Consider the following 111,662-nt stretch of genomic DNA (forward strand, 5'->3'; position numbering starts at 1 on the left):
CGCGGCCACGTTCCATCCCGACGTGATGGTGAGCGCGATCGAAGACGTCTTCACGCGCTACCTGCTGGACCACGATCCGCACCGCGTCGAGCGCCTGTTCCGCGAGACCTATTCGAGCGGCTTCACGCAGCGCGCGGACCTCACGATGATGGGCATCGTGAGCGGCCTCGAAATGGCATGCTGGGACATCATCGGGAAGGCGGCGGACAAGCCCGTGTACGAACTGCTCGGGGGCATGGTAAACGAGCGGCTTCGTTCGTACACCTACCTGTACCCGAAGAACGCGCAAGGCGAATACGATTACGACGATCCCGATCTCGCCGCCGAATGCGCGGCCGAGAACGTGAAGCGTGGCTTCACCGCGGTGAAGTTCGATCCGGCGGGTCCGTACACGGCTTATTCGGGGCATCAGCTTTCGCTCGACGTGCTCGACCGATGCGAAACGTTCTGCCGCAAGGTGCGAGAAGCGGTGGGAAGCAGGGCCGATCTGCTGTTCGGCACGCATGGACAGATGGTGCCTTCCTCGGCGATCCGGCTGGCGAAGCGGCTCGAGAAATACGACCCGCTGTGGTTCGAAGAGCCGGTGCCGCCGGGCCAGGAGGAGGCCATCGCCAATGTCGCGAAGCACACGTCGATTCCCATTGCCACGGGCGAGCGCCTCACCACCAAATACGAATTTCACAAACTGCTGCAGGCGGGCGGTGCGTCGATCCTGCAACTGAACGTCGCGCGCGTGGGCGGCCTGCTCGAAGCGAAGAAGATCGCGACGCTCGCCGAAGTGCACTACGCGCAGATCGCGCCGCATCTCTACAACGGGCCCATTGGCGCGGCGGCAAGCATTCAGCTCGCGGCCTGCACGCCGAACTTCCTGATTCAGGAAAGCATCGGCACGTGGGACGGTTTCCACGCACGAGTGCTCAAGCAGCCGATTCAGTGGGAAGACGGCTACATCATCCCGTCGAAGGCACCGGGCCTTGGCGTCGAGCTCGACATGGACGTCGTGCGCGCGCACTCGCCTTATACGGGCAAGCGTCTGCATCTGCAGATGGCGAGCCAGCCCGCCGACGTGCGCGATACCTCGCCCGCACGCGGCTGACCTACCGGAAGCACTCAGATGAACTACGACTACATCATCGCCGGCGCCGGTTCGGCGGGCTGCATTCTCGCGGAACGGCTCTCCGCTTCGGGGCGTCATTCGGTGCTGTTGCTCGAAGCGGGCGGACCCGACGATTCGTTCTGGTTCAAGATCCCGATCGGGTTCGCCAAGCTGTACTACAACAAGCAGTACAACTGGATGTACTACAGCGAGCCGGAGCCGGAGCTTGCCGGCCGGCCGATCTACGCGCCGCGCGGCAAGGTGCAGGGCGGCTCGGGCGCGATCAACGCCATGATCTACGTGCGCGGCGCCGCGCGCGACTACGACGACTGGGCCGCGGCGGGCAATGCGGGCTGGTCGTACCAGGAAGTGCTGCCGTACTTCCGCAAGCTCGAATCGCATCCGCTCGGCGACACGCCGTGGCACGGCGCGAACGGCCCCGTGCGCATCACGCCGATGAAGGAGGGCGCGCATCCGGTTTGCCGCACCTTTGTCGAAGGCTGCACGCAGCTCGGCTACGAGCGCAACGAGGACTTCAACGGCGCGCGGCTCGAAGGCGTGGGCATCTACGATGTGAACACGCGCGACGGCAAACGTGATTCGAGCAGCGTGGCCTACCTGCATCGCGCGGGGCAGCGCTCGAACCTGAAGATCGAGCATCATGCGCGCGCCACGCGTGTGCTGTTCGACGAGGCGCAAAAACGCGCCATCGGCGTGGAGATCGTGCAGCAGGGCGTGAAGCGCACGTTTCGTGCAAATCGCGAAGTCATCGTCGCGGCCGGCGCGGTCGATTCGCCCAAGCTGTTGCAGCTATCGGGCGTGGGCCCGCGCGAACTGCTCGCGAAGCACGGCATCGACGTGGTGCATGAACTGCCTGCGGTGGGCCAGAACCTGCAGGACCATCTGTGCGTGAGCTTTTACTATCGCTCGCGCGTGAAGACGCTCAACGATTCATTCAGCAGCTGGATGGGCAAGCTGAAGTTCGGACTGCAATACGTGCTTCAGCGCAAGGGCCCGTTCTCGATGAGCGTAAACCAGTCGGGCGGCTTCTTCCGCACGAGCCAGGACGAGGCGCACCCGAACATGCAGGTGTACTTCAATCCGCTTTCGTACCGGATTCCCAAATCCAATCGGGCGCAGCTCACGCCGGAGCCGTACTCGGGCTTTCTCGTCTGCTTCAATCCTTGCCGGCCCACGAGCCGCGGCTCGGTGGAGATCGCTTCGGCGAACGTGGAAGACGCGCCGAAAATTCGCGGCAACTACCTCTCGACGCAGAAGGACCGCGACGAAGCGATTGCGGGCAGCCGCCTCGTGCGCAAGCTGATGACAGCGCGCGCACTGCAGGGCATCACCGAAGCCGAGGTGACGCCCGCCGGCGAAGTGACCGACGACGCGAGCATGCTCAAGTTCTTCCGCGAGCAAAGCGGCTCGATCTATCACCTGTGCGGCACCTGCGCGATGGGCCCGGACCCGCGCACGGCGGTGGTGGACGCGCGCCTGCGCGTGCATGGCATCGAAGGCTTGCGGGTGGTGGACGCGTCAATCTTTCCGAACATCACATCGGGCAATACCAATGCGCCGACGATGATGGTCGCGGAAAAGGGCGCGGACCTGATTCTGGAAGACGCCGATCAGGCCATCGCCGCGAAGGCCATTGCGCAGGGCCGTCAGCGCATGGCCGCAACTTCGTCCTGAAGCCATTGCCGGAAAAGCCGGAGCGGCTTCGAAGCCTTCTGTTCGGGCCGCACCACGAACCAGTAGGACTGGCGGCCGTCCACGTGGATGTCACGCACGGGCGCGAGCAGCCCCTGGGCCAGCTCGTGCTCGATCATGTGGCGGTCGGCCATCGTCACGCCGAGCCCTTCGATGGCCGCACGGATCGCATGATCGAGCAGGTCGAATTCGTAGCCGCCCGAGGTGTCCACGTCCTCGATGCGCGCCGCGTCGAGCCAGTGCCGCCACGTGAGATAGCGCTGGTTGTCGCCCGCGAGCACGTGCAGCAAGGTGTGCCGCGTGAGATCGATGGGCCCTTGCGCGAGCAGCGCGGGCGCGCACACCGCGATGTGCGATTCGTGCATCAGCAGCGAACTGTCGAGACCTTCCCATTCTCCATCGCCAAAGCGGATCGCGCAGTCCAGCGCCGTCGAATCGGCGAGACTGTCTTGCAGATGCGTGGTGAGGCTCAGTTCGAGTTCGGGATGGCGCGTCTGCAGATGCGCGAGGCGCGGCACGAGCCAGCGGCTCGCGAAGGTGGGCGGCGCGTTCACGCGCAGGCGGTTGAGGTCGCTCTTCTGCTGGATCGTGCGCACCGTCAATTCGATGCGGTCGAACGACTGCTGGAGCGTGCGCAGCAGCGCACGCCCGGCTTCGGTCAGTTCGAGCCGGTGATGATGGCGCTCTAGCAGCGCCTCGCCAAGCTGCTCTTCGAGCTGGCGCACCTGGCGGCTCACGGCGCTCTGCGTCACGTTCAGCTGCTCGGCGGCGCGGGTGAAGCTGCCGCTCGTGCCTGCCGCCTCGAACGCCTTCAGGGCGTTCAGCGCCGGCATCTTTCGCTTCAAGGTCGTCTCCTCGCTCCAGGCGCCATGTCGAAACGACGCCTCCTGCAAACGACGCAGTATACCGGCCCGCGCCGCCATTCAGACGCCCCGCGCACGTGAGAGCGCAGCGAGCGAGAGCGTGACGACGAGCGCGAACACATAGAGCCCGCCCGCCCCCAGAAGACGCATGAACAGCGAAGCGACGGTGGGACCGGCCGCGCCGCCGAGCGAGAACACGAGCAGCAGCGTCGCGCTCGTCTGCACGCGTCGCGCCTGATCGACACGGTCGTTCACGTCGGAGACGATCACGCCGTAGAGCGTGAAGGTAAGCGCGACGTAGAGAAAGAGGATCGTATCGACGAGAACCGGTGCGCGCAGGATCGCAAGCGCCGCGGCCGCGCACGCGGAGACGAGCGAGATCAGGCCGAGCGTGGCGCTCCGCCCGAGGCGGTCCGAGAGCCGCCCCACGGGCCATTGCGAAAGCAGTGCGCCGATCAGCACGACACCCATGGCGCGCGAAATCCCGCTGGCCGGATAACCGATGCGCGCGAGATACACCGGCGTGAGCGCATAGAACGCGCTGGAAAGCAGCCCCGCGCCGATGCAGGCCGGCACGCTGCGCGGTGCAACGCGGTGCAGTTCGCGCAGGCCGTCGAGCAGCAGCGTGGGGCGCTTCGGCGTGGCGAGCGCGGAAGGCGGCGCCGTGGCCGCAGGCGCGGGCGGTCCGGCTCCCGCCGATTGCCACTCGCCGATCAACGCCACCGGGATGAGCGCGGTCACGAACAAGCCGTTCACGAGCGCATGCTCGAAGATGCCGCCGGGCGCCCCCACGCCCAGCAGGAACTGCCCGGCGCTGACGCCGAGATAGGTGAGCACGAGATAAAACGCGAACGCACGCCCGCGCCGCTCGTTCGGCACCGCGCCGTTCACGCCGCTTTCGATCGAGGTGAACACGCCGACCATGCTGAAGCCGGTGATGAGCCGCAGCACGGCCCAGATGTCAGGGGAGTCGAACGAGAGATAGCCGAGCGCCGCGAGCGCGGCGAGCGCGCCAAAGCCGATGAAGGCGCGCTGTGGCCCGATGCGCCCGACGATCGGGCCGAGCCCCAGCGCGCCGACGATAAAGCCGACGTAATAGCACGATTGCACGAGGCCGACGTCGAGTGCGGTGCGCTCACCTTGCAGCATGCGCAGCGAGATCAGCGTCGTGAGGAGGCTGTTCCCGCAAACGAGGATCGTATAGCCGCCCAGCAGGCCGATGAGCGCCCGCATGTACGGCGGCTTAGTGCGTCGTCCCGGCGCGGCGCTCGACGAAGCGCCGCACGTAGTCGTCGGCGGGGCGGTGCAGGATGTCGTCGGGCGTGCCGCACTGGATGAGCCGGCCGTCGCGCAGAATCGCGATCTGGTTGCCGATGCGCAGCGCCTCGTCGAGGTCGTGCGTGATGAACACGATGGTCTTCTTGAGCGTGGCCTGGAGTTCGAGCAGCTGGTCCTGCATTTCGGTGCGGATGAGCGGATCGAGCGCGGAGAACGCTTCGTCCATCAGCAGTACGTCGGTGTTCGCGGCCAGCGCACGGGCGAGGCCCACGCGCTGGCGCATGCCGCCCGAAAGCTCGTCGGGATAGTGGTCCGCATAACCCGCGAGGCCCACCTTGCCGAGCCATTCGCGCGCGCTCGCGTGCGCCGCCGCTTTCTTTTCGCCGCGCGTGGCCAGCGCATAGGCGGCATTGTTGAGCACCGTCTGGTGAGGCAGGAGTCCGAAGCTCTGGAACACCATGCTCACGCCGTAACGGCGCAGATCGCGCAGGCCATTGTCGGAGAGCTTGAGCACGTCCTTGCCGTCGATGAGGATCTCGCCCACGGTCGGCTCGATGAGCCGGTTGAAGTGACGCACCAGCGTGGATTTGCCCGAGCCCGACAGACCCATGATCACGAAGATCTGGCCCGAGCCGATCGACAGGCTCACGTCGTTCAGGCCTACGTTGCAGCGGGTCTTCTCGAGGACCTCGGCCTTGCCCGCGCCGCCGCGCAGCAGTTCGAGCGCGCGCTGGCTGCTTTCGCGCGTGCCGAAGATCTTGTAGACGTTCTTGACTTCGATGCCGCTCATGATCGTTACCTCATTGCATGCTCATTGCGTATGCTGGATGCGCCGGCCGGGTCTCCGCCATTGTGCCGGCGCTTTTGCCTTCGCGTTCGTTACTTGGCCGGCTGGCTCGTCAGCTCGCTGCCGTTGGCCGCGTCGGCGCTTGTGCTTTCCTGTTCGCGAACGCGGCGAAACGGAATGCGCGAGGGCTGCTTCGATTTGCGCGCGAGACCGCGTGTGCGCCGGCCCTGGCCGTAGCCCTGGCTGATGCGGTCGATCACGATCGCGAGAATCACGATGGCGACGCCCGCTTGCGTGCCCTTGCCCACGTCGAGCGTCTGGATGCCCGCGAGCACGTCTTCGCCAAGACCGCGCGAGCCGATCATCGAGGCGATCACGACCATCGAAAGCGCCATCATCGTGGTCTGGTTGATACCGGCCATGATGCTCGGCCGCGCGAGCGGCAACTGCACGCCAAACAGCAGTTGCATGCGCGTGGTGCCGAAGGCGCGCGCGGCTTCGACGATTTCCGCATCCACGTGGCGGATGCCGAGATCGGTCAGACGAATGAGCGGCGGCAGCGCATAGACGACCGTGGCGAGAATCGCGGGCACCTTGCCGAGGCCGAACAGCATGAGCACCGGAATCAGGTACACGAAGCTGGGCAGCGTCTGCATGACGTCGAGCACCGGCAGCAGCACGCGGCGCAGTCCGCTGCTCGAGGCCGCGAGAATGCCGAGCGGCACGCCGAGCACGACCGAAATGAGCGTGGCGACGACCATCAGCGCGAAGGTCTGCATGAGCTTGTCCCACAGCCCGAAGCAGCCGATCAGCCAGAGCAGCACGACGAACAGCAGCGCCACGCCGATGCGCCGCGAGGCATGCCAGCCGAGCAGGCCCACGGCGGCGAGCACGACGACGGGAGGCGTGGCGCGCAGCAGGCTTTCGAGCGGCACGAGCAGGTCGCGCAGCATGAGCACGCTGAAGTTGTGGAACGCGTCGCCGTAGCGCTGCACGAACGCGGCGACCTGATCGTTGACCCAGTCGGCGATCGAGAGGTGAAGAAAGGGAGATCCCATGGTGAGCCTCATTCTGCGTGTGTCATGTGATGCGTACCGTCGTGCGGACAGTGCCGTTGCTTACGTGCGCAGGCCGGCCTGTACGCGCGCCGCGACTTCCGGCGTGACCCATTGCTTCCAGATTTCCGGATGCTGCTCGAAGAACGTGCGCGCGACCGTGGAGGCGTCGAGCTTCTTGTCGTGCATCTGCTGGACCAGTTGTTCGTCGAGCGCGAGCGGCAGGCTCACCTTGCCGAAGAACGCGACGGCGTCCGGCTCGGCGTCGTAGAACGGCGTGGAGACCGCGACCTTCAGATGCGAGACCTTGAACGCGGAGGCGCACGGCGCGCCCTTCGGATCGGCAATGGTGTCCCAGCAGGCGTCGGAGTACGGCGCGCCCTCGAGTTGCACGAAGTGGTACTTCGCCATCAGGCCGGCGGGCTGCCAGTAGTAGAACAGAATGGGCTTGCCGCGCTCGTAGGCCGAAGCGATGGCCGCGTCGAGCGCGCCGCCGGTGCCGGGGCGGAAGTTCGTGTAGTCGTCGCCGAGCTTGTAGGCGGTGAGCAGGCGGTTGTTGAAGCGTTCGCAGTCCCAGCCTGCGGGGCAGTTGTAGAAGCGGCCCTTGCCGGGTTCTTCGTCGTCCATGAAGAGGGATTTGTACTGCGGCAGTTGCGCGACGGAGCGCAGTTGCGGCGCCATGGGCTTGATGCCGCGCCTGGCGTCGCCATTGATCACATAGTCGGGGACGTACCAGCCTTCCTTGTCGCCGCCGGGAATCAGTTCGCCCACGAGCTTCACGCTGCCGTCCTTCAAACCGCGCGCGACGATGGGGCTGCGGCCCGTCCAGTGCTCGGCCCACACCTGCAGGTCGTTCTTCGTGAGCGCCGTTTCGGTGGCGGCCGTGGCGCCGGGCACGACTTCGGTCTTGCAGCCGTAACCCTTCTCCAGCACCGTGCGCACCATTTCGGTCATCAGCGCGCCGCTTTCCCAGGTGATTTGCGCGAGCTTCACGGTTTTGCCCGCCTGGCACCAGCCGGGGGCTGCAAAGCTGCTCGTGGCCGCGCAGGTCAGCGCGAGGGCGGCGGCAATACGCACGCCTGCCAGCGTGATACGTCTCATGTCGTCTCCAGTGATTGGAATTGTATGCGCGGGCCAGCGTGGGGCCGCCGCTTTTCGAATCAATCCGACCAGAGTCTAGCCGTGGCATTTCGGGTTGCGAAGCAACGAATAGTCATCGATGCATTACCTGATCTCATGCCACTTTCATCACGCGAATGATGCATGCGAGAGCGATGACTGCGCGTCATGCCCCCATGAGATTTCATAGCTTTTGGGCGATTGCGGCGTGTGCTGGAATGCGTCTGGCCAAATTCGAACCCATGTACACAGGAGACGGAGTCAAACATGAAAGACCTGCAAGTCTATATCGGCGAAGGTTTCGCTGGACCAGGCGTAAACGCTGCCCACATCAACATCATGATCGGCCCGCGCAATGGCCCGGTGGGACAGGCGTTTACGAACAGCCTGTCGTCGCCTTCGCAAGGGCACGTGCCGTTCATGGTGGTGGCGCAGCCCAACGTGCCGGTCAAGCCCGCCACGCTCTACGTGAACAAGGCCGACATTCGCGGCGACCTGCACGGCAACGCCACGTGGGGCGCCTCGCAGGCGGCCATCGCGAAGGCGGTGACGGAAGCGATGCTCGACGGCACGCTGCCGCCGCAAGCGGAGAACGAGTGGTGCATCGTCACGGCGAACTGGGTGAACTGGTCGTGCGACGACCTCGACGCCGTGTACGAGAACAATTACGTGGCCTGCAAGACGGCCATTCGCGCTGCGATGAACGGGCTGCCGAAACTCGACGACATTGCGAAGATCAAGGATCAGATCAGCAATCCGTTCTACACGCCGAAGGCCAGGGCGGCTTGAGCCGCACCAATCGTTACAGGTGACTACGATGCAATACGTGCAACTTGGCCGCTCCGGCCTGAAGGTGTCGCGCCTGTGCCTCGGCACGATGAACATGGGCACGCCGGAATGGAAGCCCTGGATCTACAACGAAGAGCAGAGCGAGCCCATCGTGCGCCGCGCGCTCGAAGCGGGCGTGAACTTCATCGACCTCGCGGACTTCTATTCGACCGGCGTGGGCGAAGAAGTGGTGGGGCGCATCGTGCGGCGGCTTGCGAAGCGCGACGAACTCGTGCTCACGACCAAGGTCGGGTATCCGATCGGCAATGGCGCGAATAACCAGGGCCACTCGCGCAAGCACATCATGGAAGGCATCGACGGCTCGCTGCGCCGGCTGCAAACCGATTACGTCGATGTCTACATGCTGCACTACTTCGACGTGAATACGCCGGTCGAAGAAACCATGGACGCGTTGAACGACATCGTTCGCGCAGGCAAGGCGCGCTATATCGGCGTGTCGACGATGTTCACCTGGCAGTTCGCCAAGATTCTGCAGGCGTGCGAGCGCTATCACTTCGCACGACCCATCAATATGCAGCTGCAGCTGAACTGCGCGTATCGCGAGGAAGAGCGCGAGATGATTCCGTTCTGCCAGGATCAGGGCGTGGGCGTGTCGGTGTTCAGTCCGCTCGCACGAGGCCTCCTTTCCGGCGACGTGAAGTCGGTGCGCAACCAGACCGACTTCTTCACCGTGCAGATGTACGACGACGAAGCCTCGCGCGATATCGCGCGTTCGGTGGCCGAAGTCGCGGCGGCGCGCGGGGTGTCGTGCGCGCAGATCGCGCAGGCCTGGGTGCTGGGGCGCGCGGGCATCTCGTCGATGCTCGTGGGCGCGGACACCGTCGCGCAGTTCGAAAGCGCGCTCGCCGCGCTCGACACGCAACTGAGCGCCGACGAGCTTTACGAACTCGAGCGCAACTACACGCCGTGCGACGTGATCAACGATTACGTGAGCGCGCGCATTCCGCGCGTGCCGCGCGCGGCGCGACGCCTGGAGATCGCAGCATGACGAGCTTGACGATTGACGGACTGAAAGAAGCGCGCCTGTGGCGCACCTCGAGCTTCATCGACGGCGAATGGGTGGCGAGCGAAGCGACCTACCCGATCATCGACCCGGCCACCGGCGCGCCGCTCGCGCAAGTGGCCCGCGCCGGTGCGCGCGAAGCGCTGCAGGCCGTGGCGGCGGCCTCACACGCGTTCCCTGCGTGGCGCGACGCCACGGCGGCGGAGCGCGGCGCGAAGGTGCGCCGCTGGGGCGAGCTGATGCACCTGCATCGCGAAGACCTCGCGCGCATCATGACGGCCGAGCAGGGCAAGCCGTACGCAGAATCGCTGGGCGAAGTGGCGTACGCGGCGAGCTTTCTCACGTGGTTCGCGGAGGAAGCGCGACGCGCCTATGGCGACGTGATTCCCGCGCCGAAGAAGGGCGCGCGCATTGTCGTGACGAAGGAACCCGTGGGCGTGGTCGGTGCGATCACGCCGTGGAATTTCCCGCTCGCCATGGTGACGCGCAAGGCCGGCCCGGCGCTCGCGGCAGGTTGCACGATGGTGCTCAAGCCTTCGGAAGAGACGCCGCTTTCGGCGCTCGCGCTCGCCGAGCTGGCGGTCGAGGCGGGCATTCCGCGCGGCGTGTTCAACGTCGTTTCGGGCGATGCTCCGGCGATCGGCGACACGCTGATGGCCTCGAAGGCGGTGCGCAAGATCTCGTTCACGGGTTCGACGCGCGTGGGCAAGCTGCTCATGCGCGCTGCCGCCGATACGGTGAAGAAGGTGTCGCTCGAACTGGGCGGCAACGCTCCCTTCATCGTGTTCGACGACGCCGATCTCGATGCCGCCGTGGAAGGCGCGATGGCCTCGAAATTCCGCAACACGGGGCAGACCTGCGTGTGCGTGAACCGCTTCTACGTGCAGGCCGGCGTGCACGACGCGTTTGTCGAGAAGCTGGTTGCGGCGGTGCGCGCGTTGCGCGTGTCGGGCGGCATGGAGCCGGGCGCCACGCAGGGGCCGCTCATCAACGGCGCGGCGTTGCGCAAGGTCGAGGCGCACGTGAGCGATGCGCTCGAGAAGGGCGGCGCCATTGCGTGCGGCGGCCACCCGCATGCGCGGGGCGGCACGTTTTACGAGCCCACGGTCATCACGGGCGCGCACGGCGGCATGATGCTCGCGCACGAAGAGACGTTCGGCCCCGTTGCCGCGGTGTTCCGCTTCGAAACCGAGGAAGAAGCGATCCAGGCGGCGAACGATACCGACTTCGGCCTGTCCGCCTACTTCTACGCGCGCGACATTGGCCGCGTCTGGCGCGTGGCGGGCGCGCTGGAAAGCGGCATGGTCGGCATCAACGAGGGCATCATCTCGACGGAAGTCGCGCCTTTTGGTGGCGTGAAGGAGTCGGGGCTCGGGCGCGAAGGCTCGAAGTACGGGCTCGACGAGTACCTCGAAACGAAGTACCTGATGATGGGCGGGCTCGGCTGATTTTCCTTGCTGTTGCTACGCTTGCCAGCTTCTGGCGAAAGCCGCCGCGCGAAAGTGCGGCGGTTTTTTTGAGCCTTCACTTCGATATGCGAATGGCGCTGAGACCTCAGTTGGCTGCGATGAAACGCAGCATGCCCGCCAGACGCGCCTGCCCGCCGGTGTCGTTCGGATGATTCACGCCGTCCATGACAGGGACCTCGGCGAAATCGAACGGGCTGACGCCGTCGAGGCAAGCCACGTTCACGCCATACAGGTTCGGATTCGAGCGCCGTTGAAGATGGGTGGCGATGCCGCAGCGCGAACAGAAGAAGTGCCGCGCCGCTCCGGTGTTGAAGCGGTAGTCCGTTAGCATCTCCTCGCCCTGCAGGAATTCGATCCCACCCGTTTCGGCCGCGACGATGACCGCGCCTCGCATGCGGCAGTAAGAGCAGTTGCAGCGGCGGATCGAGTTGAAGCCGTCGCTTAGCGTCGCCACGAAACGCACTGCGCCGCAATGGCACTGGCCTGCCCGTTGGTTCGTATCGCCTACCATGTCTTTAGCTTCTCCTCTCGAATAAAGCGTGTTGTGCAAGGACGCGGCGTCAACCTGCCCACGCGTTGACGTCGAGCACCGCTTTGGCGAACACTTCTGGCGCCTCCTGCGGAAGGTTATGACCTGCATTCGGCACGATGCGGTTCTCATGGCGCCCGCTGAAGCGCTTCGAGCTTGTCTCTCGTGCGCCGGGCGGCTGGACGCCGTCTGCGTCGCCGTCGAGCGTGATCGTCGGCACGGTGATCGGCGGCGTGGCGGCGAGGCGTCGCTCGATGTCGTCGAAGCGGGGATCGCCTTCGACCAGTCCGAAACGGTGACGGTAAGAATGGACCACCACGTCGACGAAATCGGGATTGTCGAACGACGCTGCCGTGCGCGCGTAGAGGTCGTCGTCGAAGTGCCAGGTCGGCGACCAGAGTGACCACAGGAGACGGCAGAATTCGCGCCGTTTTTCAATCAACCCAGTGCGGCCGCGCTCGCCGTGCAGGTAGTACTGGTACCACATGCGGTGTTCCTTTTCGGGGTCGGCTGGCTGTGCGGCAGCGGCGATATCCTGGATGTTGTAGCCGTTGACGGAAACCAGACCCCGCGCCCTCGACGGGTAGAGCGCCGCCACGATGCATGCCGCGCGGCCGCCCCAGTCGTATCCACCGAGGATGGCCCGCTCGATCTGCAGGGCATCGAGCAGCGCCAGCAGGTCAGCGCCAAGCGCTGCCTGCTGGCCCGAGCGCAGTGTCGTGGGCGAAAGGAAGCGCGTTGGGCCGTATCCCCGCAGGTAGGGGACGATGACGCGGGCGCCCTCGGATACGAGGCGTGGCGTCACCGCGTCGTATGCGCGGATGTCATAGGGAAAGCCGTGCAGCAGCACGACCGGCCATCCATTCGCGTCGCCCTGTTCGTCATAGGCGATGTCGAGCAGGTCGGTTTCGATATGGTCAAGCATGGGGCGCTCCTTCGAACTCAAGTTGCGTGCTCAGTTGCGCGATGCAGCACGGGTAGCAAACAGTGTGCGTGAAATCATCTCAGAGCCCGAGACAAACCGCACCGGCCGCGACGACCACGCAGGCGAGCCAGCGCGATCCGCTCACCGCCTCCCGCAAAAAGGTCCGCCCGATCAGCACCGCGAACACCACGCTCGTCTCGCGCAACGCCGATATTGCGCCCATCGCGCCCGCCTGCAGCGCCCAGATCACGATGCCATACGCCCCGATCGACACGAGGCCGCCGGCCAGCGACGAGGCGATCGACAGCGGCTCGGCGCGTACCGGTGTCCATAGCGCCGGGGGCCCGCGGCGCGCAACGAACAGCGCCGGCATCGTCCAATAGGACAGGAACATCCATGCGGTGTAGCTGAGCGGCTGGCCGTCGGACAGGCGCACGCCGATGCCGTCGATCACGGTATAGAGCGCGATCGTTGCACCGGTCGTCAGCGCGGCGAGTGCGCCCGCGCGCGACACGTGACGCCCCTGCAGCGCGATCGCGATGATGCCTCCCGAAATCATCACGATCCCGAGACCGTGCAACGGGCCGATCGCTTCATGCGCGAACAGTGCCGCCCCGAGCGTGACGAGCAGCGGCGACGAGCCTCGTGCGATCGGGTACGCGAGCGCCAGGTCGTTGCGGCGATACGAGCGCACGAGACTCACGTTGTAGAAGACATGCACGAGCCCCGACGCGGCGATGTAGGGCCACGAAGCGCGGGCCGGCGAGGGTACGGACAGGATGACGAGCGTGGCAACCAGCCCGATGGCGATGCTCATCCACGCCATGGAGAAAAACCGGTCGCGGTTGCCGTGGAGCATCGCGTTCCAGCTCGCGTGGAGCAGCGCGGCGAACAGCACGATACCGCCGGTATAACTGAGCATGAGGGTGCGGGCAGGGATGCATGAATGGTCTAGCAAGAAGGATATCTATCTTGTGACGGGCTAACAAACCAGATAAATTGGGTGCTTACGTTAGATAAACTCTCGCGAATGAAACCGGTGTTGCCCCCACTCAACGCCCTGCGAGCCTTCGAGGCCGCAGGCCGGCTCGGCAGCTTCAAGGACGCCGCCGCGGAACTGCACGTGACGCCCGGTGCAGTGAGCCAGCACGTGCGCTTGCTGGAGGAGTGGCTTGGCGCGTCGCTGTTCGAGCGGCACAACCGCCGCGTGGCGCTGACGCCGGCGGCGAAGCACTATCTGGCGGAAATCGGCCCGTTGTTCGAACAGCTCTCGGCGGCAACCGCGCGATACGGCACGCCGCAAACGGTCTCCCGAACCCTGTCCGTGAATGCGCCCGCGACATTCACGCTGCGCTGGCTGGTGCCGAGGCTGGCGAAATTCCGCGCCGGCCATCCCGACATCGACGTCAAGGTGGAGACGTCGAACGAGCCGCTGGAGAGTCTGAAGGACGACTATGACCTCGTCATCCGGGGTGGCCCGGACACCTTCTACGGCTATTCGATGCAACCGTTCTTGTCCGAGGAGCGGCTTCCGGTCTGTAGTCCTACGCTTTTGAAGCGCGTACCGCTGCGCTCGCCTGGCGACTTGCGAGAGCACACGTTGCTGCACACGTCGAGTCTTCCGCGGCTCTGGCCCGACTGGCTGGCGAGCGTGCAGATGCCCGACCTGAGGCCGGCCGCCGCTTTGACCTTCGACCACTTCTTTCTGACCTTGCAGGCTGCCATCGACGCAATCGGCATCGCGATGGGGCCCACCGCGCTGGTCGCCGACGACCTTGCCGCTGGCCGGCTCGTCGCACCGTTCGCTGGCCCACGTCTGCCATCGCGCAGCTATTGCACTTACGTGGCGGACGAGAAGTCCGGCGATGAACGGGTCGCGTTGTTCCGTTCATGGCTCGAACGCGAGGCAATAGTGAAATCCGATGCGTCGCGCAGTGCAAGAGGAAGCCGGTCATCGCGCTGATCCAACGGCAAAACCGGCGTCGTAATAATGCGACGCCTGGCAGAATTTTGCCGCCCACGCGCGACCGTTTGCGCGCGCCATTTCGCTCCCAACGCGGAAATAGCGCATCGAAGCCGTTCGATCGTTGACGGATGCAATTAAGGGAGCGGGCGATGTGACCACAAGCCCGTGGTCACGAACGGTGTGCCTACTCCATGACGGGACCGATATCAAGCTAATGATTCGGCCGCATTTTCTCCGACCTGTGCCGTTCCTTTCATTCTTATAATTTGCCGCGCGCTCGCGCGAATGGATGCGATGTCGTCGAAAAATGTGGCATCGCGTCTGGCGCCGTTTCTGGCGCGCGAATGCTTAGTCGTAGCTGGTGTAGTGCACCGGCCCGTTCGTGGGCCGACAACAAGACTGTGACAACAGGAGAAATTCCATGAAGGCTATTCAGGTATTCAAGCTGGCCGCGGCGACGGCTCTCGTGGCCGCGTCTTTGCACGCCTATGCGCAGGGCGACGCAGCTAGCGGCGCGACTGCCGCAGCCGAGCAACAGGCAACCCCGTCGAAGGCGCAATCGAAGCAGGCCAAGGCCGCTAATCGCGCGCTCAGCCGTAAGGTCCGCACCGCTCTCGCCAAGGACAAGAAGATCGATGTTGCCAACATCACCGTGCGCGCGCGTGACGGCGCCATCGTCCTGCAGGGCTCGGTGCCGGAGCAGTCGCAGATCGAACACGCCACCGAAGTCGCCACGGGCGTGCAAGGCGTCACGTCGGTCAAGAACGCGCTGACGATCCGTCCGAACGAGTCCTGATCATCCCCTCACTATGGCCTTGCGCCCGGCCGGGCGCATACGCTAAAGCCCGGAGACAGGTCTCCGGGATCCTCCTGCGGGCTTTGTCTCGCGAAGCTGCAGCTGAGCCGCATGCGCGCATTAGCGAGCGTCGCCGTGTTCGCCGGACGACTCAACCAGGTTCGGGTGACCAACGCGTAGCTTGCGCGGTTCGAAGGCTGTATGCAGCGCGAGGCCAGTCGCCGCGCCAATCAGTTGGGCAATGACGAAGGCGGGTACGCTGGAAGGCGCAATGCCTGCAAAAGTGTCGCTGAACATGCGTCCGAACGCTGCGGCCGGATTCGCAAACGATGTCGATGCCGTGAACCAGTATGCGGCGCCAATGTACGCCGCCACCATGATCGCGGCGCGTTCGCCCGGCGCGCGCAGGATCACGAGGATCAAACCTGCAGTCGCCACGGCTTCGGCAATCCATTGTCCGGTGCCTGCGCGCACCTTGCTCGATAGCTCGACGATGGGCAGGTCGAACATGGCGTGCGCGAGCCATGCACCCAGCAGCGCGCCGACGAGTTGCGCAGCGATGTACGGCAGCAATTCCTGAGCATGCAGTTCACTGCGCAGCACCATGACAGCGCTGACGGCGGGATTGAAATGCGCCCCGCTCAAGGGCCCAAACACCTCGATCAGCACATACAGTCCGGCCACGGTTGCCAGCGTGTTGGCGAGCAGCGCGATCGCCGCGTTGCCGCCCGCAAGCCGTTGCGCCATGATGCCGGAGCCAATGACGACGGCGAGCAGCAAGGCCGTACCGATCAACTCGGCCAGGACCTTGCGCTTGAGACTCGTGACTGCGGTCATGATCCGGAGATTGCAGTGAGCGCCTGCTGAAGTTCCTCGTCGCTCATCGATTCGAGCGGCAGCGCAAGGAGTTGCAGCATGCGATAACCGATCGCCTGGCGAGTGAGTTCGAACGCCACGCGCTTGCCTTCATCGCCACCGGGCGCGAGAGAAGGATCCGGGTAGCCCCAGTGGACCTTGACGGGACTGCCAGGCCAATACGGACACGTCTCGGCGGCGGCACTGTCGCAGACGGTGATGACGATGCGCATGACCGGCGCATGGCTGGCGGCGAACTCGTCCCAGCTTTTGCTGCGGTAGCCGCTCACGTCGATGCCCGCGCGCTCGAGCGACTCGACGGCGAAAGGATTCAGGCGTCCGCCCGGCGCGCTGCCTGCGCTGAACGCGCGCACGTCCTTGCCGGCCTTCGAAGCGAGGTGATTCAACATGGCTTCGCCCAGCACGCTGCGAGCGGAGTTGTGCGTGCACAGGATCAATACGTTGGTCGTCATGGCGTTCCCGCTGGATCGTTCGCGGCTACTCAGCAGCACGCCGAAGACCTGGCCGGATTGCCAGCCGGCTTGTCCGACGACGGCGCGCAGCACGCAGCCACTTCGCGGGCCGGTGCACCGGTCGGCGTATTGCGCGACTCCCCGAACACGGGAATTTCATTGAGCGTGTGATACGACTCCCACGCGATGCCCTGGGGATCGACGCTCCAGTACTTGTTCGACTTCGCGTAGCAGCACGCGGTATCCAGCTGCGTATCCACCGGCAATGCCGCGCTTTCCAGCCGCGCGTGCATTTCGGCCAGTTCGGCTTCGTTCTCGACCTGCACACCGAGGTGATCCAGGCCCGGTGCGGCGCCGCGCTGCGAGATCGCGAAATTGACGCGCGGGTCCTCGAGCATCCACTTCGCGTAGTCGCTCTTCACGACGGTCGGTTCAGCGGCAAACAGCGCCGAGTAGAAACGGATGCTCGATGCGAGATCCGCAACGGCGACGTGAATGTGAAAGCGCTTCATGACTGCTTCTCCGTGGAGGGTGAGCACATTGATGTCGGCGAACAGGGATTGCCGCCGCAACAGTTCTCGGTGAGGTAGGTCAGCAGGCCGTTCATCGTCGCGAAGTTCGCGCAGTAGAAAACGAACCGGCCTTCCTGGCGGCTCGTGACGAGTTGCGCGTGAGACAGCTCCTTCAGATGGAAGGAGAGCGACGACGGGGGCACGTCGAGCAGGGTAGCGATCTGGCCTGCGGGCAAGCCTTCGGGGCCTGCCTGAACGAGGGCGCGAAAGATCGCGAGCCTGGACTCGTGCGCGAGAGCCGCCAGTGCGGCGATGGTCTGGTTCGTTTCCATTATTCGATAATAGTCGAAATATCGAAGAAATAGCAAGGAGATCGCTCGCACGACGTGAAAATTTTGGCCTCGGTGGCCTCGGTGGCCTCGCTCGCGCTTCGTACGGTTTTTGCCGGCACGCTGCGGGCCGCATGCCAATGCAGAGACGATTCATGACCTCGATGCGCATGCAACGAAAATCGCGCAGACCGATTATGTGTGCCGCAATGAAGGCGACCGATATTCCGCAATATGGATGCGAAATGTAGTCTCGCAAAATGCGCTGTAAATCGTTGAGGTGGATTTCAATCAGGGCGCCAAAAAAAGGCTTCTCGCAAATGCCACGTCAAATCGCCGAACCGCATATCGAACCGCGCCGCGCCCGGATTACAGGCCGATAAATCCATTACGCCATTACGGGTAATTGCCAAAAAACGAAATAAATCGTTGCGCACAATGCGCTTAATTATCCGCGATTGCTTTCCTAAACTTGACATGAACTGGTAGTGGTTTGCTTTACGTACACCACTGCGAACAGTTACGCGATTTGATCGTCGTGAGCCGCATATAACGACCGCCCAATGAGAAATATCGCGGGTCGTTTGTGCCGGAATTCCAGTCCAATCAAAGGAGGAGCAAGTCATGAGCAAGACAACCAGCACATTGATCGCGGCCGTTGCCGCGCTCACGCTGTCCGCCGGTGCGTATGCACAGAGCAACAACACACTGGCAACCCCAGGCGTTACGTCGCCGGCTGCCGCAGCCAATACCAATGCAACGAGCGGCTACGGCACGCCAGGCGCCACGGGCTCGGACAGCGGCATGAGCGCTGCGTCGCCGAATAGCATGGACAACAGCGCGGCGCCGGCCCCCGGCGGCCCTGACAACAACTCGCTGGCGAGGCCGAGCGTAAGGTCGCCGGCAGCGAAATAACAGCAGCCTGTGACCATAAGCAAGACCGCTGCCCTCACGGACAGCGGTCTTTTCTTTTGCCCTGACTCCGTTGGAACAGGCCGCCGCCGCGCGGGTGTCGTCGTTCGACGCTCAAGTCTGTCCCCAGGCTGCCGTAATAGCAGGCTTCGGAATATTCTCGATGCATCGTGACACATCCCGGGACTCAGCCTTCACTGGATCTTGCTGCGCTAATCGAAACCGTTCAGCGCAACGAGCGCGCATCGAAGTCGTTCCAGGACGTGGAACTGCGCCTGATCGGCGCGCACGACTGGTGCGCTTTTCTCGAAGGGATATTCGTTTATCTGCCCGAGGTGTTCCGGCTGGCTTGCGCCGGCCTCTGGCTCGACGTCCGTACGCCGCTGCTACGCGATCTGCTCGAATCCGACTGCGGGCGCGCCGACCTCGAAGCGAATCTGCGATCGGGGCTCCAGGGCGGCCTCGCGCTGTCGCGTCTGTGCGCCGGAAACCAGCCGTGGCTTGGCCGCGTGCGCGAACTGAGCGATCTCGAGCCCGCAGTGAGCGAGACCTTCTTCGACGCGCGGACCACGATCGGCAGTGCGATCGTGTTGCCGCTTCTGAACCGCACTCAACTGCTCGGCTATCTGTGCCTCGCAAGCGATGATTCCGCGCGTTTCGATGCCAGCATGGGCACCGATCTGCTCGCGCGCTTCAGCCGCGTTGCGGCGGCGAGTCTCGACAACGTCGCTCACCGCGAGCATCTGCGCAAGACCGGCGTGACCGACCCGCTCACGGGCCTGTCTAACCGCCGCTATTTCGACGAGCGCCTGCATCAAGAGATCCGGCGCGCGAGTTCGCACGCGGCGCCCATGTCGTGCCTCTTCATCGACATCGATCATTTCAAGCAGATCAACGACACGCACGGCCACGCAACCGGCGACCTCGCGCTGGGCGCCATCGGCACCTGCCTGAAGCAGCAGGTGCGCGTGGGGGATACGGTGTCGCGCTACGGCGGCGAGGAGTTCGTCGCGCTGCTGATGTGCGAGCTGCCCGACGCGCTGGCCGTTGCGGAGCGCATCCGGATTGCGGTCGAGGCGCTCGAAGTGCTCGACGACGAGGGTGAGCGCATTGCGCTCAGCGTGTCGATTGGCGTGGCGGCGTATCGGCTCAACAGCGAGACGAATGCCGGTGCCGCGAGTCCCGAAGCGCTGGCGCGCTCGCTGCTCGACCAGGCCGATCAAGCCATGTACCGCGCCAAGCACCAGGGGCGCAACCGCGTTTCGCTGCTGGAGTCGTGAAGGCCTGGACGTTCACAAACGTTGCATTGAAATGGCGGCGTCGCAGGCATGACGGCCCAAGGCCGCGCTGAAACGTAAGTTTTCAAAATCCGGCACTATTTGCGGTAGCAGTGGTTTCCCAGGCCCGTTGAGCAGGCAAAGCGAAATCGTGTCTACCGACCTTTTGATGACCGTTGCCTGTCTGGCCTGCGCGATCGCGATGTTCCTGATCGGCCGGCCCCGCGCGGACGCGGTGGCGCTCATCATGATCGTCGCGCTGTCGCTCTCGGGCATCGTGACGGTCAACGAGGCGCTGGCCGGTTTCTCGGACCCGAACATCGTCCTCATCGCGGCGCTCTTCGTGCTGGGCGACGCGCTCGCGCGCACGGGCGTCGCCCAGCGCGTGGGCGACTACCTGATCGAGCGCGGCGGGTCCAACGAGCGTCGCCTCGTCGTGCTGATCATGATCATCGTCGGCGTCATGGGCTCCGTCATGAGCTCGACGGCCGTCGTCGCGATCTTCATTCCCATCGTCATTCGCATCGCACGCCAGTCGGGCGTGTCGCGCGCGCGCATGCTCATGCCGGTCAGCATGGCGGCGCTCACGAGCGGCATGCTCACGCTCGTCGCGACGACGCCGAATCTCGTCATCAACAGCGCGCTCGTCTATCGCGGCTACCGGCCCTTCAGTTTCTTCGCCATCACGCCGCTGGGCGTGCCGATTCTCGCCGCGAGCATCGGCTGGATGCTGTTCGCAAGGCGCTTTCTGACCGGCACGGATGGCGCGGAGGCGACCACGCGCCCGTCGCTGAACGACTGGGTCGCGCGCTATTCGCTCGAAGGGCGCGCCTTTCGCCTCGAGGTCGGCGGGGACTCGCCGCTCGTCGGGCAGACGCTCGGCCACACCGGGCTCGACGACGACCCCGTGGCGCGCGTCGTCGCGATCGAGCGGCGCACGCGCATGGGCGCGACGGTCCTGCCCGCGACCGCGGACAGCAGCATTGCGCCCGGCGACGTGCTGCTACTCGACGTGGAATCCGCGAGTTTCGACGTGCAGGCGTTTTGCGCGCGCTATGCGCTCGCGACGCGCCGCATGTCGGGCGCGTACTTCACCGACCAGTCGCACGACGTGGGCATGGCCGAAGTCATCGTGCCGCCGGACTCGTCGCTCGTGGGCAACGTCGCGCGCAGTTCCTCGGCGCTGCGTCGGCACGGCGTGACGGTCGTCGGCCTGCGCCGCGCCGACGCCGCGCTCGAGCAGGACCTGCAGGCCACGCAGCTCAAGGTGGGCGACACGCTGCTGGTGGTCGGGCCGTGGATCGACATCTTCTCGATGCAGTCGGTGGAGCGCGACATCGTGTGTCTCGCCATGCCGGTCGAAAGCGATGCCTACGTGCCGGTGCCGCACAAGGCGCTGCACGCGCTCGCCATCATGGCGCTCGTCATCGCGATGATGCTCACGCCGCGCGTGCCGAACGTGCTCGCGGGCCTGATCGGGTGTCTGCTGATGGGCGCGTCCGGTTGCGTGAGCCTCGACAGCGCGTATCGCGCGATTCACTGGCGCAGCCTCGTGCTGATCGTGGGCATGCTGCCGTTTTCCATCGCGCTGCAGCGCACGGGCGGCATCGATATCGCCGCCGACGCCGTGCTGCGCGTGGCCGGCAACTGGGGGGCGCACGGCTTGCTGGGCGCCGTTTTCCTGCTGACGCTCGTGATCGGCACCGTGATTTCCGGCACGGCGACGGCGGTGCTGATGGCGCCCGTGGTGCTCGCGATGGCGGCGCACCTGCATGCGTCTCCGTATCCGTTCGCGATGACGACGGCGGTTGCCGCGTCGGCGGCCTATATGTCGCCGATCTCGACGCCCGTGAATGCGCTCGTCAGCACCGCTGGCGGCTATCGGTTCCGGGAATTTTTCATGGTGGGCTCGCCGGCTGCCCTCGGGGCGCTCGTGATCACCGTCACGCTGGTACCGCTCATCTGGCCGGTTTTCCCGCGCTAGCGCGAGGAAAGGCCGGCCACCCGTTCACGAGGCATTGACCGGACATGGCGAATTTCTTGACGAGAGCGTGGCTCCTTCGCTGGATCAAGCGGATTTCCCTTTTCGTGCTGATCGCATTCGTGTGCATTGCCGGCGTGCGGTTCTTCGACGCGCAGCGCAAGGCGCCGTTGAGCCTGTGGCACACGTACGTGCCGGAAGACATGCACGCGCACGAAATCGATCATGCGACGTGGGAGGAATACATCGCCAACGAGAACCGCCTGTTCGACTCGGTGAAGAAAAACGTGACCGACAAGCTGCCGGCGGACGAACGCATTCCCGCCAATCGTTACTTCTCGGGCAGCCCGATTTATCCCGGGCACTTTCGTACCAACTGGAACCGCTCATACACTCTTATGCCAGAGGGCGCGCCGCGCGGCGTGGCCGTGATGCTGCATGGGCTGACCGATTCTCCCTATAGCCTGCGGCACATCGCGCAGCGCTATCAGCAAGATGGCTTCGCGGTGGTGGCGGTGCGCCTGCCGGGGCACGGCACCGTGCCCTCGGGGCTGACCGAAGTGACGGCGGAAGACTGGGAGGCGGCCGCGCGCCTCGCCGTGCGCGAAGCGCGGCACCTCGTGCCGGCGCCTGCGCCGCTGCATATCGTGGGTTTTTCGAACGGCGGCGCGCTCGCGCTGCAATACTCGCTCGAGGCGCTGGACGACCCGAGCCTGCCGAAAGCGGACCGCCTGATCCTGCTTTCGCCGATGATCGGCATTACGCGTTTCGCGCGCTTTGCGGGGCTCGCGGCATTGCCCGCGATCCTGCCTGCGTTTGCGAAAGCCGCGTGGCTCGACATCGTGCCGGAATTCAATCCGTTCAAGTACAACTCGTTTCCGGTGAACGGGGCACGCCAGTCGTGGCGGGTCACGCGCAAGATCCAGCAGGAAGTGGCGGACGCGGCGCGCAACGGCAAGCTGGCGGCGCTGCCGCCCACGCTCACGTTCCAGTCCGTGCTCGACTTCACGGTGAGCACGAGCGCGATCGTCAGCTCGCTGTATGCGCAACTGCCTGCCAACGGCAGCGAGCTCGTGCTGTTCGACATTAATCGCACGGCGCAATGGAGCCCGCTGCTGCGCGCGTCGATGCGTGACGCGCTGCGCCGTCTCTCGCCCGTGCCGCCACTGCGTTACCGCCTGACCGTGCTCACCAACGCCTCCGCCACCTCGCCGCACGTCGTCGAAGAGAGTACGGCGCCGAACGAGACAACGGCGAAAGTCGAACCCACGGGGCTCGACTATCCGCTCGATGTCTATTCGCTTTCACACGTGGCCTTGCCGTTTCCGGTGACCGATTCGCTGTACGGCCGCAACCCCGATCCCAACGACGACCTGGGCATCCATCTGGGCGCCCAGTCCGTACGCGGCGAAACCGGGGCGCTGATCGTGGGGGCGGGGCTTCTCACGCGGCTTTCGTGGAACCCCTTCTACGACTATATCGTCGAGCGTATCGACTACCTGGCGAGCCACGGGCCGTGAGCGCGCGTCTGGCGCGCGCCAGGCCCGGACCCGGCCAGGGTTTATGCGTGCGGCGCGAGCTCGACCTGTGCGGTCATTTGCTCGCCGTCGCGGGCCACGACGATCGATACGTTGCTGCGTGCCCGCGCGATCATGCTTTGCAGCTGCTCGACGTTGTCCACCTCGATGCCGTTGACCGCGATGATCACGTCGCCGGCGCTGATGCCAGCCGCCTTTGCCGCACCGCCAGCCTTCACGACGAGCACGCCGCCTTCCACGCCGATCTGCTGCGCTTCGTCGCCGCTGAGCGCGCGCACGGCCACGCCCAGACGCGGGTGCGCATTGCGAGCCAGCGTGGTGCCATTGCCGTGGCCGCCGCCCTGCACGATCTGATCCTTCATGTGCATGGCTTCGTCGATCGGAATCGCGAACGAGAGGCCCTGGAAGCCGCCCGTGCGCGAATAGATCATCGAATTGATGCCGATGACTTCGCCGTTCAGGTTGAAGAGCGGGCCGCCCGAATTGCCCGGGTTGACGGGCACGTCGGTCTGGATCAGGTGCGTCGGGCTATCTTCCGAAAGCTGGCGCGACTTCGCGCTGATGATGCCCGAGGTCACGGTGTTGTCGAGACCATAGGGCGAGCCGATCGCGACGACCCAGTCGCCGACCTTGCTGTTCGCCGGATTGCCGATCTTCACCGTGGGGAAACCCGTGCCGGCGATTTTCAGCACGGCCACGTCGCCTGCCTTGTCGGTGCCGATCACGCGTGCGGGGAACTTGCGGCCGTCGGTGAGCTTGACCGTCACGTCGTCCGCGCCTTCGACGACGTGATTGTTCGTCAGGATGTAGCCATCCTGGCTCACGATGAAGCCCGAACCCAGGGCGCCCGAATGGCCGTCTTCGGAGTCCGGGTTTTCCTTGACGACCTCGACATGGACCACAGCCGGGCCGTACTGCGCGACGATCGCCGAGAAGTTGGGCGCCGAGCCCCGGACGTCGTCTGCCTTCGGCACGGGTGCCGATAACGTCGTTTTCGTGATGGGGCTTTCGTCCGCGCTGGCGTGCTCATGGCTCACGACCCAGGCGCCGGCAAGCGCCACCGCTACACCGGCGATCAGGCCCCGGCGCCGATATTTGATGGTACTCATTGCTATGGTCTTCGAAGAGAGGGTGAAGGTGCGCGTAAGGTACGTTTAGCTGCTTAAACGTGACTTAAATGCAGGAGAGATCTTTTGACCGCGCGAAGAGTCGATGTGCGCGCAACGAAAAGCCGCGGCGCGGTTGTTCGGATTCCTCGCCAGCTAGCGCGCACGTCTTCTTCAAAGCGGCTAGTCTTGCGAAGTGGCGGCCGATCGCGCCCCGAAGACGCTTTATTGAGGGCCGGATGTGCGCGGCGAGGCGTGGATGGGTTGCAAACGTCTCGTGCCTGGTCCCCGCTTCGCCGCGCGACACGCTGTACGCAACCGCTGTCTACAACATCAACGCAACGTGGTTCGTCATCCCAAGCATCTCCATGAAACAGGATCTCGTCACGTTCACCTGCGTGGTCGTCATCGCCGTCATCACGGGGTGGGTGCTGTATATCGGGCGCCCGGTGCTGGTGCCGATCGCATTCGCGATCATCACGTCGTATGTGATCTACGGGCTCGCTGAAATCCTGCGGCGCGTGCCTCACGTGGGCACGCGCATTCGCGCGGGGGCGCGCTACTGGAGCGCGGCCGCGCTCATCCTCGTGGCCGCGTGGGTCGCGACCGAACTGCTGCTGTCCGACACTGACCGCATGCTGGCCGTGGCGCCGAAATACGAAGCCACGCTGCTCGCCTTGCTCGCAAAAATCACCGCGCTGTTTCATCTGGAGACCGAGGCTTCGTGGACGGCCTTCCGCCGCGAGCTGCTCGCGACCGTCAACGTCCAGTCGCTGCTCACCTCGCTGCTCGGCTCGCTCTCTTCGCTCATGGCAACGACGCTCGTCGTTCTGCTGTACACGGCGTTCTTCATGGTCGAGATGGGGCGGTTCCGCCGCAAGCTCTCCGCGGTCATGCGCGGCAAGGCGGACATGGAGCCCGTGATCGACGCCATCAATTCGAAGATCGGCACATATCTCGCGTTGAAAGCGCTGCTCGGCGTGGTGCTCGGCATACTCAGCTGGATCTGCATGCATCTGGTCGGGCTGGAGTTCGCGCCGCTGCTCGCCGTGCTCATCGTGCTGCTCAACTTCGTGCCGTATGCGGGGTCGCTCATATCCGTTGCGCTTCCCGCCTTGCTCGCCGCGCTTCAATTCGGCCAGTGGAACGAGTCGATCACGTTGCTCATTGCGCTCTCCGCGATCAACTTCGTGATGGGCAACGTGCTCGATCCATGGTTGATGGCGGGGTCGCTGAACCTGAGCCCCGCGGTCATCCTGATGAGCCTCGCCACATGGACGGCGCTGTGGGGCATACCCGGCGCCTTTCTCGCCGTGCCGGGCACCGTGGCACTCACGATCATTTTCTCTGCGTTCAGCTCGACACGGCCGCTGGCGCTGCTGTTGACGAAGGACGATGTAGTCAGGCGTGCAGAATAAATGCGTAGCTTACTTTCACAGGTGAACTATGGCTTCCAGAATCGACCGCCGCGGCAATGCAATCCGCCCTGTCTCCGCCTGCCTGGGCGACAAGGCGCTCGCGGAGTTCGCCAGTCGCCGCATCAGCGCCGATCTTGCCCGTCGCGGCTTCCTGATCGGCATGGGCGCATCCCTGTTGAGCGCGGTGCTGCCCGAGTTCAGCAGCGCGCAGCAGCCTGGCGCCGCCGCTCCCGCCCAGCCCACGACCTTCACGAACTTTCGCCTGTTCGACGGCAAGTCCGCGGCGCTGCAGGACGGCATGTCCCTCGTCGTCGATGGCAACCGCATTTCGCAGTTGCGTCGGGGCGCGCCTGACGCGCAGAACGCGTCGGGCGGGCGCGTGATCGACTGCGGCGGCAAGGTGATGATGCCGGGCCTCATCGACATGCACTGGCATTCGCTTCTCGCTGCGGTCCCGATCGCGACCATCCTCCAGTCCGATCTGAGCTTCGTCTACCTGGCCGCGGGCGCGGAGGCCCAGCGCACACTCTTGCGCGGATTCACGACCATTCGCGACGTAGGGGGTCCCGCTTTCGCCTTGAAACAGGCCATCGACGCCGGCATGCTGAGCGGCCCGCGCATTTACCCCTGCGGCGCGATGATCACCACGACGGGCGGCCATGGAGACTTTCGTCTGCTGACCGACGTACCGCGCACGAGCAGCCAGATCAGCGAGATCGAACGCACCGGCGCTGCCGCCATCGCCGACACGGCCGACGAAGTGCGCCTGCGTGTGCGCGAGCAGTTCATGATGGGCGCCACGCAGATCAAGCTCGTGGGCTGCGGCGGTGTGTCGACCCCGCGCAGTCCGCTCGACATGCTCACGTTCACCGAGCCGCAGCTGAAAGCCGCGGTGGAAACGGCGTCCGACTGGGGCACTTACGTGCTCGTGCACGCCTACACGCCGGAATCGGTGAAGCGCTCGGTGGCTGCCGGCGTGCAATGCGTCGAGCACGGACACCTCATCGACGACCGGACGGCTGAAGTTCTGGCGAAGAACGGCACGTGGTTGAGCACGCAACCATTTACCAGCGAAGAGGACGTTGCGCCGCTGGCGCCGTCGAGCCGCGAAAAGTTTCTCGAGGTGACAGCCGGGACCGACAACATGTACAAGCTCGCGCGCAAGCATGGGCTCAAGGTGGCGTTCGGCACGGACCTGATCTTTTCGCAGGCGCTGGCCACACGGCAAGGCACGATGCTCGGGCACATGACGCGCTGGTATTCGAATGCCGAGTCGTTGCGCATGGCCACTGCCACGAACGGACAGTTGCTCGCGATGGCGGGCGAGCGCAATCCGTATCCGCACAAGCTCGGCGTGCTGGAGGAGGGCGCATACGCGGATCTGCTGATCGTGGCGGGCGACCCGCTCCAGGACATGACGCTGCTGGCCAACCCCGATCAGAACCTGAGCCTGATCATGAAGGATGGCCGCGTCTACAAGGACGCGTTGAAGGCGTGACACTGTGGGGCGCGGGCTCGCGGCGTCACCAACGTACTTAAAAAACAGCCGAAAACAAACGGGTCGCGGTCGCGATTTGGCACGCAAATCGAGGGCGAAATATCCGCGCAGGCGTTCCGAACGCTGCGCTCATGGCGTATCAGCCACAGTCAGCCACACGATTTCTGTATCAAGATGTCACGGCGCGGGGACGCATCAAGCGGGCCCATCTGCCTGCGCAGCGCGGCCATCATGGAACGCCCGGAGCGGCCCCCGCGGGGGTCGAAATCCCGCCTGTCCTTATCCGCCATCTGGCCGATTATGCCGGTTGAACTTCGCGGCGAAGTAGCTCATATTCAAATCGACTATTTGTTACAACCGTCCAACGATCTGCGCAATAGAGTAGAGACTACAGCGAATACTTCGAATCCGGGCCGCCTGGTTGCCTCCGCTGCGACGCGCACCAGCCGCCGGTAGCCAACCCGAAACCATCCTGTCAAAGCTTCCATGCCTGCAATGTTCAACGAACCTGGCCGATCCAAGTCTGGTCCGTGGGGATGTCCATACTGCGGGACCGGTTTTAATGCGCCACTGATGATCTGTCCTCAGTGCGGCGCGAAGCAGCTTTCCTCTGGCCCGCGCACGTCGCCGGCCAGCGAATCCGTCGCGCCCGAATGGCACGATGGGTTCGCGCGCCATGCGCGCACGCAGTGGAACCCTTCTGCATTCAGCTTCAGTGGCGGCGCGCCGCGCGACAGCGATTACGAGCCGCGCGATGAGGCGCCTCGGGCGCCGCGCTCGTGGTTGCCCTTCTATGCGATTGGCAGCGTAGTGTCGATCGCGTTCCTGCTGACCGCGTACATGATTTCGCACCGGACCGAGCGCGAGCCGACCCCGGGCGCCCAGATCGTGGAGGGTGCGATTCTCGGACCCAAGGCCACACCGGCCGCGCACGACTCGAAGCCGCATACGGTGCTCAGCGCGCCGCCCGTAGCCGTCGCGCAGTTGCCGCCTCCGGCTGCCAGTGTGCCGCCGCCTCCGGTCGCGAGCGTCAAGCCGCCTCCAGTCAATACCGCGCCGCCGCCCGTCGTGGCCCATGTGGCGCCGCCCGCACCGGCGCCGGCGCCTCAACCGACGCCTGCTCAAGTGCAGCCGCCGCGTACGGCGACCGCTCGCGCGGAGACCGCACCACCGCCGAGCGCTGCGGAAGAGCGCGCGCTCGCTGCAGCGAAGGCCAAGGCAGACAAGGCCAACGCGGAGAGGATTGCCGCCGCGAAGGCCAGGGCAGACAAGGCCAACGCGGAGAAGGTCGCGGCCGCGAAGGCCAACGCAGAGAAGGTCGCCGCAGCGAAGGCCGCCGCCGATTCGCGGGCCGACGTCTCGAGAAGTCTGGCGATGGCGCGCGCGAGCCTCGACAAGAACAGCCTCGGGCCTGCACGCAGTGCGATCAATTCCGCGCTCGCGGCACAACCGGGCAACGGCTCCGCGCTGCAAATGCAGGCCGAATTGACGTCGCGCGAAGATCAGCGCGATTCGTTGCTTGGCTACGCGCGGCTTTGCGCGCGCGATGGGCGGTGGGTGTGCGCCTGGCATAACGCGGGGCACGCACTGACCGTCGATTCGTCGAGCGGCGAAGCGCGGGAGATCCTCTCGCGTTCGATCGCGGCTCAGGGAGCCGGCAACATGGCACAGGGCGCCGGCCACGTGGCACAGGGCGCGGGCCCCCCCGCGGCCACGATGAGACAGGTGGACTCGGGCCCGCCGGGGCCACCGATCGATCCCAACTGACGATATCCAAAGCGCAGACGCGGGTGCGTGACGCGAGTCATGCACCCGCGCTAGCGTTGCTGGCTGCCCTGTTCGCTGTGGTAGCCGACCAGCCAGTCGCTGAAGTTGCGCACGCGTAGTGTCTCTTGCACTTCGGGACGCACGTCGAGCCAGTATCCCGAAGGTCCCACCACTTCCACTTCGCTCAGTTGCACGAGCGTGCCGTTCTCCAGTTCGGGCGCGATCATGTGCCGGTCGGCAACGGCGATGCCCAGACCTGCCACCGCCGCGTGGATCACTTGATCGAGCGTGCTGAACTCCAGTTCTCCGCGCGGCGCCATCTGCACGTCGAGCGCCGCGGCTTCGAGCCATGCTTCCCAGACCAGCAGGCGCCGGTCGATGTCGAGGATATAGAGCCACGGACGCTGCGCGAGGATCTCGCGCAACGCGTCCTGATCGGCGGCGGGCTGGCTGAACTCGCGCGCCGAGCCGACCAGCACGTGGCGCTCGCGCATGAGCAGCGTGCTCTGGCCGCCCGGCAGCGGTTCCATGCCGAAGCGGATCTGGCAATCTTCGTTGCGCTCGGTGCCGTGCAGCGGCCCGTATTCGTTGGTGATGGAGATGCGCAAGTCGGGGTGGCGCACCTGGAAGTCGCGCAGGCGCGGCGTGAGCCAGCGCGTGGCGAGCGTGGGCGCGGCGTTCAGACTGAGCAGGCTGTTCGACGGGTCGGCGCGAATCGTGTCGAGCGTATGGGCGATGCTGTCGAACGCGGCCTGCAGCGTAGGCAGAAGACGCTTGCCCGCGGCCGTGATTTCGAGCCGGTGATGATGCCGCATGAAGAGCGGCGTGCCGAGATAGTCTTCGAGCAGGCGAATCTGGCGGCTGATCGCCCCCTGGGTCACGTGCAGGTTCTGCGCTGCCCGGGTGAAGCTGAGCGTGCGGCTCGCCTCCTCGAATGAACGCAGTGCCGATAAAGAGGGTAGGCGGCGCATGCAAGCCTCGCGATGCAGAAGCGCCGGCGCATTGTCGTTCGCGCCGGCGCATTTTCGGTGATAAGGACAGCGTGGAAAACGTTAGAACGCGTGCGTGATGCCCACGCGGGCGACGGCCTGGTTGTCGGTGCCCGAGGGGTTGAAGCCCGTGATCTGCGCGTTGTCCGCCGAGCCCGCCGCGTGCTGGTACACGCCCATCGCATAGAGCGAGGTGCGCCTTGACAGCGCGTACTGGCCGATCAGGTTGACCTGGTGATACTTCGGCGATTTGTCGGTGGCGTGGTCCTGGCCCACCGTGTAGGTGTAGCCCGCGCCCACGACGAACGCGGGCGTCACGGCATAGGTACCCGCCACTTCGAAGTTCTGGAAGTGCAGGTCGCCGCTGCCGGTGGCCGAGGCGAAGTCTACGTTCGAGTAGTTCGTCATCAGCTTGAGGCTGCCGATCACATACGACGCGCCGGCCGAGAGGATGCCCTGATAGCGTGCGTTGGCGAGCGCGTCGCCGAAAATCGAGTTCACGAAGCTGCCGCCGCTGCCATAACCGGCCACCGCCGTGATCGGATCGTTCACGCGCAGGTAGCCGACGCCCGCGCTGAAGGAGGCGAGCGTGTAGGCCGCTGCCGCGCTATACGAGGCGTTCTTCGAGAACTGGCCCGCCTGGCCGCCGAACGAATAGTGGCCTTCGAACTGGAAGCCGGCGAGCACCGGGCTCACGTATTTCACGGCGTTGTTGACCGGGAACCCGTTGTCGAGGTTGTCCATGTCGTTCGGGTGTGCGAAATACCAGCCGCCGTAGTTGCCATTGAGCGAATACGGCTCGATCAGATCGACGGTGGCGTCCCATTGCTTGCCGAAGGTGATCTGGCCGTATTGGTCCGACTTGAAGCCGACATACGCGTTGCGCGAAAACGCGAGACCGCCGCCCAGACCGCCCGTCGCCGCGTTGAAGCCGCTTTCGAGCCGGAAGATCGCGGCGTAGCCGCCGCCCAGGTCTTCGGTGCCGCGCAGACCCCAGCGACTGCCGGCGGGCACGCCGCTTTGCATCTGTACGAGCTTGCTGCCGGTGCCCGGCACGAGCTGGCCGTTCGCGCCGTTCGCCACATTGCTGGCGTAGTCCACGCCGAGATCGATGAGGCCGTACAGCGTCACGCTGCTTTGGGCGTGCGCGCCCGCTGCGGCCAGCGCCAGCGCCAGCGGCAGCGCCGCGAGAATCTTCTTATTCATTTAAGTCTCCTTATCATGGAGCCGCGTTGCGCGGCCCGGCTTTTCTCGTTGGAATCGTTTTATCTCGTGGAGCGCGTCGCGCTTACGCGCCAAGCGACTTCTGCACCTTCTGCGCGACATCGGCGGGCACCCAGGTCTTCCACATTTCGGGGTGCTGCTTGAGGAACTTGAGCGCTTCGTCCTGGGCATCGACCTTATGCTCGGTCATGTCGAGAATCGTCGTGTTCAGGAAGTCGATGGGGAAGTTCACTTTCGAGAAGAACGCCATCACGTCGGGCTCGGCTTGATAGAACGGCGTCGAAACGCCGATCTTCAACTGCGAGACCAGATACGACGAGGCGCATGGCTGTGCGCTGTTGGCATCGCGCAGCGTCTTCCAGCACGCTTCGTTGAACGGGGGCATCTTGAGCTGAACGAACTTGTACTTCGCCATCAGGGCGGCCGGCTCCCAGTAGTAAGTGAGAATCGGCTTGCCGCGCGCGTAGGCCGAGGAGATAGCCGCGTCGAGCGCCGCGCCCGTGCCGGGGCGGAAGTTCGTGTAGGTGTCGTCGAGCTTGAGCAGCTTGAGCAGGCGCGTATTCACGCGTTCGCAGTCCCAGCCCGAGGGGCAATTGAGGAAGCGGCCGCGATCCGGTTCCTCGTCATCGACGAAAAGGCCTTTGTATTTGGGCAGATCGCTCACGGACTGAAGGTCGGGCGCGCTCGCCTTGATGCCGCGCTTCGCGTCACCGTGCACCACATAGTCGGGCACGTACCAGCCTTCCTTCGTGCCGCCCGGCAGCGTGTCGCCCACGAGCTTGACCGAACCCGCCTTGACCGCGCCGGCGATGATCTCCGAGCGGCCCGTCCATTGCTCGGACCAGATCTGCAGGTCGTTGCGCGAGAGCGCCGTTTCGGTGGCCGCTGTGCTGCCCGGCACCGTGTCCGTCTGGCAGCTATAGCCGTTCTTGAGGATGTAGCGCAGCACTTCGCTCGTGAAGTTGCCGCTTTCCCATGTGACGCCAGCAAAGCGCACGGGTTTGCCCGCGCTGCACCAGGTGCCTGCGGCGTGCGCCGGCAACGCGGCGAGGGCGAGCGGGGCCGCCAGGCAGGCTGCGCGCAAGAGGGTGGTGAAGCGTTTCATTGTGTGTCTCCGTTTTATTGAAATGTTTCGGAATGCTTTAGATGGGGCTGGCATCCGGTTCGTTGCTGCGGCCCAAAGAGGTTTCAGTCGTAACGGCTGTCGTGTGCGCGTGTCGCGGCGAGCATGGCTTCGTCGAGTTCGATGCCAAGTCCTGGCGCATCGCTTAGCTCGATCCAGCCATTCACGTCGATGTCGATCACGCGCTTGATCGGGAAGTCGCGCCGCGCCGGCGTCCATTCAGGCGGGTCGTACGGAAACTCGACGAACGGTGCGTGCGCAGCGCCTGCCACGACATGCAGGTTCGCCGCGAGGCCAATGCCGTTGCCCCACGTATGCGGCGTGAACACCTTGCCGTGCGCCTCGATTTGCGCCGCGAGCCGCCGCGCGCCTTCCATGCCGAGCGTGCAGACGACATCGGGTTGATAGACGTCGAGGCAGTCGTGCGCGAGGAGCGCTGCGAACTCGTGCGCGTCGCGTGTCATCTCGCCGCCTGCGATCCGCACGGGCGTTTGCTTGCGCAACTGCGCGTGGCCCGCGTAGTCGCCGCGATGCAGCGGTTCCTCGACCCAGTACACGCGATGCTTTTCGATCTGGCGAATCACGGCGAGCGCTTCGTCGGCGCGCCACGGCGCCTGGGTGTCCCACGGCATGCGCCAGCCCTGGTTGCAATCCACCATCAGTTCGATGTTCTCGCCTGCGGCTTCGCGCACGGCGGCGAGCGCGGCGAGATCGTCGGCGAGGGTCGGGCGGCCGAAGCGCACCTTGAGCGCCGGGAAGCCGCGGGCGACGGCATGCTCGGCCCACTGCGCCATGCCGTCGAGCGTGCGATGCACGCCCGAGGACGCATAGGCGCGCACGCGTTTCGATCGGCCGCCGGCCATTTGCCAGCACGGCTCGCCGCGAATCTTCCCGGCGAGGTCCCAGAGCGCGACGTCGAGAGGCCAGAGGCGTCCCGCGTGGAAGCTGAGGTTCTCGAGCACTGCCGAGTGCCGCGCGAGATCGAGCGGGTCGGCGCCGATGAAGAGATCCCGGTAGTCGTCAAAGCCGTACATCGCGTCGCCGGAGCCGATGCCAACGCGGCCTTCGCTGTCTTCCACGCGCACGATCGTCGCCGGGAAGGCGCGCCGCGGGCGGCTGTCCCACGAGGCGGGGAACGGCGGGTCGAGCGGCAGCCGGTGCTGGCTCATGGTGAGGCGTGCGATGCGATTCGTCATGGCGCGTGGGGCGCCGCCTTGGGCGCGCAGCATTGCGTGGCTTACGTCTGAAGCTACGCATGCGGCGCGCCGTGGGGCGGGCGATTGTCTCCTTGGCCTTGTCAGGCGTTACGGCATCCTAGAGGGTCAATTTCGTGCACTCAATGAAGTCAATTGAAGTAAATGACAGCCTTCATTTCCGCGGATTGGGCGCGATAATGACGCAGCCGTCGCGCCGTGCCGCGGCGTGCTGATCTCCTTCGGGAAAACCATGAATGGCTGGATGCCCACGCTCTCGCGCAGCAGCGAACCCAAGTACCGGGCGATCGCCCAGGCCTATTCACAGGCCATTCACGGCGGCCAGATGCTGCCCGGAGAAAAGCTGCCCGCGCACCGGCTGCTCGCGAAGAAGCTCAGCGTGACAACCGGCACGGTAAGCCGTGCTTATGCCGAGCTGGAGCGCGGCGGTCTCGTGGTGGCGCGCGTGGGCGACGGCACCTATGTGGCAGAGCCCGACGCCGACGGGGAGCGCGTCCAGGACCGCACGCGCCCCGCGCCCGCATCTAGCGGGCGGGCCGCCGCCGCGCAGGTCACGCCGGGTGCGCTGGGCGTCCATGCGCCGGGACGCCTGATCGATCTCGGTCAGAACGTGCCGATGCCGACCGACGAAGCCTTCCTGTTGACACAGACCTTGCGCGAGCTGGCCACCGACGAGCGCCTCGCGGGCGAACTGCTGCTTTATCAGCCCGAAGGCGGGCGCCGCTCGCACCGCGAGGCGGGTGCGCGCTGGCTCGCGCGCATGGGCTGCACGGTGGCTGCAGAGCGTGTGCTGGTGACGCAGGGCGCGCAGCACGGACTTGCCTGTGTGTTGCGCGCGGTGCTGCGGCCAGGCGACACGATCTTCGCCGAGGCGTTGAGCTATCCGGGCGTCGTCGCGCTCGCGCGGCAGTTGCGGCTCAATCTCGTCGGCATCGAAATCGACGAAGAGGGCATCGTCCCCGCCGCGCTCGAGCGCGCGTGCGGGCTGCTCGCCCCGCGCGCGCTCTTTTGCGTGCCGACGCTGCACAACCCGACCACGGCGACGCTCTCCGAAGCGCGCCGCGCGCAGATCGCCGAGATCGCGGTGCGCCATCACCTCGTCGTGATCGAGGACCTCGTGCCCGCCGCGTTGCTCGACGCGCCGCCCACCCCGCTCGCCGCGCGGCTGCCCGAGCACGGCATCGTCATCAGCAGTCTCTCGAAGGCGGTTGCGCCGGGCCTGCGCGTGGGCTATGTGCAGGCGCCGCAGGACTGGGTCGGCAAGATCCTCGCGGTGATACGCAGCGACTGCTGGATGACGTCGCCGCTCGCAGCAGAGATCGCGGCGCGCTGGATCGTGGATGGCGAGGTCGATCGGCTCGTCGCGCAGCAGCGCGCGCAGGTGGACGCGCGCCATGCGATCGCCGCCGAAGTGCTGGCGGACTGGACGTATCGCACCGATCCGGCGAGCCCGCATCTCTGGCTGCCGCTCGCCGAGCCCTGGCGCGCCGCCGAATTTTCCGCGGCGCTGCGTCAGGCCGGCGTGCTCGCGAAAACGGCGGACAGCTTCGTGATCGGCCGCGGGTCGGCGCCGCACGCGGTGCGCCTGAGCCTCGGCGGCGCGCGCAGCCACGAGGCCCTGCGAGAAGGGCTGGAACTGCTGGCGCGCACGCTGCGCAACGGGCCGGAAGGGCTTTATTCGGCCTGACGGCGCGCCTTTCGCTTCCGCGCGGCGTTACTCCGCGATGAACGAGACCGTGCGCTTGCGCCGTTCGTCGACCGAAAGCGCGAACACATCGGGCCGTGCGTAGTGACCCACCACATCGAAATCGTAGCGGGCGCGCGTGAGTTCGTCGGTATCGATCTCCGCGACGATGAGCCCGGTTTCACCGCGCAGCGGGCCGGCCAGCACATCGCCGAGCGGCCCGACGATCAGGCTGCCGCCGTTGATGAGCGGCCGGTTCTCGTCCCAGCCCGGCACTTCGACGCCGAGCGCCGCGGGCGAAGGCTGCACCTGGCACGCGCTGATCACGAAGCAGCGTCCTTCGTGCGCGATATGGCGCATGGAGCATTGCCAGATGTCGCGCTCATCCACGGTGGGCGCGCACCAGATCTGCACGCCCTTCGCGTACATCGCCGTGCGCAACAGCGGCATGTGGTTTTCCCAGCAGATGGCCGTGCCCGCGACGCCTGATTCCGTGCGAACGGTCGGCAGCGTCGAGCCGTCGCCCTGCCCCCAGATGAGCCGTTCCGTGCCCGTCGGCATGAGCTTGCGGTGCTTCGCCACGAGCCCCTCACCCGGATTGAAGAACAGCGCGGTGCAAAAGAGCGTGCTGCCGTCGCGCTCGATCACGCCGATCACGAGCGATGCGCCGCAACGCGTCGAAAGCTCCGCGAGCGCTTCGGTTTCCGCGCCGGGCACGTCGACCGCATTTTCGTAGTAGCGCGCGAATGCCTCGCGGCCTTCGGGCAATCGGTAGCCGAGGCGCGTGCCGAATATTTCTCCCTTCGGGTAGCCGCCGAGCAACGCCTCGGGCATGACGACGAGCTTCGCGCCCGAGGCGCGGATCTGCGCTTCGAACGAGAGAATCTGTTCCAGCGTGTTCGCTTTGCCGGCGGCGGACGAACCGATCTGCAGCGCGGCGACTTTCGACTTGGCCATGATGGCTCCCAGGGGTTGGACTGCCCACATCTTTCCACGGCGATAAAATCGCGAGAACGTATATCGATACTATGAGATATGAACCAGTTTGATATCGCCGGCGTGGACCTGAATCTGCTGAAGATATTCGAGGCGCTGTTCGAAGAGGGCGGGGCGAGCCGCGCCGCGATTCGCCTCGACATGACGCAGTCGGCCGTGAGCGCGGCGCTCAGGCGTCTGCGCGCGCTCTATGCGGACACGCTCTTCGTGCGCACCGGCCGCGGGCTCGCGCCGACCTCGCGTGCGCAGGAGCTCAAGCCCGTGATCAGCGAAGCGCTCGACCGTTGCCGCCATAGCCTCGCGATCGCCTCGCCCGATGCCACCACGTTTCACGGTCGCGCGGTTTCCATCGGGCTTTCGGACGACTTCGAAGTCGCTTTCGGCCGGCGCATCATCGAAACGCTGGAAACCAGCGCGCCGGGTCTGCGCATCATCTTTCGCCAGACGCACAGTCAGATCGTCGCCGATGCGCTTGCCAATCAGGACATGGATCTGGCCGTCGCGGCGGGCGGCTTCGCTTCGCGCGGGCTGAGTCACCGGGTGCTCGGCGAGGGCAGCTATGCGTGCCTCGTGGACGACGCACCGCGCACGCCGCGGCGTTTGACGCTGAGCGACTACGTGTCGAGAGGGCACATCCTGGTGTCGTCGGGCGGCGTCGTCGGGATCGTCGACGAAGGGCTCGCCGCGCGGGGCCTGAAGCGCAATGTCGTGGCCTCGACGACGCATTTCGCCGCGTTGCCCTTTCTGCTCAAGGGCACGCGCAGCGTCGCCACGATTCCGCGCCACGCGGCCGAGGCGATCGCGCGCGTGACGGGCCTGAAGCTGCTCGAGTGTCCGATCGATCTGCCGCGCTATCCCGTGGAGCTCGGGTGGCGCAACAGTTCGCTGCGCGACGCCGCCATCGTCAAGGTCCAGGCGGCCATCATCGCGTGCTTTCCGGCAAAACACTGATCGACACGCATGCGCCATTCGCGTTGAATGGGCGGGCACGAGATTTGCGTCGACGTACCGATTTCCCGGAACGACGATAACGACCATATCGACGGACTCGACAAGGAGTTTCTCCGCATGCGCGCAATGCCTTTCCCCGACGGCTATACGATCGAGTCACATTTGCAGGAACCGCGCGACCTGCGCCGAGTGCCCATTCATCCCGATCACTGGTATCCGCTTGCCTGGTCGCGCGAACTCAAGCCCGGCAAGACGCTGGGCACGCATTTCGCCGGCGAGCCCATCGTGCTCTTTCGCACCGCGTCCGGCGCGGTGCACGCGCTCGAAGACCGCTGCGCGCATCGCCAGGTGCCGCTGCATGCGGGCGTGGTGGAGGGCGAGTCGCTTCGCTGCGGCTACCACGGCTGGACCTACGATTGTTCGGGCCAATGCGTGGACGTGCCTTACCTCGGCAGGGAGCGCCTGCCCAACGGCGTGCGCGCCTATCCGTGCCGCGAGGCGCACGGCATGATCTTCGTCTTTCCCGGCAACGCCACGCTCGCCGAAGCAACGCCGCTGCCCGTGCTGGATTCGGTCACGGACAAGGCATACAAGACGCGCCGCTTCGGGCAGGAGGTGAAGTGCCACTACTCGTTCATGCACGAGAATCTGATGGACATGAATCACCAGTTTCTGCACCGCCGCCAGATGGGCCAGATGCGGGCGCGTTCGCTTGGCCGGCGGCGTGGCGAGAACTCCATCGAAGTGGACTACACGTTCGCGCGCATGGCGGGCAAGCAGCCCGCAGGCGAGGCGCTCGTGTTTGGCGCGAGCAAGAACCGCGCGGACCCGAGCGATCAGAGCGTGATGACGATCCGCACGGAATATCCGTATCAAACGCTGAAAATACGCTCGGGCGACGACTCGCTCCTGATGGACCTGTGGATCGTTTATGTGCCGCTCGACGCACGGCAGCGCACGAACCGGACTTTTGGACTCCTTTCGATCCGCCGGCCCGCCATTCCCTTCCTGCTCGATGCGGCGTGGCCGCTGCTGGTCTGGTTCACGGAGCGCATCTTCAAGGAAGACCGCACCATCGTCGAACTCGAACAGGCCGCGCACGACAACCAGGGCGCGGACTGGAATCACGAAGTGTTTCCCGTCATCAACGAATTGCGCGACCTGCTGCGCGATTGCGGCGCGCGCACCGTGATTCCCATTCGCGAGATGATCGAGGCCGACGCCTGAGGCGAAGGTGCTGTGACGCGCGCCGCCTCCCGCTAGCGTCAGGCCGTTCTGCGGGCGCGCGGTTTGGCAGGCGCCTTTTTCTTCGCGTTGCCCTGGTTGAATTCGATCGCCGCGCGAATGAGCGCTGTGAGCGCGCGTTTGTCGACCTTGTCGCCCTCGAGCCAGTCGATGGCGCGTCGCGCGTTGCCGTCGAGCCCGGCGTTGAACAGCTGCTTCGGGTCGGGCAGACTCGCGCCGTACAGGAACGTAAGCTTCACCTTGCCCTTGTGCGCGTTGCCCACGGCGATCATGCCGTCCCGATACCACACGGGGCTGCCCATGTATTTCCATTCCTCGACGATCGCCGGGTCGGCTGCGAGAACGGCCTCGCGCATCGCGACGAAGGTTTCGCGGCGCCAGTCGGTGAGTTCCGCGATCAGCTGGTCAATCCGTTCCGATGGGGTCATTCGCGCTCCGTGCTTGCATGACTTCCTGTTGTCGGGCAATCAGGATCGTAATGTAGCACCGAGGTTGCCAGGTCGAAGCCATGCAGGCAACCGAAGCAATCGTTAAGTGTTGGTCGTCGCGCTCGAACCGGGCGTCTTGGCGGAGGTGGATGCGTTGTGCGCTTCCGGCTCCATGAGGGAGATGGTGAAGAAGCTGCCCATGACCGCGGAAAGAATGATGAAGATCGATGCGGCATCGACGAGGAAGCCGAAATAACGGAATACGAGGAAGCAAATCGAAAGCGTCAACAAGTTAAGCGTAAGACCGATGATCGCGGAGGCCTTCGGCACGGCGCGCATGAAGACGGCAAGCCGCGAATCGTTGCGCGGCACATACCAGATGAAGAACAGGCCGAGCGCGAGGATGAAAACCGTCTCACACCAGATCAGCCAGTCCGGGCGCTGCAGGAATCTGCCCTCGAAAATCGTTTCGATGACCTGCGCCTGAATCTCGATGCCGGGCACCAGTTCGCCTAACGCCGTTGTGCGCATGTCGGTCAAGCCCGTGCCGGTGAGGCCGACGAGAATCAGCTTGTTGCGGATACGGCTCGCATCGACCGCGCCTTGCAAAACGTCGCGTGCGGAAACATAACGCTGCTGCGTACGCGCAATCGAGGCGAAATGCAGCCAGATATCGCCGTCGGGCTGCGTGGGCACCCGCACATCCGCCACGCCCACGCCTCGCACGCCGGATGGGCCCGCGAACACCTCGATGGCTGGCGAGCCGGTGGCCACGCGCAGTATCTCGATGGGCAGGCTCGGCACAAGTTTGTCGCCAAGACCCAGCACGAGCGGAATGCGCCGTACCGTGCCCTGTTCCTGTGCAACGTTGAGCATGGCCTGGCCGTGGGCGGCGCCCTGCAATTCGGGGAGGCTCGCGAGCACGTAATTGAAGCGGTGAACGTTCGCGAGGGGGTCCGGGCCGTGCACGAGCACGGGGGCGCTCAGGATGTCGGTGCGCGTCGTGGAGGTCGCGTAGTCGAAGGCCGCTGCGCCGAGAATCGAAGGCGATGCGCGCAACGCCGTCGCGAGAATGCGCTCATGGCTGGGCAGCGCGCGCAGTTGCGTAGCGAGCGCGGCCTCCGAGGCGGGCAGGTTGTCGGCCACGATGCCAGGCGAGGTCTGGTCGGGCTCGGGCATGTAGATGTCGAGGCCGATCGCCAGCGGTCTGTTCGCCTCGATCGCATCGACGAGCCCGGCGAGGCGGTTGCGCGGCCAGGGCCATTGGCCGAAGGTTTCGAGCGTCTTGTCGTCGATCTCGACGATGGTCACCGGCTGCGTGGTTGGCACACGCGGAAAGCGGCGCTGGTAGTGGTCGAAAAGAAGCTGGCGTGCCGAGCCGAAGGTGTCGGGCAACACGGTATCGAGCGTGTCGAGCAAGGCCGGCCGCGCAATATCGCCGGGCCATTCGCTGCACAGGTTGATGAACAGAAGCGTCAAGAGCACCGCAAGCGCCCAGGGGCGCCCTTTGCGCGCCCGGATCATGCGCCTGAGGAAGGCGATGCATGAGTTGCGGTAGCGTTTCATGGTGGCATGGGATCGATGAAGCGCATCGCGGATCGATACGGATTACTGAACGGTGATGACCGCGCGACGGTTTGCCTGGTTGGGTACGCCGTCCGCGGTATGGACGAGCGGCTCGCGCTTGCCTCGGCCTGCAACTTCGATCTGCTGCGCGGGTATGCCTGACTTGACCAGAAACGACGCCACGCTTTGCGCCCGGCGCATGGAAAGCCGGTCGTTGAACTCCTGGGAGCCTGCCATATCGGTGTGGCCGACCACCGTGAGGTGAGGCGCGGGCCAGTTCGCCAATACCTTTTTCAACTCGGCGACGGTGGCCGCGGACTCGGGCGCAAGCTGCGTGGCGGAGTCGAATACGAAGTTGATCGTGAACGTTCGGGGCCTGGGCGGCTCTGCGGCCAGCAGGTCGCCGTACTGGGCATCCACCGCGGCTTTGTTGCCGGTGGTTTGCTCGATCGCACCGCCTTTCGAAACATCGGCGCGCGTGTAGGCCTTATTGATGACCTGCGTCTTGCCGCCGTTATGCACGATCACGTTGCCGACGCTGCCGTCCGGGTTGGGCAGGAGCGTGATCTTGTCGGGCGTGCTGCACGCGCAGAGGCACGCGCACAGCGTGAGCGCCATGCATTGCGGCAGGCAGTGAGCGGCGTTCGTCGTCTTCAATGGTCGGTCTCCCCGCTTCCTCCCACCTCGATGATGAACTCCGTGCCGCGTACGCCGAGTGTGGTGGTGGGCGTGCTGTAGCGCACGGCTTCCGGATTGGCCTTTGCGAGCTTGCCGTCGACCACGGCGAGCGAGCCGCGCTTGATGCTCACGTCGAGCGCGCCGTCGTAGGTGGTGGTGTCGAATGCGAACTTGTTGAGATCGAGAACGGAGTTGGCGCCCTCGGTCAGCAGCGTGTTGTCGCGCAGGGTGATGCCGACGGAAGACGCGGGGCCGGTCAGGACGCGGTCGCTCGCGAACACCTCGCTGCCGACCGCGACGCCGACCGGCTGACTCGCACGCTCGATATGCACCGAGCCTTTGATCGTCTTGACTATGCCAATTGCATCGGCCGCGTGCGCATCGAAGGCTGGCGGGCACCCGCAGGCGAGAAGCAAGGCATATTGGATGGCTTGGCTACGCACTGGCGATACCGTTTTGCGAAACGAACGTGGGGGCTCGCGCCGGGTCTCTCGGGCACCCGGCGAGGATAGTGACTCCGCGCGGCCTGCTCCGTGCGCTAGCGCACATAGTGCAAGCGCACTCAACGTGCGCCAGAATCGGCAAAACTCGGCCGATGCCCGCGCAAGGGCCTGCCTGCTTTCAGTGATCGTGCCTTACCTGCGCCATCACCGGCTGGCTCGCCTTGCGGCTCAGCATCAACGTCACGACCGCGGAAAGCGCGAGCGTCGCGCCAACGACGTACAAGCCCGCGGCATAACTCCCGGTCTGGGTTTTCAGCCATCCGATCACGGCGGGCCCGACGAACCCGCCGAGATTGCCGATCGAATTGATCATGGCGATGCCCGCTGCGGCCCCGGCGCCGGAGAGGAACATGCTGGGCATGGCCCAGAGCGGCGCCTTGGCGGCGCTGATGCCGACATTGACCACCACGAGCGCCAGCACGATCATCAGCGCGGTGCTGGCCTGCCCCGCGAAGAGGAAGCCCACGCATGCCAGGACGCAGGGAATCACGACGTGCCAGGTGCGCTCTGCGGTGCGGTCGGAGTGCCGCGCCCAGAGAATCATGGCGACGACCGCCACGATGCTCGGAATCGCGTTCAGCAGCCCGGTTTCGAGCGCGCTGAAGCCATATTGCCGGATGATGAGCGGCGCCCACAGACCCAGCGTGTACAGGCCGGCCGAGGTGCCGAAGTAGATCAGCGCGAGCGCCAGCACGCGCGGGTCGCGCAGGGCGCTCAGCGCCCCGGCTGTGTGGCCTGCGTGGCCTTCGCGCGTTCTCGCTTCGTCGGCGAGCTTCGCCATGAGCCAGTCGCGTTCTTGCGGCTTCAGCCAGTGTGCTTTCGAAGGCGCATCGGTGAGAACTTTCAGGACCACGAAACCGAGCAGCACAGCGGGAACCGCTTCGATCACGTAGAGCAGCTGCCAGTTGGCGAGCCCGAACAGGGTCGGCAATTGCATGAGCGCGCCGGAAATCGGCGAACCGAGCGCCGTCGAAATCGGCGCCGCCGCCATGAACCACGCCGCGGCTGCCGCGCGTTGCTTCGTCGGGAACCAGAGGCTCAGGTAAAGGATGATGCCGGGGAAAAAGCCCGCTTCCGCTACGCCGAGCAAAAAGCGCAGCGCATAGAAACTGGTGGGGCCGGTCACAAAGGCGGACGCCGCCGAAACGATGCCCCACGTGACCATGACGCGCGCGATCCAGATGCGCGCGCCGACGCGGTGCAAGATGAGATTCGAAGGCACTTCGAACAGAAAGTAGCCGATGAAGAAGAGGCCGCCGCCGAGGCCGAACGCCGTGGGCGAGAGGCCGATCGCCTTGTTCATCGTCATTGCCGCGAAGCCCACGTTGACCCGGTCGAGAAAGCTCACGAAATAGAGCAGCATGACGAACGGGATGATGCGCCACATGAGCTTGCGCGTGACGATTGCTTCGGTATCCGAATTCACGTGTCTCCTCCCTGGAGGGTTCGGCGGGGGCATGCGGGTATTTTTGGTGTCACGCCCCCGTGTCTGCTTTTTTAACGGCGCGCTAGCGCTCAGGCAGCGACGGCCGCCTTCTCGACGAGTTCGCACACCGCGGCCGTGACCTGCGCGGTGGTCGCCTTGCCGCCCAGGTCGCCGGTGTGCAGCGCGGGGTTCGCGGTCACGGTCTCGATGGCCTGCAGCACATGAGCGGCGGCTTCGGTCTCGCCGAGGTGCTCGAGCAGCATCACGACCGACCAGAACGTGCCGATCGGATTCGCCAGCCCCTTGCCCATGATGTCGAAGGCCGAACCGTGGATCGGCTCGAACATCGACGGATAACGCCGCTCGGGATCGATGTTGCCGGTCGGCGCAATGCCCAGGCTGCCCGCAAGCGCGGCGGCGAGGTCGCTGAGAATATCCGCGTGCAGGTTGGTCGCGACGATCGTATCGAGCGAAGCCGGGCGGTTGACCATGCGCGCCGTGGCGGCGTCCACCAGTTCCTTGTCCCACTTCACGTCCGGGAACTCCTTCGAGATCTGTTGCGCGATCTCGTCCCACATCACCATGGCATGGCGTTGCGCGTTGCTTTTGGTGATGACCGTGAGCAGCTTTCGGGGGCGCGACTGCGCGAGGCGGAACGCGAAGCGCAGGATGCGCTCGACCCCGGCGCGCGTGAGAATCGAGACATCGGTCGCGGCTTCGAGCGGATGCCCCTGGTGCACGCGGCCGCCCACGCCCGAATATTCGCCTTCGGAGTTCTCGCGCACGATCACCCAGTTCAGGTCTTCGGGCTTGCAGCGCTTCAGAGGCGCGTCGATGCCGGGCAGGATGCGCGTCGGGCGCACGTTCGCGTACTGGTCGAGGCCCTGGCAGATCTTCAGGCGCAGGCCCCAGAGCGTGATGTGGTCGGGCACGTCGGGGTCGCCCGCGGAACCGAACAGAATGGCGTCCTTGTTGCGGATGGCATCGAGCCCGTCGGCCGGCATCATCACGCCGTGCTGGCGGTAGTAGTCGGCGCCCCAGTCGAAGTTTTCGAATTCGAACGCGAAGCGCTGCGTGGTTTTCGCAAGCGCTTCCAGCACTTCCTTGCCCGCGGGCACGACTTCCTTGCCGATGCCGTCGCCGGGAATGGTCGCGATGCGATAGGTCTTCATGTCTCGTTCCTGTGAAGTGAGGCCAGTGTGGGTTCACTTTACCGAACTCCCGGTTCAAAAACCGGTGCTAGACTCAAAGCATCCTTAACTTGAATTCACAAGTGGCGACCGTGACCGACACCGTTCTACCCGCCGATCTGGGCTTTTTCTCGACGCTCGCCTCCTCGGGCAGCCTGAGCGCCGCCGCGCGCGAACTGGGCCTCACGCCCGCCGCCGTGAGCAAGCGGCTCGCGCAAATGGAGGAGCGCGCCGGGGTGCCGCTCGTGAACCGCACGACCCGCCGCATGATGCTGACGCCAGAAGGCGAGGTGTACCTGGAGCACGCGCGCCGCATTCTCGACGAGATCGACGAGCTGGGCGAGCTGCTGGGCGGCTCGAAGAAGCATCCCAAGGGCTTGCTGCGCGTGAACGCGACGCTCGGCTTTGGGCGCAGCCATATCGGGCCCGCGCTTTCGCGTTTCGTCGCGCAGTATCCACAGGTTTCCGTGCAGCTTCAGCTTTCGGTCATGCCGCCGCCGCTCACGGAAGATTCATACGATGTCTGCATCCGCTTCGGCGAGCCGCCCGATACGCGCGTGATCGCGCGGCGTCTCGCAGCGAACCGGCGTTTGCTCTGCGCTTCGCCCGCCTATCTCGCGAGCCGGGGCACGCCCGCCACGCCGCACGACCTCGTGAAGCACAACTGCATCAGCATTCGCCAGGGCGACGAAGCCTATGGCGTGTGGCGGCTTTCGCACGAGCGCGGCAATGCGCGGAAATCGGAAGCCGTCAGGATCAATGGCAATCTCACGACCAACGACGGCGAGATTGCCGTGAAGTGGGCGCTGGACGGGCATGGCATTTTGATGCGCGCGGAATGGGACATCAACGAGTATCTGGCGGACGGGCGGCTCGTGGTCGTGCTGCCCGAGTATGAAACGCCCGGTGCGGATATCTACGCCGTGTATGCGCAGCGGCACCAGTTGTCCACGCGCATTCGGGCTTTCGTCGACTTCCTCGCTATCGAATTGAGCAAGTCGCAGCGATATGCAGTACCCCGAAGCGCTTAGCCATGCCTTATTTCGCCGCCGCGGCAATAACAGCAGCCAGGCGCTCCGCGGCCGCTTTCATTTGCGCGCTGATAAAGCCGCCAAAACCCAGGATGAGCCCTGGGCGTGCGGTGCCCGCGGCGAACATCGGCGACGCTGCGCGCACCGCGATACCCTCGTTCGCTGCAAGCCGCACGATCTCGTGATCGTCCAGCCTCGCGGCGAGCCAGAGCACGAGATGCATGCCCTGATCGCCGGGCTCGATCCACGCCAGTTCACGGGGCAAAAGCGCTTCGAGCGTTTCGATCAGGCTGAGCCGCTGCTCGGCATAGACGTTGCGCACCTTGCGGACGTGTCGCTCGAGGTGCCCCTCGGTCATAAAGGCGGCGAGCACGTGTTGATCGGCCGTTGGCGGATGGCGGTCCATGAGCACGCGCGCGCCGCAGAACGCATCTACGAGGCTGGGCGGCACGACGACGTAGCCAAGCCGCAGTGACGGAAACAGGATCTTGCTGAAGGTGCCGAGATACACCACGCGATCCGGCGCGAGGCCCTGCAGCGCCGGAAACGGAGAGCCCTCGTAGCGCAGTTCGCTGTCGTAGTCGTCTTCGACGACCCAGCCATGGGTCGAGCGCGCCCAGGCGAGCAACGCCGCGCGCCGCGCCATGCTCAGCGGCATGCCGAGCGGATATTGATGCGAAGGCGTGACGAACGCCACGCGCGCCTTCGGAGCCATGCGAATGCCGGCCTCGACGTCGAGACCCTCGGCGTCCACGGGCACGCGCACCATGGCGTCGCGGTAGGGCAGGCTTTCGAGGATGGCGGTGACGCCACGATAGGCCGGGTTCTCGACCCACGCCTGGTCGCGCGGCCCCAGCAGCACCTGGCTTGCGAGAAAGAGCCCCTGCTGGGTGCCGCTCGTCACGATGACCTGATCCGCTTCGCAGCGCACCGAGCGGGACTTGCGCACATAATCGGCAACCGCTTCGCGCAGCGCCAGTGCGCCCAGCGGGTCGGCATAGCCGGTCGGCGAGGCGGGGCCCCGCGCGCGCAGGCGGTTGCCGAGCCGGCGCCAGACGTCGCCGGGGGCGGTCATACCCGTTGGCACCGATATGGCGAATGGTACTGGAGGAAGCGGTTTGAACTCGCGTCCGATCCTGGTGAACGCTTCGGCGCGCTCCGGCAACCCGGCTTGCGCCGCCTGCGATGAAGCCACGCGGGGCTCGCGCGCGGGCGGCTCCGCCAGTGCGAGCGCCACGCGGGTACCTGCCCCGGCTTTCGATTCAAGAAAGCCTTCGGCTATCAGCTGTTCGTAGGCCTCGACCACCGTACCGCGCGCGACTCGGAGCGAAGCGGCGAGCGCGCGCGTGGAAGGCAGCGCATCGGCGGGCCGCAGATCGCCTTTGCGCACCGCTTCGCGCAGCGCCTCGGCCACCTGGCGGCTGAGGTTGCCGGCCTCCCGGTCCAGCGTGCCGAACGATGGCATCTCTGCGGCCTGCGCGGTTCTCGGCATGATTCTGGTTCACTGAAGTATGAATAAACTGGATCTATAGAATAAACCACTTTTGCGGCAGACTCGGGTCTGTGGCGGCATCGGCCGCGCTAGCCCACCACCTTACGAGCAGGGACAAACGCATGTACGTACCAGCCCATTTCGCCGAAAACCGCAAGGACGTTCTGCACGATTGCATCGCCCAACATCCGTTCGGCACGTTGGTCACGCAGGGCAAAAGCGGGCTCGATGCGAATCACATCCCCTTTGAACTCGCGGCGGGCGAGGGCGAGTTGGGCGTGCTGCGTGCGCACGTCGCGCGGGCCAACCCGGTTTGGCAGGACGTGGCGAACGGCGACGACGTGCTCGTGATCTTCCGCGCGGGCGACGCGTATATTTCACCGAACTGGTATCCGAGCAAGCACGAGGCGCACAAGCAGGTGCCGACCTGGAATTACGTCGTGGTCCATGCTCACGGGCGCATCAAGATTCTCGACGACGAGCGCTACGTGCGCGGCGTGATTGGCCGCCTGACGCGCACGCACGAAGCCACGCAGCCCAAGCCCTGGAAGATGGCCGATGCGCCCAAGGACTACACAGACACGCTCGTCAAGGCGATCGTCGGCTTGGAGATCGAGATCACGCGTCTGGTCGGCAAGAGCAAGCTCAGCCAGAACAAGGAAGAGCGCGATATTCGCGGCGCGGGCGACGCGCTCAAATCGAGCGGCGAGTCGCGCATCGCCGACGCCATGCTTGCCGCTGCCGACGCGAAGGCGCAATAACGCGCACCCGCGCACACGAGGGCACCGTCATGGCAAACGACCCTTCGCTCGCGCCTGGGTTCTCAGGCATCGATTCAGCGAGCCTGCCATGGGTGCCCTCCCGCTTCGCGCCCGGCGTGGAGGTCAAGAACCTCGGCAAGGCAGACGGCCGCGCGATGCAACTGGTCCGGTTCGCTGCAGGGGCAACGTTCCCTGATCACCGCCATACGGGCCCCGAGTTCATCTACGTACTCGAAGGCGAGGCCGTGCAAAACGGCCGGCGGCTCCCTGCGGGATACGTGGGCATTGCCGAACGGGGCACCGTCGACGCGGGATTTCATAGCGACACGGGCTGCGTGTTCCTGCTCGTTTACGACCTGGACCAGGTGTTCGACAAAACCTGATTGCCACACAGGCTCGCGGGTAAACACGGGTAAACCACATTCCAGGCGCTTGAAGAAAATCTTCACAGGCCTATTCAACTAGTATTTAATAAACCGGCGCGGCAGTGAGCGATCGGTCACGCGCGTCGCCGTGACCTGACCCTGACGGTACGAGGCCGGAACGATGAATCCCCACGAATACGAAATCCACGATGCGCGCTTTCGCATGCTGCTGCAGCCCAACGCGCAGTTCGAGAAGCCCGCGGGCGGCTGCATGTGGGCGGAAGGACCGGTGTGGTTTCCCGCCGGCGACTTTCTTGTCTGGAGCGACATTCCCAACAACCGGATGATGCGCTGGGTGCCCGGCATCGGCACGGGCGTGTTCCGCGCGAACTCGAATTTCAGCAATGGCAACACGCTCGACCGCGAATGCCGGCTCGTGACCTGCGAGCACGGCACGCGACGCGTCACGCGCACGGAGCACGACGGGCGCATCACCGTCATTGCCGACCGCTACGAAGGTCATCGGCTGAATTCTCCCAACGACGTGATCGTGCATTCGGACGGCTCGATCTGGTTCACCGACCCCGACTACGGCATTCTCGGCGACTACGAGGGCTTTCGCGCGCCGAGCGAGATCGGCGCATGCCATGTGTATCGCGTGGCGCCCGATACGGGCGTGGTGCAGCGCGTGGCCGACGACTTCATGAAGCCCAACGGGCTCGCCTTCTCGCCCGATGAATTGCGGCTCTATGTGGCCGACTCGGGCGCGTCGCATATCGAGAACGGCCCGCATCACATCCGCGTATTCGACGTGGATCCGCACGGCGGGTTGCACAACGGCCGCATATTCGCGGACGTTTCGCCGGGCGTGCCGGACGGCATGCGCGTGGACGAGCATGGCAACGTCTGGACGAGCGCGGGCGACGGCATCCACTGCTATGCGCCCGATGGCACGCTGCTCGGCAAGATTCTCGTGCCGGAGACGGTCGCGAATCTCGTGTTCGGCGGCCCGAATCGCAATCGCCTATTCATTGCAGCCAGCACGTCGCTGTACTCGCTTTACGTTGGCGTGCGCGGCGCTGCTTACGGAGACCGGCTATGACACTTCTCGACTCCGCCTCGCTTTCGTCCGCGCTCATTCTCCTCGATCGGCGCGATGACGTTGCCATCGCGCGTGGGCAGTTGATGCCTGGCTCGGCACTCTATGGCAACCAAACGGTCGCGGGCATGATTCCGCCGGGCCACAAGGTCGCGCTGCGCGACATCGAGGCAGGAGAACCGGTGCGTCGCTACGGGCAGATCATCGGCTTTGCGAGCCGGCCGATTCGCTGCGGCGAACACGTGCATACGCAGAATCTCTCGATGGGCGATTTCGAGCGCGACTACGCCTTCGGCGTGGACGCGCACGACACGCCCGCGGCTGCGCAACCGGCCACGTTTCTCGGCATTCGGCGCGCGGATGGCCGCGTCGCGACGCGTAATTACATAGGCATCCTGACGTCTGTGAACTGCTCGGCCACGGTCGCGCGCGCGATTGCCGATCACTTTCGCCGCGACATCCATCCCGAAGCGCTGGAAGCGTTCCCCAACGTGGATGGCGTGGTGGCGCTCACGCACGGCGAAGGCTGTGCGCTAGCGGCCGAGGGCGAGCCGATCACGGTGTTGCGCCGCACGCTCGCGGGTTATGCGCGGCACCCCAACTTTTACGCCGTGCTGATCGTCGGGCTCGGCTGCGAGACGAATCAGATCGACGGTCTCGTGGAAGCGGAACAACTCGAGCGCAGTACGCGCCTCTCGACCATGACGATCCAGCAGACGGGCGGCACCGCGCGCACGGTGGCAGCGGGCATCGAACAGGTGCGTGCGCTGCTGGCCGATGCGAACCGCGTGACGCGCGAGCCGGTCGATGCGCGTCACCTCATGGTCGGCTTGCAGTGCGGCGGCTCGGACGGCTATTCCGGCATTTCCGCGAATCCGGCGCTCGGCGCGGCCGTGGACCGGCTCGTCATGCACGGCGGCACGGCGATCCTCTCCGAAACGCCCGAAATCTACGGCGCCGAGCATCTGCTCACCCGGCGCGCGGTGTCGCGCGAGGTGGGTGAAAAGCTGGTGGCGCGCATTCGCTGGTGGGAAGCGTATTGCGCGCGCATGGAAGCCAACATGAACAACAACCCGTCTGCCGGCAACAAGGCGGGCGGCCTCACGACCATTCTCGAAAAGTCGCTCGGCGCAGTGGCGAAAGGCGGGACGACGCGGCTCGTCGAAACCTACGAGTATGCGCAGCCCGTGCGCGCCCAGGGTCTCGTGTTCATGGATACGCCGGGCTACGACCCGGTGTCCGCCACAGGCCAGGTGGCGGGCGGCGCCAACCTGATCTGCTTCACGACGGGCCGCGGCTCGGCCTACGGCTGCGCGCCTTCGCCGTCGCTCAAACTCGGAACCAACAGCGCGCTGTGGCGACGCCAGGAAGAAGACATCGACCTGAACTGCGGCCGCATTCTGGACGGCGAGCAAAGCGTGGACGAGGCCGGTGCTGCGATCTTCGAGCTGATGCTCGCGACCGCCTCCGGGCAGCGCACGAAGAGCGAGCTGCACGGTTACGGCCAGAACGAATTCGTGCCCTGGCATCTGGGGGCGGTCATGTAGAGCGGGAGCGATTCGAACAGGCGCCGCCATTCACTGGACAGACGACGCCACATTCAGAAGGAGTGCTTTCGATGAAGGAAAAATCGCGCTGGCTGGTCATTTTCTTCTGTTTTCTGGCGATAGCGGTCAACTACATCGACCGCGCCAATCTCGCGGTAGCGGCGCCGCACATCATGAAGGACCTCGGCATTGGTCCTGCCGCCATGGGGCTGCTGCTCAGCGGCTTCTTCTGGACTTACGCCGTGATGCAACTGCCGTTTGGCTGGTTCGTCGACCGGGCCGGTGCGCGCATCGCATTGCCGTTCGCCGTGGGCTGGTGGTCGGTGTTCACCGCGGCCACCGCGGTGGCGGGCGGCTTCGCGGCGATGTTCGGCTGCCGGCTCATGCTCGGCGTGGGCGAGGCGGGGGCGTATCCGTCGTGCGCGAAGCTCGTGAGCCAATGGTTCTCGCGCGATGAACGCGCGCTCGCCACGAGCATCTTCGACAGCGGCTCGCGCGTGGGCTCCGCACTCTCGCTGCCGCTCGTGGCCGCCATCATGGCCGCGTGGGGCTGGAAGGCGTCGTTCGTGATTACCGGCGCGCTCGGGCTCGTGTGGATCCTGGGCTGGATCGTGATGTACCGGGAACCCGAGGCGCGGGCCGCACTCGACAAGCCGCGCGCCCCCGCGCCGGCCGCCGCCTCGATACGCTGGAGCGGCCTGTTCCGCTACCGCACCGTGTGGGGCATGATGCTCGGCTTCTTCTGCCTGAACTTCGTCATTTACTTCTTCATTACGTGGTTCCCGAGCTATCTCGTCGAGGCGCGCGGTTTCTCGCTCAAGTCGCTCGGTACGCTCGGCACCTTGCCCGCCATCGCCTCGATACCGGGCGGCTGGCTGGGCGGCTGGCTTTCCGATGCACTCGTGAAGCGCGGCTGGAGCCTGACGGCTGCGCGCAAGACGTGCATCGTCGGCGGCATGCTGCTTTCGTCCGTGATCACGCTGACCGGCGTTGTTCAGGATATCTATGTAATGCTCGCACTCTTCGCGATTGCTTATGGGAGCCTCGCGGCTGCGGCGGCCAGCATATGGTCGCTGCCTGCCGACGTCGCGCCCACGCCGCGGCATGTCGCTTCGCTGGCGGGCATTCAGAACTTCGCGTCGAATCTCGCAGGCATCGCGCTGACGACGTTTACCGGCGTGATGCTGCAGCTCACGCGCGGCTCGTTCACGATTCCGCTCGTGGTCGCCGGTGGGTTTTGCGTGCTCGGCGCGGTGAGCTATCTTGTGATTGTCGGACGCGTCGAGCCGCTTGAGGCTCCCGAGGCCAGCCGCGTCGACCAACCGGCTTACGCGCCGCGCACGTAAGCACGTAACCACGAAGGCGCGGCCTCTTACTCCGCTGCCATACACAGGGTCACGTACATGTCGAATGCCGCTGCTGCAAAAGGTTCAGAAGTCGTTTTCGAGGCTCGTGCGCTGCACGCCTTCGTCGTCGCCATCTGGCGCGCGGCCGGCAGCGAGGCGCGCGAGGCGACGCTGGTTGCCGATCATCTCGTCGAAGCCAATCTCGCCGGGCACGACTCGCACGGCGTGGGCATGATTCCGCGCTATATGCTGTCGTGCCGCGAAGGCGAGCTCAAACTGAACGCGCACGCGCAGGTCGCGCGCGACGCGGGCGCGGTGCTCACGATCGAAGGCGGGCGCGGTTTCGGGCAAGTCACGGCGTTCGAGGCGATGGAACACGGCATCGAGCGCGCGAAATCGCTCGGCGTGTGTGCACTCGGCCTGCGCAACGCGCATCACATCGGACGTATCGGGCACTGGGCGGAGCAATGCGCGCGCGCCGGGCTCGTGTCGTTCCACTTCGTCAACGTCGCGGGCGATCCGCTCGTCGCGCCGTTCGGCGGCATCGACCGGCGCTTCGGCACCAATCCGTTTTGCGCGGCGTTTCCGCTCGAGGGGCGCTCGCCGCTGGTGCTCGACTTCGCCACGAGCGCGATTGCCGCGGGGAAAGTGCGCGTGGCCTACAACAAGGGCGTGGATGTGCCAGCCGACGCCCTGATCGACAGCGATGGCCGCCCCACGCGCGATCCGGGCGCGCTGTTCAGCGATACGCAGCACGGTGCGCTGCGCGCTTTCGGCGGCGCGGTGGCGGGCCATAAGGGTTCGGGGCTCGCCGCGATGTGCGAAATTCTGGCGGGCGCGCTCTCGGGCGGCTTCACCACGCGCGAGCAAACCATCGTCTCCACGCACGCGATCGTCAATTGCATGACGTCGGTGATCGTCGATCCGGCGGCGTTCGACGCGCCCTCGCGCGAGCACGAAGCGCTCGCGTTCGTGGAATGGCTGAAGGCCACGCGGCGCGCAGCGGGTGTCGACGAGATCCTGCTGCCCGGCGAGCGCGAGGACGCGACGCGGCGGCAGCGCGAAGCGCAGGGCATTCCCGTGGATGCGACGAGCTGGTCGCAGATCGTCGATGCCGCGCGCATGGCGGGCGTGACTGAGGCGGAAATCGCGGCGTGCGAGCGCAGCGCGCGTTAACTGCCAGGCTAACTACGTTCCGCTCACTCGTCGCACCTCACCTCGTTTTTGGGCGCGACGATGATCACCGGGTAGGTGCCGCGATCGAGTTCGACGCGCACGACGATGGCGGTGGTGGCGGGGTCGCTATCGTCGTACACGCTCACCTTCTCGTTCTTCAATAGCGTGACGCCGGTGCAGCCGGACGCGTGGCTGTCGTCGTCGGCGATCTTGCATTGAATCTCGTTGTCCTTGAGGTAGCGAATGCGGTCGCGGTCGGGCGTGGCCAGATAGTCGCGCACGCTTTGCGCCGAGCCTGCCACGCCCGTCACATAACCGATCGCGCAGTCGCGCTTCGAATTCGGATCGCCCGACGACGTCTGGGCAAGGGCGGGCGTTGCGACCAGCGCCATGGCAGCGAAGGCAGCGAGGACCGGCGAGAGGGTAGGACACTTCATGAGTGATCGATTGCCGCAAAAGTGGAAGCGCCGATTTTAACGCCTGCGCGATATCCGCTAAGATCGACGCGGAATTCACAGAGCGAAGCGACCGCAAGCCAGAACGCGCAATGGACCGAATCGACGCCATGAAGGTTTTTGTCGCCACGCTCGACGAGGGAAGTCTCGCGGGCGCGGGCCGCCGGCTGGGCCGCTCGCCCGCCGCGGTGAGCCGGGCCATTGCGTTCCTCGAGGAGCACACCGGCACGGCGCTGCTGTACCGCACCACGCGCACGATCCGCCTGAGCGAGGCGGGCGAGCGCTATGCGCTGGCATGCCGGCGCATTCTCGCCGATCTCGAGGAAGCCGACCTGCTCGCCGCCGACGAACGCTCCGCGCCGCGCGGGCTGCTGGGCGTCACGGCGGCGGTGGCCGTGGGCGAAGAAGTGCTGCGCCCGATGATCGAGGCGTTCATCGACCGCAACCCCGAGGTGTCGATCCGTCTGCACCTGCTCGACCGGCCCGCGAGCCTCATCGACGAGGGCATCGACGTGGCGTTGCGCATTGCGCATCTGCAGGATTCGACGCTCGTCGCCATCCCGGTGGGCGAGGTGCGGCGCGTGGTGGTCGCCTCGCCCGACTATCTCGCCACGCATCCGGCCATCGAGACGCCCGCCGATCTCGCGAGCCACCCGATCATCTCGATGACGCATTTCGGGCTCGACTCGTGGAGCTTCCCGGCGGCGCGTCAGACCGCGCTGCCCCAGGTCGTGCAATTCTCGCCGCGCTTCATCGTGAATACCATACGCGCGGCGCGGGCTTCGGCCGTGGCGGGGCATGGCGTCACGCGGCTCTTTTCCTATCACGTGGCCGAAGAGGTCGAGGCGGGCCGGCTCCGGATCGTCCTGCGCGACAGCGAGCATGGGCCGCTGCCCGCGAATCTCGTCACGCCGCACGGGCGCCTCTCGGTGCCCAAGGTGCGCAGTTTCGTCGATTTCGCCGCGCCCCGGCTGCGCGCGTACTTCGAGGAGGCCCGGCGCATTACCGACGCCGATTGAGCAAGTCCTCACCATTCGTTCGCCTCACGGAAGAATGACTTACGTATCGCGGTGATTCTCTCGCTGCGCGATCTAACCTAGACTGGCTCCCATGCGGCGTTCGGGCTCGCGCTCTTCGTCGATCTCTTCTCTGCGTTGAGGGCCAAGTGAATACCACTGTTTCCTCGCCCGCGGCTACGCTGCGGCAGTCAAAGCCGCAACCGCGCGGCTATTCGGAGCGCAATGCGCAGTACTGGCGGCGCAATCTCGTCGTGTGCGTGATCGGCTCGTTCACGACGCTCGTGAGCCTCAGCATGCTGCTGCCATTCCTGCCGCTCTACGTTCGGCAGCTCGGCGTGAGCTCGCAGTCCGCCGTGATCCAGTGGTCGGGCGTGGCATTCGGCGCGACCTTCCTCGGCACGGCGCTCACCGCCCCGATCTGGGGCCGCCTTGCCGACCGCTATGGCCGCAAGCCCATGCTCGTGCGCGCGGCCATCGGCATGGCCGTGGTGATGTCGATGATCGGCGTGGCGCACAATGTGTACGAGCTCGTCGCGCTGCGTCTGATCGCCGGCCTCGTAGGTGGCTACGCGTCGGCTTCCACGGTGATGGTCGGCACCCAGGCGCCGCGCGAGCGCGCGGGCTGGGCGCTCGGCATTCTTTCCACGGGCGCGCTCGCGGGCAATCTCGTCGGGCCGCTGGTGGGCGGCGTGCTGCCCGGCTGGATCGGCATTCGCGGTACCTTTTTCGCCGGCGGCGCGATGATCGCCGTGGCGGCGCTCCTGACCATCTTCGTCGTGAAGGAAGAGTTTCATCCAGAAAGCGACGCGAAACCGCACGCAAGCAACGCGGCGGCCGGTTCGGGCAGCGGTGCGCGCCGCCCCGACTATGCGGTGGTGGCCGCGCTGCTCGTGACCGCGATGATGGTGCTGCTCGCCAACATGTCGATCGAGCCCGTCATCACGGTGTATATCGGCAGTCTGGGCGTGGGCGCGGCGCATCTCGCGCGCGTGGCGGGCGTGGTCATGGCATGCTCGGCGCTTGGCAGCATGCTCACGGCGGCGCGCCTCGGCGCACTGGCCGACCGCTTCGGGAGCTGGCGCGTGATCGTCGCCTGCCTCGTGCTCACCGGGCTCGCGATGGTGCCGCAAGCGTTCGTCACACACTGGTGGCAGCTCGCGGGCCTGCGCGTGGTGATGGGCATGACGCTCGCGGGGCTCTTGCCTTCCATCGGCAAGCTCGCGCGGCAGTCGGTAGACGAAAGCAAAACCGGCCGCATGCTCGGCTATTTGCAGTCGGCGCAATTCAGCGGCCAGGTGGTGGGGCCGGTGATCGGCGGCGTGGTCGGCGTTCACTTCGGTCTGCACGCCGTGTTCTTCGCGACCGGCGCGCTGCTGGTCGCATGCGGCGGACTCGCGCACTGGGCGCAGCGCCGCGCTCACGCTTGAAACGGGAACGGATCCGGAGGGAACGCAACATGGGCACTCAAGTGGACCAGCGGGCGTTGCTGCGCTCGCTCGGCATTCAGAAGCCGATCATCCAGGCGCCCATGGCGGGCACTACCACGCCGGCGCTGGCCGCCGCCGTGTCGAATGCGGGCGCGCTCGGTTCGCTGGGCGTGGCCGCGATGAACGCGGAGAACGCGCGTCGCGCGATCCACCAGACGCGCGAGCTGACGGCGAAGCCGTTCAACGTCAACGTGTTCTGCCATCGCCCGGCCACGCCCGACGCGGCCGTGGAGCGCGCGTGGCTCGACTGGCTCGCGCCGGTGTTCGAGCAATACGGCGCGAAGCCGCCTGCCTCGCTCTCGGAGATCTACATGAGCTTCGTCGTCGACAAGGCCATGCAGTCCATGCTGCTCGAAGAGAAGCCGGCCGTGGTGAGCTTCCATTTCGGCCTGCCGCCCGATGCGGTGATCGCCGAGCTCAAGCACGCGGGCGTCCGGTTGTTTGCGAGCGCAACGAGTCTCGACGAAGCGGCCGCAGCGGTGGAGGCGGGCGTGGATGCGATCGTCGCGCAGGGTGTGGAGGCGGGCGGCCATCGCGGCGTGTTCGATCAGAACGCCCGCGACGACGGCCTCGGCACGTTCGCGCTCACGCGCCTGCTGGTGAGCGAATTCGACGTGCCCGTGATTGCGGCGGGCGGCATCATGGACGGCGCGGGCATCGCGGCCGCGCTCGCGCTGGGCGCGCAGGCGGCGCAACTGGGCACGGCGTTCGTGGCCTGCCCGGAGAGCGCGGCCGACGAAGGCTATCGCGCCGCCTTGCTCGGCGACCCCGCACGCCATACGACGTTCACCTCGGCAATCTCGGGGCGGCTTGCGCGCAGCATCGTCAATCGCTTCACCGCGCTTGGCGAGGACCCGAAGGCGCCGCGCGTTCCGTCTTATCCGATCACGTACGACGCGGGCAAGGCGCTGATCGCGGCTGCGAAGGCCAGGGGTGAATTCGGCTACGGCGCGCAGTGGGCGGGCCAGGCCGCGCCGCTCGCGCGCGCGTTGCCGGCGGCGGAGCTGGTGGCGCAACTGGAGCGCGAGACGCGCGAGAGCATCGCACGGCTGCAGTCGGTATGGGCTTGAGCGGCATTTGATCGACGCAAACGGGAACATCGGCACGCGCGATGGATGCGCGTGCCGATGTTCCTTTAGGCGGCGGCAAAGACGGCTTCAGGCAGGCAGAGGTTCGACGGACACCATGTTCTCCTCGAGTGGCGATGCGTATTCGCCTCATGTTGGACGCATCAGAATAGAACTAAAGCATCTGGCGCGAGCTGGAGCCATCAGGAGAAAAGGGCATGCAACGCAAATTCGACGATCTGCTGCTGGGCAGCATCGAACTGTTCTGCCAGGCGGCGGAGCTGGGCAGCTTCACGCTGGCGGCCAATGCGGCGAGCGTCACGCCCGCCGCGGTGAGCCGGTCCGTGGCGCGGCTCGAAGAGCGGCTCGGCGTGCGCCTGTTCGTGCGCACGACGCGCCAGATTCGCCTGACCGATGCGGGGCGGCGCTACTTCGAGCAGTGCCGCCAGGCGCTCTCGCAACTCGTGGACGCGGAGCGCGAAGTCACGGGCGAACAGACCACGCCGGCTGGCGTGCTGCGCATCAGCATGCCCACGCCCTACGGGCACTATCGCGTGCTGCCGCTCTTGCCGGCGTTTCGCGAGCGCTATCCGGAGGTGCTGGTCGACACGCATCTGAGCAACCGCAACATCGACTTCGCCGACGAAGGCTTCGACCTGGCGATCCGCGGGCGCGCGCCCGCCGATTCCAACCTGGTGGCGCGCAAGCTCGAAGACGCGGAGATGGTGGTGGTGGCCACGCCCGCCTATCTGAAGCGCGCGGGCGTGCCGAAGACCGTGGCGGATCTGCAGTCGCACGAATGCATACAGTTCGAACTGCCAAGTAGTGGGCGCCATCTTGCCTGGACGTTCGACGGCAATGCCAATGAAGATGGCGACGTGATCACGAGCGGAAGTTACGGAACGTCGGGCGACGCGCTCGCCGGCGTAACGCTCGCGCGCGCGGGAGCGGGGCTGTTCCAGACGTATCGCTTCGTCGTCGCCGACGACCTGCGCGAAGGCCGGCTCGTGGAAGTGCTGCGAGAGGAGGGAGGGCGTACCCGGCCGTTCATCCTGCTGTATCCGCACGCACGTTATTTGACGTCGCGGGTGCGGGCGTTCGTGGATTTTCTGGTGGAGCAGCTTTCGGCGCCTGCGGTTTCGCCAAAAGCGAAAATCGGAATGGCAAAGCGTTGAAGCGCGACTAGCGGAATAGCCTCGCCGCTGGATCGTTTACGCAAAACGCGGGGCGCGCGAAGCATGGTGCGTTCACTGGCCGCGCGAGTCGTCTTGGCGTCCGGACCGTCCCCGCGAGAAGGAGGTGTCAGATGAAAGTTTCCCGCTCGTTGTCTGCATGTCGTTCATACTTCGGCCGGAACCGGGCGGCGTTCGTGCCGCGACTGCGTCATCTCGCATTGGGCGCCGGGCTCTTCGCCCTGACGCTTGGGACCGTGCGCGCCGACGGCCTGCAGGCGATCCTGCCGCCGGCCTTTGCGACTTCATCGACCGTGCCGTCCAATGGCGACGTCAATCCGTACGGCATCGCATTCGTACCGTTCGGCGTGCCCTCATGGAGTACGCTCAAGCCCGGTGACGTGGTGGTGTCCAACTTCAACGCGAAATCGAATCTGCAAGGCACCGGCACGACGATCGTGAAGCTCGTTCCGAATAGCCCGCCAGTGACCTTCTTCCAGGGCGCCAACCTTGGTCTCACGACGGCGCTCGCCGTGCTGCGAAGCGGCTTCGTACTGGTGGGCAACGTGCCGACCACGAACGGCAAGGACGTCATCGCGCCGGGCTCGCTTCTCGTCATCAATCCGCAGGGCCGGCTCGTCAAGGAACTGAAAGATGCGCGGCTGCTCGACGGCCCCTGGGACCTCACCGTGCTCGACGGCGGCCAAATCGTGAAGGTCTTCGTCTCGGACGTGCTCGACGGCACCGTCGCCCGGATAGACCTTGCGATCGGCGAGGACGGCGTGAAGGAGTTGCCCTCCTCGACCATCGTCGCTTCGGGCTACATGCATCGCACCGATCCGGCTGCGCTGGTCGTCGGCCCGACGGGCCTCGCCTATGATGGCCAGCACGACGTGCTCTACGTCGCCTCGACAGGCGACAACGCGGTGTTCGCCATCTACGGCGCGGCGGGTGCGAATCATAGCGGCGGAGTGGGGCGGCTGATCTATCAGGACAATACCCACCTGCACGGACCGCTTGCCCTTGCGCTCGCGCCCAACGGGCATCTCGTCACGGCCAATGGCGACGCCGTGAACGCCGACGTGCAACAGCCCAGCGAGATCGTCGAATTCACCGTGGAAGGCCAGTTCGTCGCGCAGATGTCGGTCGATCCCACGACGGGTTCCGCGTTCGGGCTCGCATTTGGCATGGACAGCCAGCACCACTCGCAGTTCGCCGCCGTCGACGACACTACCAACGCGGCAACGGTCTGGACGTTGCGCACGGGTAACTGATCGCCAACAATGCACGTCACTGCCCACGGCTCGCCCCGCAGCACAGGGGTGAGCCGGGCAATGGCAATCGATGAGCCGCATCGCGGCGAGCGACCTTGCGGCTCTTTGGTTCTCTGCCGAACAAACGCGGGTAGATCGCGCACGTGGAGCCGCCGGGCCGATACCGGATGCGGCATACTGGAAAGCGAACCACGCGTTTGTTTTCGCAGAGAGCCGCGATGATCTTTCGCCAGCTTTTCGACCCCGTATCGTCTACCTATACCTACCTGCTCGGCGACCCCGAAAGCGGCGAGGCGCTCCTGATCGACCCGGTCTACGAGCAGGTGCCGCGCGACCTCGCGCTGCTGCGGGAGCTGGGCTTGCGCCTGCAGGCGACGCTCGATACCCATGTGCACGCCGATCATGTCACGGGCGCGTGGCGTTTGCGCGAGCGCAGCGGGAGCCAGATCGCGCTCGCCGACGCGGTGGGCGCCGAGGGCGTGAACCGTCCGCTGCGGCACGGCGATCGCATCGCCTTCGGCAAACGGTATCTGGAAGTGCGGGCCACGCCTGGTCACACCAGCGGCTGTCTGACCTACGTCCTCGACGACGCGAGCATGGCCTTTACCGGCGACAGCCTGCTGATACGCGGCTGCGGCCGCACCGATTTTCAGGGCGGGAGCGCGGAGCAGCTGTTCACTTCCGTGCGCGAGCAGATTCTCACGCTGCCCGACGACTGCCTGCTCTACCCGGCGCACGACTATCGCGGCATCACGGTCACGAGCGTGGCGGAGGAGAGGCGCTTCAATCCGCGCCTGGGCGGCGACGTCGATCTCGGCGACTTCGCGGGCTACATGCACAACCTGAATTTGCCGCACCCCAAGCAGATGGCCGTCGCGGTGCCCGCCAACCTGCGCTGCGGCAAGCCGGAAGGCGACGCGCCGATCCAGGAAACGCCCGACTGGGCGCCGCTCACGCTGCGCTTCAGCGGCGTATGGGAAATCGAGCCCATGGCGCTGCTGGAGCAAGCGGCGGCGCTGCAGATCGTCGACGTGCGCGAGGCGCCCGAGTTCATCGACCATCTCGGCCATCTGCCCGATGCGAAACTCGTGCCGCTCTCGCAACTGATGTCGCGCATCGACGAGCTCGATCGCGATCGGCCGGTCGTGGCCGTGTGCCGCTCCGGCGTGCGCTCCGCGCAGGCAAGCGTATTGCTGACCAAGGCGGGCTTCGGCAAGGTGGCCAATCTCGCTGGCGGCATGTTGCGCTGGAAGGCCGAGGGATTGCCCGTCGCGCCGTGCAGTCCGTGATGACGCCCTGGAGGAGACGAACATGACAGCCCACGACTTCGCCGAGTTTTCCTGGGATGAGCAGGAAGACGTCAAGGCTGTGCTCGCGAGCCGGGGGCTCGACCTGGGCGAGTTCCGGATCTCGGACAACGAGAAAACCGCTGCCGGCGGTGAGCGCGCGGCGATTCGCCAGGTATCCGTCACACGGATCGCCAACGGCAAGACGGCCACCTACGACACCGATCACTTCGCCCCGTGGATCACGGATTTCGACGAAGCGCTGCAGGCCGGCGAGTTCGACGATTGAACCCGATGATCGAGAGCCGGCGCCGATCACGCCGACGAGGCCACGTTCTGTCATCCGCGCATGGCCGGCGTACACTCGTCCCCTTGGGAAAGGAATCGGGAACGAGGAGCCAGGCTTGCCATGACGAACGCCACGGTGACTGAGGGCCGGAACGATCACTGGCTCGTCGCGCGGCGCGATGCGCAGACGGGCATCGAGAGTCTGCGCGCGCATTTCAGCGGCCACGCTTACGATCCCCACGATCACGACGACATGCTGATCGGCTATACGGAGCAGGGGGTGCAGCGCTTTCAGTGTCACCGGTCGCTGCATACGAGCGTGCCGGGCCGCGCGATCCTGATCGAACCGGGCGCGCTGCACGACGGCCACGCGCCCGAACCGGGCGGCTTCACCTACGCGATGCTGTACCTGCCGCAGCCGTGGGTCGAGCGTGCGGCGCGCAGGCTGAACATCGCGGGCCTGGGCGGCGTGGCGGCCGCTTTCGGCCAGACGCTCGTTGACGACCCGCGCCTGACCGAGTCGATCCGCCGTGCGTTTCTTGCGCTATACGGCGAGGAAGGCCGGCTCGCGCGCGACGAGGCGCTCGACTGCTTGCTGGAGCGCCTGGGCGGCCATCTGCTCGATACGACCGCAGCGGCGCGCCCCGCTTCGCCCGCCCTTGCCCGTGTGCGCGACCTGCTGCACGAACACATGAGCGCGAACATCGGGCTCGACGAACTCGTCGATAGCTCGGGCATCGACCGGTTTCGTCTGACGCGCCTGTTCCAGCGCGAATTCGGCACGTCGCCCCATGCGTACCTGGTGCGCTTGCGCCTGCGCGCCGCGCGCAGGCTCCTGGCGGCGGGCCACACGCCGGCGCGGGTCGCGGCTGAAGTGGGTTTCGCCGACCAGAGCCATCTCGGCCGCTGGTTTCGCCGCGCGTACCGCATGACGCCGGCCGCCTACCGGCGCATGTGCGCGCGCATGGACGCGCACACGCCGGACTGAACGCATCCGGCAGGTCATGTCATATCGATTCCAGGCGCGATGACCGGCGCACACCATGACACCGCGGCGCTGCTCGGCACGCTATCGGCTCAACGCGGCCTGAGCCCGTTGCAGCCACTCGCCATTGTGCTCGCGGGCGTGACGCGGCCAGTGCTTCGCGTCGTGCACGATCTCGGCGTAAAGCTCGCGCGAGCGCTGGCGATCGGCGTCACCGGGCTGCTTTGCCAGCCAGTCGGCGAAGAGACAACGCGGAGCGGCGTCGCTCGCGCACGAGAGCGCGGCTTCGAACGCGGCGCGGGTGCCCGCTGCGCCATTCGCGGCGAGCGCCCGTGCATACAACAAGGAGGGATCCGGCTGCTGGCGGGCGACAGGCTGGAGGGCGAACAGCTTTTCCAGCGTCTCCTGCGTGGCTACGGTATTGCCATTGGCAAACTGCGCGCGTGCGAGACCTTCGAGCAACGCGGGATCGGATGCGAACGGCCCGGTGGCCGCCGCCTGGTAGTGCTGCAGCGCTTCGACGGCGTTGCCCGCGTCGAGCAGCGCAGCGCCCAGGCGCATACGGTGCGCGACGGTCGGCGCGCGGTCGAAATCGTTGCGCGCTTCGCGCACGGCGCGGTTGGGGTCGACCAGTTGCGAGATGGCCCGGCCTGTTGCCCTCGCCCCGCGCGACTGGCGCAGGCTCGGCAGATAAATGACGAAGAAGTAGACGAGGCTGCCAAGCCCGGGGAAAAGAAACAGGATCAGCAGCCAGTACATGTTCTGCTGGTTGCGGATCGCGTGCACTGCAAAAAGCAGCGCGATGATGACGTAAAGGCTGATTCCGAAAATGCGCATTGACGAGAGGGCCCGTTGTGTTGCGTGGTTGTGTTACGTGGTTGTGTTACGCGTCGCAGGCGTCGAAATGACTGGAAGCTGGCGGATCAATGGCGACGCCCAGGCAGTTTGCGCTGCAGCGACTCGAGCTTTTCAATGATACCCGCCGGCAGCTTGCGTTCGCGCGCGATCGCCATGCTATCGCGGCCTTGCGGGTCGGCAATGGACGGATCGGCTCCCGCTTCGATCAGATTCGTCATCGCGCCATACGGCAGCCCAAAGCGAATAACTGGCGTTGGCGCCTTGCTCGAGGAAGTTGAACATGATCGGACGGATTCTGGCGGCGGTATCGATGATCGGCGCTTTGACCGCTTTGGCGGGCTGCAACACGGTCGCCGGTTTCGGGCAGGACATCACAGATTCCGCCCGGGCCGTCCAGCGCGTTCTGTGACGACTCGCTGGTCGGCAGGCCAGGAAGTGAGCCCCGCGACGTGGTGCGCGTCATGAAGGGCGCACTGCCGCAATAACCCCGGCCGGTATTTCCCTTGGCAGAGACTCTCGAACCGGGTCTCTCAGCTTTGCACCAAATCGATCAGTAATCCTGTTTGAATCGACTGCGCCGCAGTCGTTATTCTGAATAAAAGCCATTTCTATTCAGAATAATTAAAAGCATAAATAACACCGTCGCTCATGGAAATCCCGTATAAATCCGCGTGACCCGCGAAAGCTTCGGGAAGGGTTTGAATCACTAGAATCCCCGAAACGATCGAAGTGGCGAGCATCGCGCCACCGGCCTATCCCGACGGAGACAATCAATGCAATTGAGTTTTGGCGCGCTGCGTCGAGTCGCACTCGCTGGTGGCCTGCTGTTTGCCATGGCGCTTCAAGGCGCGCATGCCGCCGACGATGCCGGCGAGAAGATCACCATCATGGTCGGCGGTATCACGAAGCTCATTTACCTGCCCGCGCGCCTCACCGAACAACTGGGCTATTTCCGCGACGAAGGGCTGAACGTCGAGTTGCTTTCGCAACCCGCGGGCGTGGATGCGGAGAACGAACTGCTCGCAGGCGCGGTGCAGGCCGTGGTCGGCTTCTACGATCACACTATCGACCTGCAGACCAAGGGTAAGGACGTCAAGGCGATCGTCGTGTTCGGCCAGGTGCCGGGCGAAGTGGAACTGGTGTCGTCGAAAGCGGCGGGCACGATCAAGTCGATGGCCGACGTCAAAGGCAAGACGCTCGGCGTGACGGGCCTTGGGTCCTCGACCAGTTTTCTCACGCAGTATCTGGCGAGCCAGCATGGCATCGCCTCCAGCGCCTACACCATGTTGCCGGTGGGCGCGGACGCGAGCTTCATCGCGGCCATCAAGCAGGGGCGCATCGACGCGGGCATGACGACCGAGCCGACCGTATCGGCGCTGCAAAAAGCCGGCGATGCAAAGGTGCTCGTCGATATGCGCACGGTCGAAGGCACGCGCGCCGCGCTCGGCGGCACCTATCCCGCCGCAAGCCTTTACGTGCAGGACGCATGGGCCCAGTCGCACAAGGCTCAGGCGGTGAAGCTCGCGCACGCGTTCGTGCGCACCATGCAATTCATTCACACGCACAGCGCCGAGGAAATCGCCGCGCAAATGCCGGCCGACTATCAAAAGGACAAGGCGCTTTATGTGAGCGCACTCAAGGCCTCGCTGCCGATGTACACCGCAGACGGCAAGATGCCCGCCGACGGTCCGGCGACCGTACTGAAGGTGCTCTCCAGTTTTAATCCCTCGGTGAAGGGCAAGCACGTGGATCTGTCCGGCACCTACACGAACGAATTCGTCAGCGCGAAATGAAGCAGGTCCGGAGCTGCCGTCCTGCGCTCGCCGTCTGGCGGTCCGGTATCTGAGAGAGCGCGACATGGTGCATAGCCTGCGTGGGCGGTTGCTGTTGTGGCTGCTGGTGCCGCTCGCCGCGTTTGTCGTTGTGACGAGCTGCGAGTCGTACGATGCCGCGCGGCAGACCGCGGATCTCGTGCAGGACCACTCGCTGCTGGATTCGGCGCGCACGATCATCGAAGACGTCGACTGGGACAACGGCTCCCTCAGAGCGACGATCCCGCCAGCGGCGTTGGAACTGTTCGAATCGCCGTGGCAGGATCATGTGTTCTACAAGGTGCTCGCCGGCAATGGCCGCTTGCTGGGCGGCGCGCCGGACTTGCCATTGCCGCGCGCGAACACCGCCGAGGTGCCTGTGTTCTACGACACCACGTATGCGGGATTGCCGATTCGCGCCGTGGCCTACGAGCGCATGCTCTACGACTCGGGCCGGGCCGAACGCGTCATGGTGATCGTCGGCAAGACGATCGCGTCGCGCGAGGCGATGATCAACGCCTTGTGGAGGCCGCAACTCGCACGCCAGTGGTTCATGCTGGCACTCGTCGCGCTGCTCGTGCCGCTCGGGCTTACGCTCGAGCTGCGGCCGCTCATGAAGCTCAAGGACGACGTCGCGGACCGCGAGCCCGTGCAACTGGAGCCGATCCGCCCGGATCATCTGCCATCGGAACTGAGGCCGATTGTCGAGGCGATCAACCAGTGCATCGCGCGGCTCAAGGTGCATGCCGCCATGCAGCGGCAGTTCATCGCCGACGCGGCGCACCAGCTGCGCACGCCGCTCACGCTGCTCACCACGCAAACGCAATTCGCGAGTCAGTGCGACGCGAACGATCCCGCGCTTTTCGACGCACTCAAAGGTGTGCGCCGCACCAGCCAGAAAATGGCGGAGTTGACGAATCAACTGCTCGTGCTCGCACAGGCGGAATCGATGACGCAATCGTCGCCGAGCCAGACGCGCGTCGATCTCACCGAGGTCGTGTCTTCCGTGCTCGAAGAGATGGTCCAGGCGGCGGAGCGGCGCGGCATCGATCTCGGCGCGGAACTCGACGACGACGTGCACGTGGCGGGCAACACTGGCCTGCTGGCCTCGCTCGTGTCCAACCTGATCGACAACGCCATCCGCTATACGCACAAGGGCGGCCGCGTGACGGCCGTGTGCCGCAGCGAAGGGGAGCAGGTCATGCTGCAGGTGGTGGACAACGGCCCCGGCATTCCAGCCGAGGCCCGTGCGCACGTGTTCGAGCGCTTCTATCGCGTCGCGGCGGATACCGACGGCACGGGGCTCGGTCTCGCCATCGTGCATCAGGTCGCGCGCTCGCACGGCGGCTCGGTGAGCGTTGCCGCGGGGGCCGAGCGGGTGGGTCTGGTCGCGACGGTGCGTTTGCCCGTCTGGCCCGGATGAGGAGGGTAAGAAGGACCATGAAGCTGCTGCTCGTAGAAGACAACGCCGAACTCGCGCACTGGATCGTCAACCTGCTGCGCGCCGAGAATTTCACGGTGGACTGCGTGGCCGATGGAGAAGCCGCGGACTCTGTGCTGCTCACGCAGAGCTATGACCTCGTGCTTCTCGACATGCGCCTGCCGCGACTGAGCGGCAAGGACGTGCTCAATCGTTTGCGGCGCAGGCGCAACAACGTGCCCGTGCTCATGCTGACCGCGCATGGCTCGATAGACGACAAGGTGGCGTGTTTCGGCGCGGGCGCCGACGACTACGTGGTCAAGCCGTTCGACAGCCGCGAACTGGTTGCGCGCATCAAGGCGCTGATACGGCGGCAGACTGGCGAGAAGTCGGGCTGGCTGACCTGCGGCGACCTGCAGTACGTTTGCGACACGCGCGAGTTTCGCCACAAGGATGCACCGCTCACCCTGCGCCGGCGCGAGCACTCCATCCTCGAAGCACTCATGCTGCGCCAGGGCAAGGCTGTGCCGAAGCAGGCGCTGCTGGATCGCATCTGCAGCCTGAGCGACGAACCGAGCGTGGACGCGATCGACATCTACATCCATCGCCTGCGCAAGCATCTGGCGGAATCGAGCGTGCAGATCACCACGCTGCGCGGCCTCGGCTACATCCTTCGCGTGAAAGAGGCGGTGGCGGCCTGAGCAGGCCGGCTTTATTTACGGTATTAGTGGATCTACTTAGGAATACCCATCGTTCGTGAAAGAATCGCGAAGGATTCACCTCTCTACTATTCGTCTCACCCGCTGATTCACACGGCTCGCCGAAACCGGCGAGTGATGGCAGCGGGTCCATGAAAACTTCCAACGAAGCAACCCCTGGAGACGATCTTGAAGAGAAAACAACTTGCTGTCGCTGCCGTAGGCGCGACCTTCGGCGCACTCGCAGCGAGCGGCGCACACGCGCAATCGAGCGTTCAACTCTACGGCCTCATCGACCTGAGCGTCCCCACCTATCAATCGCACGCGGACGCCAACGGCAACCACGTGATCGGCATGGGCATTGCCGGCGAACCGTGGTTCAGCGGCAGCCGCTGGGGCTTGAAGGGCGCCGAAGACATCGGCGGCGGCACGAAGGTGATCTTCCGGCTCGAAAGCGAATACCGCGCGAGCGATGGCCAGATGGAAGACCCGGGCCAGATCTTCGACCGTGACGCCTGGGTCGGCGTGGAAGACGAGCGCTTCGGCAAGCTCACGGCGGGCTTCCAGAACACCATCGCGCGTGACGCCGCGGCCATCTACGGCGACCCGTACGGCAACGCGAAGCTCACGACGGAAGAGGGCGGCTGGACCAACGCGAACAACTTCAAGCAGATGATTTTCTACGCGGCGAGCGCAACGGGCACCCGTTACGAAAACGGCCTCGCGTGGAAGAAGGTCTTCGATAACGGTATTTACGCGGCAGCGGGCTACGCTTTCGGCAATTCGACGAGCTTCGGCAATAACGCGAACTATCAGTTCGCACTCGGCTACAACGCCCCGACGTGGACGGCCTCGACCTTCTATAACCACGTGAACCGCGACGGCAACACGAACCAGGCGTTCTCGGTTGGCGGCAACTACACGATCGGCATCGTGCGCGCCAATGCGGGCTACTTCCGCTACTGGGGCAATCAGGGGGCGCTCGGCCAGCGTCAGGACAATGCGTGGACGGTCTCGTTCAAGCTCGTGCCGAAGGGCGCGCTCGACTACGAACTCGGCTACCAGCAAATGCGCACGCACAACGCCGCGTATAACGTCGATGGCAATATTCCGAACGCCAACATCGGCGCATTCGATCCCACGAGCGGGCTGCACAACGGCTTCAAGGAAACGCTCTACGGCTCGATCTTCTATCACCTGTCCAAGCGCACCGAAGTGTATCTGGCAGGCGACTACATGAAGCTGCACGGCGGCTACACGGTGGGCACGACCTTCGGTGCGACCAACCAGGTCGAAGTGACGACGGGCGTGCGCACGCGCTTCTGATCGGTCTTCTCACTCAACTTCGTAGCACGCGGGGCTCGATTCGTCAGGCGAATCGAGCCCCGCGGTGCTTTCTGCGGCATCAACCCGCGTCCACGCAGGCAACGCTCGGCGCCGTATAGGCCGAGGGATAAGGCGATGCCGGTCCGCTCACGAGCCTCAAAGGCTGCGTGGCGAGGACATCGGCTTCCACCTGCTCGCGACGCGAGAGCGCGGCCGCTTCGCCGGCAGGCTGTGATGCGTTCACGCTGCAAAGCAGATTCCTTCCGCTCGATAACTGCACAGGCGTCTGGTAGGCCGAACCCGGCGGCGCGGCCAGCGCGCCGGCACTCCATAGCGCCGCGGCGCAAACGACGGCGCATCCTGGCAAGACGATCTTCATGGCTCACTCCTCACATTGCGGTGATCCATCTTCTGCCAACGATCGGCGCCGTTCCAGAGCGAATTCTGAAACTCACTCTTGCCATACACTCAACGGTCGGGTCGAGGCAGGCCGAGATTTCGGCCTCCGGCTCGAGCCGATTCTGAAATCTCGGATCGATGGCGGATTCGAGCCGAGTGGCGTTCCGGAAAATGGCAAAGAAATCAATGTGTTGCGGATTGTTCCAGACGTCGATGCGCGCTGGCACGGCTACTGCTTTATAGAGCTCCGACGGCCTATCCCTAATAGCCCGCAGCCCTCATTAAACAAGCACCGGAGATGCGACGCAGTCCGGTCGCGAAAACGAAGGAGACATCCCGTGCAGAACAGTGCATCCGTATCCGCCGCCTCGCAGGTCAACCAGGCGGTCCCCGAGTCATCCCAAACAACGCAAACCCGCTTCTGGCCCGAAGGCTGGTGGAAGCTGATGGAAATTCGCATCGGCATCATTCCGCTGCCGATCTACGTGATCCTGTTTGCGCTGATCGCGGGCTTCGCGGTCACCGGCAAGGTGCCCGGCGAGATCTCGATGGCGATCGCCGTGCTCGCTTTCTGCGGCTTCACGTGCGCCGAACTCGGCAAGCGCCTGCCGCTGCTGCGCAATATCGGCGCGGCGGCGATTCTCGCGACCTTCGTGCCCTCGGCGCTCGTGTACTACCACGTGCTGCCCCAGCCCGTGCAGCACCTCACGGTCGAGTTCACGAAGCAGACCAACTTCCTCTATCTCTTCATCGCCTCGATCATCGTCGGCAGTATTCTCAGCATGGACCGGCGCGTGCTGATTCAAGGCTTCCTGAAGATCTTCATTCCGCTTGCGGCCGGCACGGTGGCGGCGACCATCGTGGGCACCGCGGTCGGCGCGGCGCTCGGTCTCGGCGTCAAGCACACGCTGCTCTACATCGTCGTGCCGATCATGGCCGGCGGCGTGGGCGAAGGCGCGATTCCGCTTTCCGTGGGCTATTCGGAAATCATGCACGTCGCGCAAGGCGACCTGTTCGCGCAGGTTTTGCCTCCCGTGATGCTCGGCAGCCTCATGGCGATCATCCTCTCGGGCATGCTCGACATGCTGGGCAAGCGTATGCCGCATCTCACCGGCAACGGCCGTCTGCAAGTCGGCGCGAGCGACGAACTGGCGTCGTCGAACGATGAAGCTCGCGGCCACGTGGACGTGAGCCACATCGCGGCTGCCGGCATCACCGCGATCACGCTGTACCTCATCGGCCTGATGGCGAACAAGCTGTTCGGCCTGCCCGCGCCGGTGGCGATGCTGTTCCTCGCCGTGCTCGTGAAGCTCGCGCGCGCGGTTTCGCCGCCGCTGCAGGAAGGCGCGTTCGTGGTCTACAAGTTCTTCTCGACTGCGGTCACCTATCCGCTGCTGTTCGCGATCGGCGTGGCGATGACGCCGTGGGACAAGCTCATGGCCGCGTTCACGCTCGTCAATGTCGTGACGATCGCCGCGACCGTCGTTACGCTGATGGGCACGGGCTTCGTGGTGGGCCGCCTGATGAAGATGTACCCTATCGACACCGCAATCGTGAACGCGTGCCACAGCGGCCAGGGCGGCACCGGCGACGTGGCGATCCTCACCGCCGCGAACCGCATGCAGCTCATGCCGTTCGCGCAGATCGCCACGCGCATTGGCGGCGCCATCGTCGTGACCGTGACGCTCATTCTGCTCGCGCATTTCGGCGCATGACGCGCGGCTGTGCGCCCCTCGTACGCGCCTTCGCGATCGTGGCGCCGGTGCGTCCGGCGCGCGGTATCCGCTGAACCCGCCGTCTGGCGGCAGCCAATCGACGAGGGCGAACGTGCAGATGCGTTACAAGGGCATTCCATGGTGGGGATGGGCGGCGGCGGCCGTGCTGTATGTCGGTGCGGCCGCCGCCGCGGTGGAGTTCGCATGGAACCGTGCGATCGACGCGCTGGCCGACGTCGGCGAGCATCGGCTCGATCTCTACGCGGCGAGCCTGAAAAGCGAGCTGGGACGCTTCGAGATGGTCCCCGCGCTCGTGGCGCGCCAGGACAGCGTGCGCGCGTTGCTCAAGGCGCCGCCCGCTGAAGCGCATGGCATGTTGCCCGCGGTCGATGCTTATCTCGAAGCGGTCAACAACGATGTCGGCAGCGGCGCGGTCGACGTGATCGACGCGCACGGCACGGTGGTCGCCGCGAGCAACTGGAATCAGCCGGTCAGCTTCGTCGGCACCAACGTGTCGTATCGCCCGTACTTCAAGGACGCGCTCGCGCAGGGCCGCGGCCGCTTCTTCGGCATCGGCACGAACACCGGCATTCCCGGGCTCTACTTCGCCAGTGCGATTCACGACGGCGACACGGCGATCGGCGCGGCAGCCGTGAAGGTCAGCGTCGACGCGCTCGAATCCGCGTGGCGCACGCCTGGCGAGGCGGCCATCGTCGTCGACGGCAACGGCGTGATCGTGATCTCGACCCAGCCCGAATGGAAATTCACCGCGATGCGCGCGATGACCGAGCCGCAGCAGCGCGATATCCAGGCATCGCGCCAATACGCGGGGCGCATCGTCGAGGCGCTCCGATACCGGCGCGTGGGCGACTGGAATGACAGCGCGTGGATCGGCATCTTCCCCGACCTGCGCCGCGCGGGCCGCACGGCCCGCTTTCTCGTGATGTCGCGCCCCGCGCCGCAAGGGCAGGACACGATCATGGTGCTGCTCGACACGGCGGGCGCGCGGCGCCAGCAACGGCTTGCGTTCGCGTTCGTGACGGGCGTGTTTCTGATCGCCGCGCTCTACGCGCTGTATGCGGTGCAGCGCCGCCGTGTGATCGTGGAGAAGCTCAAGGCGCAAGAAGCCTTGCGGCGCGCGAACGATCAGCTGGAAACGACCGTGGCGCAGCGGACCGCCGCGCTCACGCAAGCGAACGCGCAGATGCAGCGCGAGATCGCCGAGCGCGAACGCACCGAGCAGCGTCTGCGCGCTACGCAGCAGGAAGTCGTGCATGCCGGCAAGCTTGCGGTGATCGGCCAGATGGCGGCGGGGCTCACACACGAACTGAACCAGCCGCTCGTCGCGATCCGCACGCTCTGCGACAATGCGCGTACCTTCTTCGAGCGCAATCAGGGCGCACAAGCGATCGCCAATCTCGAACGCGTCGGCCGTCTCGTGGACAGCATGGCGGTGCTCACGAGCGAGCTGAAGGCGTTCGCGCGCAAGCCGGAAGTGGAGCGCGTGGCGGTGTCGCTCGGCGAAGCCGTCGCGCATGCTCGGCTCATCTACGAGTCGCGCATCCGCGACGAAGCGGTGCGCCTCGACGTGCGGATCGCGCCGGGCACGACGGTGTATGCGGAGTCGAGTCAACTGCAGCAGGTGATCGTCAATCTGCTCGGCAATGCACTCGACGCCGTGCGCGACGCGAGCACGCGCGTGATCGCGATCGAGGCGGGCGAGCCTGACACGCAAGGCCGTGTGCGCTTCACGCTCGAGGATAGCGGCCCCGGCATCGCGCCGGATGTGCTGGCGCACCTGTTCGAGCCGTTCGTGACGACCAAGCCGCGCGGGCAAGGACTCGGGCTCGGGCTCGCGATCACGTCGCGCATCGTCGAAGGCTTTGGCGCGAAAATCACCGCAACGAATCGCGACGAAGGCGGAGCCCGCTTCACGATCGAATTCGCGGCCGCCGAGCCGCAAAGGACAGAACATGGCAGATGAGATTCGGGTGCTGGTCGTCGAGGATGACGAGAATGTCCGCATCGGCGTCGAGCAGGCGGTGGCGCTGGCGGGCTTTCCGGTGAGCGCCTATGCGTCGGCGGCCGATGCGTATGCCGACATCGCGCCGGGCGCGCCGATCGTGATCGTCTCCGACGTACGCATGCCCGGCATCGACGGCCTGCAACTGCTCGATCACGTGATGGCGATCGACCCGCAAATTCCGGTGCTGCTGATCAGCGGGCATGCGGACATTTCGACGGCGGTCAGCGCGATGCGCGTGGGCGCCTACGACTTCATCGAAAAACCCTTCTCCTCCGATGTCATCGCGGGCCGCGTGGCGCGCGCGGTCGAGAAACGGCGGCTCACGCTCGAAGTCGAGGGCTTGCGCGCTTCGCTGCACAACTGGCAGGGGATCGAGGCGCTGGTGCTAGGCAAGTCGCCGGCCATGGCGGAGGTCCGCAAGAAAATTCTGCGTCTCGCGGATACCTCCGTGTCGGTGCTGATCACCGGTGAAACCGGCACGGGCAAGGAGTTGATCGCACGCAGCCTGCATGACTTCAGCGCGCGCCGCGACGCGCATTTCGTGGCGCTGAATTGCGGCGGTTTGCCCGAGCAGGTGTTCGAGAGCGAACTGTTCGGGCATGAGGCGGGCGCGTTCACGGGCGCGATCAAGAAACGCGTCGGCAAGATCGAATGGGCGAACGGCGGCACGCTCTTTCTCGACGAGATCGAAACGATGTCGATGGCGCTGCAGATCAAGATGCTGCGCGTGCTGCAGGAGCGCGTGGTCGAGCGCCTCGGCGCAAACGAGCTGATTCCGGTGGATTGCCGGATCGTTGCCGCTTCGAAGGCCGACCTCGCGGAAGTGTCTGCGCAAGGAGGCTTTCGAGCCGACCTGCTGTACCGGCTGAACGTCGCGCAGATCGAATTGCCGCCGCTGCGCGAGCGGCGCGAGGACGTTCCCCTGCTGTTCGAGCATTTCGTGCTCGCGGCCGCGCGGCGTTTCGGCACGCCGGCGCCGGTCGTGACGGCTGCGCAAGTGTCCGAGCTCATGACGCACGCATGGCCCGGCAACGTCCGCGAGCTGCAGAACGTCGCTGACCGCTTCGTGCTCGGGCTGACTGGCGACAGCCTGCTCTCAGCGGGCGCGGCTACCGTGAAAGGGGAGACGCTGGCGGACCAGCTGGCGTATTTCGAGCGGATGCTGATCGAGAACACGCTGCGCCGCCATCAAGGCAACGTCGCCCAGGCGAGCGAGGAGCTTGGGATGCCGAAGAAAACGCTGTATCACAAGCTGCGTCAGCTGAAGATCGCGGATCGCGACACGCAGGGCGACGAGAAGGACGACAAAGACCTCTAACCGGATTAATTGGTGCGGTACGTGGTCGTCGACGATTGCAGCCTGGTGAGCGCGCCGTTCTTGAGCCGGAACCAGCCCTCCGAGCCTTGCATCACGACTTCGTCGGGTTGCCAGAACACGCGCTTGATCGTCATGCGCGTATTCACGTGCTGCACGAGCGGCGGATTGTGGCGAAAGTCGTACAGCACCGGGCCGTATGCGGTTTGCACGAGCATGCGCGTAATCGTGCTGTTGTCGTGGCCCACTTCGTCGAAATGCGCGAGCGTCTTCGCGTCGAAGCGGTCGAAGATATCCTTGCCGAGGACCGCCACGAAGTCGCGGTCGTCGCGCACGAATTGCACCGTGCCTGCGGCGGTGGCGAACGAGCCGGTCGCGTCGCTTTGCGCATGAGCGCAGGTCACGAACGAGGCGGCGGTGAGTGCGGCGAGTAACAGTCGTTTCATGTTGCTTTCCAGTGGCTTCGCAGGATTTTCGTTCATTTCTGTCGCTGCGTCGAAAATTTTAGGGTTCGAGAGTGCCGCGAGCAGGCGTCGCGATCACGTACGCCGTGCAGAGCGATGCCCTCGACAATCACTAACCGATGAGGCCGTGAAGGACCTGTGCAGCCGGATGTCGACGTCGAATTCTCCATGTTCCGGCTCGCGGATGGACAGAGCGCAAGTCTACCGCGGCAAGCATGCCTCGCCGACGGTAAACGGAAGAGGCGCCCGGCCCGCAGAACAATGTCCGCGGGCCGGGCGCCTCGGGGTACAGCTTGTTTCGCGCGACCAGGTGGCCGCCCGGTTCGATTAGTTCGCCACGTAGCCCGTGGGCAGCGTCGCATTGGCGCTCGCCACCGAAGCGTTCTGCGAAATCACATACACCGGCGACTCGGTCAGGCTCAGCGCGACCTTGCCGTTGGTGTAGCTCTTCGTGGTCGGATTGCCCATTTCATCGAGCACGGTGACCGTGCCGCTCGTGCCGGGTGCATCCACCGCGAGGCTGTAGCCCACGCTATAGGTCGAGCTGTAGCCGGCGCTCGCGCTCCACACACTGTTGTTGTGCGTCCACAAGGCCGTGATGACCGCGCCGTTGTTGAGCTGCTGGAACGCGTAGGCGTAGACGCCCGAGGGGGTCTTCTTCACCGGACCGAGCGTGTTGGTGCCGTCGAGAATACGCGTCATGGCCGCGACGGACATGGCCGCGGGCTTCGGGCTGATGTTCTGCGCGCCATACTGACCCTGTGCGTCGGCGAGATCGAAGAACGTGCCGTAGCCCACGAGGCCCGGGAAGTCGGCACCGTAGAAGATCCAGGTTTGATCGGCGCCTTCGCCCAGAATGATCAGGTGGCTGCGCGCCACCACTGCGCCTTGCGCGTACAGGATATTGCCGGTCGGATAGTTGGGACCGTACGACGAACCGTTGTCGTAGCTGATGCCAAGCTCCGTGCTGAACAGCTTCGTGCCCGGCTTGTAGTCAGCCGCCATTTCGCTGCGCAGCGCGCGCATTTGTCCCATCAGCGAGCCGGACGCGTTGGCCGGATCGGTTTCCTGACGCTCGGGCGGGAACGAAGGCGAGCTGCCGTTGATGTCGTAGTAGCCGTGCGTCGTCACGCCGTCGATGTCCTGCGCGTAGCCGAGCGGCGCGAGGGCCTTGAGGTGATCGGCCGTGCCGGACGGCGCCGTATCGGTCGGCCCCATCACGACTGCGTGCGGGTCGGTCGAGTGAATACCTTGATAGACGGCCTGATAGAGCTGCACGAATTGCGTGTTGTTGCCTTGCCATTGGGCGTCCGGCTCCCAGGTGAGCTGGTAGTAGTTCGACGCCTGCTTCGGAAAATAAGCCGTCCGAATGAGGTTCGACTCCGTACCGATCCGGCTCATGTAGTTCTGGTAGTACGAGAGGTTACTCGGCGGAAGGGCTTCGTCCTCGAACGCGCCGGTCGGGCTCGCCCAGGCGGGAATGCCGTCCAGACGCACGAGCCGCATCACGTTGCCCGTGTTGTAGAACGGGTCGAGATTGTTGACGTTCGGGTTGAAGGTGTTGGGGCCGTTCGGCTCCATGTTGTACAGCTCGCGGTGGTCGTACGTCCACGAGATGCCGAGCGAGGAGAGCACCGAAGTGTTGTCGTCTTCGCCTTGCATGCCGAAGCGGTGCAGGTCCTGATGCGAATACGTCACAGTCGGCACGATGCCGGCCAGATTGGGCAGCACGCCGAAGGTCGCGGTACCGGCGGGGCGGGTGCCCAGTTCGGGGAGTTGACCGCCGGCGGTCGCGAGCTTGGCGGTCACGGCAAAATAGCCCGCGAGCGTCGACGAGCAGCTCAGCGTGGTCGTCACCGGGCCTGCCGTCACGCGCAGGCTGCCGCTCGTGACCACCTTGCCGAGATGGTCGCTGATCGACCAGTTCACGGTGTCGGCCGCGGGCGCGTTGGTGGTGAACGCGAGGGGAAATGCCGCGCCCGAGGCGAAGACACGGCCGCTCTGCGTGGTCGGCGTATCGACGCTCACCAGTTCGCTGCTGGAGCCCGCGCTCGATTTCACGGCGGAGCCGCAGTGCAGTGTGCCGCGCGTGGTGGTGGCCGCATTTGCGGTGGCGTCCATGGCAGTCGCGTCACTCGCGCTTTGTGCCGTGGCCGAGGCATTGGTTGCATTCGCACCGGAGCTTCCGGAGCCGCCGCCGCACGCCGCGAGGAACAACGACGACGACAGCAAGAGATAGAAGAGTTTCATCGATCGAAGAAAAAAAAGACAAAACGACGCCCAGCCGGCGACGGCGCGCGATAGCGCTCGGATGCTGGCTAAGGTCTGAAGAATGAGATTTAACGGACGCTGCACAACGGCTCGATGAGCCCTGCGCCCGCTACGTGCGCCGCGCGGCTCGCGCTATTGCGCGAACGTGCGTATCTGTCCTTGCTTTCACGTGGGTAAATCTTGCACCCTCGCTACGGCTGCCCCGTCGGGAATTCGGCCCTGCGCTGGATCCCTGAAGGAGGGGAGACGTGCGCAATTTTTTCGGACGAAGATTACGAAGTCACTGCTTGAAGTCAGACGCGCGGCGGATATTACCGATAATTCCCCCTGCCATGTGAAAATCAGACGTAACAAAATGTCACACGAATTGGCTCGAGTTTCAATTACCGAAACTTAGTCAATTTTCGCCAATAGCAAGGTATTAATTACCTCAAATGCAGAAGGTAATGCTTACTGCATGGATCGCGTGTTTCGCCTGCTATTGCCGGCTATATCGGCAGTTCTGGGATGGTCTGAAGTGTATCGATGTAATTTATTCTTTCGTCTATATTTCCCTTTTAAATTGCTTTCTGTTTTATTCGGGTCGGATTTTAATTGACTCTATTGATATTATTGGGAGCAAGTAGGGCGTCGAGTTGACCGAGGCGGGCCGTCACGCGTTTTCAAGCGCGGTGGCGGTGCACGACCAGTTGCAGTCGCTGGCGCGGGAAGTCCGGTCGCTCAGCGGCGAGGTGGCGGGCGTGGTGCGCCTGTTCGCTAACGCGTCCGCAATCATTGGTTTTCTGCCGGAACGGCTCAAGGACTTTCAGGCGCGCTACCCGCTCGTGCAGATCGCCCTGACCGAACAGATCAGCGACGGTGTAGTGCGGGCCTGTGTGGAAGACCGCGCGGACGTGGGGATATCCTCGAGCGCCAGGTGCCGATCGAGCACTTCATCGCGCCGCACGCCGCCGTCTAGATTTCCCCTCAAGGAGAAATTGGATGGCAACACTGGAATTGACCGGCCGCGTACTGTTTCTTTGCAATGACCCGGGGCAGGTCGAGCGGCAATTGAACGGCGCCGATCTGCCCGGCGTCACGCCGGACGCATTGAAAGACACGTGTCGACCGATGAGATTGCGCCGATGAGCATGCTCACGCGCTTCGACGACCGCCGCGGCCACGTGCCTTATCTCGGCTTTCAGACCGGCGAGCGCAATCCTGTTGGTATGGATTCCATACGAAATGGCGGATTCAGCGTGACCGTGGCCGGCAATCGCTACGGCAAGGGATCCCCGAAACAACTCATGCTGGCATTTGCGCTCAATAAATCGAGGCTCGTTCGCCTGATCGAGCATCGATATCCTCTACTCGTCAACGAGCGGATCACACTGGCAGCCACCGATCTCTGAGTGCGTTCCGGACGGCTCGCCAATATTTACCCGACTGATCAGCGCGAAGCCCCCGAGACCTTTCGTCAACGGGGGCTTCGCTTTTGCCAGGCGCATCGATGGCGGGCGTTCCCACGAGCTGACCCTTGCACGCGGCGATAAAACACGCCTCTGCCTTCGCGCTTCGCCGCGGGTCGGATTCGCGACTCGCGTAGTAGCTGCCAGGTTCTATCAGTTCCGGTGAATAGCGAGGGATGTCGAACCGGCGGATCTGTAGCCGGCCCATTGCCGACGAACATGGCACGTGCGCGCAGGCTCAGCGATCCACCCGCTGCTGCCACTGGGCCGGATAGCGGTCGCCCACGACCTGGATCTCGTTGAGCGCCGCTTCGATCGCGGCGAGATCGCCGGCGCTCAACTCGACACTGGCCGCGCCCACGTTCTCGTCGAGCCGGGAAAGCTTCGTGGTGCCAGGAATCGGCACGATCCACGGCTTTTGCGCGAGCAGCCAGGCCAGCGCGATCTGCGCGCGCGTCGCGCCTTTGCCGTCGGCGAGGCGGCCGAGCACGTCGACCAGCCCCGCGTTCGCCTTGCGGTTCTCCTGCGTAAAGCGCGGCACCATGGCGCGGAAGTCGCTCTGGTCGAACGACGTGCGCTCGTCGATCGCGCCGGTCAGAAAGCCCTTGCCGAGCGGGCTGAACGGCACGAAACCGATGCCCAGCTCCTCGAGAACCGGCATCACCTTGTGCTCCGGCTCGCGCCACCAGAGCGAATACTCGCTCTGCAGCGCCGCGACGGGCTGCACGGCGTGGGCGCAGCGGATCGACTGCTCACCCGCTTCGGAAAGGCCGAAGTGCTTGACCTTGCCCTCGCGGATCAGGTCCTTCACCGTGCCGGCCACGTCTTCCATCGGCACGTTCGGATCGACGCGATGCTGATAGAACAGGTCGATGCGGTCGGTCTTCAGGCGCTTGAGCGATGCTTCGGCCACCGCGCGGATGCGCTCGGGGCGGCTGTCCATGGGCTTCTTCGAGTCGCCGTCCTGAAAGCCGAACTTCGTGGCGATCGCCACCTGATCGCGAATCGGCGCGAGCGCCTCGCCAACCAGTTCCTCGTTGACGAAGGGCCCGTAGACTTCGGCCGTGTCGAAGAACGTGACGCCGCGCTCGAACGCCGTGCGGATCAGGCGGATCGCGTCGTTCTTTTCGGTGGCGGGGCCGTAGCCGAAGCTTAAGCCCATGCAGCCAAGGCCCAACGCGGAAACTTCGAGGCCGTTCTTGCCGAGTGTGCGCTTTTGCATGTCTTGCTCCTTTTTGCGTGAACTGAAATGACCGGCGCTCCTGTTCGCACGGAAGCCGCCTTCTACCCGACCGAGTGTAGGTTCCTGCAGGCCACTCAACAATGCCGCTAAACTTGCATGGGGTATTGAAGGAAATTCACAGATGGTGCGCACCGGCTTATCCGAACTGACGGCCTTCGTGACGATCGCCGAGCAGCACAGCTTCAGCGGCGCGGCGCGCGTGCTCGGCGTTTCGCCTTCCGCGCTCAGCCACACCGTGCGCAACCTGGAGGCGAAGCTCGGCGTGCGCCTCCTGAACCGCACCACGCGCTCCGTGGCGCTGACCGAGGCGGGCGAGCAGCTGCTCAGCCGCGTTCGGCCTGCCATGGCCGATCTCGAAGACGCCGTCAACGACGTCGCGACCGCGAGCAACCGGCCTTCGGGATCGATCCGCATCAGCGCCTCGGAATCGGGGGCGCGCCCGCTGATTCGCCATGTGCTGCCGGGGTTCCTCGCCCGCTATCCGGACATCCGTGTGGAGTTCGTGGCGGACTCGCGGCTCGTGGATATCGTGGCCGGTGGCTTCGACGCCGGTGTGCGCGTGCTCGAAGACGTGCCGCGCGACATGATCGCCGTGCGCTTCACGCAGGACATGCGCTTTGGCGCGGTGGCCTCGCCCGCGTATCTGGCGCAGCATGCGCCGCCGCGCGCGCCGCACGACCTCGAGCAGCACCGCTGTATCCGCTTTCGCTTCGAGAGCGGCGCGCTGTTCCGCTGGGATTTCGCGCACCGCGGCAAGAGCGCCAGCATCGACGTGGACGGGCCGCTCACGCTCGGCAACCTCAACCTGATGGTCGAGGCGGCGCTCGCCGGGGTGGGCGTGGCCTGGGTCCCGGAAACGCTCGTGGCCGAGCATGTGGCTGGCGGGCGGCTCGTCCACCTGCTACCCGAGTGGGGGCCGGTGTTTTCGGGGCTCTGTCTTTACTATCCGGCCAATCGCCATCCGCCCGCGGCGCTGCGGCTGTTCGCGCAGGCCGTGCGCGAATGGGCCGATGCCGCACCGCAGCGCAAGCCGCAAACATGAAAGGACGCGGTGAAACGAACCGACCTGCAATGTATTGTGTCCCGTGCCCGCGCCGATACAGTGGGATACAAAGCCGCTCGCGGCATGGGGTATAAACGCATCATTCCCTGCACACGGAGTCCGAACATGCACGCCGATGGACTTGCGGCCCGCCGCACACCGCCGGTTTTAGCGGGCGGCGCGCCAATGCGCGCGCTGCACTGGCCGCGCACGCTGTTCGCGCGCCTCGCCCTGATCCTTTGCGTCGGCCTCGCGCTCGCGCAGGGGCTGTCGTTCAAGCTCACGATGACCGAGCGCAACGACGCCACCGCGAACATGATGACCAATTACATCTCGCGCGAAGTCGCCATCTCCGTGGCGCTGCTCGACCATCTGCCCGCCGCCGAACGTGCCGCGTGGCTGCCGCAGCTCGCGCGGCGCACTTATAGCTTCATCCTCGGTCCCGGCACGCCGGGCGAGCCGCCCGAAGCGAGCCGCTCGAAGAACGTGGCCTCGGCCATCGCGGCGGGCCTGGGTGACAAGTACGCGCTCACGACCAATTCGGTGCCCGGCAAGCACGAACGCCTGCAGATCCACCTGCAGCTGTCGGACGGCTCGCCGCTCACGATCGATTACCGCCCGGGTCCCGCGCTACCCCTGTCGGGCTGGCTGCCGGCCGTGCTCATCGCCCAGCTCGTCGTGCTGGCGGCGTGCTGCTGGTTCGCGGTGCGCACCGCCACGCGGCCGCTGCACGAACTCGCGCGCGTGGCCGACGCGCTCGGCCCGGACCTGAAGGCGGAGCGTCTGGAGGAAGAAGGGCCCTCCGAAGTGGCGCGCGCGGCGCGAGCGTTCAACGCGATGCAGGAGCGCATCTCGGCGCACGTGGCCGAACGCATGCAGATTCTCGCGGCCATCTCCCACGATTTGCAGACGCCGATCACGCGCATGCGCCTGCGCGTGGACCAGATGGACGACGAAGCGCAAGCGGGCAAGCTCGCGCAGGACCTGCACGAGATGGAGCAGTTGGTGAAGGAGGGCGTGGCCTACGCGCGTACGCTGCACGGCACCGGCGAAGCGCCCGCCCGCGTCGACCTGGATGCGCTGCTCGACAGCCTCGTATGCGACTACGTGGATGCGGGCTCGCCCGTGACCTTCGAGCGCCGCCTGAACGTGGCGATCGTCACGCGCGTGCAGGCGCTGCGTCGCATCGTCGGCAATCTCGTCGATAACGCGCTGAAGTACGGGAGCACGGCGGCCATCGAGGTGAGCGCGTCGCCGCGGGACAAGACCGTCACGATCTCGGTGCTCGACAGCGGTCCCGGCATTCCGGAGGAAGCGCTCGAGAAGGTGTTCGAGCCGTTCTACCGGCTCGAGACCTCGCGCAACCGGGGCACGGGCGGCACGGGTCTCGGTCTCGCAATCTCGCGCCAGCTCGCCGTGGCGATGGGCGCGGAGCTCACGCTGCGCAACCGGCCCGAAGGCGGCCTGGAAGGGCGGCTCGTGCTGCGCGGCGCGCAGGCGTGAATGGCGGCGCGCCACGAGCGCCCGGTCGTGCGAATCAAGCGGTTACTCAGGCGAGCGGAATGAACACGTTGAACTGGCCTTCCTCGGGATGGCGCGAGCGATGGCCCTTGCCAATGGTGTCTTCGCACAGCACGACCGTGCCCGGCTCGCAGTGGCGCGTGTCGCCGTCGCTCGTTTCGAACTCGACCCAGCCGGTCATCCAGATCACGAACTGACGAACCGGCGTGGTGTGCCAGTCCGCCTCCTTGAGGCCGGCCGGCACCCAGCCGAAGCGCACCGCCTTCGCCGGCTCCCACGTCGACAGGTAAAGGGCGGGATGTTCGGAAAGAGCTCGAGCGGCGTGAGCGGGATATCGATGTCCTCGAAATGGGACTCACCCTGGGCGTCGGCGTAGATGCGCAGACATTTCATTGGGACCTCCTGGAGCCGTTCTCTGCGTTTCGCTCGCTATCAGCTTGCGAGCATAAACAATGCCGGTTTGTGGCTGGCCCGGCTGTGGTCATCGCCGGCCATTTCAGGTCGATATGCGTCGCGCCGGATGGGCGCTAGCGGTCATTGTCGTCCCGAATCGGGCGGGGCGGTTCCAGGTTGTACGCGGCGGGTGGCGCGCTATCCATCACCCATCGAAATAATGGAGAGCAAGATGAGCACGTCGACGAGCACGACCCGCTGGAAGGGTTCCTGTCATTGCGGTGCGGTAAAGTTCGAAGTCCACACCCCGATCGAGCCGGCCGGGCGTTGCAACTGCAGCCTGTGCCGCCGCAAGGGCGCGCTGATGAGCCCGCCGTTCGAGGGCCGCGAACTGACGATCCTCGCGGGCGAAGACGCGCTCACGCTGTACCAGTTCAATACGCGCGTGGCGAAGCACTTTTTCTGCAGGCACTGCGGCATTTATCCGTTTCATCAGACGCGCAGGGACCCGGCGCGCTGGCGCGTCAATCTCGGCTGCCTGGAGGGTGTGGACGTCTACGCGCTCGAAGCGTCGGTTGCCGACGGTGCTAGTCTTTCCCTGGTGGAGGACGCATGAAACGCCTGCTCGCCATCCTGTTCTTCGCGGCGAGCGGCCTGGCTGCGGAGATTGCGCATCCGGTGTACTGTTCGTGCATCGCAGAAACCCGTTCACGCCTCGGGCGCAAGGAGAAAAATACCAATGACGGAAAAGATGGATCACGTTCTGATCGTCGATGACGATCGCGGCATACGTGAACTGGTCGGAGCCTACCTCGAAAAGAACGGCATGCGCGTGTCGCTGGCCGCGAACGGGCGAGAAATGCGCTCGGTGCTGGAGGGCGGCGCGCCCGACCTGATCGTGCTCGACCTCATGATGCCCGGCGACGACGGGCTCGTGCTATGCCGCGAGCTGCGTGCGGGCAAGTTCCGCGCCGTGCCCGTGGTGATGCTCACTGCGCGCAACGAAGAGACTGACCGCATCGTGGGCCTCGAAATGGGCGCCGACGACTATCTACCCAAGCCTTTCGCCGTGCGCGAACTGTTCGCGCGCATCCGCTCGGTGCTGCGCCGCACACGCATGCTGCCGCCGGGCATGGAAGTGAGCGAGGCGGCGCAACTGCTCGCGTTCGGCGACTGGCGACTCGACACCACGGCGCGGCATCTGCTCGACGCCGAGGGCACGATCGTCGCGCTGAGCGGCGCGGAATACCGGCTGTTGCGCGTGTTTCTCGACCATCCGCAGCGCGTGCTCACGCGCGACCAGCTGCTGAGCCTCACGCAAGGCCGCCAGGCCGACGCGTTCGACCGCTCGATCGACCTGCTCGTGAGCCGGTTGCGCCAGCGCCTGCGCGACGAGGCGCGCGAGCCGCGTTACATCAAGACGCTGCGCAGCGAGGGGTATGTGTTCTCCTCGGCGGTGACCACGGTCGAAGCGCCGGAGTAACGCCGGCCCGAGTCAGGTCCGGCCGAAGAAATGCAGCAGTGCTTCGGCCACGGCCGCGGGCTGCTCCTCCGGCAGGAAATGGCCGCAGTGGGCCAGCGTCGCGCCTTGCACTTCATCGGCGTAAGGGCGCAGCGGACCGGCCATGTCGGCAATCGAGCCCTGATCGGCGCTCAGCGCGAGAACGGGCATCCGCAATTTGCCGCGCGTGCTCAACTCGCGATTCTGACGCGCCGAAACATCGGCCGCTCGGTAGTAGGCCAGCCCCGCGCGCAATCCGCCTTCCTTCGTGAACACGCGCAGATATTCGTCGATATCGGCATCCGTGAAGGTCTGCGGATTCGCCGTTTTGCGGCGCAGAAACCACTCCAGATACGCGCGCTCCTTGCCCGCTATCAGCAGCTCCGGCAGATCGGGCACCGCATGGAAGGCGAAGTGCCAGGTGCGCCACGAGCGCTCGGGCGCGACTGGCAGCGCTTCCGGCAGCGTGATGCCGGGAATGCCGGCGTCGAGCAATGCGAGGCTCGACACTTCATCGCCGAAAAGCGCCGCATAGGGATAAGCGACCCATGCGCCGACGTCGTGGGCGGCGAGGTGGTAACGGGGCGCTCCGAGCTCGCCGATCAACGCGTGCAGGGCGGTTGCGAGCGATTGCGTGTCGTAGCCACCTTGTGGGCGGTCGGAATCGCCCTGGCCGGGCAGGTCCGGTGCGATCACGCGATAACGCCCGGCGAGCAGCGGCATGACCTTGCGCCACGCGAACCAGCTTTCCGGATAGCCTGCCAGCAGCACGACTGTTTCGCCATCCTTATTTCCGCCGATTACGTAATGGAGCCGTGTGCCTTCGACAGTTTCGAAGCGATGCGCGAAGCCGGGCAGGACGGGGTCGGCCAGCGACGCTGGACCGTGGTCGATGATGCGTGAGGGCGTATTCATGGCGTGAAGCTCCTGTGGTTTTGAGGAACGTAGGCGAAGATTGGAAATATTCATTTCCAAATTGGCCAAAAAATTTTCAACGCAGCAAGCGCATGGCTTCGTCGGCCGCGGCAAGCATGTCGCGCTGCGTGCGCCCGGATTTGCCGATCAAACGAAAGCCGTGGAGCAGGGCGAGCAACGTGCGCGCCATCGCCGGGACATGGACTTCCGCTGCAACCGAGCCGTCTTGCTGGCCTTGCTGGAGGAGTTCGCGCAGCATCTCTTCGGTGCGCCGCATGGCGGCTTCGATGCGCGTGGCGACTTCGTCGTCGAAAGTGGCGAGCGCCGTTGCGCTGGAAACCACGAGGCATCCGCGCCGACCCTCGCTGCCATGGGAAGATTCGGCGTAGAAAAGGAAGATGACGCGGATCTTCTCGCTTGCTTTGGACTGCTTGTCGAGGCGATGACGCAGTTCGGCGTTGCGCGTAGTGACGTAATGGTCGAACGCGGCGAGAAAGACACCGCGCTTGTCGCCGAATGCCTTGTAGAGGCTCCCTGCTGTCAGGCCCGTTGCTTCGCTGAGATCGCCTACGGAGGTGGCGTGGTAACCGCGCTCGCGGAAAACGCGCACGGCGCCGTCCACGACGGTTGCCATGTCGAACTCGCGTGGGCGGCCGGGGGAGCGGGACAGGGGTTGGGATGGGTGCTCGGATGCCATGGGGAAGATTATAGGAAATGTTTATTTCCTAATCAACAGCCTCATTTCAAACACCTCACTCCACACTCTCCCCCCGCCCCTTATGCTGCGCCGCGAGCCTTTCCTGATGCGTCGGCGGCACCGGATCGTAGTGGCTCAGCTGAATGCTGTAATTCCCATGCCCGCCCGCGAGTGAATTCAGCCGCGACTGATAATCGTTGAGCTCGGCAAGCGGCACCTTCCCCGCAATGACCATGGCCTGCCCACCCATCGTGCGCGTGCCATGCACCTGCCCACGCCGCGCCGAAAGATCGCCGATGATGTCGCCCATCGCGGCCTCGGGCGTCATCACCTCGATATCGACAATCGGTTCGAGCACGATAGGCTGCGCTTTCAATACCGCATCGATAAACGCCTTGCGCCCCGCGGTAACGAACGCCACTTCCTTCGAATCCACCGGATGGTGCTTGCCGTCGTACACGATCACGCGCACGTCCTGCATGGGAAAGCCCGCGAGCGGCCCGCTGTCGATCACCTGCAAGATGCCTTTTTCCACGGCAGGCATGAACTGCGAAGGAATCGCGCCGCCTTTCACTGCATCCACGAACTCGAAGCCCGCACCGCGCGGCAAGGGCTCGACGCGCAACATGACTTCGCCGAACTGGCCCGCGCCGCCGGTCTGCTTCTTGTGGCGGCAATGGCCTTCGGCTTTGCCGCCGATCGTCTCGCGCCACGCAATCGTCGGCGGACGCGTCACGACGTCGAGTTTGTACTGATCGGTGAGCCGCTCCAGCATGTAGCGCAAGTGCAGTTCGCCCAGGCCGCGGACCACGGTTTCATTGGTCCCTTCGGGGTGATCGATCTGCAGGCAAGGATCTTCTGCCGCGAGCTTTTGCAGCACTTCCCACACGCGTTGCTCGTTGCCGGGTCGCGCCGGCTCGATAGCGAGACCGTAAATCGGATTGGGAAACGCAGGCGGCGTAAGGTGGATGTTGCCGTCTTCGGGCGCGTCGTGCAGCACGGCGTCGAAGCCGATATCGTCAGCCTTCGCCACCGCGCAGATATTGCCGGGCCCCGCGCGCTGCACCTCCGTATGCTCCTTGCCCTGCAGCATCAGCAGATGCGCGACCTTGAACGGCTGTCGCGCGTTGCCGATATAAAGCTGGCTGTCGCGCGTCACCGTGCCCTGATGAATGCGAAACACCGCCACCTTGCCGATATACGGGTCCATCACGATCTTGAACACATGCGCGAGCACGTGCTTGTCGGCATCCGGCTCGGCGCGCACGGGCTCCTTGCCTTCCTTGCCCTCCACTTCGCGGTAGAACAGCGGTGGATTGCCTTCGGTGACATTGGGCAGGAGCCGCACGAACACGTCGAGCAGTTGCGCGATGCCCGCACCCGTCGCCGTAGAAGTGAAGCACACCGGGACGAGATGGCCTTCGCGCAACGCGCGTTCGAACGGCTCGTGTAGTTGCTCGGGGCTGATGGCTTCGCCTTGTTCGAGGTACAACTCCATCAACTCGGGATCGAGTTCGATCACCTGGTCGACGAGCGCATTGTGCGCTGCCTCCACGGAATAGAAATCGGCCTCGCCAGCCGGGTTGAAAAAGCAGTCCACCACTTCGCGGCCGCCTTGCGCAGGCAGATTGATCGGCAGGCAGGTCTTGCCGAAGGTCTCCTGGATCTGCTCGAGCAGCCCCGGCAAATCGACCTTCTCCGCGTCGATGCCGTTCACGATGATCATCCGGCACAGCTTGCGCTGCTGCGCGTACGCCATCATGCGGGTCGTCGTCATCTCGATGCCGGTGCGCGCATTGATGACGATGGCCGCCGTTTCCACCGCAGGCAGCGCGCTCATCGACATGCCGGCGAAGTCAGGGTAGCCGGGTGTGTCGAGCAGGTAGATGCGCGTGTCCTGGTGGTCGAGGTGGGCGATGGCGGAGTTGAGGGAGTGGTGGTATTTGCGTTCGAGGGGATCGAAATCGCAGAGGGCGGTGCCGCGATTCACGCTGCCTGGCGCGTGCAGCGCGCCGCCCTGGTGCAGGAGCGCTTCGGCAAGCGAGGTCTTGCCGCAGCCGGCATGGCCGACCAGAGCGATCGTGCGGATGGCTTCGGGACTGTAATCCATTTGTCGATCCATTGTTGTACAGATTTATCCGGTATGACCCACGAGCGTTTCCAAATTTCACTGTATAATCAATAGGTTGCCAACATAATGAGTCCGGTTCGATCCATTTTGTTCCGACTGCTGCCATGTGTCCAGTGGTGGGCTAGATGGTGGGTCAAAATCCTGGGAAATACCCTATGGCGATGCTGACCGACCGCGCGCTGCGCAACCTGAAACCCGGCGACATGCCGCTCAGTGATAGTCAGGTACCCGGACTGATGATTCGACCCAATGCTAACGGCGGCAAGTGGGCGCTACGTCTACGTCGCTGCGCGACGCCCGAGCGCGTGCGCTGGCAATGCGCAGCCAGATCGATGGTAGCCATGACCCCATCCAGGAGCGCATACGCGAGCAGGTGATTATCGAGCGGGATGCGAAGGTGCCCACGTTCTTGCAGGCCGCCGAGAAAAAGCATGAGAAGGCTAAGAGTGCCTGGAAGCAAGCCGACGGCAGAAACGCGCGGCGGTGGCTCAGTAGCGTGAAAGCGCACCTGGCGCCGCTGCTGGAGCGCCGGGTCGATACGCTCAAGCCGCGTGACTTTTTCGATGCGCTCGCGTCCGCATGGATCGAGTGCCTGCGTGTCGCGGATAACGTCTTTCAGCGTGCTAGCGCAATCATGGAATGGGCGTTCGCGGCGTACCGTTCATTCGCAACGCCGCGGGCCAACGATCTCGCTCCGCATGCTGTCCATTACGAAAGCCTCGCCGTCTTTCAAGGTCCTATATGGCATTTGGTGGCGCTCATAGAATGCGACCTCCTCACCGACCGCCTCCGACTCGGGATGATCGGATTGAAAGTGCACGACGAGGGAAAACGGTAAAATTCCGAGCCCGTCCCAGACCACAGCCGGATCGTATCCCGGAGGAACTTCCGTGGGATCGCTGACGTGATCGAGTGCGCGCAGCGTGCTCGACGCAACGACCGCTGCCGCACTGAATCCCGAGTAGACGATTCTGTCACGTTCGAGCAAATCCGCTATAGCGACATCGAATCCGCTCTGCTTCATCGCCCTGCGAAGTATGAATGCGTTTCCACCGTTGATCCATACCGCGTCGAACTGCTCGAGTGTCTCATCTACGCGATCAGTTGTTCCGAAGAACTGCCGAAGATCAAGTTCCTGCACAGTGAAGCCAAGTGCTCGAAGTTTGATTGTTTGATTCTCCAGCCATTGGGCGCGCGCCGCTTCGCGATGGTCAAGTGCGTTGACGACAATTGCCGCTCGCAATTGACCACCGACCAAGCCGACGAGTTGTTCTGGTCTGGCGCCCACATCGAAGGAAGAAAGGTACACTCGCACAGCGAAGTCTCCGGCGAACTTAAGATGTTTTGGAATCGTCCATGAAAAAGAATACTTTGTCGGATGTGACTTGCTCGCCGCCCGATGCCAGACACGTTTCCGGTATTGTTCGCATCGCTAAATGAGTTCGGCGATGCGAACAATGATCAATGCCGCTGGAACGAGCGCTGCCTGAGCGAACAGCGTCCCGAGCACACGCGCACCCGCGAGGGTTGTAATGGCCCGCCGGAAGCTGTTTTCCGAAATCCGGCCTTCGATTACGTCGTCAGTCATCACTGAAACTTGCGGATCGATGACGAGTGCCAACACCACCGTCGCAAAACCATTGATAACGGATGACAGATTCGCACATGTAACCCGCAGATCAGGATTGAGGTATCCAGCGTAGAGCGACGCGAAAACGCCGACTGTCCAGATCGCCATTGCGACTACGTTTAGCCCGATGACTTTCCAGGAAACGCCCGCCCCAGTCGCTAGTTGGGTGACGTTGTGGCGGGACGGGAGCCGCGCTCCAAGCCGAATGTAGCTGATGCCTCCGCGACTGAAGATATGGAGTAGCAGACGAGGGATCGAGCGATTTGCCTGGAAGTGGTCGACAGCGCGGCTGAAATAACGTTGAAACGTGGGAATCAGAAACGCACCGACAGTGCTTGCCGCCGTGGCGGTTAGCAGAAAGAGCCGAAAGTCCCCGAGCAAACCGTGCTCCAGGTGACGCGCGATATCCAGCTCAACCCGCTTCGCGATGAATGGTCCCTGAAAGGAATTTGCCGTCCGGGAAACAAGGGCGATGATTCCGAATAGGGAAAATGACACGGCGATACGGCGCGTGCGAACGCCGGCAATCCGAACCGCATATGCTAGCGTCGCAATCACATGGATTACGAATGTAAGCCCGCATATCATCAACAGCTGAATGTCCATGTCGTCGGCATACGGTTGGCATGAATCGAAGCCTCCAACTGTACACTGCCGCTCCGATTGTTGACGACGTTGGTTCACTCGTCGTGTGACGGGAATTGGCCGAGCCGAACCGAACCTCGCAGAGGGGCTTTGCGCCGTCGCAGCCGGTACAATTAGGCAACAACCCTGCCGACGCGCGAACCGATGACCGACCTCGACCGATTTCTGGCGGAAGCGACTGCCAGCGGCAAAATTCCCGGCGTATCGCTAGCCGTTCTTCACGCGGGGACAATAAGCGCCGAGCATTACTTCGGCGTTCGTGGTGCGCACGACCGCGCAGGCGTCGATGCGGCGACCGTCTTTGAGGCTGCGTCTCTCACCAAACCGCTCGTCGCCTACGTTGCGCTTCAGCTTGCCGAAGAAGGGCTGCTGGATCTGCATAAACCCCTGTTCGACATCTGTGGAGAGTATGTACCCGGAGACTCGAATGCTCGGCGAATAACAGCCTTTCATGTGCTGACTCACACGAGTGGTCTTCCGAATATTGTCCGCGACCAAGCTCCACTCCGTACGTATTTCGTCCCCGGCGAGCGATTCAGCTATGGCAGCAGTGCGTTTGCATGGCTTCAGCGCGCGATGGAGGCCGTAAGCACACGCCCACGAGAAATGTTGGCGCGAGAGCGCGTATTCGAGCCGTTGGGCATGTGTCATTCGAGCCTTGAGTGGCAGGAGCGCTTCGCGGTCAACCATGCGCAGGGCCAGGGATGGGAAGGCGAGCCAGTGCCTAAGCGTCGCGTGCAAACGGCGCAGGCCTCCTGGTCACTTCTGACGACGGCATCTGACTATGTCAGCTTCATTCAGCATGTACTGGCTCGCCGAGGCTTGGCGGCCACGAGCTACGATCAATGGTTCGTGCCGCGCATCAATACGCGCCAAGGCGACGACGCCGAAGACCTTATCGGTCAGAACCCGCCCGATCTGAACGTTGCCTGGGGATTGGGCTGGGGGCTCGAACCCTTTGAAGATTGCTTCTTTCACTGGGGAAACAACCCGGGATTCCGGGCACTTGTTCTCGCCAATCGTGCGACGCAGGATGCAGTCGTCTGGTTCGCCAATTCGGCCCGAGGCATGAGGCTGGTACATACGGTCCTACCAGAAGCCGTTCCCGGCGAGCACCCCGCCATCGAATGGCTTCGGATCGGTAGCTTGTGACCCATCGTCACGGGCGTTGAGCGACCGAAACCGGCAATCCCATACTGACACGATTGGTTCACAGACACGGGCGACTAAAGTCCCCCCTGAGCGGCCCCTCCGCAAATTTCCTCCCGCCATTGGATCGTTGGCGTTATCGGCCAATTCGTTTGACCGGCAACGCGGTCTCGATCACCGTCTCGTGTTCGCGATAGACTTGATATGCGGTTGATCCCTCTCGCCAGGAAAACACGCTATCGACAGAAGTGCTCAAGTACAGAGCGGCCGCAAAATCATCGATGGCAATGGAAGGTGGGACCGTATATGCTTTTTGCGCAGCATGCAGCGTCTCGCGTCTCTTTGGATCGCTGCTGTAGTGAACGGCGCAACCACCGGGCAGCAAGCCAAGGCAGTCGAGCGGACGATAAGCTGCCCCCCAAAACGAATCGGTCAGACCGGCCTCGTACCGACACATTGCGCCCGCACTCATGCCCGCGAGCAGCACGCCGCTCTCCCACGCTTCCCGCAGAACTGTGTCAAGCCCCCACTCGCGCCAGACAGCTAGTGCTGATTTTGTATTTCCACCGCCGACATAAATGGCGTCCTGCTCAAGCTGTCGACGATCCAGATGAGGTTGTCGAACGTCCGCAAGAGGCGGTCCCAGCCCGTGGACGGCGGGGCAGTCGATCCGTCTGGCGACCCTGCTCGACACCATCGCCGCCTCACCAGACGTCCGCTGAGGTCGCCACCCCTGTGTCGCGCATCTGCGCGGCATTCCGGCGACCGTATCGTAGTGCCGGTGCTCTTCGAGGTGGCTCAGGGTTTGGTGAAGGCGTAGCCGTCAAGGGTCGCTCCGCCGAAGTAGGTGCCGGGGAACTCGCCGAACTCCGTGAAGCACTCGCCGTTGACTGGATCGAGGATCAGCAGCCCCTCGCCCTGGATGCCGGCAATCACGACGAAGTGGGTCCCGCGGCTGAGCCAGGTGATCGAGGCGACAACAGTTCGCCCGGCGTCGATCTCGGCTCTGAGATCGGCGAGAGTCAGATCCGGTCCGTGATAGCTGGCGTAGTTGCCGACCGTCTTCAACGCGTCGGTCACCCCGCCGGATTTCAGATAGCGGGTGTCGATCCCCAGGCGGGCGTCGTCGAGCACGTAGCGGGCGCCGATGGCGTAGGGGTTAGCGTAGCGAGCGGCCAGGTCGGGGTTCTGGATCAGTGCCTGCGCCGACGGGCAGGCAGTGGTGCTCGTCGGGAACCCGTTGATCTCCTGTCCTATCTGCGTCATCACCTCGCATTGCTTCCAGGTGCTTGCCGGGTCGTAGAAGTGATCGACGGTGGCGCCGCAGGCGATCCAGCACCACTGGTCACTCTGCTGGTACTGCAACCGCACCGCGAGGCGGTTGGTCACGTCCGGTACGTACGTCTGCACCTCGATCGGCTTGGCGTCGAGGACGGTGATGTCGGTGACGACGTTCAGCGGCGAGTTCCAGTCCACATTGACGACGAAGGTGACGCCGTGGTTGGGGTCGTAGGGCGGTCCGTGGGGGCAGACGTTGTCGGCGGAGATCGTCGCCGCACCGATGAACCGGACCTTGTTGTCGGCGTACTCCGACGCCGTGACCATGACCGTCGAGTCGTGGTCGATGGCGTCCCAGTTGAAGTTGAGGGTCGTGCGGCCCAGGAACTTCCCCCAGTACTTGCGGATGGTCAGCGGCATGATCCCAGCCTCAGTACTGGATCTCGATCGGCGCATCGTCGAGAACGGTGACGTCCGTGACGATGTTCAGCGGCGCCCCCCAATTGACGTTGACGACGAAGGTGACGCCGTGGTTGGAGTCGAATGGCGGCCCGTGGGGGCAGACGTTGTCGACGGTGATGGTGGCCGCGCCGACGAAACGGTGCTCGCTGTCGGCGGGCGTCGTCACCTTGTACTCGGCGGCGGTGACGATGACCGTTGAGTCGTGGTTGATGGCGTCCCAGTTGAAATTGAGCGTCGTGCGCCCCTGGAAGGGGCCCCAATACTTTCGGACGGTTTGCGGCATGTCGGCACCCCTGTCGCGTTGGAGAGTAGTAACCTCAAGCGCCCTCTGGGTCGACCTGTGATGGTCTGAGGTGCCTGGATATGGCAACCGTGACGTCGCGCAATCCTCGTTTCGGACAGAAAAAGGCTAGATGATTTGACGTAGATGACCAGGGGCGACGAAGCGTATATGTAGGGCAACGCACATAAGCGGCAGGCGGACACATAAACCCCATCCCAGGGCAAGCGATACAGGCTCGCGCATGTGAACGGCCGCTGGAAGGGGGGTGTGAGTCATCCGAACATCGGCGACGGCCCGAGAGCGAGTGGCCCTTCATGGGCCGCCTGCGGCCCGACGCGGATGCCCGCAGGCGACCCGATAGCGGACCACAGCGCTGTTAGACATCCATGGCCGCTCCGCTGCGGTTCAGAGGTCATTTGAGCGGACAGCCAGATTCGACGGGGCGCACGTTCTGCGGCGGATTCTCTAGTTATCCAAAATAGCTGATCCCCGAGATGATCAACAGCAGATTCACAAGCCGTACGAAATGATTGTCGGACAGCCGTTTATAGAGCGTCATGCCGATCGCGGTTCCGAGCAGCGACCCGGGTATGCAGAGCAGAATGGCTGGGGTGAAACCGTTTTTGCCGGCGGAGTGTCGCAAGAGACTAATTGCAGCGAGCGCAGCGACCTGTGTGATCAGGATAAACGGCTGATACATGGCACGCTGGCGGTCCTTGTTCCACCCCTTGAACCCGCACCAGATGGTCACGAATGCTCCGGGAAAGCCGGCCGCGCCACCCGTGACGCCGCCGAGAAATCCCGCCAAGACATCGAGTGCCTTCGCCTGGCGCCGGATGACGAGCGGCCGCCTGGCGAGCATGTAGCACCCGTAGAGAACCAGGAACACACCAAGCACGTGGGTGTAGACGTGACGATCCAGCGTGAGCAGTACGGCGATGCCCAGGGGCAGTCCGACCCCGCCGCCGACCAGGAAAACAGCCAGCGGCCGCCACTGGATATCCCGTTTGAGTGACCAGACCATTGCTGTCTGGTTCGCGATACTGCAGACAATCATGATCTGGACGACCTGCACCGGGTCGGCGGAGAGATGGAACAGCATTGCGCCGCAGACTGCGGAGAAGGCGAAGCCCGCGATGCTGGATATGCCAGACGCCAGAAAAACGGCACCGATGACAAAGACTTCGACGCCTTCGTGCACGGACAAGGCCAGGCAAAGTGCCGTGGCGAGCACGAGCACCGCCCACTGAAGTTTGACCTGCCAGGGGTACCATCCCGTTGCCGGGGGCAATGACCGGGCTGGTCCCGCGGCGCTCTCGGGCGCGGGCTGAGGTTCGCTATCCATTTGCCGTGTCTCTCCGTGTTGGACATTACAGGAAAGGCCAGTGTTTCCCGCCCGTTGTGGCGGGAAGCGCGCGTTCAAGGATTGATTACATCGGTGCGGCGGGTGCGCTGGCTCGCCACGTCGCGCGCGGTGGCCTTGTCCCGCGTCCGCTGGGTGTCGTCGCCCCATGAAACATCGAGTGTCCAGTGCTGTTTAGTTCCAGTTGATGACGGTCGCGGCTGTGAGCGGCACATCAGTATCGAGCACCGTGGTACGCGTCGGTACTGCCTAAAAAGGTGATACCCTCATGCTCACCGAAGATCGGTGATCCGCACATTCTTCTTGAGGACGACATGCTTCCATTCGCGGATTCCACCAATCCACCGGTGCACGATGACGTCTATGCACTCTGGGATCGGCTAGCCGAGTTCTCAGCAGGTGATGGCGATGTCGCGCTGTCCCATCTGCTAACCAAGCTCTGTGCCATGGTCAAAGCACAGAATGCGCTTTGGGCCGTTGTCGTGCGATTGCCTTCGCTCGCGCCAAAGGATCCTTTGTTCGGCTGGCGTCCACGACTGGTTCGGCTTCTGCATCCGGTACCGGCGATGGTCGCTTCCGTGCAGGAGCAGTACGACACGCTCTGGTCGGGCCACGTCGACTCGTCACATGTCGTGGCCGCCTCAGGGAACGAGCCGTTCTGCGCCAACCTGCTCTTCGAGGCGATGCCCGCCGAATGGTTTGAAGGTGAGCACTATCGGCGCCACTACCTCGAAGTCGGCCACGGCGACAGCATCCAGGTGCGTTGCTCGCTCAATGACGATGTGCGGATTCATCTCTTCGTGTTTCGCGATGTGCGGGCACCCCGATTCTCTGCGCCGCATCTCGAGCGTCTGGGTTTCGTGATGCACGGGCTGAGATGGTTCAACCGGCAGCAACTGCTCAGCCACGGCCTGCTCATCGCCGACGCGCCCCTGACGACGGCCGAGCGAAGGGTGCTGCTGTGGCTGCTCGACGGACTCACGGAAAAGCAGATCGCGCAGAAGCTCGACCAAAGTCCGAACACGACGCATGTCCATATCAAGGCGATCTACGCCAAATTCAACGTCCGGAATCGCTCAACGCTCACCGCGCTGTGGCTCGGCAAGCTGAGATAGCGAACTGCAGGCGCTGGCGTTGCAGGCGACGATGGCGAGGCACCCGCGCAAGGCGAGGCCGAAAGGCTTCTTGTCCGTGGATGCAAATCGCGGAGCCTCCGCGCTGCGCAAGATAAAGATGTGCACGCGGACATCCTCGTTGAGGTCGCAACGCATTGACATGCTGTCTGCGTGGCCGACGGCCAGGTCGGCCAGAGGGCTCATCCCGGAGTGCGAACATCGAGTCGTCAGGCTGGCTGTCCGAAGTGGACTGGACAGGTCGCACCGGCACGGGCTGAGAGAGAGTCACGCGATCACCTATTCAGGTTATGTTCGGGTGTCAGCGAATCATCTACGATTAGACCCATGCCGCTATTGCATTGCAGCGTGCCCGCCTTGAACGTGCCGCTGTCGACAGCACAGCTGGATGCCATTGAGTGCCGCACAGTCCGAGGCCCGCAGACGCCCAAGGTATCGCTTGCGTCGCGATTTGTGACGCGGAACTAGCGCTTCGATCAGTAACTACAGCTGGCGATCGATGATAGCAGCCGGCACTCCTTGCTCCATTGCTCAGGCATCCAAGGTTAACCGCTTGCCGGAAAAGTAGACTGCCGTTACGAGCTCTTTTTGAACTGGCCTTTTAAGGAACCTCGACATGAGATGCGCGAGCCGGGTCAACATTGTTCGAACCTGCTGCCTGCTCACGGCGATGGCCACCGCCGGGGTCCAATGCTGTATTGCCGCGACCGGTAACGACGATTTCGATTCTGGGCTAGAAGACTCCGCCGTATTTTCCCGTGCTTCGGGAAACACTCCGTTTCCGCGCTTCGACCCATCGCAGATTCCGTTTGCTCCGCAGCCCGCACTGGATGACTCAATTGCCCTTTGTATTCCCGACCTCTATTGTTCACTCGCAGTCCGATAGCGCAGTCGGCGCGATCGCGCTCAACGATAAGAAAAGTCTAACCAAGGCGGGTGTTTGCCCACGGAGCACCGACCCCTCCGGGAACTGAATCAGGTTGTGGAATCAAGGCGCCTCAGCACCGAGCGATCGGCTCGGGACGGTCTGCCAAAGCCACGTGATGGGAGCACCAGACGAGGACCCGTCGCAAACAAGCAGGAGGAGCAACTATGCGCGCGCAAGACATCATGACTGCGTCCGTCATCACTGCCACACCGGACATGACGATCCACGAAGCGGCAACACTTTTGGTCGAAAACCATATCGGAAGCATGCCGGTCGTCGACGAGAACGGACAAGTTGTCGGTATCGTCGGCGAACGCGATCTTCTGCATCGAGTAGAGAACAGCACCTGCCACAGAAAGCGCCAGTGGTGGCTCGAACTCCTGTTGTCGTCCCCCCGCGCTCAGGCCGCGAGGTATCTGAAGGAGCACGGGCGCGTCGTCGGCGACGTGATGTGCGAAGAGGTGATTTCGATCTCGGAGGACATGCCGCTCCAGCAGATCGCGGACCTCATGGAGCGTCGACGTCTCGACAGCGTGCCAGTGTTGAAGAGTGGCACGCTGATCGGAAATTTGAGTCGCTCGAATCTGATTCGCGCACTCGCGCGGATTGCTCCGGTCGTGGAATTAGTTTCGCGCGATGACGCGAGCCTGCGCGAAGAGATAGTCCGGACGATGCACGGGCAGAGCTGGGGGTTGCCCAAAAACTGCGTGCGCGTCAAGGACGGTGTCGCGCATCTATGCGGGGTGATCGAATCTGTGGAGGAAAAGCGGGCCATCCGCGTTGCGGCGGAGAGCGTGCCGGGCGTCAAGCGTGTGGAGTACCATCTTGAATATCCAAACGTGATTCCGGCCCTGTAGCTCACGATCGCAAGACGCGTGTCGATCGTCCGGGCTGAACGACGAATCACTGCGATCGTGACGGTCACGTCAAACCGGGGGACGAAATATCGACGGGTTTCGATCGCGGGCTTGAAATCAGGCAAGCGCTCGACGTAGGCAATCACACCACTGACGCCGTGTCACGGCTCAATCTGCCGAGTGATCTGCGCGTCCGTGGTGCGGCTTGCAGCGCCGGACTCTGGATTCGATCTTTTTAGAGAAGGTCCGATGTTCGCTGCCGGACAGCCATTCGAATGACTGAGTGGGTGCGATCGTAAAAGGCAGCTTCTGGGCCGACCACCGTCGCATGCCGTACACAGTGCCATCGACGGAAAGCGAGCCAGAGCGGTCCAGCAGGCAGGCGCTCGGTGGACGGCGAATTGGCAGTGCAAGCGGTATATCAGGAGGTAACCGCTCGTTCATCACGGAGCGTCGCCGTGAGTATCATCGCCACGCATGCAATCGCCGACGCGGTGATAAAAACGTCCTTGAGCGAACCAAACCAGGCTACGAAATTGCCCCCCATCACGTTGCCCAATGTCGTTCCAAGACCGAGAAAGACGTTGGCAACACCAAACACCGTGGTTGCCGAGCAAGGGTCCATAGTCTTGCTGATATACGCGGGAATCAGTCCGTAAATCGCATAGAACGAGAGACCGAAACACACGGCGGCCGCTCGCAATTGCCATGCTTCGGAATGGAAAGCGATCAGGAGACCGGAGCCGGCGAGTGCAGTGAAGGAGAATGCGAGCGCAATCCGTGCCCCTGCCTTGTCGGCAGCCATCCCCGCCGCAAATCCGCTGAACAGTCCCACCGCGCCAATCGTCGACCAGACTTGCCCGATAGTTGCCAGGGAATGTCCCTCATCGGCCAGAAAGCTCGACAGGTAGTTTTGCCACGGCCCGCAAGCCATTCCGCTCAACGCGAGCAGTATCCAGACCGTCAGGTTGGGGCGAGTCATCAATTGCCACCGGCCGCCGGACGCGCGACGACTTACGGCGCGCTTTGGCGCCTTGCGGCTGAAAACCTGTGGAGCGAAGCGGCGAAGCGCAAGCAGTCCCACAAGCGCGATGACGAGCGAGACCGACCCCGCCACAATCCATATGGAGTGCCAACTGTGTGCTGGTAAGCCCCGCGACACAAGAAGACCATTCGCGAATTGCCCATAGGCCGTGCCGCTCGAAACCAGACCATTGACGCGGGAACGGTACCCGAAGGGAACTGTACCGGAGATTGCACCGACGCTCGGGACCATCATGAAAGCCGCCATCGCCCCAAGTCCGGCGAGAACGAGTCCGACCGACATTACGCTCTGGACTTTCGCGAACAGTAGCAAAAGCAAGGCTGCCGCAGTGACAGCGCCCACAATGACCTGCCCCTCGCCGAAGCGGGTTGTGAGGCGCGGAGAAACTAACGCCGCAACGAGGTACGCCGTCTGGGTCCCACCAGTTACGATGCCAATCGCCGTATAGTCGATTCCGAGACTTTGCCGCATCACTGGCACGACCAGCACAAAAAGATAGAGCCCAAAGCCGAACACGACCGCCACGAACAGCGTGAAGACGACAGCAACGCTGATCGTGCGTACGATCGACTGGGTTCTCGTGGAAGTCATTGCGTGCGTCGCCATAGTCGACCTATATCGATAAGTAGCTATATAGAAAGAGTACAATATAGGTTGGTCCCGTCAAGGAAAATCTGAGCAATGTCGAAAATGGACAATGTCGATGAGAACCAGCTGCAGGAGGCGCTGCATGCACTCTCGAATCGCCACCGGCTGACGATACTCATTTGGCTTACCGAGCCGGAAAAGCACTTTCCACCGCAGCGGGACGCGGACCTTGTGAAGGATGGGGTCTGTGTCAGCTTCATCACCGAGAAGACTGGCCTCAGTCAGCCCACTGTCACCACGCATATGCAGGCGCTGGCAGCGGCAGACCTGGTGACTTCGAAGAAAATCAAAAACTGGGTGTACTACAAGCCCAATAGCGTGGCGATCCAATGCTTGCTCGACGACTTGGATCGCGCGCTACGCCACACTTGACCGATACGCTTTCCACAACTGGAGTGGGGCTCCGCATCAGTCATCGCGTATGTGCCGAGAGGGGCGTTTGTTGGGGGGCGGAACGACGCTTTGGTGACCAAATGCAGCGGTTGCTACTGACTGTTCGTGGCCCGACCTCTCCACCGATGCGGTCGGCCTCAGCCGACCCACAGAGACGTTCGGGGTCGCCGAAAGCGGTCCTTCGAAAAAGCGTGCGGCGCGCCCGCATGCTTCAGCTATTCGATGCGCCAAGCCGTTCTAGATCGGCAATCAGCCCGGGCCCGGTCGGAGTCCAGCCGAGCGTCCTCCGCGTCTTTTCGCTTGATGCCACAAGGTCGCGGCTAGCGAACATTGCCAGCCAACCAAAGTGCGTCGAAGCTTCTCCCGCGGATATGGATCTTGTGGGCAGTTTCAGCCCGCGGCCGATTGCTTCGGCAATATTCAGCATCAGCACGCCTTCTTCAGCCACCGCATGATATTTCGCGCCCGCTTCGTTCTTTTCCAGCGCCAACCGGTAAAGACGGGCGACATCCGAGATGTGTGCCGCCGCCCAGCGGTTGCGTCCTTCCCCGACATAGGCTGACACGCCTTTCTCGCGCGCCACAGCAACGGCGTAAGTCAGAAGCCCTTGCCGCATTGTGTTGTGAACTTGGGGAAGCCGCACCACCGAGGCGCGCACGCCCCTCAGTGATAGCGCCGTCTGCTCCGAGACGCGGGGAAAGGGGAAATCTGGCGGCACGTCATGGTCCTCGGTCGCGATCTGGCCCGGCCCGGCTAGTCCTGCCGTCCCCGACGTGGCGATCAGAAGCCGATCTGAGCCAGCGAGGACTGAGCCCAAAGCTTCGATTGCGATGCGATCGACCTCGCAAGACCTTGCAAAGTTGGACCAGTCGTGAATAAAGCCCAGGTGAATCACGGCATCGGACGCCGCTGCGCCCCTCCGAAGGCTTTCGAGGTCTTCAAGCGAACCGCGATGCACGTCCGCTCCAATAGTTGCCAGGGCTTTTTCTCCCTCGTCTGAACGAGCCATGCCGAGAACCTTATGTCCCGCAGCAATCAGTTCCTTAACGGTGGGAATGCCGATAAATCCGGTAGCGCCGGTGATGAAAACGCGCATGAACTTGTCTCCAGGTTTCGCTGGAGACAAGTGTCAGCTTTGCGAGTATTCCGGTAAAGTAGTGACCTTATCATGGTAAGACTACTAACAGCATGAAGTCGCGCCAGGACAACGAAAACCTCCTCGCCGCCTATTTGCGGGACCGGCGAATGAAGCTTGATCCCGCAGTACTCGGCTTTCCCGCAGAGCGCCGGCGGACGCCTGGGCTGCGCCGTGAGGAAGTGGCGCAGCGCGCCAATATCAGCCCCACCTGGTACACGTGGCTTGAACAAGGTCGCGGCGGTGCCCCCTCGGCGGATGTGCTCGATCGAATATCGCGGGCCTTGATGCTGACGGATGTCGAGCGCGAGCACCTTTTTCTAGTTGGCCTCGGGCGGCCGCCCGAAGCCCGCTACCAAGAGAAGGAAGGTGTCACGCCTCGGCTGCAGCGTGTCCTCGACGCTTTGGACCCCAGCCCCGCCCTCATTCGCACTGCCACCTGGAACGTCCTTGCCTGGAATCGGGCGGCCACTGTCATGTTGGGCGACTATGGCTCCCTGCCGCCAAACCAACGCAATGTGCTGCGCACTATCTTCCTTGATCCGCGTGCGCGCGCCGTGCAGTATGACTGGGAGAGCGTGGCGCGCCACATCATCGGTGCATTCCGCGTCGATGCAGCGCGTGCGGGAGCGGCAACGGAGGTGGCGCCTCTCGTTGATGAGCTATGCCGGCTCAGTCCCGAGTTCAAGGTGATGTGGCGCGACAACGAGGTTCGAGAGGTCCACGGCGAGGCCATCAAGCGCATCCGCCATCCGGTGCTCGGCCCGCTCGCCTTCGAATATTCGACCTTCTCCGTCGACGGCCGGACTGATCTCAGCATGTGTGTCTACAATCCCGCGACGCCGGAGGATGCGAAGAAGATAGCGTCCCAGATCAGCTTGCTCTCGAATCGACTACCGTCGGCCGACATGCGAGGGCCGTAGGGCGCTCGCAGTAACGCAGGTTCAGGCATTCGAGGCTCGATTCCCAAGAGTCTCTCAGGGCCCCGCAGGCACCGAATATGGCAAGCGGCTGTGGGCACTAACGCTCGGCTTGTGAACGGCCGTTCGTGGCCGAACGCGGCTCTCTGCCGCAAACGCACGTCCGAACGACCGCGCAGTACCTGATATAACAGCGCTAGCGCGTCCAACAAGCATTCTGCAGGACCACGCGGTAGCCATCGGGATCTTCGAACGTCAGACCCCGTCGATCCCAGTACGGATTCTCTGCTGGCACCGGTTCATTTCCCAATTCGCGGAACCTTTCGACGGCGATTTCCCACTCCTCAGGCATCGGCAAATAGATGACCAAGAGATGCTCCTTAGTGGGTGCATTCGGGACCGTCACATTGTGCTGGTGAGTCAGTTCAATATGCCACGGGTGCTGCTCCACCAGCGATGAGGTTCGCTGCTTCGGGACCGTAACGCGCTAACGTAGATCGGTAGTCATGCTTTCCCACTATCCCCAGCTCCGGAGCCATGCTTCGCAGGCATGCCGGTCAGCCTGGAAAGTCTTTTTGCGTTGCGAGCTGAAACGCTACTCTGCATGCACGAGTTAGAGCATTCCACACGCGCCGGACGACGTCACCGTCGCTGTCGCGTAACTCGCGTCCAGTGACGGGAGCTGCATATTAAGCAATAGATATTGCGCGCGCCCCTGGAATCGAAGCTCTCTCTGCGTTGCGTTTGACATGAACTTACCTAACTGGAGCCGCAAAATGAACCAACCCGTCGTCCTGATCACCGGCGCCCTCACGGGCATCGGCCGCGCCACCGCTTTTGCATTCGCCCGCTTGGGCGCACGTCTCGTCGTGTCGGGCCGCCGTGCCGCGGAAGGTTCGGCGCTCGAGGCCGAATTGCGCGAAGCAGGCGCACAAGCTTTCTTCGTGCAGGCTGACGTACGCCGCGACGAAGACGTCCGTCACCTCGTCGATGAAACCGTTGCTCGCTTCGGCCGGCTCGACGTTGCAGTCAACAATGCTGGCACGGAAGGTAAACCGGGACCTGTGGTCGATCAGACTGCCGAGAGCTACGCTGATACCTTCGACACCAACGTGCTCGGCACGTTGCTGAGCCTCAAGCACGAACTGCGCGTGATGACCGCACAGCAAGCTGGCAGCATCGTCAACATATCCTCGACTTATGGTCATGAGGGTGCGGCCTTCGCTTCGGTGTATGCGGGCAGCAAGCATGCTGTGGAAGGGATCACGAAATCGGCTGCACTCGAGGCCGCTTCGGCGCGCGTTCGCGTCAACGCCGTAGCGCCTGGTCCCACCGACACGGGCATGTTGGACCGTTTCACCGGCACGCCGGAGAACAAGGCCTCGCTCGCGGCAACGGTTCCGCTCGCACGAATCGGTAGGCCTGACGACATCGCGGCGGCGGTGCTCTACCTGGCCAATGACGGTGCTGCGTTTGTCACAGGGCAGATCCTCACCGTCGACGGAGGCAAGACAGCGGGTTGAGCTTTCAACGCGGTTTAGGCTTCCTGCTGAACCGGCGAAGCCCTATACAAGCGACACTTCTGGATGGAACCATCAATGAACACCGATCTCACCTTCTTCGAATCGAAGGCTTCCCCGAACTCTCGCCGTGTTCGCATCTTCCTTGCCGAGAAGGGCATCGAATTTCCTGCCAAGGCGGTGGACCTCGGCGCCAAAGAGCAATTCTCCGATGCCTACGTTGCGATCAACCCTCGCCGCCAGGTTCCCACGCTCGTGCTGCGAGACGGCACAGCGATTGGCGAAGTCCCGGCAATCTGGCGTTACATCGAGGAGGCCTACCCCGAGAAGCCCGCATTGCTAGGCACGACGCCAACTACGAAGGCGCTCGTCACGATGTGGGAACGACGTGCCGAGCTGGATGGATTCTCGGCGGTAATGGAGGGCGTCAGGAACGCCGTTGCCGGGCTGAAAGGTCGGGCGCTCTCAGGCCCGCATGCGTACGAGCAGATCCCCGAAATCGTCGAGCGCAGCAAGCTGCGCGTCGGGCACTTCTTTGCCGATTTCAACGACCGTCTCAAGACAGTGCCATTCGTCGCGGGCGACGCATTCTCGGTGGCTGACATTACTACGCTGGTTGCGATCGACTTCGCGGCGGGCGGCATGAAGCTGAGCATTCCTACGGGCTTCGACGCACTGCAAGCGTGGTACGACAAAGTCAACGCACGTCCGTCGTCGAAGGCATGACGGCCCGCAAGGTAGCCTGTCGTGACCGATGCCGTGCGCTCTGTATCAGCGCGGCCGGCTTCTGCGATTCGCCTCACGGCCGGTAAGCGTCGGACCTGCCGCGCCAATGTCACCCGCACCCGCGGACTGCTGCGTCACGGGAAAGATGGCATTGAGCGCGGCTTTCGCGTCGCCTTTCATGTGTCGGAGCCGGGCAAGACTCAACGAGCAACGCGACTGCCACGCAAGGAATCCGTGTTTCTGGGCCGTCTCAAGAGCATCGATCAAAATCGATTCGGCCGCCGGTATCGCTTCGTCGCCCCGGATCGCGACCAGCACCTCCGCCTTCGCTCTCCATAGCTCAGGCAGAGCTGGAAGCGATTCCCGAGCCGGTCGGCCACGCCCTGGAGCCCAAACGCCGGCACACATGCCGCAGCAAGTTCAGCGCCAGCGGAATTCCATCGAGCCGGCGGCAGATTTGCGACTTCAGCCTCAACGCTGTCCGTGAATCCACGCTGAGCCCGGCATGCGGTCCGACACGCTCTTCGAAGAGACGTACCGCACTGTAGTCGAGCGCGACATCGCAATTTTCGTCCGGCGGAACCTCGAGCGACGGAACACGATAGATCGGCTCCCCTGCAACGCGCAGCGTTTCGCGGCTTGTTGCAAGTACGACTGCTCGCGGGGCGATCCGAAGCAGCCTTTCGGCAATCCTGGCGGCCCCGTGCGCGGCTTCGAGCGCCAACCGCGTCTTTCCCACACCGCCGGTACCCACGAGCGTGACCAGACGATACGTTTGCAGGCCACGGTAAATCTCGCGTACGGCAATTTCCCGGCCGATGAGAGGACTGACCTCTGCAGGTAGCGGCAGGCCCGAAAAAGCCGGTCCGTCTGCAGGTGCAGCAGGGGGCCTATCCGAATTCGTGACTTGCGGGAGCACTTCTGCGATGAACTGGTATCCGCGCCCGGTCACCGTACGTATTGCCGCCCGGTCGTCTCCGAGAGCGCGGCGAAGTGCGGAAATCTGAGCTTCGACAGTTTTGCCCGGCCTCACGAGTGTCGTCAGAATTTTGTCTGCCGCCCGAACGGCGCGAACACCGGTAAGCATCAGCTTCTTTCAGCGCGTTTCAGCACTTTCAACGCGTGCGGGACTGCACCCCGCACAGGCCACACCGCGTCGTGCATCTTATTGCTTGATCTGGTCGATGCGCGACAGAAACGTCGACAGAATCGCTGAGCGGTTATTCCGGTTATAGCCCACCACAAGCTCGATTCTCGGCGGTTCGCCCTTGAGTGGTCGGCTTGTTACCGACCAGGGCAGCAGTTTCTCGGCATAGGAGGGCAGTAGTGCGACGCCTCTCGTCGAGGCGATTAGCGACATCGCCATCGTCAGGTTGTGCACGCGATGCGCGGGCTCGATGACGACGTCGTTTGTCGCCAGATAGTTTTCGATCGCGCCGCGCATGGGACCGGCTACGTCTGAACCACCTATGAATAATTCACCCGCCAGTTCGTGCACGTCGATCTCATCGAAGGCCGCAAGGCGATGATCGCTTGGCATCAGCACGACGAAAGGCTCGCGTGCGACTGTCACGTAATCGAGGTCGGGTCGGTTGGCTTCGGCACGCATGAAGGCGACGTCCAGCCGTCCCGTCGACAATCCCTCTGCGAGTTCAGGGGAGTGCTCGCTCGATACCGTCATTTCGATGCTCTGCAGATCGCTCGCGAGCACGCGAGTCGCTTCCGCGAGCCAGGTCACTTCCTGTCCGCTCAGGAAGCCAACCGCAAACGTCGGCTTGGACGGTCGCGCCGCCCGCCGCGCTGCCTCGCACGCCGCATCGACTTGTGCAAGGGCGAGGCGAGTGTGGACCAGAAATGCCTTGCCGGCGTCGGTCAGTTCAATGCCACGCGCGCTACGCACGAACAGTTGCGCACCGACTTCGTATTCAAGGTCTCTGATCTGCCGGCTCAGAGACGGCTGGGACGTGTACAGCCGACGTTCCGCCGCGACGGTCAGGCTGCCCTCTTCGGCCACGGCGAGGAAATAACGAAGATGACGCAGTTCCATTCACGCGTTCCTTTTAGTCATGCATGACAGGTATGGGGATCAGCTTACAAAGTCTTTTTCGCGCGGACAAGTGGCGGCTATCGTTCGATCACATCAGCCGGACGAAACCCTACCTCGCCCCAATGTCAGTTATCTGCTGGAAGGACGATCATGAACACCCTGACAGGAAAGACCGCGCTCGTCACCGGCGCTTCCCGTGGCATCGGACGCGCCACTGCGCTTGCGCTCGCGCAGGCAGGCGCTCAGATCATCGTTCACTATGGCCGCGGTGCGCGTGAGGCCAAGGCCGTCGTCGCCGAAATCACTGCGACGGGCACTCGTGCCCATGCCCTCCAGGCCGATCTAGCCGAATCCGACGGGCCGCACAGGCTCGCGCGCCATGTCCGGGCAATCGTCGGTGAACGGCTCGACATCCTCGTTTCCAACGCTGGCATCGTGAAGGCAGCCACGCTCGAGGAAACAGGCGTCGAAGATTTCGACGAACTGTTCGCAGTCAACGTCCGCGCTCCGTATTTTCTCGTTCAGCAATTGCTGCCGATCATGTGCAAGGGCAGCAGCGTCACGCTGCTTTCGTCGCTCGCGGCCCATGCGGCCGTCGGCGAACTATCGGCCTACTCGGCCACGAAAGGCGCCGTGGACACCCTTGTGCGCCAATTCGCGGATGACCTCGGACCGCGCGGCATTCGTGTGAACGCGGTCGCGCCCGGCGTGGTGCAAACCGACATGTCGAGCTTCACCCGCACCGACGAAGGCCGCGACATGACACTCAGCCTTCAGGCCATCAAACGGCTCGCCGAACCCGATGATATCGCCGCTGCGATCACCTTTCTCGCATCCGACCAGGCCAGATGGACAACCGGCGCGACGCTCAATGTGGATGGCGGCTCGAAGCTCTGAGCGAGTCGAGCGCGACGCCGCCATTTCGGCCATCCAATTCGATTCACGCACCCGGATATATCAATGTCGCTAACTACCTCAATACAGCCCCCGCGCACGCGAAACTGGCTCGCGGTTCTTTCGGTCGCACTCAGCGCGACCGTGTTCTGCACCACGGAATTCCTTCCCGTCGGGCTACTGCGTTACATCAGCCAGGGACTGGGCGTCAGCGAAGGAACCGCCGGCATCATGGTCACGGCGCCCGGGCTGCTGGCCGCCATCGCCGCGCCGTTTCTTACGGTAGCGGTCGGACGTTTCGACCGTCGGCGCGTACTGCTGGGCCTAGGCCTGCTGCTCGTGATCTCGAATCTGACGGCCATGCTGGCGCCGAACTTTACGATTCTCGTCGCGGCCCGTGCGCTGTTCGGATTCGGAATCGGCGGATTCTGGGCAATCAGTGTGGGGCTCGGCGCCCGACTCGTGCCGGAGAAGAATGTCGGTCGGGCCACATCGCTGATTTTCGCGGGCGTCTCGCTCGGCATGCTGATCGGCGGGCCGGCCGGGGCACTGATCGGAGACCTGGCTGGTTGGCGTACCGTATTTGGCGCAGCGCTCGCGCTGTCCGTTGCCGCGCTGCTGGCCCAGTGGGTTTCGTTGCCGTCGCTACACGTAGAGCATCGGGTAAGCACACGCGATCTGCTCGGCATCTTCGGTACGCGACCGGCACGCATCGGGCTGATCGCGATGACGCTGGCCCTATGCGGACAGTTTGCGACCTATACGTATATCACTCCGTTCCTCGCAACGGTGTCGGGATTTGGCGGCAAGGTCATCTCGTTGCTGCTGCTCGGCTACACGTTCATCGGGCTGCTCGGTAATTTCATCGGTGGTTCATTCGCGCAACGGAACGTCAGGACCACGCTCATCGCGAGCATCCTGTTTATCGCATTGCCGCTCGCCATGCTTCCCGCACTCGGCACCAGTCGGCCGTCGGTGCTGGTCGCGCTGGCCGCGTGGGGAACCGCATACGGCGCCATGCCCGTCGCACTGCAGATGTGGATGGCGCAGGCAACCCGCGAAGTCCGCGAAGGTGGCATGGCGCTGTTCGTAGCCAATTTCCAGATCTCGATTGCACTGGGTTCGTTCGTCGGCGGCCGGATCGTCGACGGGTTGGGTCTCTTCAATGCAATGTACTTCGGTGCCGGACTCGCCTTGGTTTCGATCCTGACGCTCGCGCTGACCGGCGGGCATCCTCGCAGGATTGACGAGCCCGCGTCCACCTGAACTATTCCAGCGGGCTGCGACCGCGCAGTCATGCACGTGCCATATCTTTCAGGCATGGCCACTTGCCTACAAAGTCTTCTTCCTCTTGCCAGCCACCGCATACAGTACCCATCAGCAGGCACCGCCCACGAGATTTCCAGGCGCGTGACTGGATTGCCAAAGCAGCACCCCATGCATTTCAAACTTACCGGCAAAACAACTGCTGCACTTACTTCTGAAAGGATCGCAATCATGAGCCACCAGACGCACCAGACCGCACCAACGCAGTACGTTGAAGCAAACGGTATCCGCTTCGCCTATCGCCGCTTCGGCAATCGCGCGGGCGTACCGCTTGTGATGAACATCCACTTCACCGGCACCATGGATCACTGGGACCCCGCCGTGACCGACGGCCTGGCCGCCGGACGTGAGGTCATCCTGTTCAACAACGCCGGCATTTCGAGCAGTTCAGGCAGCGTTCCCGAATCGATCGAGGAAATGGCGGCCAACGCTGCCGCATTCATTCGTGCGCTCGGTCTCGAACAGGTCGATGTACTGGGATTCTCGATGGGTGGCCTGATTGCGCAGACGCTCGCCATTGCGGAGCCCACGCTGGTTCGCCGCCTGATCCTCGTCGGCACGGGCCCGCGCAGCGGAGAAGGCATGGCCTCGCTGACGCCCGAAGCGCAGGATATCTTCGGCGCGAGCTATGCCGAACCGGACCATCTCTGGCTGCGCGTCCATTTCTCGCCGACCAGGACCAGCCAGACGGCCGGGCGTGCGTTCCTCGAACGCTTCCGCCTTCGCACGGCGAACCGTGATCCGGTGGCCAACGAAGCCGTGGCACCGGCCCAGCTCGCGGCACTCGCGAAATGGGGCGCGCCGCAAGACAACCCGTACGCCTACCTGTCTGCACTCAGCCAGCCGACCCTGGTCGTCAATGGTGACGACGACGTCATCATCTATACGGTCAATTCGCTGATTCTGCGCCAGCACATCCCGAATGCCCAACTGATCATCTATCCGGACGCCAATCACGGCTCGCTCTATCAATACCCCGAGCGTTTCGTGGAAGACGTTTCCAGGTTCCTTTCCTGAGTCGCCAGTTACACCGACATTTGATCCCGAATTCAACAGGAGTTAATCGTGACTACTAATCTTCACGGCAAAACTGCACTCGTCACGGGCGCTTCGCGCGGCATCGGCCGCGCAACCGCTCAGGCTCTGGCAGCAGCAGGCGCGCGCGTGATCGTGCACTTCGGCAGCGACGAGAAGGCTGCGAATTCGGTCGTCGAGGCGATCCGTGCGTCGGGTGGTTCGGCCGACAAGGTCGCGGCAGACCTGAGCGCGGCGAACGGCCCTCACGAACTGGCCCGTCAGGTACGCGGGCTGATTGGCGAGCGTCTCAACATTCTCGTTGCGAATGCCGGCATCTCGAAGGCCTCGTCGATCGCGGAAACGACGGTAGAGGACTTCGACCGGTTGTTCGCCGTCAATGTGCGCGCCCCATACTTCCTCGTCCAGCAACTGCTGCCCGTGCTGGGCGAGGGCAGTAGCGTAGTCCTGCTGTCCTCACTTGCAGCCCGCGCTTCGGTTGGCAATCTGTCAGCCTACGCCGCGAGTAAGGGAGCAATCGACACCCTGGTCAAGCATTTCGCCGCAGCGCTCGGCGAGCGCGGCATTCGCGTGAACGCCGTCGCGCCGGGCGTCGTTGAAACTGACATGTCGAACTTCGCCAAAACCGATGCCGGGCGGGACTTCACCCTCGGCATGCAGGCCCTCAAGCGCGTGGCGCAACCCGACGACATCGCAGGCGCTGCCCTGTTCCTCGCATCCGATGCGGCACGCTGGGTGACGGGTGACACGCTGCGTGTCGATGGCGGTTCCAAGCTCTGATACCGGGGGAGACGGGCATGACCCATACAGCCTGCCCGACTGCCCCCGCGATTTCATCAACCGCGCGACCCCCGGCGATGGACGAGGCGGCACCCTGTCGGCGCTGTATCTCCTTGATTATCTGGCCGCCGGCATACTCGCGCCGATTCTGGGACGCGTGGCGACGGTTCACGGACTGGGCTTCGCCGTGTATCTGGGCGCCGGCGTCATCGCCGCCTTGAGCTTCGCCACGCTCACACTCGCGCTCGGCCTGCGTCGCATTGCGAAGGACGAGCGACGCTGATTCCCAACTGAAACGCCGAATCTGCTCGTTTTTTTGCTCGAAGCCGTCGCACGGGAATGAGCGCAGTAATTTCAGTTCAGCCGGTTCGACGGCAAGCGCAATAGCAACCGACGCATCACGGTGTTAGCAGATCGAACGGCCGCTTTCAGACCGGCTACCGACTGATGCGGTGGCCGGAAGTCGAGACGAACGCGTCATATTAGTGACCTATCCGGGCCTTTTCGACAAATCGTCGGCAGGCCCGGACACTGCAGAACGTCAGGGCATCAGAACGTCACGACCGTTCGCAGTCCGGCTACGGCCTCGTTGCCGATGCGTGCACCGCTGTTGTTCGGGTCGGGGATGCCGCCACCCGGATGGAAGATGTACTGGAGTTCGCCCTGCAGCAACCACCACGGCGCAACCTGATACTGGTAGGTCGCCTCGATCACCGTCTCCGCCGAACGCACAGGGTAGCCCGGCGTCCGGAGCGTTGCGATGTCACGGTCGAGTGCGCTCGCGCTCGAGCTGACGTTCGCGTAGCTCACCGCGAGCCCGACCGAGTCGCTGTCCCGGCCCTTGAACGGAGCTTTCAGGACGACGCCTCCATTGATATTGAAGTCGAGCAGGTTACGGTCGCCCGGCGCGCCCATCACACGCGTGAACACGCCAACCGATTGCGGGCTGTCGGCGCTCGGGCGCCACACCATCTGGTCTGCAACGGCATAAATGCTGAAGTTGCCGCGATGCGTGGCCGGCACGCCGTTCGACGCCGGGCTCGCGAGCGAGATGCCGTTCGTGTCGAGGTGCTGATCCGCGAAGTGATTGTTGTTGTACCAGAAGCCCAGCTTGTAGGTGCCCGGCAGCCCGCCCGGCTGTGCCGAACCAGATCCGCCTGCCGGCGGCTGGTTGATCGCGTACTGGACCTCGCCGATCATCATGACGCCGTTGTGCAGGTTGAACCGCGTGCCGCTGGCGTTGAGTTGCTGCGGGTCGCCATTGCCCGGCGCGGGGTTGCCGTCGAAGATGCCGCCGAGAATCGTCATCGAGTCACTCGGCTTGAACCGCAGGCGCACGCCGAGTGACGAGAGCGGATAGGCAGGGCCGCCCGCAGGCATGTCAGTGGCGGCCAGTACGGGCCAGCCGAAAGTCGCGTTCGCGAACGTGCTGCCGTACTGGCTGATGATGAATTCCTGATCAAGGCTCTGCTGGCCGATCCTGACGTCGAATTTGTCACCTATCGCCTGCTGGTACCAGAGTTCCCACAAACGCGTCGACGCTTCGGCTTCGACGCCGCTCACGGCTTGCAGCGCATTCAGACGTGCCGCCGTGATGCCGTGTCCGTGAATCTGCAGGGCATCGACGAAGAAGGTGCCGCCCTTCAGGCCGAGCGCCTTGTCAGTATCGACGCTAAGGCCGAACTGAGTGGCGCCGTTGTATGAAGCGCCCTTCGAGATACCGCCGGAGAAGTTGCCGTAGAGCTCGCTGGTTTCTTGCGCGTTGAACGTGATGCCGTGATCGCCCAGTAGCGTGCGCAGTCCGCCCATGTCGCCGAGCAGGTTAGAGCGCTCCCAGAAGCCGGTCGGCGCGGCGGCGGCCCCGGCCGATGCCGCGCTTGTGTCGGTGTTTGTGGTTGCGGAAGAGCCCTGGTCCGCCGATGTGGGCGCGGCTGACTCCGACTGTGCATAAGCCGGCATGTTGATGCTGGCGCCCAGTACCACCAACAGCGCTGCGGCGGCGCAGACTGGCTTCAGGCGCGAGGGCGGAGCGAGCATACATCGGCTGTCAATGCTGTTGTCGTTATGTGTGGGCGTACCAAAGGAGATCA

At 64.3% G+C, this 111,662-nt stretch carries 107 protein-coding genes and 3 pseudogenes (1 of these 110 only partly in view); 60 read left to right on the forward strand and 50 right to left on the reverse strand.

The window, feature by feature from the left end; genetic code table 11:
• Window positions 1-1,096, forward strand: the 3' portion of a protein-coding gene (locus tag AB4Y36_RS16695) for a mandelate racemase/muconate lactonizing enzyme family protein (RefSeq protein WP_368683598.1). The gene continues 122 nt to the left of window position 1, outside the view; only the last 1,096 of its 1,218 coding nucleotides appear in the window; its start codon lies off the left edge, out of view; the stop codon is at window positions 1,094-1,096.
• An 18-nt stretch (window positions 1,097-1,114) separates the two neighbouring features.
• A complete protein-coding gene (locus AB4Y36_RS16700) occupies window positions 1,115-2,791 on the forward strand; it encodes a GMC family oxidoreductase (RefSeq protein WP_368683599.1) in 1,677 nt (558 codons plus the stop codon).
• On the opposite strand, the gene AB4Y36_RS16705 is transcribed toward AB4Y36_RS16700, so the two are convergent.
• From AB4Y36_RS16705 to AB4Y36_RS16725, 5 genes are all read right to left on the reverse strand, one after another.
• Window positions 2,764-3,642, reverse strand: a complete 879-nt coding sequence (locus AB4Y36_RS16705) for a LysR substrate-binding domain-containing protein (protein WP_368683729.1) — start codon at window positions 3,640-3,642, stop codon at window positions 2,764-2,766. The genes AB4Y36_RS16700 and AB4Y36_RS16705 overlap by 28 nt on opposite strands.
• Window positions 3,643-3,732: 90 nt before the next feature.
• Window positions 3,733-4,905, reverse strand: a complete 1,173-nt coding sequence (locus AB4Y36_RS16710) for an MFS transporter (RefSeq protein ID WP_069267007.1) — start codon at window positions 4,903-4,905, stop codon at window positions 3,733-3,735.
• Between the two features lie 10 nt (window positions 4,906-4,915).
• Window positions 4,916-5,740, reverse strand: a complete 825-nt coding sequence (locus tag AB4Y36_RS16715; RefSeq protein WP_051481489.1) for a glycine betaine/L-proline ABC transporter ATP-binding protein — start codon at window positions 5,738-5,740, stop codon at window positions 4,916-4,918.
• A gap of 89 nt (window positions 5,741-5,829) precedes the next feature.
• Window positions 5,830-6,795: an ABC transporter permease gene (locus AB4Y36_RS16720; protein ID WP_368683600.1), complete on the reverse strand. Its 966-nt coding sequence runs from the start codon at window positions 6,793-6,795 to the stop codon at window positions 5,830-5,832.
• Between the two features lie 60 nt (window positions 6,796-6,855).
• On the reverse strand, window positions 6,856-7,893 hold the full coding sequence (locus AB4Y36_RS16725) for an ABC transporter substrate-binding protein (protein ID WP_368683601.1): 1,038 nt from the start codon (window positions 7,891-7,893) through the stop codon (window positions 6,856-6,858).
• 285 nt (window positions 7,894-8,178) lie between these two features.
• Here AB4Y36_RS16725 and fae point away from each other — a divergent pair, with 285 nt between their 5' ends.
• The 3 genes from fae to AB4Y36_RS16740 are packed head-to-tail and all read left to right on the forward strand — an operon-like array spanning window position 8,179 to window position 11,211.
• Window positions 8,179-8,700 carry a formaldehyde-activating enzyme gene (gene fae / locus AB4Y36_RS16730; RefSeq protein WP_342949403.1) on the forward strand — a complete coding sequence of 174 codons (522 nt, stop codon included), beginning with the start codon at window positions 8,179-8,181 and terminating at the stop codon, window positions 8,698-8,700.
• A 28-nt stretch (window positions 8,701-8,728) separates the two neighbouring features.
• The gene (locus AB4Y36_RS16735; RefSeq protein ID WP_368683602.1) at window positions 8,729-9,748 is read left to right on the forward strand and encodes an aldo/keto reductase; all 1,020 of its coding nucleotides are present in this window, start codon (window positions 8,729-8,731) and stop codon (window positions 9,746-9,748) included.
• Window positions 9,745-11,211, forward strand: a complete 1,467-nt coding sequence (locus AB4Y36_RS16740) for an NAD-dependent succinate-semialdehyde dehydrogenase (protein WP_368683603.1) — start codon at window positions 9,745-9,747, stop codon at window positions 11,209-11,211. Before AB4Y36_RS16735 ends, AB4Y36_RS16740 begins: the two co-directional genes overlap by 4 nt.
• 106 nt (window positions 11,212-11,317) lie before the next feature.
• Here AB4Y36_RS16740 and AB4Y36_RS16745 read toward each other — a convergent pair whose 3' ends face one another.
• From AB4Y36_RS16745 to AB4Y36_RS16755, 3 genes are all read right to left on the reverse strand, one after another.
• Window positions 11,318-11,686 carry a GFA family protein gene (locus tag AB4Y36_RS16745; RefSeq protein ID WP_368683604.1) on the reverse strand — a complete coding sequence of 123 codons (369 nt, stop codon included), beginning with the start codon at window positions 11,684-11,686 and terminating at the stop codon, window positions 11,318-11,320.
• Between the two features lie 106 nt (window positions 11,687-11,792).
• On the reverse strand, window positions 11,793-12,686 hold the full coding sequence (locus AB4Y36_RS16750) for an alpha/beta fold hydrolase (protein ID WP_368683605.1): 894 nt from the start codon (window positions 12,684-12,686) through the stop codon (window positions 11,793-11,795).
• A 79-nt stretch (window positions 12,687-12,765) separates the two neighbouring features.
• Complete coding sequence (locus tag AB4Y36_RS16755) at window positions 12,766-13,608, reverse strand: EamA family transporter (RefSeq protein WP_368619182.1); 843 nt, start codon at window positions 13,606-13,608, stop codon at window positions 12,766-12,768.
• Between the two features lie 108 nt (window positions 13,609-13,716).
• Here AB4Y36_RS16755 and gcvA point away from each other — a divergent pair, with 108 nt between their 5' ends.
• Both gcvA and AB4Y36_RS16765 read left to right on the forward strand, forming a co-directional pair.
• Window positions 13,717-14,649 carry a transcriptional regulator GcvA gene (gcvA, locus tag AB4Y36_RS16760; RefSeq protein ID WP_368683606.1) on the forward strand — a complete coding sequence of 311 codons (933 nt, stop codon included), beginning with the start codon at window positions 13,717-13,719 and terminating at the stop codon, window positions 14,647-14,649.
• A gap of 424 nt (window positions 14,650-15,073) precedes the next feature.
• Window positions 15,074-15,448, forward strand: a complete 375-nt coding sequence (locus AB4Y36_RS16765; RefSeq protein WP_069266997.1) for a BON domain-containing protein — start codon at window positions 15,074-15,076, stop codon at window positions 15,446-15,448.
• Window positions 15,449-15,568: 120 nt separating this feature from the next.
• Here AB4Y36_RS16765 and AB4Y36_RS16770 read toward each other — a convergent pair whose 3' ends face one another.
• From AB4Y36_RS16770 to AB4Y36_RS16785, 4 genes are read right to left on the reverse strand one after another with little or no spacing between them, the layout of a single operon-like run.
• Window positions 15,569-16,285: an aquaporin gene (locus AB4Y36_RS16770; RefSeq protein WP_368683607.1), complete on the reverse strand. Its 717-nt coding sequence runs from the start codon at window positions 16,283-16,285 to the stop codon at window positions 15,569-15,571.
• Window positions 16,282-16,776, reverse strand: coding sequence for an arsenate reductase ArsC (locus AB4Y36_RS16775; protein WP_368619183.1), 495 nt, complete (start codon window positions 16,774-16,776; stop codon window positions 16,282-16,284). The genes AB4Y36_RS16770 and AB4Y36_RS16775 overlap by 4 nt, the downstream gene beginning before the upstream one ends.
• A 29-nt stretch (window positions 16,777-16,805) precedes the next feature.
• Window positions 16,806-17,288, reverse strand: a complete 483-nt coding sequence (locus tag AB4Y36_RS16780; protein WP_368683608.1) for an ArsI/CadI family heavy metal resistance metalloenzyme — start codon at window positions 17,286-17,288, stop codon at window positions 16,806-16,808.
• Complete coding sequence (locus AB4Y36_RS16785) at window positions 17,285-17,620, reverse strand: ArsR/SmtB family transcription factor (protein WP_368683609.1); 336 nt, start codon at window positions 17,618-17,620, stop codon at window positions 17,285-17,287. Before AB4Y36_RS16785 ends, AB4Y36_RS16780 begins: the two co-directional genes overlap by 4 nt.
• 621 nt (window positions 17,621-18,241) lie before the next feature.
• Here AB4Y36_RS16785 and AB4Y36_RS16790 point away from each other — a divergent pair.
• From AB4Y36_RS16790 to AB4Y36_RS16805, 4 genes are all read left to right on the forward strand, one after another.
• Window positions 18,242-18,532: a hypothetical protein gene (locus AB4Y36_RS16790; protein ID WP_069266991.1), complete on the forward strand. Its 291-nt coding sequence runs from the start codon at window positions 18,242-18,244 to the stop codon at window positions 18,530-18,532.
• A 167-nt stretch (window positions 18,533-18,699) separates the two neighbouring features.
• Window positions 18,700-19,809, forward strand: a complete 1,110-nt coding sequence (locus AB4Y36_RS16795) for a DUF484 family protein (protein WP_368683610.1) — start codon at window positions 18,700-18,702, stop codon at window positions 19,807-19,809.
• A gap of 148 nt (window positions 19,810-19,957) precedes the next feature.
• On the forward strand, window positions 19,958-21,790 hold the full coding sequence (locus AB4Y36_RS16800; RefSeq protein WP_368683611.1) for an SLC13 family permease: 1,833 nt from the start codon (window positions 19,958-19,960) through the stop codon (window positions 21,788-21,790).
• Window positions 21,791-21,834: 44 nt separating this feature from the next.
• A complete protein-coding gene (locus tag AB4Y36_RS16805) occupies window positions 21,835-23,307 on the forward strand; it encodes an alpha/beta hydrolase (protein WP_368683612.1) in 1,473 nt (490 codons plus the stop codon).
• A gap of 62 nt (window positions 23,308-23,369) precedes the next feature.
• Here the strand turns inward: AB4Y36_RS16805 and AB4Y36_RS16810 are convergent.
• Window positions 23,370-24,266, reverse strand: a pseudogene (locus AB4Y36_RS16810) (S1C family serine protease); the annotation flags it as partial.
• 533 nt (window positions 24,267-24,799) lie between these two features.
• On the opposite strand from AB4Y36_RS16810, the gene AB4Y36_RS16815 reads away from it, so the two are divergent.
• The 3 genes from AB4Y36_RS16815 (at window position 24,800) to AB4Y36_RS16825 (ending at window position 29,114) form a co-directional block, all read left to right on the forward strand.
• Entirely contained in the window at window positions 24,800-25,849 is a 1,050-nt protein-coding gene (locus tag AB4Y36_RS16815; RefSeq protein ID WP_069267055.1) for an AI-2E family transporter, read from the forward strand.
• A 28-nt stretch (window positions 25,850-25,877) separates the two neighbouring features.
• Window positions 25,878-27,347 (forward strand): amidohydrolase family protein, encoded by a 1,470-nt coding sequence (locus AB4Y36_RS16820; RefSeq protein WP_368683613.1) that lies wholly within the window; start codon window positions 25,878-25,880, stop codon window positions 27,345-27,347.
• Between the two features lie 573 nt (window positions 27,348-27,920).
• Complete coding sequence (locus tag AB4Y36_RS16825; protein ID WP_368683614.1) at window positions 27,921-29,114, forward strand: hypothetical protein; 1,194 nt, start codon at window positions 27,921-27,923, stop codon at window positions 29,112-29,114.
• A gap of 50 nt (window positions 29,115-29,164) precedes the next feature.
• Here the strand turns inward: AB4Y36_RS16825 and AB4Y36_RS16830 are convergent, their stop codons facing one another.
• The 4 genes from AB4Y36_RS16830 to AB4Y36_RS16845 all read right to left on the reverse strand — a co-directional run bounded on the left by AB4Y36_RS16830 (window position 29,165) and on the right by AB4Y36_RS16845 (window position 33,646).
• Entirely contained in the window at window positions 29,165-30,085 is a 921-nt protein-coding gene (locus AB4Y36_RS16830) for a LysR substrate-binding domain-containing protein (protein ID WP_368683615.1), read from the reverse strand.
• 81 nt (window positions 30,086-30,166) lie between these two features.
• Window positions 30,167-31,309 carry a porin gene (locus AB4Y36_RS16835; RefSeq protein ID WP_368605117.1) on the reverse strand — a complete coding sequence of 381 codons (1,143 nt, stop codon included), beginning with the start codon at window positions 31,307-31,309 and terminating at the stop codon, window positions 30,167-30,169.
• Between the two features lie 82 nt (window positions 31,310-31,391).
• Window positions 31,392-32,432: an ABC transporter substrate-binding protein gene (locus tag AB4Y36_RS16840; RefSeq protein WP_342949420.1), complete on the reverse strand. Its 1,041-nt coding sequence runs from the start codon at window positions 32,430-32,432 to the stop codon at window positions 31,392-31,394.
• An 83-nt stretch (window positions 32,433-32,515) separates the two neighbouring features.
• On the reverse strand, window positions 32,516-33,646 hold the full coding sequence (locus tag AB4Y36_RS16845; RefSeq protein WP_368683616.1) for a mandelate racemase/muconate lactonizing enzyme family protein: 1,131 nt from the start codon (window positions 33,644-33,646) through the stop codon (window positions 32,516-32,518).
• Between the two features lie 250 nt (window positions 33,647-33,896).
• Here AB4Y36_RS16845 and AB4Y36_RS16850 point away from each other — a divergent pair, with 250 nt between their 5' ends.
• Window positions 33,897-35,351: a PLP-dependent aminotransferase family protein gene (locus AB4Y36_RS16850; protein ID WP_368683617.1), complete on the forward strand. Its 1,455-nt coding sequence runs from the start codon at window positions 33,897-33,899 to the stop codon at window positions 35,349-35,351.
• A 27-nt stretch (window positions 35,352-35,378) separates the two neighbouring features.
• On the opposite strand, the gene AB4Y36_RS16855 is transcribed toward AB4Y36_RS16850, so the two are convergent.
• Entirely contained in the window at window positions 35,379-36,305 is a 927-nt protein-coding gene (locus AB4Y36_RS16855; RefSeq protein WP_368683618.1) for a carbon-nitrogen hydrolase family protein, read from the reverse strand.
• 78 nt (window positions 36,306-36,383) lie between these two features.
• On the opposite strand from AB4Y36_RS16855, the gene AB4Y36_RS16860 reads away from it, so the two are divergent.
• Together AB4Y36_RS16860 and AB4Y36_RS16865 are read left to right on the forward strand one after the other, a co-directional pair.
• A complete protein-coding gene (locus tag AB4Y36_RS16860) occupies window positions 36,384-37,295 on the forward strand; it encodes a LysR family transcriptional regulator (RefSeq protein WP_368619195.1) in 912 nt (303 codons plus the stop codon).
• 117 nt (window positions 37,296-37,412) lie between these two features.
• Window positions 37,413-38,522 (forward strand): aromatic ring-hydroxylating dioxygenase subunit alpha, encoded by a 1,110-nt coding sequence (locus tag AB4Y36_RS16865; RefSeq protein WP_069267053.1) that lies wholly within the window; start codon window positions 37,413-37,415, stop codon window positions 38,520-38,522.
• Window positions 38,523-38,560: 38 nt separating this feature from the next.
• Here AB4Y36_RS16865 and AB4Y36_RS16870 read toward each other — a convergent pair whose 3' ends face one another.
• From AB4Y36_RS16870 to AB4Y36_RS16895, 6 genes are all read right to left on the reverse strand, one after another.
• Window positions 38,561-38,968 (reverse strand): DUF1801 domain-containing protein, encoded by a 408-nt coding sequence (locus AB4Y36_RS16870; RefSeq protein ID WP_368619196.1) that lies wholly within the window; start codon window positions 38,966-38,968, stop codon window positions 38,561-38,563.
• A 102-nt stretch (window positions 38,969-39,070) separates the two neighbouring features.
• A complete protein-coding gene (locus AB4Y36_RS16875; protein WP_368683619.1) occupies window positions 39,071-40,534 on the reverse strand; it encodes a CHASE2 domain-containing protein in 1,464 nt (487 codons plus the stop codon).
• Between the two features lie 42 nt (window positions 40,535-40,576).
• On the reverse strand, window positions 40,577-41,191 hold the full coding sequence (locus AB4Y36_RS16880) for an OmpA family protein (protein WP_368683620.1): 615 nt from the start codon (window positions 41,189-41,191) through the stop codon (window positions 40,577-40,579).
• The gene (locus AB4Y36_RS16885; protein ID WP_368610206.1) at window positions 41,188-41,544 is read right to left on the reverse strand and encodes a FecR domain-containing protein; all 357 of its coding nucleotides are present in this window, start codon (window positions 41,542-41,544) and stop codon (window positions 41,188-41,190) included. Before AB4Y36_RS16885 ends, AB4Y36_RS16880 begins: the two co-directional genes overlap by 4 nt.
• Before the next feature lie 289 nt (window positions 41,545-41,833).
• A complete protein-coding gene (locus AB4Y36_RS16890; protein ID WP_368683621.1) occupies window positions 41,834-43,141 on the reverse strand; it encodes an MFS transporter in 1,308 nt (435 codons plus the stop codon).
• 89 nt (window positions 43,142-43,230) lie between these two features.
• Entirely contained in the window at window positions 43,231-44,313 is a 1,083-nt protein-coding gene (locus AB4Y36_RS16895; RefSeq protein WP_368683622.1) for a tartrate dehydrogenase, read from the reverse strand.
• Window positions 44,314-44,423: 110 nt separating this feature from the next.
• Here AB4Y36_RS16895 and AB4Y36_RS16900 point away from each other — a divergent pair, with 110 nt between their 5' ends.
• Window positions 44,424-45,362, forward strand: coding sequence for a LysR family transcriptional regulator (locus AB4Y36_RS16900; protein ID WP_368683730.1), 939 nt, complete (start codon window positions 44,424-44,426; stop codon window positions 45,360-45,362).
• A gap of 7 nt (window positions 45,363-45,369) precedes the next feature.
• Here AB4Y36_RS16900 and AB4Y36_RS16905 read toward each other — a convergent pair whose 3' ends face one another.
• On the reverse strand, window positions 45,370-46,854 hold the full coding sequence (locus AB4Y36_RS16905; protein WP_368683623.1) for a PLP-dependent aminotransferase family protein: 1,485 nt from the start codon (window positions 46,852-46,854) through the stop codon (window positions 45,370-45,372).
• A 122-nt stretch (window positions 46,855-46,976) separates the two neighbouring features.
• Here AB4Y36_RS16905 and AB4Y36_RS16910 point away from each other — a divergent pair, with 122 nt between their 5' ends.
• From AB4Y36_RS16910 to AB4Y36_RS16935, 6 genes are all read left to right on the forward strand, one after another.
• Complete coding sequence (locus tag AB4Y36_RS16910) at window positions 46,977-47,615, forward strand: FMN-binding negative transcriptional regulator (protein WP_368683624.1); 639 nt, start codon at window positions 46,977-46,979, stop codon at window positions 47,613-47,615.
• A gap of 29 nt (window positions 47,616-47,644) precedes the next feature.
• Entirely contained in the window at window positions 47,645-47,998 is a 354-nt protein-coding gene (locus AB4Y36_RS16915) for a cupin domain-containing protein (protein ID WP_368683625.1), read from the forward strand.
• Window positions 47,999-48,161: 163 nt separating this feature from the next.
• Complete coding sequence (locus AB4Y36_RS16920; protein ID WP_368683626.1) at window positions 48,162-49,082, forward strand: SMP-30/gluconolactonase/LRE family protein; 921 nt, start codon at window positions 48,162-48,164, stop codon at window positions 49,080-49,082.
• Window positions 49,079-50,626, forward strand: coding sequence for a UxaA family hydrolase (locus tag AB4Y36_RS16925; protein WP_368683627.1), 1,548 nt, complete (start codon window positions 49,079-49,081; stop codon window positions 50,624-50,626). Before AB4Y36_RS16920 ends, AB4Y36_RS16925 begins: the two co-directional genes overlap by 4 nt.
• 71 nt (window positions 50,627-50,697) lie before the next feature.
• Window positions 50,698-51,972, forward strand: coding sequence for an MFS transporter (locus AB4Y36_RS16930; protein ID WP_069266969.1), 1,275 nt, complete (start codon window positions 50,698-50,700; stop codon window positions 51,970-51,972).
• A 57-nt stretch (window positions 51,973-52,029) separates the two neighbouring features.
• The gene (locus AB4Y36_RS16935; protein WP_368683628.1) at window positions 52,030-53,148 is read left to right on the forward strand and encodes a malate/lactate/ureidoglycolate dehydrogenase; all 1,119 of its coding nucleotides are present in this window, start codon (window positions 52,030-52,032) and stop codon (window positions 53,146-53,148) included.
• Window positions 53,149-53,171: 23 nt separating this feature from the next.
• On the opposite strand, the gene AB4Y36_RS16940 is transcribed toward AB4Y36_RS16935, so the two are convergent.
• A complete protein-coding gene (locus AB4Y36_RS16940) occupies window positions 53,172-53,585 on the reverse strand; it encodes a hypothetical protein (protein ID WP_368683629.1) in 414 nt (137 codons plus the stop codon).
• Window positions 53,586-53,695: 110 nt separating this feature from the next.
• On the opposite strand from AB4Y36_RS16940, the gene AB4Y36_RS16945 reads away from it, so the two are divergent.
• The 8 genes from AB4Y36_RS16945 to AB4Y36_RS16980 all read left to right on the forward strand — a co-directional run bounded on the left by AB4Y36_RS16945 (window position 53,696) and on the right by AB4Y36_RS16980 (window position 62,184).
• Window positions 53,696-54,622, forward strand: coding sequence for a LysR family transcriptional regulator (locus tag AB4Y36_RS16945; RefSeq protein ID WP_342949435.1), 927 nt, complete (start codon window positions 53,696-53,698; stop codon window positions 54,620-54,622).
• Between the two features lie 146 nt (window positions 54,623-54,768).
• The gene (locus AB4Y36_RS16950; RefSeq protein ID WP_342949436.1) at window positions 54,769-56,049 is read left to right on the forward strand and encodes an MFS transporter; all 1,281 of its coding nucleotides are present in this window, start codon (window positions 54,769-54,771) and stop codon (window positions 56,047-56,049) included.
• 29 nt (window positions 56,050-56,078) lie between these two features.
• Window positions 56,079-57,179 (forward strand): NAD(P)H-dependent flavin oxidoreductase, encoded by a 1,101-nt coding sequence (locus AB4Y36_RS16955; protein WP_368683630.1) that lies wholly within the window; start codon window positions 56,079-56,081, stop codon window positions 57,177-57,179.
• Between the two features lie 215 nt (window positions 57,180-57,394).
• On the forward strand, window positions 57,395-58,351 hold the full coding sequence (locus AB4Y36_RS16960) for a LysR substrate-binding domain-containing protein (protein WP_368683631.1): 957 nt from the start codon (window positions 57,395-57,397) through the stop codon (window positions 58,349-58,351).
• Window positions 58,352-58,482: 131 nt separating this feature from the next.
• A complete protein-coding gene (locus AB4Y36_RS16965) occupies window positions 58,483-59,622 on the forward strand; it encodes a hypothetical protein (RefSeq protein WP_368683632.1) in 1,140 nt (379 codons plus the stop codon).
• 218 nt (window positions 59,623-59,840) lie between these two features.
• A complete protein-coding gene (locus AB4Y36_RS16970) occupies window positions 59,841-60,911 on the forward strand; it encodes an MBL fold metallo-hydrolase (RefSeq protein ID WP_368683633.1) in 1,071 nt (356 codons plus the stop codon).
• Window positions 60,912-60,933: 22 nt separating this feature from the next.
• A complete protein-coding gene (locus AB4Y36_RS16975; protein WP_069266959.1) occupies window positions 60,934-61,197 on the forward strand; it encodes a hypothetical protein in 264 nt (87 codons plus the stop codon).
• A 120-nt stretch (window positions 61,198-61,317) separates the two neighbouring features.
• Complete coding sequence (locus AB4Y36_RS16980; RefSeq protein WP_342949440.1) at window positions 61,318-62,184, forward strand: AraC family transcriptional regulator; 867 nt, start codon at window positions 61,318-61,320, stop codon at window positions 62,182-62,184.
• An 81-nt stretch (window positions 62,185-62,265) separates the two neighbouring features.
• Here the strand turns inward: AB4Y36_RS16980 and AB4Y36_RS16985 are convergent, their stop codons facing one another.
• Both AB4Y36_RS16985 and AB4Y36_RS16990 read right to left on the reverse strand, forming a co-directional pair.
• Complete coding sequence (locus tag AB4Y36_RS16985) at window positions 62,266-63,018, reverse strand: hypothetical protein (RefSeq protein ID WP_368683634.1); 753 nt, start codon at window positions 63,016-63,018, stop codon at window positions 62,266-62,268.
• Between the two features lie 86 nt (window positions 63,019-63,104).
• Window positions 63,105-63,257, reverse strand: a complete 153-nt coding sequence (locus tag AB4Y36_RS16990; protein ID WP_342949442.1) for a hypothetical protein — start codon at window positions 63,255-63,257, stop codon at window positions 63,105-63,107.
• Between the two features lie 62 nt (window positions 63,258-63,319).
• Here AB4Y36_RS16990 and AB4Y36_RS16995 point away from each other — a divergent pair, with 62 nt between their 5' ends.
• From AB4Y36_RS16995 to AB4Y36_RS17015, 5 genes are all read left to right on the forward strand, one after another.
• Window positions 63,320-63,448 (forward strand): hypothetical protein, encoded by a 129-nt coding sequence (locus AB4Y36_RS16995; RefSeq protein WP_342949443.1) that lies wholly within the window; start codon window positions 63,320-63,322, stop codon window positions 63,446-63,448.
• Between the two features lie 364 nt (window positions 63,449-63,812).
• Window positions 63,813-64,832, forward strand: coding sequence for an ABC transporter substrate-binding protein (locus AB4Y36_RS17000; RefSeq protein ID WP_069266956.1), 1,020 nt, complete (start codon window positions 63,813-63,815; stop codon window positions 64,830-64,832).
• 64 nt (window positions 64,833-64,896) lie between these two features.
• On the forward strand, window positions 64,897-66,273 hold the full coding sequence (locus tag AB4Y36_RS17005; protein ID WP_342949445.1) for a sensor histidine kinase: 1,377 nt from the start codon (window positions 64,897-64,899) through the stop codon (window positions 66,271-66,273).
• 17 nt (window positions 66,274-66,290) lie between these two features.
• On the forward strand, window positions 66,291-66,971 hold the full coding sequence (locus tag AB4Y36_RS17010; RefSeq protein WP_069266954.1) for a response regulator: 681 nt from the start codon (window positions 66,291-66,293) through the stop codon (window positions 66,969-66,971).
• Window positions 66,972-67,154: 183 nt separating this feature from the next.
• The gene (locus AB4Y36_RS17015; RefSeq protein ID WP_256094921.1) at window positions 67,155-68,294 is read left to right on the forward strand and encodes a porin; all 1,140 of its coding nucleotides are present in this window, start codon (window positions 67,155-67,157) and stop codon (window positions 68,292-68,294) included.
• Between the two features lie 79 nt (window positions 68,295-68,373).
• On the opposite strand, the gene AB4Y36_RS17020 is transcribed toward AB4Y36_RS17015, so the two are convergent.
• A complete protein-coding gene (locus AB4Y36_RS17020) occupies window positions 68,374-68,673 on the reverse strand; it encodes a hypothetical protein (protein ID WP_342949446.1) in 300 nt (99 codons plus the stop codon).
• Window positions 68,674-69,031: 358 nt separating this feature from the next.
• On the opposite strand from AB4Y36_RS17020, the gene AB4Y36_RS17025 reads away from it, so the two are divergent.
• The 3 genes from AB4Y36_RS17025 to AB4Y36_RS17035 all read left to right on the forward strand — a co-directional run bounded on the left by AB4Y36_RS17025 (window position 69,032) and on the right by AB4Y36_RS17035 (window position 73,752).
• The gene (locus AB4Y36_RS17025; protein WP_368619214.1) at window positions 69,032-70,408 is read left to right on the forward strand and encodes a 2-hydroxycarboxylate transporter family protein; all 1,377 of its coding nucleotides are present in this window, start codon (window positions 69,032-69,034) and stop codon (window positions 70,406-70,408) included.
• A 118-nt stretch (window positions 70,409-70,526) separates the two neighbouring features.
• Window positions 70,527-72,392: an ATP-binding protein gene (locus AB4Y36_RS17030; protein ID WP_069267049.1), complete on the forward strand. Its 1,866-nt coding sequence runs from the start codon at window positions 70,527-70,529 to the stop codon at window positions 72,390-72,392.
• Window positions 72,382-73,752 (forward strand): sigma-54 dependent transcriptional regulator, encoded by a 1,371-nt coding sequence (locus AB4Y36_RS17035; protein ID WP_069266950.1) that lies wholly within the window; start codon window positions 72,382-72,384, stop codon window positions 73,750-73,752. Before AB4Y36_RS17030 ends, AB4Y36_RS17035 begins: the two co-directional genes overlap by 11 nt.
• Window positions 73,753-73,757: 5 nt before the next feature.
• Here the strand turns inward: AB4Y36_RS17035 and AB4Y36_RS17040 are convergent, their stop codons facing one another.
• Window positions 73,758-74,195 carry a hypothetical protein gene (locus AB4Y36_RS17040; protein ID WP_069267048.1) on the reverse strand — a complete coding sequence of 146 codons (438 nt, stop codon included), beginning with the start codon at window positions 74,193-74,195 and terminating at the stop codon, window positions 73,758-73,760.
• Window positions 74,196-74,540: 345 nt separating this feature from the next.
• The gene (locus tag AB4Y36_RS17045; RefSeq protein ID WP_368683635.1) at window positions 74,541-76,334 is read right to left on the reverse strand and encodes a hypothetical protein; all 1,794 of its coding nucleotides are present in this window, start codon (window positions 76,332-76,334) and stop codon (window positions 74,541-74,543) included.
• A gap of 785 nt (window positions 76,335-77,119) precedes the next feature.
• Here AB4Y36_RS17045 and AB4Y36_RS17050 point away from each other — a divergent pair.
• Entirely contained in the window at window positions 77,120-77,512 is a 393-nt protein-coding gene (locus AB4Y36_RS17050; protein WP_368683636.1) for a LysR substrate-binding domain-containing protein, read from the forward strand.
• Between the two features lie 72 nt (window positions 77,513-77,584).
• Window positions 77,585-77,875 carry a hypothetical protein gene (locus tag AB4Y36_RS17055; protein ID WP_368683637.1) on the forward strand — a complete coding sequence of 97 codons (291 nt, stop codon included), beginning with the start codon at window positions 77,585-77,587 and terminating at the stop codon, window positions 77,873-77,875.
• A 295-nt stretch (window positions 77,876-78,170) separates the two neighbouring features.
• On the opposite strand, the gene AB4Y36_RS17060 is transcribed toward AB4Y36_RS17055, so the two are convergent.
• Window positions 78,171-79,154, reverse strand: coding sequence for an aldo/keto reductase (locus tag AB4Y36_RS17060; protein ID WP_368683638.1), 984 nt, complete (start codon window positions 79,152-79,154; stop codon window positions 78,171-78,173).
• Between the two features lie 142 nt (window positions 79,155-79,296).
• On the opposite strand from AB4Y36_RS17060, the gene AB4Y36_RS17065 reads away from it, so the two are divergent.
• Together AB4Y36_RS17065 and AB4Y36_RS17070 are read left to right on the forward strand one after the other, a co-directional pair.
• Window positions 79,297-80,217, forward strand: a complete 921-nt coding sequence (locus AB4Y36_RS17065) for a LysR family transcriptional regulator (protein WP_368605084.1) — start codon at window positions 79,297-79,299, stop codon at window positions 80,215-80,217.
• A 186-nt stretch (window positions 80,218-80,403) separates the two neighbouring features.
• Window positions 80,404-81,720: an ATP-binding protein gene (locus AB4Y36_RS17070; RefSeq protein WP_069267047.1), complete on the forward strand. Its 1,317-nt coding sequence runs from the start codon at window positions 80,404-80,406 to the stop codon at window positions 81,718-81,720.
• Window positions 81,721-81,766: 46 nt separating this feature from the next.
• Here AB4Y36_RS17070 and AB4Y36_RS17075 read toward each other — a convergent pair whose 3' ends face one another.
• A complete protein-coding gene (locus tag AB4Y36_RS17075; protein WP_368683639.1) occupies window positions 81,767-81,997 on the reverse strand; it encodes a hypothetical protein in 231 nt (76 codons plus the stop codon).
• A 366-nt stretch (window positions 81,998-82,363) separates the two neighbouring features.
• Here AB4Y36_RS17075 and AB4Y36_RS17080 point away from each other — a divergent pair, with 366 nt between their 5' ends.
• From AB4Y36_RS17080 to AB4Y36_RS17090, 3 genes are read left to right on the forward strand one after another with little or no spacing between them, the layout of a single operon-like run.
• Entirely contained in the window at window positions 82,364-82,747 is a 384-nt protein-coding gene (locus AB4Y36_RS17080; RefSeq protein WP_368605083.1) for a GFA family protein, read from the forward strand.
• Window positions 82,744-82,908, forward strand: coding sequence for a hypothetical protein (locus AB4Y36_RS17085; RefSeq protein ID WP_176732956.1), 165 nt, complete (start codon window positions 82,744-82,746; stop codon window positions 82,906-82,908). Before AB4Y36_RS17080 ends, AB4Y36_RS17085 begins: the two co-directional genes overlap by 4 nt.
• Window positions 82,871-83,614, forward strand: coding sequence for a response regulator (locus tag AB4Y36_RS17090; protein WP_069266943.1), 744 nt, complete (start codon window positions 82,871-82,873; stop codon window positions 83,612-83,614). The genes AB4Y36_RS17085 and AB4Y36_RS17090 overlap by 38 nt, the downstream gene beginning before the upstream one ends.
• 12 nt (window positions 83,615-83,626) lie before the next feature.
• Here the strand turns inward: AB4Y36_RS17090 and AB4Y36_RS17095 are convergent, their stop codons facing one another.
• The 3 genes from AB4Y36_RS17095 to fusA form a co-directional block, all read right to left on the reverse strand.
• Window positions 83,627-84,547 carry an alpha/beta fold hydrolase gene (locus AB4Y36_RS17095; protein WP_368605082.1) on the reverse strand — a complete coding sequence of 307 codons (921 nt, stop codon included), beginning with the start codon at window positions 84,545-84,547 and terminating at the stop codon, window positions 83,627-83,629.
• Window positions 84,548-84,623: 76 nt separating this feature from the next.
• Window positions 84,624-85,181 carry a TetR/AcrR family transcriptional regulator gene (locus AB4Y36_RS17100; RefSeq protein ID WP_069266941.1) on the reverse strand — a complete coding sequence of 186 codons (558 nt, stop codon included), beginning with the start codon at window positions 85,179-85,181 and terminating at the stop codon, window positions 84,624-84,626.
• Between the two features lie 118 nt (window positions 85,182-85,299).
• Entirely contained in the window at window positions 85,300-87,354 is a 2,055-nt protein-coding gene (gene fusA / locus AB4Y36_RS17105) for an elongation factor G (protein WP_069266940.1), read from the reverse strand.
• 176 nt (window positions 87,355-87,530) lie between these two features.
• Here fusA and AB4Y36_RS17110 point away from each other — a divergent pair, with 176 nt between their 5' ends.
• Window positions 87,531-87,752, forward strand: a complete 222-nt coding sequence (locus AB4Y36_RS17110) for a hypothetical protein (protein WP_368683640.1) — start codon at window positions 87,531-87,533, stop codon at window positions 87,750-87,752.
• Between the two features lie 284 nt (window positions 87,753-88,036).
• Here the strand turns inward: AB4Y36_RS17110 and AB4Y36_RS17115 are convergent, their stop codons facing one another.
• Window positions 88,037-88,690, reverse strand: coding sequence for a Type 1 glutamine amidotransferase-like domain-containing protein (locus AB4Y36_RS17115; protein WP_368615667.1), 654 nt, complete (start codon window positions 88,688-88,690; stop codon window positions 88,037-88,039).
• Between the two features lie 117 nt (window positions 88,691-88,807).
• Complete coding sequence (locus tag AB4Y36_RS17120; RefSeq protein ID WP_368683641.1) at window positions 88,808-89,611, reverse strand: lipid II flippase Amj family protein; 804 nt, start codon at window positions 89,609-89,611, stop codon at window positions 88,808-88,810.
• A 183-nt stretch (window positions 89,612-89,794) separates the two neighbouring features.
• On the opposite strand from AB4Y36_RS17120, the gene AB4Y36_RS17125 reads away from it, so the two are divergent.
• On the forward strand, window positions 89,795-90,802 hold the full coding sequence (locus AB4Y36_RS17125; protein ID WP_368683642.1) for a serine hydrolase domain-containing protein: 1,008 nt from the start codon (window positions 89,795-89,797) through the stop codon (window positions 90,800-90,802).
• Between the two features lie 133 nt (window positions 90,803-90,935).
• Here AB4Y36_RS17125 and AB4Y36_RS17130 read toward each other — a convergent pair whose 3' ends face one another.
• From AB4Y36_RS17130 to AB4Y36_RS17145, 4 genes are all read right to left on the reverse strand, one after another.
• The gene (locus AB4Y36_RS17130) at window positions 90,936-91,496 is read right to left on the reverse strand and encodes a Type 1 glutamine amidotransferase-like domain-containing protein (protein WP_368683643.1); all 561 of its coding nucleotides are present in this window, start codon (window positions 91,494-91,496) and stop codon (window positions 90,936-90,938) included.
• A 101-nt stretch (window positions 91,497-91,597) separates the two neighbouring features.
• Window positions 91,598-92,497, reverse strand: a complete 900-nt coding sequence (locus tag AB4Y36_RS17135) for a papain-like cysteine protease family protein (protein WP_368683644.1) — start codon at window positions 92,495-92,497, stop codon at window positions 91,598-91,600.
• A gap of 10 nt (window positions 92,498-92,507) precedes the next feature.
• Complete coding sequence (locus tag AB4Y36_RS17140) at window positions 92,508-92,822, reverse strand: hypothetical protein (protein WP_368683645.1); 315 nt, start codon at window positions 92,820-92,822, stop codon at window positions 92,508-92,510.
• Between the two features lie 469 nt (window positions 92,823-93,291).
• On the reverse strand, window positions 93,292-94,167 hold the full coding sequence (locus tag AB4Y36_RS17145) for a sulfite exporter TauE/SafE family protein (RefSeq protein ID WP_368683646.1): 876 nt from the start codon (window positions 94,165-94,167) through the stop codon (window positions 93,292-93,294).
• A gap of 332 nt (window positions 94,168-94,499) precedes the next feature.
• Here AB4Y36_RS17145 and AB4Y36_RS17150 point away from each other — a divergent pair, with 332 nt between their 5' ends.
• Entirely contained in the window at window positions 94,500-95,300 is an 801-nt protein-coding gene (locus AB4Y36_RS17150; RefSeq protein ID WP_368683647.1) for a LuxR C-terminal-related transcriptional regulator, read from the forward strand.
• Between the two features lie 405 nt (window positions 95,301-95,705).
• On the opposite strand, the pseudogene AB4Y36_RS17155 reads toward AB4Y36_RS17150, so the two are convergent.
• Window positions 95,706-95,798 (reverse strand): annotated as a pseudogene (locus AB4Y36_RS17155) (IS5/IS1182 family transposase); the annotation flags it as partial.
• A gap of 612 nt (window positions 95,799-96,410) precedes the next feature.
• Here AB4Y36_RS17155 and AB4Y36_RS17160 point away from each other — a divergent pair.
• On the forward strand, window positions 96,411-97,103 hold the full coding sequence (locus tag AB4Y36_RS17160) for a CBS domain-containing protein (RefSeq protein ID WP_342949461.1): 693 nt from the start codon (window positions 96,411-96,413) through the stop codon (window positions 97,101-97,103).
• A 421-nt stretch (window positions 97,104-97,524) separates the two neighbouring features.
• On the opposite strand, the gene AB4Y36_RS17165 is transcribed toward AB4Y36_RS17160, so the two are convergent.
• Complete coding sequence (locus AB4Y36_RS17165) at window positions 97,525-98,739, reverse strand: MFS transporter (RefSeq protein ID WP_368683648.1); 1,215 nt, start codon at window positions 98,737-98,739, stop codon at window positions 97,525-97,527.
• A 90-nt stretch (window positions 98,740-98,829) separates the two neighbouring features.
• Here AB4Y36_RS17165 and AB4Y36_RS17170 point away from each other — a divergent pair, with 90 nt between their 5' ends.
• Window positions 98,830-99,168, forward strand: a complete 339-nt coding sequence (locus AB4Y36_RS17170) for an ArsR/SmtB family transcription factor (RefSeq protein WP_368605074.1) — start codon at window positions 98,830-98,832, stop codon at window positions 99,166-99,168.
• A 232-nt stretch (window positions 99,169-99,400) separates the two neighbouring features.
• Here AB4Y36_RS17170 and AB4Y36_RS17175 read toward each other — a convergent pair whose 3' ends face one another.
• Entirely contained in the window at window positions 99,401-100,285 is an 885-nt protein-coding gene (locus AB4Y36_RS17175) for an SDR family oxidoreductase (protein ID WP_368683649.1), read from the reverse strand.
• A gap of 92 nt (window positions 100,286-100,377) precedes the next feature.
• Between AB4Y36_RS17175 and AB4Y36_RS17180 the strand changes: the two genes are divergently transcribed.
• Window positions 100,378-101,247 (forward strand): helix-turn-helix transcriptional regulator, encoded by an 870-nt coding sequence (locus AB4Y36_RS17180; RefSeq protein WP_342948349.1) that lies wholly within the window; start codon window positions 100,378-100,380, stop codon window positions 101,245-101,247.
• A 193-nt stretch (window positions 101,248-101,440) separates the two neighbouring features.
• Here AB4Y36_RS17180 and AB4Y36_RS17185 read toward each other — a convergent pair.
• Window positions 101,441-101,701, reverse strand: a pseudogene (locus AB4Y36_RS17185) (VOC family protein); the annotation flags it as partial.
• A gap of 319 nt (window positions 101,702-102,020) precedes the next feature.
• Here AB4Y36_RS17185 and AB4Y36_RS17190 point away from each other — a divergent pair.
• Together AB4Y36_RS17190 and AB4Y36_RS17195 are read left to right on the forward strand one after the other, a co-directional pair.
• A complete protein-coding gene (locus AB4Y36_RS17190) occupies window positions 102,021-102,767 on the forward strand; it encodes an SDR family NAD(P)-dependent oxidoreductase (RefSeq protein ID WP_368683650.1) in 747 nt (248 codons plus the stop codon).
• 75 nt (window positions 102,768-102,842) lie between these two features.
• Window positions 102,843-103,490 (forward strand): glutathione S-transferase, encoded by a 648-nt coding sequence (locus AB4Y36_RS17195; RefSeq protein ID WP_342948348.1) that lies wholly within the window; start codon window positions 102,843-102,845, stop codon window positions 103,488-103,490.
• Between the two features lie 45 nt (window positions 103,491-103,535).
• Here the strand turns inward: AB4Y36_RS17195 and AB4Y36_RS17200 are convergent, their stop codons facing one another.
• From AB4Y36_RS17200 to AB4Y36_RS17210, 3 genes are all read right to left on the reverse strand, one after another.
• Complete coding sequence (locus AB4Y36_RS17200) at window positions 103,536-103,808, reverse strand: hypothetical protein (RefSeq protein WP_368605071.1); 273 nt, start codon at window positions 103,806-103,808, stop codon at window positions 103,536-103,538.
• Window positions 103,809-103,830: 22 nt separating this feature from the next.
• The gene (locus AB4Y36_RS17205; RefSeq protein ID WP_368683651.1) at window positions 103,831-104,577 is read right to left on the reverse strand and encodes a hypothetical protein; all 747 of its coding nucleotides are present in this window, start codon (window positions 104,575-104,577) and stop codon (window positions 103,831-103,833) included.
• 78 nt (window positions 104,578-104,655) lie between these two features.
• Window positions 104,656-105,537 (reverse strand): LysR family transcriptional regulator, encoded by an 882-nt coding sequence (locus AB4Y36_RS17210; protein WP_069266910.1) that lies wholly within the window; start codon window positions 105,535-105,537, stop codon window positions 104,656-104,658.
• Between the two features lie 150 nt (window positions 105,538-105,687).
• On the opposite strand from AB4Y36_RS17210, the gene AB4Y36_RS17215 reads away from it, so the two are divergent.
• The 5 genes from AB4Y36_RS17215 (at window position 105,688) to AB4Y36_RS17235 (ending at window position 109,855) form a co-directional block, all read left to right on the forward strand.
• Entirely contained in the window at window positions 105,688-106,434 is a 747-nt protein-coding gene (locus AB4Y36_RS17215; RefSeq protein ID WP_368683652.1) for an SDR family NAD(P)-dependent oxidoreductase, read from the forward strand.
• Window positions 106,435-106,497: 63 nt separating this feature from the next.
• Window positions 106,498-107,697 carry an MFS transporter gene (locus AB4Y36_RS17220; protein ID WP_368683653.1) on the forward strand — a complete coding sequence of 400 codons (1,200 nt, stop codon included), beginning with the start codon at window positions 106,498-106,500 and terminating at the stop codon, window positions 107,695-107,697.
• A 231-nt stretch (window positions 107,698-107,928) separates the two neighbouring features.
• A complete protein-coding gene (locus AB4Y36_RS17225) occupies window positions 107,929-108,774 on the forward strand; it encodes an alpha/beta fold hydrolase (protein WP_368683731.1) in 846 nt (281 codons plus the stop codon).
• A gap of 48 nt (window positions 108,775-108,822) precedes the next feature.
• Window positions 108,823-109,572, forward strand: coding sequence for an SDR family NAD(P)-dependent oxidoreductase (locus tag AB4Y36_RS17230; RefSeq protein WP_069266906.1), 750 nt, complete (start codon window positions 108,823-108,825; stop codon window positions 109,570-109,572).
• Window positions 109,553-109,855, forward strand: coding sequence for a hypothetical protein (locus AB4Y36_RS17235; protein ID WP_368683654.1), 303 nt, complete (start codon window positions 109,553-109,555; stop codon window positions 109,853-109,855). Before AB4Y36_RS17230 ends, AB4Y36_RS17235 begins: the two co-directional genes overlap by 20 nt.
• A gap of 266 nt (window positions 109,856-110,121) precedes the next feature.
• On the opposite strand, the gene AB4Y36_RS17240 is transcribed toward AB4Y36_RS17235, so the two are convergent.
• Window positions 110,122-111,609: a carbohydrate porin gene (locus AB4Y36_RS17240; protein ID WP_368683655.1), complete on the reverse strand. Its 1,488-nt coding sequence runs from the start codon at window positions 111,607-111,609 to the stop codon at window positions 110,122-110,124.
• Between the last annotated feature and the right edge of the window lie 53 nt (window positions 111,610-111,662).

The sequence above is a fragment of the Paraburkholderia sp. BR10936 genome, from assembly GCF_040965735.1.
GTDB lineage: Bacteria > Pseudomonadota > Gammaproteobacteria > Burkholderiales > Burkholderiaceae > Paraburkholderia > Paraburkholderia nodosa_A.

What these genes read in the sequence shown, in the direction of transcription:
- AB4Y36_RS17090 (WP_069266943.1), top strand. Translation starts at nt 82,871, where the DNA reads ATGACGGAAAAGATGGATCACGTTCTGATCGTCGATGACGATCGCGGC.
- AB4Y36_RS16735 (WP_368683602.1), top strand. Translation starts at nt 8,729, where the DNA reads ATGCAATACGTGCAACTTGGCCGCTCCGGCCTGAAGGTGTCGCGCCTG.
- AB4Y36_RS16805 (WP_368683612.1), top strand. Translation starts at nt 21,835, where the DNA reads ATGGCGAATTTCTTGACGAGAGCGTGGCTCCTTCGCTGGATCAAGCGG.
- AB4Y36_RS17190 (WP_368683650.1), top strand. Translation starts at nt 102,021, where the DNA reads ATGAACCAACCCGTCGTCCTGATCACCGGCGCCCTCACGGGCATCGGC.
- AB4Y36_RS16780 (WP_368683608.1), bottom strand. Translation starts at nt 17,288, where the DNA reads ATGAAGCGCTTTCACATTCACGTCGCCGTTGCGGATCTCGCATCGAGC.
- AB4Y36_RS17150 (WP_368683647.1), top strand. Translation starts at nt 94,500, where the DNA reads ATGCTTCCATTCGCGGATTCCACCAATCCACCGGTGCACGATGACGTC.
- AB4Y36_RS16955 (WP_368683630.1), top strand. Translation starts at nt 56,079, where the DNA reads ATGGGCACTCAAGTGGACCAGCGGGCGTTGCTGCGCTCGCTCGGCATT.
- AB4Y36_RS17070 (WP_069267047.1), top strand. Translation starts at nt 80,404, where the DNA reads ATGCGCGCGCTGCACTGGCCGCGCACGCTGTTCGCGCGCCTCGCCCTG.
- AB4Y36_RS17160 (WP_342949461.1), top strand. Translation starts at nt 96,411, where the DNA reads ATGCGCGCGCAAGACATCATGACTGCGTCCGTCATCACTGCCACACCG.
- AB4Y36_RS16940 (WP_368683629.1), bottom strand. Translation starts at nt 53,585, where the DNA reads ATGAAGTGTCCTACCCTCTCGCCGGTCCTCGCTGCCTTCGCTGCCATG.
- AB4Y36_RS16820 (WP_368683613.1), top strand. Translation starts at nt 25,878, where the DNA reads ATGGCTTCCAGAATCGACCGCCGCGGCAATGCAATCCGCCCTGTCTCC.
- AB4Y36_RS16970 (WP_368683633.1), top strand. Translation starts at nt 59,841, where the DNA reads ATGATCTTTCGCCAGCTTTTCGACCCCGTATCGTCTACCTATACCTAC.
- AB4Y36_RS17195 (WP_342948348.1), top strand. Translation starts at nt 102,843, where the DNA reads ATGAACACCGATCTCACCTTCTTCGAATCGAAGGCTTCCCCGAACTCT.
- AB4Y36_RS17060 (WP_368683638.1), bottom strand. Translation starts at nt 79,154, where the DNA reads ATGCAAAAGCGCACACTCGGCAAGAACGGCCTCGAAGTTTCCGCGTTG.
- AB4Y36_RS17130 (WP_368683643.1), bottom strand. Translation starts at nt 91,496, where the DNA reads ATGGTGTCGAGCAGGGTCGCCAGACGGATCGACTGCCCCGCCGTCCAC.
- AB4Y36_RS16965 (WP_368683632.1), top strand. Translation starts at nt 58,483, where the DNA reads ATGAAAGTTTCCCGCTCGTTGTCTGCATGTCGTTCATACTTCGGCCGG.
- AB4Y36_RS17020 (WP_342949446.1), bottom strand. Translation starts at nt 68,673, where the DNA reads ATGAAGATCGTCTTGCCAGGATGCGCCGTCGTTTGCGCCGCGGCGCTA.
- AB4Y36_RS16705 (WP_368683729.1), bottom strand. Translation starts at nt 3,642, where the DNA reads ATGCCGGCGCTGAACGCCCTGAAGGCGTTCGAGGCGGCAGGCACGAGC.
- AB4Y36_RS17035 (WP_069266950.1), top strand. Translation starts at nt 72,382, where the DNA reads ATGGCAGATGAGATTCGGGTGCTGGTCGTCGAGGATGACGAGAATGTC.
- AB4Y36_RS16850 (WP_368683617.1), top strand. Translation starts at nt 33,897, where the DNA reads ATGAATGGCTGGATGCCCACGCTCTCGCGCAGCAGCGAACCCAAGTAC.
- AB4Y36_RS17180 (WP_342948349.1), top strand. Translation starts at nt 100,378, where the DNA reads ATGAAGTCGCGCCAGGACAACGAAAACCTCCTCGCCGCCTATTTGCGG.
- AB4Y36_RS16930 (WP_069266969.1), top strand. Translation starts at nt 50,698, where the DNA reads ATGAAGGAAAAATCGCGCTGGCTGGTCATTTTCTTCTGTTTTCTGGCG.
- AB4Y36_RS16835 (WP_368605117.1), bottom strand. Translation starts at nt 31,309, where the DNA reads ATGAATAAGAAGATTCTCGCGGCGCTGCCGCTGGCGCTGGCGCTGGCC.
- AB4Y36_RS17175 (WP_368683649.1), bottom strand. Translation starts at nt 100,285, where the DNA reads ATGCGCGTTTTCATCACCGGCGCTACCGGATTTATCGGCATTCCCACC.
- AB4Y36_RS17215 (WP_368683652.1), top strand. Translation starts at nt 105,688, where the DNA reads ATGAACACCCTGACAGGAAAGACCGCGCTCGTCACCGGCGCTTCCCGT.
- AB4Y36_RS17145 (WP_368683646.1), bottom strand. Translation starts at nt 94,167, where the DNA reads ATGGATAGCGAACCTCAGCCCGCGCCCGAGAGCGCCGCGGGACCAGCC.
- AB4Y36_RS16725 (WP_368683601.1), bottom strand. Translation starts at nt 7,893, where the DNA reads ATGAGACGTATCACGCTGGCAGGCGTGCGTATTGCCGCCGCCCTCGCG.
- AB4Y36_RS16750 (WP_368683605.1), bottom strand. Translation starts at nt 12,686, where the DNA reads ATGCTTGACCATATCGAAACCGACCTGCTCGACATCGCCTATGACGAA.
- AB4Y36_RS17010 (WP_069266954.1), top strand. Translation starts at nt 66,291, where the DNA reads ATGAAGCTGCTGCTCGTAGAAGACAACGCCGAACTCGCGCACTGGATC.
- AB4Y36_RS17110 (WP_368683640.1), top strand. Translation starts at nt 87,531, where the DNA reads ATGGCGATGCTGACCGACCGCGCGCTGCGCAACCTGAAACCCGGCGAC.
- fusA (WP_069266940.1), bottom strand. Translation starts at nt 87,354, where the DNA reads ATGGATTACAGTCCCGAAGCCATCCGCACGATCGCTCTGGTCGGCCAT.
- AB4Y36_RS16995 (WP_342949443.1), top strand. Translation starts at nt 63,320, where the DNA reads ATGATCGGACGGATTCTGGCGGCGGTATCGATGATCGGCGCTTTGACC.
- AB4Y36_RS16945 (WP_342949435.1), top strand. Translation starts at nt 53,696, where the DNA reads ATGGACCGAATCGACGCCATGAAGGTTTTTGTCGCCACGCTCGACGAG.
- AB4Y36_RS17225 (WP_368683731.1), top strand. Translation starts at nt 107,929, where the DNA reads ATGAGCCACCAGACGCACCAGACCGCACCAACGCAGTACGTTGAAGCA.
- AB4Y36_RS17085 (WP_176732956.1), top strand. Translation starts at nt 82,744, where the DNA reads ATGAAACGCCTGCTCGCCATCCTGTTCTTCGCGGCGAGCGGCCTGGCT.
- AB4Y36_RS17205 (WP_368683651.1), bottom strand. Translation starts at nt 104,577, where the DNA reads ATGCTTACCGGTGTTCGCGCCGTTCGGGCGGCAGACAAAATTCTGACG.
- AB4Y36_RS16815 (WP_069267055.1), top strand. Translation starts at nt 24,800, where the DNA reads ATGAAACAGGATCTCGTCACGTTCACCTGCGTGGTCGTCATCGCCGTC.
- AB4Y36_RS17170 (WP_368605074.1), top strand. Translation starts at nt 98,830, where the DNA reads ATGTCGAAAATGGACAATGTCGATGAGAACCAGCTGCAGGAGGCGCTG.
- fae (WP_342949403.1), top strand. Translation starts at nt 8,179, where the DNA reads ATGAAAGACCTGCAAGTCTATATCGGCGAAGGTTTCGCTGGACCAGGC.
- AB4Y36_RS17120 (WP_368683641.1), bottom strand. Translation starts at nt 89,611, where the DNA reads ATGGACATTCAGCTGTTGATGATATGCGGGCTTACATTCGTAATCCAT.
- AB4Y36_RS16845 (WP_368683616.1), bottom strand. Translation starts at nt 33,646, where the DNA reads ATGACGAATCGCATCGCACGCCTCACCATGAGCCAGCACCGGCTGCCG.
- AB4Y36_RS16755 (WP_368619182.1), bottom strand. Translation starts at nt 13,608, where the DNA reads ATGCTCAGTTATACCGGCGGTATCGTGCTGTTCGCCGCGCTGCTCCAC.
- AB4Y36_RS16990 (WP_342949442.1), bottom strand. Translation starts at nt 63,257, where the DNA reads ATGACGAATCTGATCGAAGCGGGAGCCGATCCGTCCATTGCCGACCCG.
- AB4Y36_RS16920 (WP_368683626.1), top strand. Translation starts at nt 48,162, where the DNA reads ATGAATCCCCACGAATACGAAATCCACGATGCGCGCTTTCGCATGCTG.
- AB4Y36_RS16915 (WP_368683625.1), top strand. Translation starts at nt 47,645, where the DNA reads ATGGCAAACGACCCTTCGCTCGCGCCTGGGTTCTCAGGCATCGATTCA.
- AB4Y36_RS17135 (WP_368683644.1), bottom strand. Translation starts at nt 92,497, where the DNA reads ATGCCGCTGACCATCCGCAAGTACTGGGGGAAGTTCCTGGGCCGCACG.
- AB4Y36_RS17165 (WP_368683648.1), bottom strand. Translation starts at nt 98,739, where the DNA reads ATGACTTCCACGAGAACCCAGTCGATCGTACGCACGATCAGCGTTGCT.
- AB4Y36_RS16975 (WP_069266959.1), top strand. Translation starts at nt 60,934, where the DNA reads ATGACAGCCCACGACTTCGCCGAGTTTTCCTGGGATGAGCAGGAAGAC.
- AB4Y36_RS17095 (WP_368605082.1), bottom strand. Translation starts at nt 84,547, where the DNA reads ATGAATACGCCCTCACGCATCATCGACCACGGTCCAGCGTCGCTGGCC.
- AB4Y36_RS16865 (WP_069267053.1), top strand. Translation starts at nt 37,413, where the DNA reads ATGCGCGCAATGCCTTTCCCCGACGGCTATACGATCGAGTCACATTTG.
- AB4Y36_RS17240 (WP_368683655.1), bottom strand. Translation starts at nt 111,609, where the DNA reads ATGCTCGCTCCGCCCTCGCGCCTGAAGCCAGTCTGCGCCGCCGCAGCG.
- AB4Y36_RS16840 (WP_342949420.1), bottom strand. Translation starts at nt 32,432, where the DNA reads ATGAAACGCTTCACCACCCTCTTGCGCGCAGCCTGCCTGGCGGCCCCG.
- AB4Y36_RS16910 (WP_368683624.1), top strand. Translation starts at nt 46,977, where the DNA reads ATGTACGTACCAGCCCATTTCGCCGAAAACCGCAAGGACGTTCTGCAC.
- AB4Y36_RS16715 (WP_051481489.1), bottom strand. Translation starts at nt 5,740, where the DNA reads ATGAGCGGCATCGAAGTCAAGAACGTCTACAAGATCTTCGGCACGCGC.
- AB4Y36_RS17100 (WP_069266941.1), bottom strand. Translation starts at nt 85,181, where the DNA reads ATGGCAACCGTCGTGGACGGCGCCGTGCGCGTTTTCCGCGAGCGCGGT.
- AB4Y36_RS16700 (WP_368683599.1), top strand. Translation starts at nt 1,115, where the DNA reads ATGAACTACGACTACATCATCGCCGGCGCCGGTTCGGCGGGCTGCATT.
- AB4Y36_RS16875 (WP_368683619.1), bottom strand. Translation starts at nt 40,534, where the DNA reads ATGAAACGCTACCGCAACTCATGCATCGCCTTCCTCAGGCGCATGATC.
- AB4Y36_RS16985 (WP_368683634.1), bottom strand. Translation starts at nt 63,018, where the DNA reads ATGCGCATTTTCGGAATCAGCCTTTACGTCATCATCGCGCTGCTTTTT.
- AB4Y36_RS16860 (WP_368619195.1), top strand. Translation starts at nt 36,384, where the DNA reads ATGAACCAGTTTGATATCGCCGGCGTGGACCTGAATCTGCTGAAGATA.
- AB4Y36_RS17045 (WP_368683635.1), bottom strand. Translation starts at nt 76,334, where the DNA reads ATGGACGCCACCGCAAATGCGGCCACCACCACGCGCGGCACACTGCAC.
- AB4Y36_RS16775 (WP_368619183.1), bottom strand. Translation starts at nt 16,776, where the DNA reads ATGACGACCAACGTATTGATCCTGTGCACGCACAACTCCGCTCGCAGC.
- AB4Y36_RS17065 (WP_368605084.1), top strand. Translation starts at nt 79,297, where the DNA reads ATGGTGCGCACCGGCTTATCCGAACTGACGGCCTTCGTGACGATCGCC.
- gcvA (WP_368683606.1), top strand. Translation starts at nt 13,717, where the DNA reads ATGAAACCGGTGTTGCCCCCACTCAACGCCCTGCGAGCCTTCGAGGCC.
- AB4Y36_RS17235 (WP_368683654.1), top strand. Translation starts at nt 109,553, where the DNA reads ATGGCGGTTCCAAGCTCTGATACCGGGGGAGACGGGCATGACCCATAC.
- AB4Y36_RS17005 (WP_342949445.1), top strand. Translation starts at nt 64,897, where the DNA reads ATGGTGCATAGCCTGCGTGGGCGGTTGCTGTTGTGGCTGCTGGTGCCG.
- AB4Y36_RS16720 (WP_368683600.1), bottom strand. Translation starts at nt 6,795, where the DNA reads ATGGGATCTCCCTTTCTTCACCTCTCGATCGCCGACTGGGTCAACGAT.
- AB4Y36_RS16980 (WP_342949440.1), top strand. Translation starts at nt 61,318, where the DNA reads ATGACGAACGCCACGGTGACTGAGGGCCGGAACGATCACTGGCTCGTC.
- AB4Y36_RS16785 (WP_368683609.1), bottom strand. Translation starts at nt 17,620, where the DNA reads ATGGAAACGAACCAGACCATCGCCGCACTGGCGGCTCTCGCGCACGAG.
- AB4Y36_RS16960 (WP_368683631.1), top strand. Translation starts at nt 57,395, where the DNA reads ATGCAACGCAAATTCGACGATCTGCTGCTGGGCAGCATCGAACTGTTC.
- AB4Y36_RS16770 (WP_368683607.1), bottom strand. Translation starts at nt 16,285, where the DNA reads ATGACCGCAGTCACGAGTCTCAAGCGCAAGGTCCTGGCCGAGTTGATC.
- AB4Y36_RS16790 (WP_069266991.1), top strand. Translation starts at nt 18,242, where the DNA reads ATGAGCAAGACAACCAGCACATTGATCGCGGCCGTTGCCGCGCTCACG.
- AB4Y36_RS16895 (WP_368683622.1), bottom strand. Translation starts at nt 44,313, where the DNA reads ATGAAGACCTATCGCATCGCGACCATTCCCGGCGACGGCATCGGCAAG.
- AB4Y36_RS16825 (WP_368683614.1), top strand. Translation starts at nt 27,921, where the DNA reads ATGATCTGTCCTCAGTGCGGCGCGAAGCAGCTTTCCTCTGGCCCGCGC.
- AB4Y36_RS17000 (WP_069266956.1), top strand. Translation starts at nt 63,813, where the DNA reads ATGCAATTGAGTTTTGGCGCGCTGCGTCGAGTCGCACTCGCTGGTGGC.
- AB4Y36_RS16855 (WP_368683618.1), bottom strand. Translation starts at nt 36,305, where the DNA reads ATGGCCAAGTCGAAAGTCGCCGCGCTGCAGATCGGTTCGTCCGCCGCC.
- AB4Y36_RS17140 (WP_368683645.1), bottom strand. Translation starts at nt 92,822, where the DNA reads ATGCCGCAAACCGTCCGAAAGTATTGGGGCCCCTTCCAGGGGCGCACG.
- AB4Y36_RS17220 (WP_368683653.1), top strand. Translation starts at nt 106,498, where the DNA reads ATGTCGCTAACTACCTCAATACAGCCCCCGCGCACGCGAAACTGGCTC.
- AB4Y36_RS17125 (WP_368683642.1), top strand. Translation starts at nt 89,795, where the DNA reads ATGACCGACCTCGACCGATTTCTGGCGGAAGCGACTGCCAGCGGCAAA.
- AB4Y36_RS17030 (WP_069267049.1), top strand. Translation starts at nt 70,527, where the DNA reads ATGCGTTACAAGGGCATTCCATGGTGGGGATGGGCGGCGGCGGCCGTG.
- AB4Y36_RS16740 (WP_368683603.1), top strand. Translation starts at nt 9,745, where the DNA reads ATGACGAGCTTGACGATTGACGGACTGAAAGAAGCGCGCCTGTGGCGC.
- AB4Y36_RS16710 (WP_069267007.1), bottom strand. Translation starts at nt 4,905, where the DNA reads ATGCGGGCGCTCATCGGCCTGCTGGGCGGCTATACGATCCTCGTTTGC.
- AB4Y36_RS16870 (WP_368619196.1), bottom strand. Translation starts at nt 38,968, where the DNA reads ATGACCCCATCGGAACGGATTGACCAGCTGATCGCGGAACTCACCGAC.
- AB4Y36_RS16905 (WP_368683623.1), bottom strand. Translation starts at nt 46,854, where the DNA reads ATGCCGAGAACCGCGCAGGCCGCAGAGATGCCATCGTTCGGCACGCTG.
- AB4Y36_RS16830 (WP_368683615.1), bottom strand. Translation starts at nt 30,085, where the DNA reads ATGCGCCGCCTACCCTCTTTATCGGCACTGCGTTCATTCGAGGAGGCG.
- AB4Y36_RS17080 (WP_368605083.1), top strand. Translation starts at nt 82,364, where the DNA reads ATGAGCACGTCGACGAGCACGACCCGCTGGAAGGGTTCCTGTCATTGC.
- AB4Y36_RS16925 (WP_368683627.1), top strand. Translation starts at nt 49,079, where the DNA reads ATGACACTTCTCGACTCCGCCTCGCTTTCGTCCGCGCTCATTCTCCTC.
- AB4Y36_RS16935 (WP_368683628.1), top strand. Translation starts at nt 52,030, where the DNA reads ATGTCGAATGCCGCTGCTGCAAAAGGTTCAGAAGTCGTTTTCGAGGCT.
- AB4Y36_RS17210 (WP_069266910.1), bottom strand. Translation starts at nt 105,537, where the DNA reads ATGGAACTGCGTCATCTTCGTTATTTCCTCGCCGTGGCCGAAGAGGGC.
- AB4Y36_RS16765 (WP_069266997.1), top strand. Translation starts at nt 15,074, where the DNA reads ATGAAGGCTATTCAGGTATTCAAGCTGGCCGCGGCGACGGCTCTCGTG.
- AB4Y36_RS17040 (WP_069267048.1), bottom strand. Translation starts at nt 74,195, where the DNA reads ATGAAACGACTGTTACTCGCCGCACTCACCGCCGCCTCGTTCGTGACC.